Source organism: Microbulbifer mixtoriginis (SeqCode), assembly GCF_052468275.1.
Window position 1 is genome coordinate 353,185 of record NZ_CP174341.1, and the last position, 115,343, is coordinate 468,527.

Annotated in this window: 98 protein-coding genes (2 of these 98 only partly in view); 29 read left to right on the forward strand and 69 right to left on the reverse strand. The window is 53.4% G+C overall.

Going from position 1 to position 115,343, the window contains the following annotated elements:
- The 13 genes from tssC to ACJJIC_RS01600 all read right to left on the reverse strand — a co-directional run.
- A protein-coding gene (gene tssC / locus ACJJIC_RS01540; RefSeq protein ID WP_252084228.1) for a type VI secretion system contractile sheath large subunit crosses the window boundary here: on the reverse strand, positions 1-687 show its start. 801 nt of this gene lie to the left of the window's left edge; 687 of the gene's 1,488 nt are visible here — the first part of the coding sequence; it begins with the start codon at positions 685-687; its stop codon lies off the left edge, out of view.
- Entirely contained in the window at positions 684-1,205 is a 522-nt protein-coding gene (tssB, locus tag ACJJIC_RS01545) for a type VI secretion system contractile sheath small subunit (RefSeq protein ID WP_252084227.1), read from the reverse strand. The genes tssC and tssB overlap by 4 nt, the downstream gene beginning before the upstream one ends.
- Positions 1,206-1,249: 44 nt before the next feature.
- Positions 1,250-2,545: a type VI secretion system protein TssA gene (gene tssA / locus ACJJIC_RS01550; protein ID WP_444908532.1), complete on the reverse strand. Its 1,296-nt coding sequence runs from the start codon at positions 2,543-2,545 to the stop codon at positions 1,250-1,252.
- A 186-nt stretch (positions 2,546-2,731) separates the two neighbouring features.
- Positions 2,732-3,514, reverse strand: coding sequence for a hypothetical protein (locus ACJJIC_RS01555; protein ID WP_445357834.1), 783 nt, complete (start codon positions 3,512-3,514; stop codon positions 2,732-2,734).
- Between the two features lie 212 nt (positions 3,515-3,726).
- Complete coding sequence (locus tag ACJJIC_RS01560; RefSeq protein WP_445357835.1) at positions 3,727-4,455, reverse strand: SapC family protein; 729 nt, start codon at positions 4,453-4,455, stop codon at positions 3,727-3,729.
- Positions 4,456-4,479: 24 nt separating this feature from the next.
- A complete protein-coding gene (gene tagF / locus ACJJIC_RS01565) occupies positions 4,480-5,151 on the reverse strand; it encodes a type VI secretion system-associated protein TagF (RefSeq protein ID WP_444908530.1) in 672 nt (223 codons plus the stop codon).
- Positions 5,152-5,166: 15 nt separating this feature from the next.
- Positions 5,167-8,706 (reverse strand): type VI secretion system membrane subunit TssM, encoded by a 3,540-nt coding sequence (gene tssM, locus ACJJIC_RS01570; RefSeq protein WP_444908529.1) that lies wholly within the window; start codon positions 8,704-8,706, stop codon positions 5,167-5,169.
- 53 nt (positions 8,707-8,759) lie between these two features.
- Positions 8,760-9,626, reverse strand: coding sequence for a type IVB secretion system protein IcmH/DotU (icmH, locus tag ACJJIC_RS01575; RefSeq protein WP_444891546.1), 867 nt, complete (start codon positions 9,624-9,626; stop codon positions 8,760-8,762).
- A gap of 1 nt (position 9,627) precedes the next feature.
- On the reverse strand, positions 9,628-10,965 hold the full coding sequence (gene tssK, locus ACJJIC_RS01580) for a type VI secretion system baseplate subunit TssK (protein WP_444908528.1): 1,338 nt from the start codon (positions 10,963-10,965) through the stop codon (positions 9,628-9,630).
- A gap of 66 nt (positions 10,966-11,031) precedes the next feature.
- Positions 11,032-11,649, reverse strand: coding sequence for a type VI secretion system lipoprotein TssJ (gene tssJ / locus ACJJIC_RS01585; protein ID WP_444887806.1), 618 nt, complete (start codon positions 11,647-11,649; stop codon positions 11,032-11,034).
- Between the two features lie 23 nt (positions 11,650-11,672).
- Complete coding sequence (gene tagH, locus ACJJIC_RS01590; protein WP_444908527.1) at positions 11,673-13,451, reverse strand: type VI secretion system-associated FHA domain protein TagH; 1,779 nt, start codon at positions 13,449-13,451, stop codon at positions 11,673-11,675.
- Between the two features lie 133 nt (positions 13,452-13,584).
- A complete protein-coding gene (locus tag ACJJIC_RS01595) occupies positions 13,585-15,084 on the reverse strand; it encodes a type VI secretion system contractile sheath domain-containing protein (protein ID WP_444899260.1) in 1,500 nt (499 codons plus the stop codon).
- A gap of 70 nt (positions 15,085-15,154) precedes the next feature.
- Complete coding sequence (locus ACJJIC_RS01600) at positions 15,155-15,874, reverse strand: transposase (RefSeq protein ID WP_252084216.1); 720 nt, start codon at positions 15,872-15,874, stop codon at positions 15,155-15,157.
- A gap of 190 nt (positions 15,875-16,064) precedes the next feature.
- On the opposite strand from ACJJIC_RS01600, the gene ACJJIC_RS01605 reads away from it, so the two are divergent.
- The 3 genes from ACJJIC_RS01605 (at position 16,065) to ACJJIC_RS01615 (ending at position 21,137) form a co-directional block, all read left to right on the forward strand.
- Positions 16,065-16,928: a Stp1/IreP family PP2C-type Ser/Thr phosphatase gene (locus tag ACJJIC_RS01605; protein ID WP_252084215.1), complete on the forward strand. Its 864-nt coding sequence runs from the start codon at positions 16,065-16,067 to the stop codon at positions 16,926-16,928.
- 23 nt (positions 16,929-16,951) lie between these two features.
- The gene (locus ACJJIC_RS01610; RefSeq protein ID WP_445357836.1) at positions 16,952-20,032 is read left to right on the forward strand and encodes a DUF6531 domain-containing protein; all 3,081 of its coding nucleotides are present in this window, start codon (positions 16,952-16,954) and stop codon (positions 20,030-20,032) included.
- 82 nt (positions 20,033-20,114) lie between these two features.
- Positions 20,115-21,137: a succinylglutamate desuccinylase/aspartoacylase family protein gene (locus ACJJIC_RS01615; RefSeq protein WP_444887803.1), complete on the forward strand. Its 1,023-nt coding sequence runs from the start codon at positions 20,115-20,117 to the stop codon at positions 21,135-21,137.
- A 7-nt stretch (positions 21,138-21,144) separates the two neighbouring features.
- On the opposite strand, the gene ACJJIC_RS01620 is transcribed toward ACJJIC_RS01615, so the two are convergent.
- The 13 genes from ACJJIC_RS01620 to ACJJIC_RS01680 form a co-directional block, all read right to left on the reverse strand.
- Positions 21,145-22,365, reverse strand: a complete 1,221-nt coding sequence (locus ACJJIC_RS01620; protein ID WP_444923658.1) for a lytic murein transglycosylase — start codon at positions 22,363-22,365, stop codon at positions 21,145-21,147.
- Between the two features lie 170 nt (positions 22,366-22,535).
- Positions 22,536-23,189 (reverse strand): PAQR family membrane homeostasis protein TrhA, encoded by a 654-nt coding sequence (trhA, locus tag ACJJIC_RS01625; protein ID WP_252084211.1) that lies wholly within the window; start codon positions 23,187-23,189, stop codon positions 22,536-22,538.
- 142 nt (positions 23,190-23,331) lie between these two features.
- Positions 23,332-24,654 (reverse strand): adenylosuccinate synthase, encoded by a 1,323-nt coding sequence (locus tag ACJJIC_RS01630; protein ID WP_252084210.1) that lies wholly within the window; start codon positions 24,652-24,654, stop codon positions 23,332-23,334.
- A 127-nt stretch (positions 24,655-24,781) separates the two neighbouring features.
- Entirely contained in the window at positions 24,782-25,975 is a 1,194-nt protein-coding gene (locus ACJJIC_RS01635) for an ATP phosphoribosyltransferase regulatory subunit (protein WP_445357837.1), read from the reverse strand.
- Between the two features lie 188 nt (positions 25,976-26,163).
- Positions 26,164-27,036, reverse strand: a complete 873-nt coding sequence (gene hflC / locus ACJJIC_RS01640) for a protease modulator HflC (protein ID WP_252084208.1) — start codon at positions 27,034-27,036, stop codon at positions 26,164-26,166.
- Between the two features lie 11 nt (positions 27,037-27,047).
- Entirely contained in the window at positions 27,048-28,190 is a 1,143-nt protein-coding gene (gene hflK, locus ACJJIC_RS01645; RefSeq protein WP_252084207.1) for an FtsH protease activity modulator HflK, read from the reverse strand.
- 145 nt (positions 28,191-28,335) lie between these two features.
- A complete protein-coding gene (gene hflX, locus ACJJIC_RS01650; RefSeq protein ID WP_252084206.1) occupies positions 28,336-29,667 on the reverse strand; it encodes a ribosome rescue GTPase HflX in 1,332 nt (443 codons plus the stop codon).
- Positions 29,668-29,803: 136 nt separating this feature from the next.
- The gene (gene hfq, locus ACJJIC_RS01655; RefSeq protein WP_020413623.1) at positions 29,804-30,088 is read right to left on the reverse strand and encodes an RNA chaperone Hfq; all 285 of its coding nucleotides are present in this window, start codon (positions 30,086-30,088) and stop codon (positions 29,804-29,806) included.
- 191 nt (positions 30,089-30,279) lie between these two features.
- A complete protein-coding gene (gene miaA, locus ACJJIC_RS01660) occupies positions 30,280-31,203 on the reverse strand; it encodes a tRNA (adenosine(37)-N6)-dimethylallyltransferase MiaA (protein WP_445357871.1) in 924 nt (307 codons plus the stop codon).
- A gap of 70 nt (positions 31,204-31,273) precedes the next feature.
- Positions 31,274-33,169 carry a DNA mismatch repair endonuclease MutL gene (gene mutL, locus ACJJIC_RS01665; protein ID WP_445357838.1) on the reverse strand — a complete coding sequence of 632 codons (1,896 nt, stop codon included), beginning with the start codon at positions 33,167-33,169 and terminating at the stop codon, positions 31,274-31,276.
- A gap of 54 nt (positions 33,170-33,223) precedes the next feature.
- The gene (locus ACJJIC_RS01670) at positions 33,224-34,534 is read right to left on the reverse strand and encodes an N-acetylmuramoyl-L-alanine amidase (RefSeq protein WP_445357839.1); all 1,311 of its coding nucleotides are present in this window, start codon (positions 34,532-34,534) and stop codon (positions 33,224-33,226) included.
- A gap of 56 nt (positions 34,535-34,590) precedes the next feature.
- On the reverse strand, positions 34,591-35,079 hold the full coding sequence (gene tsaE / locus ACJJIC_RS01675) for a tRNA (adenosine(37)-N6)-threonylcarbamoyltransferase complex ATPase subunit type 1 TsaE (protein ID WP_444887795.1): 489 nt from the start codon (positions 35,077-35,079) through the stop codon (positions 34,591-34,593).
- Positions 35,080-35,081: 2 nt separating this feature from the next.
- Complete coding sequence (locus ACJJIC_RS01680; protein WP_445357840.1) at positions 35,082-36,563, reverse strand: NAD(P)H-hydrate dehydratase; 1,482 nt, start codon at positions 36,561-36,563, stop codon at positions 35,082-35,084.
- A gap of 134 nt (positions 36,564-36,697) precedes the next feature.
- On the opposite strand from ACJJIC_RS01680, the gene queG reads away from it, so the two are divergent.
- Positions 36,698-37,801: a tRNA epoxyqueuosine(34) reductase QueG gene (gene queG / locus ACJJIC_RS01685; RefSeq protein WP_445357841.1), complete on the forward strand. Its 1,104-nt coding sequence runs from the start codon at positions 36,698-36,700 to the stop codon at positions 37,799-37,801.
- 81 nt (positions 37,802-37,882) lie between these two features.
- Here queG and orn read toward each other — a convergent pair whose 3' ends face one another.
- Positions 37,883-38,425 carry an oligoribonuclease gene (orn, locus tag ACJJIC_RS01690; RefSeq protein ID WP_444883459.1) on the reverse strand — a complete coding sequence of 181 codons (543 nt, stop codon included), beginning with the start codon at positions 38,423-38,425 and terminating at the stop codon, positions 37,883-37,885.
- Between the two features lie 86 nt (positions 38,426-38,511).
- Here orn and rsgA point away from each other — a divergent pair, with 86 nt between their 5' ends.
- From rsgA to asd, 3 genes are read left to right on the forward strand one after another with little or no spacing between them, the layout of a single operon-like run.
- Positions 38,512-39,552, forward strand: a complete 1,041-nt coding sequence (gene rsgA, locus ACJJIC_RS01695) for a small ribosomal subunit biogenesis GTPase RsgA (protein WP_444908516.1) — start codon at positions 38,512-38,514, stop codon at positions 39,550-39,552.
- Positions 39,549-40,343: a sulfurtransferase gene (locus ACJJIC_RS01700; protein ID WP_444908515.1), complete on the forward strand. Its 795-nt coding sequence runs from the start codon at positions 39,549-39,551 to the stop codon at positions 40,341-40,343. The genes rsgA and ACJJIC_RS01700 overlap by 4 nt, the downstream gene beginning before the upstream one ends.
- Positions 40,344-40,369: 26 nt before the next feature.
- Positions 40,370-41,233, forward strand: a complete 864-nt coding sequence (gene asd, locus ACJJIC_RS01705; RefSeq protein ID WP_444923666.1) for an archaetidylserine decarboxylase — start codon at positions 40,370-40,372, stop codon at positions 41,231-41,233.
- Between the two features lie 54 nt (positions 41,234-41,287).
- Here asd and ACJJIC_RS01710 read toward each other — a convergent pair whose 3' ends face one another.
- The 11 genes from ACJJIC_RS01710 to ACJJIC_RS01760 form a co-directional block, all read right to left on the reverse strand.
- Positions 41,288-42,643: a cyclic di-GMP phosphodiesterase gene (locus tag ACJJIC_RS01710; protein ID WP_444908513.1), complete on the reverse strand. Its 1,356-nt coding sequence runs from the start codon at positions 42,641-42,643 to the stop codon at positions 41,288-41,290.
- Between the two features lie 172 nt (positions 42,644-42,815).
- Positions 42,816-43,895 carry a uroporphyrinogen decarboxylase gene (hemE, locus tag ACJJIC_RS01715; RefSeq protein ID WP_445357842.1) on the reverse strand — a complete coding sequence of 360 codons (1,080 nt, stop codon included), beginning with the start codon at positions 43,893-43,895 and terminating at the stop codon, positions 42,816-42,818.
- Positions 43,896-44,054: 159 nt separating this feature from the next.
- Positions 44,055-45,473 carry a glutamate synthase small subunit GltD family protein gene (locus ACJJIC_RS01720; RefSeq protein ID WP_444908511.1) on the reverse strand — a complete coding sequence of 473 codons (1,419 nt, stop codon included), beginning with the start codon at positions 45,471-45,473 and terminating at the stop codon, positions 44,055-44,057.
- Between the two features lie 20 nt (positions 45,474-45,493).
- Complete coding sequence (gene gltB, locus ACJJIC_RS01725) at positions 45,494-49,942, reverse strand: glutamate synthase large subunit (RefSeq protein WP_444908510.1); 4,449 nt, start codon at positions 49,940-49,942, stop codon at positions 45,494-45,496.
- A 344-nt stretch (positions 49,943-50,286) separates the two neighbouring features.
- Entirely contained in the window at positions 50,287-51,372 is a 1,086-nt protein-coding gene (gene aroB, locus ACJJIC_RS01730; protein ID WP_444908509.1) for a 3-dehydroquinate synthase, read from the reverse strand.
- 79 nt (positions 51,373-51,451) lie between these two features.
- Positions 51,452-51,973, reverse strand: coding sequence for a shikimate kinase AroK (aroK, locus tag ACJJIC_RS01735; RefSeq protein ID WP_445357872.1), 522 nt, complete (start codon positions 51,971-51,973; stop codon positions 51,452-51,454).
- Complete coding sequence (locus ACJJIC_RS01740; protein WP_444908508.1) at positions 51,973-54,168, reverse strand: type IV pilus secretin PilQ; 2,196 nt, start codon at positions 54,166-54,168, stop codon at positions 51,973-51,975. Before ACJJIC_RS01740 ends, aroK begins: the two co-directional genes overlap by 1 nt.
- Positions 54,168-54,695 carry a pilus assembly protein PilP gene (locus ACJJIC_RS01745; RefSeq protein WP_444908507.1) on the reverse strand — a complete coding sequence of 176 codons (528 nt, stop codon included), beginning with the start codon at positions 54,693-54,695 and terminating at the stop codon, positions 54,168-54,170. The genes ACJJIC_RS01740 and ACJJIC_RS01745 overlap by 1 nt, the downstream gene beginning before the upstream one ends.
- Positions 54,692-55,312 carry a type IV pilus inner membrane component PilO gene (locus tag ACJJIC_RS01750; protein ID WP_444908506.1) on the reverse strand — a complete coding sequence of 207 codons (621 nt, stop codon included), beginning with the start codon at positions 55,310-55,312 and terminating at the stop codon, positions 54,692-54,694. Before ACJJIC_RS01750 ends, ACJJIC_RS01745 begins: the two co-directional genes overlap by 4 nt.
- Positions 55,313-55,324: 12 nt before the next feature.
- Entirely contained in the window at positions 55,325-55,900 is a 576-nt protein-coding gene (locus ACJJIC_RS01755) for a PilN domain-containing protein (RefSeq protein WP_444908505.1), read from the reverse strand.
- A gap of 1 nt (position 55,901) precedes the next feature.
- Positions 55,902-56,978 carry a pilus assembly protein PilM gene (locus ACJJIC_RS01760; RefSeq protein WP_444908504.1) on the reverse strand — a complete coding sequence of 359 codons (1,077 nt, stop codon included), beginning with the start codon at positions 56,976-56,978 and terminating at the stop codon, positions 55,902-55,904.
- A gap of 147 nt (positions 56,979-57,125) precedes the next feature.
- Between ACJJIC_RS01760 and ACJJIC_RS01765 the strand changes: the two genes are divergently transcribed.
- The gene (locus ACJJIC_RS01765) at positions 57,126-59,810 is read left to right on the forward strand and encodes a penicillin-binding protein 1A (protein ID WP_444908503.1); all 2,685 of its coding nucleotides are present in this window, start codon (positions 57,126-57,128) and stop codon (positions 59,808-59,810) included.
- Between the two features lie 142 nt (positions 59,811-59,952).
- Here the strand turns inward: ACJJIC_RS01765 and ACJJIC_RS01770 are convergent, their stop codons facing one another.
- The 6 genes from ACJJIC_RS01770 to pilG all read right to left on the reverse strand — a co-directional run bounded on the left by ACJJIC_RS01770 (position 59,953) and on the right by pilG (position 70,905).
- Positions 59,953-60,435: a chemotaxis protein CheW gene (locus tag ACJJIC_RS01770; protein WP_444887788.1), complete on the reverse strand. Its 483-nt coding sequence runs from the start codon at positions 60,433-60,435 to the stop codon at positions 59,953-59,955.
- Between the two features lie 42 nt (positions 60,436-60,477).
- Complete coding sequence (locus tag ACJJIC_RS01775) at positions 60,478-66,918, reverse strand: hybrid sensor histidine kinase/response regulator (RefSeq protein ID WP_445357843.1); 6,441 nt, start codon at positions 66,916-66,918, stop codon at positions 60,478-60,480.
- A gap of 135 nt (positions 66,919-67,053) precedes the next feature.
- The gene (locus tag ACJJIC_RS01780; RefSeq protein WP_252084184.1) at positions 67,054-69,195 is read right to left on the reverse strand and encodes a methyl-accepting chemotaxis protein; all 2,142 of its coding nucleotides are present in this window, start codon (positions 69,193-69,195) and stop codon (positions 67,054-67,056) included.
- A gap of 160 nt (positions 69,196-69,355) precedes the next feature.
- On the reverse strand, positions 69,356-69,895 hold the full coding sequence (locus ACJJIC_RS01785) for a chemotaxis protein CheW (protein ID WP_444883443.1): 540 nt from the start codon (positions 69,893-69,895) through the stop codon (positions 69,356-69,358).
- A gap of 16 nt (positions 69,896-69,911) precedes the next feature.
- Positions 69,912-70,274, reverse strand: coding sequence for a twitching motility response regulator PilH (gene pilH, locus ACJJIC_RS01790; protein WP_252084182.1), 363 nt, complete (start codon positions 70,272-70,274; stop codon positions 69,912-69,914).
- A gap of 235 nt (positions 70,275-70,509) precedes the next feature.
- Positions 70,510-70,905 (reverse strand): twitching motility response regulator PilG, encoded by a 396-nt coding sequence (gene pilG, locus ACJJIC_RS01795; protein WP_020413651.1) that lies wholly within the window; start codon positions 70,903-70,905, stop codon positions 70,510-70,512.
- A gap of 354 nt (positions 70,906-71,259) precedes the next feature.
- Here pilG and gshB point away from each other — a divergent pair, with 354 nt between their 5' ends.
- The 9 genes from gshB to ACJJIC_RS01840 all read left to right on the forward strand — a co-directional run bounded on the left by gshB (position 71,260) and on the right by ACJJIC_RS01840 (position 79,981).
- Entirely contained in the window at positions 71,260-72,216 is a 957-nt protein-coding gene (gene gshB / locus ACJJIC_RS01800; RefSeq protein WP_444910989.1) for a glutathione synthase, read from the forward strand.
- A 100-nt stretch (positions 72,217-72,316) separates the two neighbouring features.
- Positions 72,317-73,225, forward strand: a complete 909-nt coding sequence (locus ACJJIC_RS01805) for an energy transducer TonB (protein WP_444883442.1) — start codon at positions 72,317-72,319, stop codon at positions 73,223-73,225.
- A 35-nt stretch (positions 73,226-73,260) separates the two neighbouring features.
- Entirely contained in the window at positions 73,261-73,845 is a 585-nt protein-coding gene (locus tag ACJJIC_RS01810) for a YqgE/AlgH family protein (RefSeq protein ID WP_444883441.1), read from the forward strand.
- 59 nt (positions 73,846-73,904) lie between these two features.
- Positions 73,905-74,327: a Holliday junction resolvase RuvX gene (gene ruvX, locus ACJJIC_RS01815; RefSeq protein WP_444887786.1), complete on the forward strand. Its 423-nt coding sequence runs from the start codon at positions 73,905-73,907 to the stop codon at positions 74,325-74,327.
- Positions 74,328-74,416: 89 nt separating this feature from the next.
- Entirely contained in the window at positions 74,417-75,334 is a 918-nt protein-coding gene (hemC, locus tag ACJJIC_RS01820) for a hydroxymethylbilane synthase (protein WP_445357844.1), read from the forward strand.
- A 17-nt stretch (positions 75,335-75,351) separates the two neighbouring features.
- A complete protein-coding gene (locus ACJJIC_RS01825; RefSeq protein WP_445357845.1) occupies positions 75,352-76,122 on the forward strand; it encodes a uroporphyrinogen-III synthase in 771 nt (256 codons plus the stop codon).
- 119 nt (positions 76,123-76,241) lie between these two features.
- Positions 76,242-77,600 (forward strand): uroporphyrinogen-III C-methyltransferase, encoded by a 1,359-nt coding sequence (locus tag ACJJIC_RS01830; RefSeq protein WP_444883437.1) that lies wholly within the window; start codon positions 76,242-76,244, stop codon positions 77,598-77,600.
- Positions 77,597-78,847 (forward strand): heme biosynthesis HemY N-terminal domain-containing protein, encoded by a 1,251-nt coding sequence (locus ACJJIC_RS01835; protein WP_444883436.1) that lies wholly within the window; start codon positions 77,597-77,599, stop codon positions 78,845-78,847. The genes ACJJIC_RS01830 and ACJJIC_RS01835 overlap by 4 nt, the downstream gene beginning before the upstream one ends.
- A 93-nt stretch (positions 78,848-78,940) precedes the next feature.
- Entirely contained in the window at positions 78,941-79,981 is a 1,041-nt protein-coding gene (locus ACJJIC_RS01840) for an alpha/beta fold hydrolase (RefSeq protein ID WP_445357846.1), read from the forward strand.
- A 288-nt stretch (positions 79,982-80,269) separates the two neighbouring features.
- On the opposite strand, the gene ACJJIC_RS01845 is transcribed toward ACJJIC_RS01840, so the two are convergent.
- The 15 genes from ACJJIC_RS01845 to proC form a co-directional block, all read right to left on the reverse strand.
- Entirely contained in the window at positions 80,270-80,599 is a 330-nt protein-coding gene (locus ACJJIC_RS01845) for a hypothetical protein (RefSeq protein WP_252084173.1), read from the reverse strand.
- Positions 80,600-80,886: 287 nt separating this feature from the next.
- Positions 80,887-81,399: a hypothetical protein gene (locus ACJJIC_RS01850; protein WP_445357847.1), complete on the reverse strand. Its 513-nt coding sequence runs from the start codon at positions 81,397-81,399 to the stop codon at positions 80,887-80,889.
- Positions 81,400-81,539: 140 nt separating this feature from the next.
- A complete protein-coding gene (locus tag ACJJIC_RS01855) occupies positions 81,540-82,760 on the reverse strand; it encodes a serine hydrolase domain-containing protein (RefSeq protein ID WP_445357848.1) in 1,221 nt (406 codons plus the stop codon).
- A gap of 178 nt (positions 82,761-82,938) precedes the next feature.
- A complete protein-coding gene (gene ubiD, locus ACJJIC_RS01860; protein ID WP_444883432.1) occupies positions 82,939-84,405 on the reverse strand; it encodes a 4-hydroxy-3-polyprenylbenzoate decarboxylase in 1,467 nt (488 codons plus the stop codon).
- A 155-nt stretch (positions 84,406-84,560) separates the two neighbouring features.
- Entirely contained in the window at positions 84,561-84,830 is a 270-nt protein-coding gene (rbp, locus tag ACJJIC_RS01865; RefSeq protein WP_020413665.1) for an RNA-binding regulator, read from the reverse strand.
- 269 nt (positions 84,831-85,099) lie between these two features.
- The gene (rho, locus tag ACJJIC_RS01870; RefSeq protein ID WP_108731406.1) at positions 85,100-86,359 is read right to left on the reverse strand and encodes a transcription termination factor Rho; all 1,260 of its coding nucleotides are present in this window, start codon (positions 86,357-86,359) and stop codon (positions 85,100-85,102) included.
- A 372-nt stretch (positions 86,360-86,731) separates the two neighbouring features.
- Positions 86,732-87,061 carry a thioredoxin TrxA gene (gene trxA, locus ACJJIC_RS01875; protein WP_252084169.1) on the reverse strand — a complete coding sequence of 110 codons (330 nt, stop codon included), beginning with the start codon at positions 87,059-87,061 and terminating at the stop codon, positions 86,732-86,734.
- 144 nt (positions 87,062-87,205) lie between these two features.
- Positions 87,206-88,429, reverse strand: coding sequence for a radical SAM family heme chaperone HemW (hemW, locus tag ACJJIC_RS01880; protein WP_444908495.1), 1,224 nt, complete (start codon positions 88,427-88,429; stop codon positions 87,206-87,208).
- A complete protein-coding gene (gene rdgB, locus ACJJIC_RS01885; RefSeq protein ID WP_444908494.1) occupies positions 88,410-89,030 on the reverse strand; it encodes an RdgB/HAM1 family non-canonical purine NTP pyrophosphatase in 621 nt (206 codons plus the stop codon). The genes hemW and rdgB overlap by 20 nt, the downstream gene beginning before the upstream one ends.
- A gap of 134 nt (positions 89,031-89,164) precedes the next feature.
- The gene (locus ACJJIC_RS01890; RefSeq protein ID WP_444883429.1) at positions 89,165-89,608 is read right to left on the reverse strand and encodes a DUF4426 domain-containing protein; all 444 of its coding nucleotides are present in this window, start codon (positions 89,606-89,608) and stop codon (positions 89,165-89,167) included.
- A 136-nt stretch (positions 89,609-89,744) separates the two neighbouring features.
- Positions 89,745-90,335 carry a methionine biosynthesis protein MetW gene (gene metW / locus ACJJIC_RS01895; RefSeq protein WP_252084166.1) on the reverse strand — a complete coding sequence of 197 codons (591 nt, stop codon included), beginning with the start codon at positions 90,333-90,335 and terminating at the stop codon, positions 89,745-89,747.
- Positions 90,326-91,531: a homoserine O-succinyltransferase MetX gene (gene metX, locus ACJJIC_RS01900; RefSeq protein ID WP_445357849.1), complete on the reverse strand. Its 1,206-nt coding sequence runs from the start codon at positions 91,529-91,531 to the stop codon at positions 90,326-90,328. The genes metW and metX overlap by 10 nt, the downstream gene beginning before the upstream one ends.
- Before the next feature lie 103 nt (positions 91,532-91,634).
- Complete coding sequence (locus ACJJIC_RS01905; protein WP_445357850.1) at positions 91,635-93,602, reverse strand: dynamin family protein; 1,968 nt, start codon at positions 93,600-93,602, stop codon at positions 91,635-91,637.
- Between the two features lie 150 nt (positions 93,603-93,752).
- The gene (locus ACJJIC_RS01910) at positions 93,753-94,361 is read right to left on the reverse strand and encodes a YggT family protein (protein WP_252084163.1); all 609 of its coding nucleotides are present in this window, start codon (positions 94,359-94,361) and stop codon (positions 93,753-93,755) included.
- Positions 94,362-94,424: 63 nt separating this feature from the next.
- Positions 94,425-95,258: a pyrroline-5-carboxylate reductase gene (gene proC / locus ACJJIC_RS01915; protein ID WP_444887776.1), complete on the reverse strand. Its 834-nt coding sequence runs from the start codon at positions 95,256-95,258 to the stop codon at positions 94,425-94,427.
- 142 nt (positions 95,259-95,400) lie between these two features.
- Between proC and ACJJIC_RS01920 the strand changes: the two genes are divergently transcribed.
- A complete protein-coding gene (locus ACJJIC_RS01920; RefSeq protein WP_444908490.1) occupies positions 95,401-97,404 on the forward strand; it encodes a S9 family peptidase in 2,004 nt (667 codons plus the stop codon).
- A 59-nt stretch (positions 97,405-97,463) separates the two neighbouring features.
- Here ACJJIC_RS01920 and ACJJIC_RS01925 read toward each other — a convergent pair whose 3' ends face one another.
- Together ACJJIC_RS01925 and ACJJIC_RS01930 are read right to left on the reverse strand one after the other, a co-directional pair.
- Positions 97,464-97,748, reverse strand: coding sequence for a hypothetical protein (locus ACJJIC_RS01925; protein WP_252084160.1), 285 nt, complete (start codon positions 97,746-97,748; stop codon positions 97,464-97,466).
- A gap of 72 nt (positions 97,749-97,820) precedes the next feature.
- Positions 97,821-98,525: a YggS family pyridoxal phosphate-dependent enzyme gene (locus ACJJIC_RS01930; RefSeq protein WP_444908488.1), complete on the reverse strand. Its 705-nt coding sequence runs from the start codon at positions 98,523-98,525 to the stop codon at positions 97,821-97,823.
- Positions 98,526-98,594: 69 nt separating this feature from the next.
- On the opposite strand from ACJJIC_RS01930, the gene ACJJIC_RS01935 reads away from it, so the two are divergent.
- The 4 genes from ACJJIC_RS01935 to ACJJIC_RS01950 all read left to right on the forward strand — a co-directional run bounded on the left by ACJJIC_RS01935 (position 98,595) and on the right by ACJJIC_RS01950 (position 102,445).
- Complete coding sequence (locus ACJJIC_RS01935; protein WP_252084158.1) at positions 98,595-99,629, forward strand: type IV pilus twitching motility protein PilT; 1,035 nt, start codon at positions 98,595-98,597, stop codon at positions 99,627-99,629.
- Positions 99,630-99,676: 47 nt separating this feature from the next.
- Positions 99,677-100,828: a PilT/PilU family type 4a pilus ATPase gene (locus ACJJIC_RS01940; protein WP_152450611.1), complete on the forward strand. Its 1,152-nt coding sequence runs from the start codon at positions 99,677-99,679 to the stop codon at positions 100,826-100,828.
- 247 nt (positions 100,829-101,075) lie between these two features.
- Positions 101,076-101,825: an SDR family oxidoreductase gene (locus tag ACJJIC_RS01945; RefSeq protein ID WP_445357851.1), complete on the forward strand. Its 750-nt coding sequence runs from the start codon at positions 101,076-101,078 to the stop codon at positions 101,823-101,825.
- A gap of 11 nt (positions 101,826-101,836) precedes the next feature.
- Positions 101,837-102,445, forward strand: coding sequence for a LysE family translocator (locus tag ACJJIC_RS01950; protein ID WP_444883422.1), 609 nt, complete (start codon positions 101,837-101,839; stop codon positions 102,443-102,445).
- Positions 102,446-102,448: 3 nt separating this feature from the next.
- Here ACJJIC_RS01950 and ACJJIC_RS01955 read toward each other — a convergent pair whose 3' ends face one another.
- Positions 102,449-103,189, reverse strand: coding sequence for a LytR/AlgR family response regulator transcription factor (locus ACJJIC_RS01955; RefSeq protein WP_444887771.1), 741 nt, complete (start codon positions 103,187-103,189; stop codon positions 102,449-102,451).
- A complete protein-coding gene (locus ACJJIC_RS01960) occupies positions 103,186-104,343 on the reverse strand; it encodes a sensor histidine kinase (protein WP_444908486.1) in 1,158 nt (385 codons plus the stop codon). The genes ACJJIC_RS01955 and ACJJIC_RS01960 overlap by 4 nt, the downstream gene beginning before the upstream one ends.
- A gap of 89 nt (positions 104,344-104,432) precedes the next feature.
- On the opposite strand from ACJJIC_RS01960, the gene argH reads away from it, so the two are divergent.
- Entirely contained in the window at positions 104,433-105,851 is a 1,419-nt protein-coding gene (gene argH / locus ACJJIC_RS01965; protein WP_444883419.1) for an argininosuccinate lyase, read from the forward strand.
- Positions 105,852-105,926: 75 nt separating this feature from the next.
- Here argH and cyaY read toward each other — a convergent pair whose 3' ends face one another.
- Positions 105,927-106,253 carry an iron donor protein CyaY gene (gene cyaY / locus ACJJIC_RS01970; protein ID WP_444883418.1) on the reverse strand — a complete coding sequence of 109 codons (327 nt, stop codon included), beginning with the start codon at positions 106,251-106,253 and terminating at the stop codon, positions 105,927-105,929.
- Between the two features lie 105 nt (positions 106,254-106,358).
- Here cyaY and lptM point away from each other — a divergent pair, with 105 nt between their 5' ends.
- The 4 genes from lptM to ACJJIC_RS01990 all read left to right on the forward strand — a co-directional run bounded on the left by lptM (position 106,359) and on the right by ACJJIC_RS01990 (position 109,706).
- The gene (lptM, locus tag ACJJIC_RS01975; RefSeq protein WP_445357852.1) at positions 106,359-106,679 is read left to right on the forward strand and encodes an LPS translocon maturation chaperone LptM; all 321 of its coding nucleotides are present in this window, start codon (positions 106,359-106,361) and stop codon (positions 106,677-106,679) included.
- Positions 106,676-107,929 carry a diaminopimelate decarboxylase gene (gene lysA / locus ACJJIC_RS01980; protein ID WP_445357853.1) on the forward strand — a complete coding sequence of 418 codons (1,254 nt, stop codon included), beginning with the start codon at positions 106,676-106,678 and terminating at the stop codon, positions 107,927-107,929. The genes lptM and lysA overlap by 4 nt, the downstream gene beginning before the upstream one ends.
- Before the next feature lie 125 nt (positions 107,930-108,054).
- On the forward strand, positions 108,055-108,885 hold the full coding sequence (gene dapF, locus ACJJIC_RS01985; protein ID WP_444903632.1) for a diaminopimelate epimerase: 831 nt from the start codon (positions 108,055-108,057) through the stop codon (positions 108,883-108,885).
- 83 nt (positions 108,886-108,968) lie between these two features.
- Positions 108,969-109,706 carry a DUF484 family protein gene (locus tag ACJJIC_RS01990; RefSeq protein WP_252084148.1) on the forward strand — a complete coding sequence of 246 codons (738 nt, stop codon included), beginning with the start codon at positions 108,969-108,971 and terminating at the stop codon, positions 109,704-109,706.
- A 78-nt stretch (positions 109,707-109,784) separates the two neighbouring features.
- Here the strand turns inward: ACJJIC_RS01990 and ACJJIC_RS01995 are convergent, their stop codons facing one another.
- The 5 genes from ACJJIC_RS01995 to ACJJIC_RS02015 form a co-directional block, all read right to left on the reverse strand.
- Positions 109,785-110,009 carry a hypothetical protein gene (locus ACJJIC_RS01995; RefSeq protein WP_252084147.1) on the reverse strand — a complete coding sequence of 75 codons (225 nt, stop codon included), beginning with the start codon at positions 110,007-110,009 and terminating at the stop codon, positions 109,785-109,787.
- A gap of 372 nt (positions 110,010-110,381) precedes the next feature.
- Positions 110,382-110,720, reverse strand: a complete 339-nt coding sequence (locus ACJJIC_RS02000; RefSeq protein WP_152450594.1) for a P-II family nitrogen regulator — start codon at positions 110,718-110,720, stop codon at positions 110,382-110,384.
- Positions 110,721-110,806: 86 nt separating this feature from the next.
- Entirely contained in the window at positions 110,807-112,066 is a 1,260-nt protein-coding gene (amtB, locus tag ACJJIC_RS02005; protein WP_445357854.1) for an ammonium transporter AmtB, read from the reverse strand.
- 54 nt (positions 112,067-112,120) lie between these two features.
- Positions 112,121-112,459, reverse strand: coding sequence for a P-II family nitrogen regulator (locus tag ACJJIC_RS02010; RefSeq protein ID WP_252084145.1), 339 nt, complete (start codon positions 112,457-112,459; stop codon positions 112,121-112,123).
- 46 nt (positions 112,460-112,505) lie between these two features.
- Entirely contained in the window at positions 112,506-113,261 is a 756-nt protein-coding gene (locus ACJJIC_RS02015; RefSeq protein WP_444908484.1) for a TorF family putative porin, read from the reverse strand.
- A gap of 422 nt (positions 113,262-113,683) precedes the next feature.
- On the opposite strand from ACJJIC_RS02015, the gene ACJJIC_RS02020 reads away from it, so the two are divergent.
- Both ACJJIC_RS02020 and ACJJIC_RS02025 read left to right on the forward strand, forming a co-directional pair.
- A complete protein-coding gene (locus ACJJIC_RS02020) occupies positions 113,684-113,926 on the forward strand; it encodes an accessory factor UbiK family protein (protein ID WP_252084143.1) in 243 nt (80 codons plus the stop codon).
- A gap of 34 nt (positions 113,927-113,960) precedes the next feature.
- On the forward strand, positions 113,961-115,343 hold the 5' portion of the coding sequence (locus tag ACJJIC_RS02025) for a YifB family Mg chelatase-like AAA ATPase (RefSeq protein WP_445357855.1). It continues 114 nt past the right edge of the window; 1,383 of the gene's 1,497 nt are visible here — the first part of the coding sequence; the start codon lies at positions 113,961-113,963; its stop codon lies beyond the right edge, outside the window.

The following is a 115,343-nucleotide window of genomic DNA, read 5'->3' on the forward strand; positions in this document are numbered from 1 at the left end:
ATCTTCACTATCTCGGAAACTACGCCACTTAATATATTCAGCTGACTCAAAGATTCCACCGAGGTCACGGGGTTTCGACAGTTCGGTAAAGTTATCAAATCCAAACATACCGGAACCGGCTGCAGCAATAAACGGACAGAAACCCGCTGCCGCAACATTGGACATTTTACTCAGAAGCTCGATATCTTCAGGGTGACTGGTGAATTCGAAATCACCTATCATGCATCCGTATGGCTCACCACCTGCAATACCAAATTCTTCTTCATAAATCTTTTTGAAGGTCTGGCTCTGATCAAATTCAACGGCTTTATCCAGGTCTCGGAACAATTCGCGTTTGCTCAAATTGAGCATGCGAATCTTCATGGTTGCACCTGTTTCAGAATTCATCACCAGGTGATTCAGTCCGCGCCAGGAACCTTCAAGCTTCTGGAATTTTTCATCGTGCAGAATAGCGGCCATTTGCTTAGACATAGCCTGGTCAATTGCACTGACTGCTTTTTTGATTGTCTGGGTAAGGTTACGGTCCCAGGTTACGGTTCCTTTTAAAACCTGCTCTGTCAGGTTTGCGATCAGATCCTGGGCTTCCTGCGGTTCTGTTTGTTTGGTAGCGGCAATAGCCTGCTCCAGTAGGTTGACCGATTGTTCCTCAGCTTCACCTTCCGCAACATTTTCTACTTCTGTGCTCATTCTGAGTCCTCTCCTTTATCCTTGTTCAACCCCAACTGCTCGGAAATAGCACCGACATTTTCCGTACTTTTCAGGATGTCTTCTAAAACTTTTTCTAGTTCTTCAGAGCGGTCTGCCTTACTGAGAAGGTCACGTAATTTACTGCGTGCTTCCAAGAGTTGTTTCAGCGGCTCAACCTGATCGACGATTTTCTCTGGAGAAAAGTCATCCATATGATTGAAATCGAGATCAATACCAATTTTGCTGCCATCACCAGATAAGGTATTTTCCACCTGAAGATTCAGTTTTGGATTAACCTTGGTCATTACATCGTTAAAATTATCGCGATCAATTTGAACAAACTTACGATCTTTCAATGCTTTGCGATTTTCGGTGTTATCCCCTGAGTAGTCGCCCATTACACCAGCAACAAAGGGAAGTTCCTTTTTAACTTCCGCACCATTGGTTTCAACATCATAAGTTATATGTACACGTGGTTTGCGCACACGCTTAAGTTTATTGTGGATACTCTCAGACATCTCAGGTCTCCTTCCTAGATTTAGGGACTGCTGTTCTTAATTAATTACCAACCCGAGCTGGCTTCTTCTTGTGCTTGCCCACCCCAGCTATCCTCAGCTGCAGATGCAGCTTCAGTGGCTGTTGATGCTGGCTCAGATGCAGCTGGAATTGGTGATGGGGTATTACTCGTTACCGGCGGAGCTACATAACGTTGGGTATCCGTTCCATCGAGACGAACACCTGTCAACTGGGAATATAGGGCTCGGGACTGCTCATCTGGTAGTAACTCAGTCATCAATTCAGAGACCGTCATACGACCCCAGCCTATTAATCGCTCCAACCCTGGAGCCAAAGGAGTATGTGGCTCGTAGGTACGGAAATATTTCGCGGCCTGTTCTAGTAATTTAAGAGCATCCTCTCGGGAGCTAACCGGTCCGGTGGGTGCTGCAATAGCATTCGCAACTATTGTTGATGCCACATTGGGAACAGCTTCCTCAATGGGGGAGTCACTCTGTGTGTCTTCAGTTACTTCCGGTGCCTCATTCTGTGCTAGCGCATCAAGCTGACTCTTATAAATGAATCTCGCTGTACGCAATACTTCATCCAGTAGAGAGGAAATATTAGTTGATGGCGGTGCATCATGACCGCAACTAGAGCGCAAAGCATCATTGATATTTTTATAGCTGCTAATAGTAGCTTCTATAGTTTCTATCAGATTCTTAGCCCATTCATTAGTCGCGCTGTTCACACATTGATCTACATCTTCCAGGCTATATCCCAGAGTCTCAATGCGGGCCGCTTTAGCATCTTCATCTGCGATACGATCTGCATCCCGAGCTTGCTGATGCTGGAAAAAAGAGAAATCTCCGTAATCCCCCTCCGGGGTTACTGGTGCACTACGGATCGGCATCATTAGCGTACCGTCACCGCCATCACCATTAAGGCCCGTCAGTGGTGCAACCGTAGTTTCAATACCATCCTCATCAGGAACTGGGTATAGGCCATCCCAAAAATTGGTAACCAGCTGCTCAATTAATAGAAAGCCATCTCTGAGGCCACTAAAGCCATGGAGACGAATTAGGGCCTCTGTATACCAGCTGGCCACTTCCAGATCTTTACTTTTCTTTGTCAGAATCTTTTCTGCGGCCTTTGCCACATCACGCCAAGGGGCCAGCAGATCAGAATCTGTGTCATCAAACATGGCCGAGCGCTCTGCGGCCCTAGCACTATTTCGCGCATCTTTGATGGAGTAGTAATCAGAGGTCGGTGATCGATCCTCCCGAATATCCTCACCGACAGGGCTCTCTGAAGAAATAGGAGCCGTGAGTTCTTCGATATTTATTGTATTTGGGAATGCCATGAAAAAAGTCCCTTCTACCCAATCAATTCCTTCAAGAAGATTTCCGAGAAGAGTACACGTTGTAAAGATCTAATCAAGGCAAATGACACAATGTAATCGCAATACCTTAAAAAAAGTGCACAGCGCACAATATTAAACAAATAATTTTTATTATTTTTTTAGATTTTACAGCCGCTGACAAGACAATTACACAGCAATTACAGCTGAGGCCTTACTTTCTGCGGTAGTCTCACTTTCCGGAGAGCATTGAAAACTTGCCACTATCTGAATAAATTCTGTTTTTGCTTGTGCAAAGCTTTGCAAAGAGGTCCATAGAAAAAGGGTATAGAAACTCTCTTTGCCGCGAAAAAAAACAACCATATATTGAACCGAATCTTTGCCGACATTAGCACTCATCTCGTACAACAAACCCATTTGCCAATCGCGCTCTAGCACTTGTGGGCCACTTAGAAGGTTGCCATTAGATACTTTGCTCAAACACTGCTGCATCTGAGCCTCGGCATAGTCCGTGAGGCTTAGCTCTTCGGGAAGTTCAGTTCGCTTTTGCTCCAATACAATCAGGTACCGGTTTAATTCGGTATCACCAGCCTGAATTTCAGCGTTTGGATTCAAATTATTACAAACTACCCAATTACGCGGTACGCACAGTTGCAGCTGCGAGCCTTCACAGTGGAGTTTTCCCATAACCACAGGTAAATGAGAAGCACCACGCTCAACGGATTCTTTAGTAGAGTGCAACAAGTCAGAGTCCAAAAATAATTTGGAGTGCCAACCGGCCACCCATAATTTCTGAACAAAACGACAGGCTTCTGCACGATCTGCAGTCTTTCTAAGCTGTGAGCGGCTGCTAGCCATAAGCGCTTTAATTTGTGTAAAACTAAATCCAAACTCGCTACCCAGGGCTGATATTGCCTTTCGCCGCTCAAAAAGTGCTCTAATCTCCCCAGTAAATACCACGATATATGACATACCTTAACCCTTGCTTCCTGCAGTTATAGATAGGTTGGCGGATATTTGGACAACCAAAGAGCCCTGTACACTGGTACCTTTTTCCTAAATAGGCTACTCAATTAATTTCACTTATGCCATGAGCTTTAATGCATCTGGAGTAAGTTGCTATTACTTCACCAAGCTCAAATGGTTTAAAAACAATAGGGTTTTTATTGTTTAGCCTTAACCCTCTAGTGAAGCAGCCTCGCTTGATACTTTTTGAATAGCCGACTTAAATTTGTTGACTGATGCAAAGACAGCATATGAGCGTATATTGGAGCTAAATAGCCACGCTCTTTTAAGCGTAAGAAGTCATTATCATCCAATGCATTCATACGCTCTGAAGTAACACAAAATACACCGGTTAATCGATGTTTGGTATTACCAGGTAAATCGACTACCACTACCTGCTCCTGAAAGAGTTCCATCTCAGTGAGGCAACGAATAAACTCTTTATTATTTGATTTCTGCTGATGAATTCCACTCAGTAAGTTTCTGGCCTGCAATAATGCATTTGTCGCTTGCCCCTCATCATCGAATAGCCTACTTCTATTTCCATCTAAGCTACCAAGTGAGAGAGAGGATGAATCCACACAAATTATTGGATTTGTTTCCAGTTGATCTTTGTAATGCAAGTAAAATGGATAAGCTCTCAATGTTGCCGGGATATAACCACCCAACCATTTATCCTGCTGAATAAAAAGATTCTGCCCCGGTTTTATACCTAATAAAGCACAACTTTCCAGGGCATTCTCTTCTTGAGACTTTAAAAATATGATCGGACATTCTCCAGCCAGAGCCGTGAACTCGGGTAGGTACACTTGACAGATATGTCGATTTTCACTGTGTGAAATATCACCGGTTAACACACTATACCGCCGATGCTTATTACTATTTAAAGCCACTATTATTTGCTTCACACTAGATATCCTTTACCTATTTATTCACTGTCTTTGCTGACTGGCACCCAACATAGAGCAGTAAAATTCAGGGCCGGGTAAAGAGGGGCAAAGCACGCTGGTTGGGGCTAGATGCTGTGATCCTTCGCAAGACCACAGACTGTAACTGGCGAACTGCTTACGACATACCTGTCCGAGCAACCCCGCGTAGCGATTGTCGTTACCCGAGGCATCATTACTCGCGACAAAGAACTCACTCTGTGCTGCAGGAGTAGCTAGCTGCCCCAGTTCTACCGGCACCTCACTAAAGGCCTCGAACAGCTGATCTGCATGGAGCATATTTTGCAGTGCGCTGACAGCTAATTCCGTAAGTTCCCGGTACCACATATCTGCATCTGACATAAAGTTAATTATGTCCATAGAAGAGGGTAACGGTGCGGCGATAGTCAAAGGAAAATAACGCCCCACACTATCCACACTAGGCACTAGAACCCCTACCCAGGGGGTCTCATCAATGATTCCTTTACTGTGGGCAAAGCGCCAGACCGGACTGGTCAAATAATAGTCCAGCCAGTTTTCACCCATTATTTCTCGGGAGCCATGCACTGCACGCTGCAGCCACTCATCCCACACCCTGACGAAACTCGCTGGAAGCTGACGCTGGATAAAATCCCCATGCCCAGGAAGCTTGCCAAAAATACCTATGCTGCTTTGCAAGTCACTCACTCCCTACTACAGAGTCTCCGGGCACCGATAACCACGCAGTAAACTGCGATCGAAAGGATTATTTACATTCGAAGCCACTAGTTTGAATTGTGCTTTCCGCCCTTCTTCAGAGAAGGTCACCAAACGCTCCGCATTGCTTCGCCCTGTCTCAAGATCTGAGCTTGCAAGAAGTCGATACCAAGCCCAATCTCCTTCGAAATGTTTACGGTGTACGGTTTCATTGAGATCTTCAAAGATAATCCGCACCCGATTACTCTCTCCACCGCGCCATGTAAGTTTTTTACTGGTCTTGGGGCCATGCGAATAAGGAACACGCTGATCTCCCAGCTCAAGTTCAAACAGGCGCACACTGGAATCCAGCTTGGTTGGCTCTATACGGAAAGAATAAGCTGCGCTTTCTCCCGATTTAAAGAAGGTCTTACGAATCTTCTCCGCTCTACGCAGCTGGGACAGCGTTTCAATTGAAAGGCTCATACCCTGCCCTTCCACATACTTCACTTTCCAATTTCTTGTATCGACGAAAGGCTTTAAGTATTCAGTAACAAACTTTTGCTCAATCCCCCCAGGCTTGAAGTATTGATTAAATTCAATAACTGGTACTTCCTGGTCCCGGTCACTGCGCAGCGGATAGCGATTTGCCAGGCTGCTGGCGTAGCTTTGATAAACTTGCTCACGCCATACCCGGTTTAGATGCCCCTTGGCTTTCGACATAACCAGAGCCCAAGTGCTGTCAGCAATTTCGGTCAGCCATTTATCAAAAGGCGCCGGCGCATTGGCCGCTTTGACTCTTAGCTGCTTAATCGCATCGCCGCCCCCAGCAAAACGGGCTTTGGCACTGGCGAACGCCGCTTCATTGGAGTCTGGAGCACTGTCAATTTCAGTCAGATATTCCTGAATCTTATTGATAGTCTGGAGATACTCCTGAACCCGTGCGGGTCTGCCTTTCTCGCTTTGTGTAATGCGCTGTATTTCCTCAAAGCGCACATCGACAATATTAGGCTTGTAGCGGTCCTTCAACGCCCCTGCTGCGCTATCCAGTGCCGCACCACCGAGTCGGCGAGTTGTACTGGATACCGGTAATGGCACCCCCTTGGCATCCACCGACAGCTCCGGTCGCAATGTCAGGCGTGTGTTATCCGAAGTAATTTCCGTGATTGCCAGTAATGGGGAATAAATGGGGTCTGACAGGGTTGAGAGAACCTCAAGTGCCTGGGAAGTGCTGTTGAATCTGCGAATGCTGAAACCGCCAAGGAAGGATTGCCAGTGCTGAAGATACTCCCCCAGATAAATACGCTTTACATCCTCGCCGAGTTTCGCCCGGTCGGCTTCGGTAAAGTCCTCACCACTGAGTTCCCCACCGTAGATCCAGCGCTCATCCGCCATAGTGGTCATCAACTGGGAATCTGCACCAAAGTCCACGTCCTTATAACCCGCCTTGGTATATAGGAAGGGGATACTAAAGCGTGAATCGCCAGCTCTCACACCAAACACCTGCTGAGTATCACCGCCGATTTCCTGATACAAGTCGACAGAGGTCTGCCCAAGATCGCTATTTTGTAATTGCGCAAACAGCCTTTGCGGCACAGGGATGCGTCGCAGCTGTTGGCGGGCGCGAGCCACTACACGCTCATTTTGTTGAACACTTTCAGGTATTGGACGCGCCAACAATTGATCGAGGTGGTAGCGTAAATTATCTTGTTCCTGAGCTTCGCCGGGTAATTGGCGTTCCCAGCGGGCGCTGTAGTAGCCCTCAACGGTCGTGATGTCCAATTTGTCCGGGTTGAAGAACATCAGATAGGTTTTGAGGGTACTGACCAGTGCAGGGTCATCACTCCCCAAGCGGCTGAGGTTACTTTCAATATCTCGCAATAGCGCCGGTAAAAAGATCTCTTCAAGCTTTTGCCGATAGAGGTTATCCAGCGTCTGATCTATACGGGTGTCATACAAGCCCAGATTGGAGATCCAGGGGTGCTCCTCGCGGTCATACACCGAAGTCGCCTGCCGCAAGGGTTCAAGCATCTGCAAAACATTCGCCGGTGTAGGCCTCTTGTCCTTAAGCTTTTCCTCGGCTTGCTCATAGGCCGCCAGGTGGTCATTAACTTCACCCATGGACAATTTGTTGGATGCGAGACTGCCACTCCAGAGAAAGATCGAACCCACAAATGCCGCAGCTAAAGTGATATATACCCCTCTGCGCAACCACAGGTTAGCGCTCTCTACCTTGCGATTGACTCCCACCAATTCAGCTTCGGGGAATACCACATCCTTGAGCAGGCGATTCAGGAAGAAACTTTTTCCAACCCCCTGGAATTTGGGCCCAACACTGCGCTCCAGGCCAAAATCCGCTGTTACCGAAGCCATCATACGGTCTACCGGGCTGCCCTCCTGGGTACCACTGGTAAAATATATACCGCGAACCATAGGCACAGTTTCATAGCGGTTTGGCTCGAAGGTCTGCTTGATAAAGTCCGCTAAAATATCCGACAAACTTTCCATGCGGGCGGGAAATCCCTGCAGCAGTGCGCGCTTCTCAACATTGCGCTCCTGGTGCACACGCCACAACACTCTCTGATTTAAGCGCTCAATCAGCTGGTTAAACTCGGCCCTGAAGTTATCCAACGGCGCGCCGACAGTGGCATTGGCTTCACGGGGAAAGCTCATACCCCAGACCTGCTCGCGCTCGGCTTGTGAAAGGTTATCAAAGAATTCACTAAAGCCCGCTACCAAGTCACACTTGGTAAAGGTGAGGTAAATAGGGAAACGTATTCCCAGCTCCTGCTGGAGCTCATTCACTCGCGAACGAATCGTCTTGGCCTGATGTTGGCGCTGTTCATCGGTCTGTACCATCAGGTCCTGCAAACTAATGGCAACCAGGGCACCATTAATCGGCCTGCGACGACGATAGCGTTTCAATAATCCGAGGAATGCTCGCCAGGCACTGTTGTCGTAAACCCGGTGGCTGTCCTGAGTGGTATAACGGCCGGCGGTATCGATCAAAACTGCATCGTTGGTAAACCACCAATCGCAATTTCTCGTGCCGCCAACTCCCCCCAGGGCTTCTTTACCGTGGCTTTGCGCCAGGGGAAATTCCAATCCTGAATTTACCAGCGCAGTAGTTTTGCCGCAGCCGGGTGGACCAATAATGACGTACCAGGGCAGCTGGTACAGGGACACCTTGCCCTTCTCTGACTTAAAGCGGGCGTTGCGCAATACATCCATGGCCTCGCGGAAACGCCCCGATAGAGCCTCAAGCTCCTCGAGGGAATGCTCTTCATCCGGATCCTGGGTACTCTCCTGAGACTCTTCAATGCCCTTAATCAGAGCCTGGTTTTGGCGCCGTTCGACCAGCCACTGGCTCAGGTTCCACACCAACCAAATTGCGAAAATAAAAACGATGATGGTAATGCGAACTGTATGGGACAGTGTGGCGTTATCACTGCCAAACTTGATGTAGTCCGCCCCAAACCAAATCAGAACAGACAGGGCTGCGAGGCCGATAATGCCAAGCACCCATTTGTTGGTAAAAAAGTCGCGCAAGCGTTTCATGAATAGCTCCATCTCCCGGGCTCAATCGGCACCGGATCAATTCGGTCCGAGTGTCACCCTTCCCCTTGCGGGGGCTCACTGTCACTGCCTGTTAATTCCACTACTCGGTCAGCCACAGGGGTAGTCGTTTCGTAAAGCCACCAGCGATAGCCGCTGTAGGTGGCAACCAACAACCCCAGTGCGACGCTCATAATCACCCACAAAGGCATGTAGTGAATCAGGCCCGACTTGCGCTCGACACAGCCCTGCCAGTGGGGAGAGAGATCGCGGTCCATTGCTGATTTGTGCTGCTCTATGGTCCGATAAAGCTCATCGCGAATCTGCTCAATCTGCTCGTGGCCCCGCTGCACCAAGCGATACTTGCCTTGAAAACCGAGACTGAGGCAAAGATAAAAGAGCTCTAACAACTCCAGGTGGGAAGCAGGGGTTTCCAGCATACGCTGCAGAATGGAAAAACATTTCTCACCACCAAACGTCTCCTTGTGGAACAGGCTGAGCAACGAGTGCTGACTCCAACCACTCGCCGTACCCCAGGGCGTAGTCAACACCACTTCATCCACAACGGTACACAGCAGATAGCGGGCGGTAAGCACTGCCTCAGGGGCCAGGCCCAGCTGTTTGGATTCCCGCTCAAATGCCTGAATTTCCTTGGTCAGCCGCTTGTGCAGATCCGGCACATTGGAGTGATTCATGGTTGTGCGCAGCTTGATAATCACCCCCAGCAGCTTGGAGGCTGCGGAGACCAGAGGATTCAAACTATTGCGAATCTGCATATCCGCTGAACTGCCGGGATTGGCAAAGAACTGCGGCTGTGCAGATGAACCAGACTGCACCGGAGCTGCGGCACCTGGAGTGGGAATCATTACGGTCCTGTCACCTGCATTGGGCGACGGTGGAGGGCTGAAGCTGTCGTTGCTCATATCAGTTATTCCTTATGGCCCAGAGCTCCATGGTCAGCCCCGGAAATTCCGCGCCGAGATGCACCGCAAAGCCCCCAGATCTCTGCATGGCCTGCCACAGCTCACCGCTGCGCTCCATTTCGAAATAGGTAAAACCCGCGTGATAGGGAATTTGTCTCGGCGCCACTGGCAAGGGGCGCAATGACAATCCCGGCAGCTGAGCGGAAATCAACTCACGGATAGCTTCCACTGGCGCCACTTTGGCCTGCGTGGGGAAACGACTGCGCAACAGGTCGCCGGGCATATCAGCTTTAGCGGCCATCACGAAACTGGCCGTTTTCAGTAGCGAGGGATCGGAAACCGGGGCCACATAAATACCAAACTTTCTCTGCACCAACTCCATGGCAATAGCAGTCTGCTCCAGAACTGTTGAGAGCGACTGGCGCAGGGCTGAAAACAACCCAGCAAAGCTGAGTTGTAGGTTTTCGTGCGAGTAACTGGGGATTTCCGGCGGGCGCTTGGTCGATGAAGTAAATGTCGACAGCTCACCAGCCAATTGCAGTAACTCCACAAACAAACTGTGCGGGTGTAGGCGTGGCTGAGCAGTGATCTGTTTTAATAGAGGTTCAAAACGATTAATAACCTGCAGCAACAGATAATCGGCAATCTCTGCTGAGCCACTGCGGCCACTATCACTCAAGCGGTGTCCCAGCGCGGAGCCGCGGTGATCCAACAGGCCTTTAACCTCTTCGATATAGGCTTTGATTACCGCTGAAGTCTCTGCATTCAATAGCGGCGGAATATAGTCTGAATCCAACTCGACCGGTTTCTCCGGCTGGCGTTCGCGTATTCTAGCGATACCAATAGACGCGTACCCACTGAGATCATCGCTCTCAAGCTTGAGACACACTCGCAGTTTGCCCACCTGGATACGGGCAGACTCCCCGGAGGCTGCGGCACTATTGCGCGCATCGAAGTTTGCTGTCTGGTAGCGCGCCTGGGGAAAATCTTCCTGGTCACGGATGGATTCCTGGCTGCCGGGACGCTTCATCGGTACACATAGATAGACGATCTCATCACGGGTGTTAACCGGCACATCCAGGACATCCGGTAGGATTTCATTTTCCGGTGCAAGAATTGGCGTACCATCGGGAAATATCGCACGTACACGGGATAGCGATATCTTCCCCATAGAGAGCGGTTCACTATCGATCGCCAGCTCCACCACACCCCAGGTATAGGGCCCTAGCGAAGCTGTGCGAGCCTCAACTAACTGTTCGAGATAGCGGTCCTGCTGCTGGAAATGTTGAGGGCGTAAAAACATGCCCTCACTCCAGATCACCTTGTTGTTAACCGACATATGTCTTCCTTGTAAAACCCAATTCCACTTGAAGTGGGCTTAATTAAACCTGTGCTGAGCGACGCTCTATTTAGATTTTTCCGCTTCCTGAAGACGCTTCTTCATCAAGTCATAGTCTTCACTGGAAATTGTCACCGTGTCGCCCTTCTTCCCACTGGTATCGTTGCGAGATAGCGGTGAAACAATGCCTCGGCGTCGCTTGGCGATATTATCGGGTGTGCCGATACGCGTGTCGGCCAAGGCAATCTGATAACTATTCTTTTTGTGGTCGGTTATCGGCAGCACCATGAGTGCATCGGCTTTTTGATACTGCACAAATTCTGCCAATAAACCGATGTACTTCACTTCTGGAGTCAAAGGCAGCTCTTCCACACGCTGCTCACCAGGTGCGAACTCCTTCAGGATAACGGTATCTAGGAGATCCTTGCCGAGACGGGATTCCGCATTTTCATAAAGATTAAGGAAATCCTCTCGGGCAAACTGGCGGTCGTCTGCCAGCATAAACACGCGCACTACCACCGGCGATGCACGACCATCATCATCCGGATTGACGTCATTGCGGATGTTGACCGAGAGCTCGACACTGGTATCCAGATTCAGGGTGCGCCTAGTTGTTTGGCACGCTGCCAGACTAACTACCAGTATTCCGAGTAGGGTGAATTTCAGTAACTTTGTTATGGACACGACCAATTCCCTCTTCCGATCTATTAATTTTTCAGCTGTCTGGCATTCTTCAGCTCAGACAACTGGTTTTCATAAGTCACAGCAAACTCATCACCGAAAAGCTTGCGGTAACAAGCATCCGGATCGCCCACTAATTCCCGATACATCGCGCTGAAGCCCTCCCATTTCTTTGCATTCTTATTGCCGAATACACCAGAGGTATTCCCTAGGCGACGTTCAATATTGTCCGGGCTGAAATACTGCAGCATCGCACTGTAACCAGCGCGCATCCCCGCCAGCACCGCGACCTGGTGATCGGAGAGATCATCGAAACTATCCTGCACCGCCTCCTTGGGCTGTAAAAAAGCACCATTACCGGCGAACATCGCCTCCAACGCATCTCTCTCCGTGGCACTGAATTTCAGTGGGTTATTCGCCTCTGTCTGGATCATAGTGCGCTGTACACGCAGCTCATTCTTGATACTGCTGCGCGCACGTAGGAGGTCGATCAGGCGGGAAACCGTTTCGCGGACGATCTCCGCGGCCTGTTGATCGGCTATTTGTTGTTGCCCGGGATTCATATTCAGGCCCAGCGTTGCTGCCAGCACACTGGATACCGGAGGAACCGGGGCTGGCTGCACCGGCGCTACCGGTACTTCAGGCGCCGGGCTCTGCTGAACAGGAGTCGGTTGTTGCAATTGGGAAAAGCTCTGCCCCTGAGAGGCAAAACCCATAGGGCTTGCAGGAGGCGCCTGTGCAGTATCAAAGCCCGGTGCGCCCGCTACCTGTTGTCCCTGTATTGCCGCAAAAGAATCCGCAAAAGGATTATCCTGTGGAGCCTGCGGGGCTTGTGGCTGCATTTGTACCGGGGGTGGTGACACTGGCGCTGGGGCGAACTGGGGCTGCTGTTGGGCAACTGGCTGTGATGGGGGCGCAAGCGGAGGCTGAGGAGCTACCTGGGGTTGCGGAGCTGGCGCCTGGAAAGATTGCGGCTGAGGTGCTTGAGGCTGTGTGGAGGGAGGAGCCTCAAATGACTGGGCCGGAGTTTGTGGAGCAATTTGCACAGAGTGTTGATCTGCCGGCACATGGTCCTGGGCACTGCCATCTTTCCACCACTCATCATCGGACCATTGCCCTGGCGCCGCCTGCCCTTGGGGTTCGCTACCAAATGAACCGAGTCCCTGCACATCTGACGATCCGAAAGACTGAGGCTGCTCAAAAGCCGACATGGGGTCCAGTGGACCCGGATCTGCAGCCAGTAAATCATCCTGCGCGGGAGCACTCTGACTACTCTGTGGGACGTAACCCCATTCGCCAGACTGGGAAATATCGTTGCTGCCACCGGGTTCCAACCAGTTATCCAGCTGCTTTGCCTCCGCTTGGCTCTGCATCTTGGCCATAGCACTGGCATTGAAGGTGGTGCGATCGGAAGTATCGAGAAAATCGGCACTGCCCAATCCCTTTGGCAGGTCACTTTCGGCCTGAGGCTGTCGCAACGTCACCTTGAGGCGATATTCACCCACATTGATGATATCCCCCTCGCTCAGAGGGAGTTTATTGCCTTTACCCAGCGGGTTATCGCCATCGTTATGATAGGTACCGTTAGTGCTGGTATCTGTCAGGAAAAATTGCCCATCACTGAAAGAAATTTGCGCGTGCTGAGATGAGACAACACGTTCGGGATCGGGTAGCACCCAGTAATTATCAGCAGAGCGCCCCAGACTACCCCCATCTTTAGTGAACAGCTTGGTGTGCTTGAGCATATTGGCCCCTGCGGGGTCGGCCAATACTGAGAGAATTAGATCCATGTCTTCCTGACTCACACAGTTGTTGTACTTCGCTCATCCGCTGGGACACAAACTACCAAAGAGAGCGAAAATGATTCGGGCACAATGGCCTTCCACACAAGAAATTCAAACCCGGCCTACAGAGAATGCCGTGACCGGGAAATACTTTTTAACTCCAGGGCCCTTTTAATTCTCCACCGGCGAGAGATCTCAAACTGGGGAGGACAATCTGATCGCGGCCCTGTACCGAGCGCATAGTACTCAACCCCGCCTGACTAAACTCTGCTGCTGCACGATCGGTAAGCAACGCTTCAGCACAGGGGGTAATCCACTGTCCTTGAGGCAGTTTACGCAGATGCAAAGGCAGGCTTTCATAGGTTGCAGAGGTGGGAGCCTGGAATCTGCCGGTTGTGGAAAAACCCTGACAGATAGCCAAGGCGAGCAGATAGGCACTATTACCCCACTGATAGTATTGGTGGCCCTGATCGGGGGTTAGTTCTTCAAAATCAAAATGCTCAGTGGTGGAGGTCTCACGGCCAAATGGCAGCCGTAACATAAAGCGGGGGGCGGCCAGTGCAACATACTCACTGGCGGAGTAATCCCGTACCGCCTGCCAGCTTTCGGCAAAGCGCTCACTCAAAGGATAATACCAATCATCTGGATCAACCGATCCTGCCAAGCTGGGACAGCCGGCCAGTTTGGTGTCCCCTCCGAGAAGCAGAGTACTTCCAGCCGCTTCCGCAATAGTGGAGAGATCGATCAACAGATGCAGATCTCTCTCCTCGTCCGTAATAAAAAAGTCACCCAACACGAGGTTGTAGGGACGGTCACCGGCGACTGTTTCACGCTCAACCAGTAATTTAAAAACCTGAGACTTTTCAAGATCGCTCTCAGCACTGGCAAAATCGGCAAGCAGCTCTTCCTTGCTGACATCAATCAGGTGCAGCTGCAAATTTGGGTGTTCGTCTAGTCGCCTCATTAAGAAATGCAGACTGAGCCAGCTCGCCTCCAACTGGCGGAAATCACTATGATGCATCACCTTGCGCATAGTGTCAGAGGTCGCCTCGGCCAAGGCGTTTAAATACTCCCCTTGCATGGGATCCACGCTTTTTTGTACATAGGGGGCAACAATGTCCCTAATCAGTTGATCCACCTGGAAAGCACTGCCATTTTCCCTAGCCAGGCGCTCGCGACCCGCCGCGAGAATCTCATCGAGGATTGACTGCTCAGATGAATAATCCGCAGCCTCTTGCCCGGTTTCAGTCAGCTCCGGTTTCCACTGACGAATCTCCTCTGCGGCTTGCTGGAATTGGCCAGGATCACGCAGGCGTTGACCGAGCGCTATAAAATGTTTGAAAAGCGGTAGACGGCTGTAGAGGTAATCCGGGTGTAAATCATCGAAACAAGGTAATTGCAGTGGCTCATCCATCACCGGTAACTGCAGGCTCACCCTAAGATCACTGAATACTCCTTCAAAAGTATCCCGGTTCAGCACATATACCCTGCGCTGAGCAATAGTCTCAGGCTCGCACTGACGACGGCTGGAGCGACCACTAAAATCGCCCAAGATTGCGACTTTTAGAATATCACTGCCATGGTCCATGGTTTCTTCCTTTTTATTTTTATCGCCGTGGATTTGAAATCCGGCAGCTATAGTGGCTTTGCTCACAGTTAATTATCCACAGGTAAAAAAAATACGCAGCACAACGAAACCCCTTGTACTCATCATGCGTTTTTATCTATTTGGTTTCCACTACTTGTTTTTCGATTTTATTCGACTTTCTTGGTCGTCCCCTTTTCAGCGGACGAACCCTCTGATTGGCGATTTGTTCAATCTTATCTTTAAAAGCATCTCCACCCAGAACATGCCCCAACTTAATGGTTTCAGCGATGTAATCCAGTAGCCGGCTATCAAAGCTATAGCGAAAAAGCTGGCGATAAGCCTGTGCACGTTGCCCGGCATTTTCACCCAAGTCGGTATATAAACGATGATCTTTAATCAAATTATCATGCTTAGTGTTTACATGATGATTGAAACTTGACCACTGATAATTTCCCAGTGAGTCAGCAAGTCCCAAATAAAGAGGGCGCAGTTCCACATAGCGGTAGCAGGTCAGCAAGTAGGCATCGGAGTCAATCAAGCTGGATTTATAACGCCCTCGCCAAATGGTGCCGGAACGCTTGTAACGGTGATTGACAAACTGTACGTAACGACGCCCTAGAGATTGCATCATTGAAGGTATGCCATCTGGAACCCTCGGGGTGGCAATAATCTGAATCATATTGGGCAGTAGGACGTATGCGTGCACATCCACATGGTACTGATCAGCAGCATTGCGCAAACTAATCAAATAATATTGATAATCCTCCTCATCAAAGAAGCACGGCAAATTATTGTGACCAACTTGCACAATATGCTGAGGGATATCTATTAGATTGAGCCTGGGCAAACGAGGCATTTTGCCAGCAAATCCTTTTTTATAAGGCGCAATGCCTTTCTAGTGATGAATAAAGGTTTTATTATCGCAAATCAGGGAAAAAAATTTCAAACTTAGTCTACTGCCAAGTTAACATGAACTCTGGTTAGTGGTTGTAATCATGTTACGCTGCATTTTGTTGCTATTTAAATAAAGGGGAGTTGCACCAGACATGGATCAGATAAGTCTGGCGGTCAACGGACGCACTGACATTGGTCAAGTTCGCGAGGAAAACGAGGATAGTATTCGCTGGTATGCCAGCGCCGACCAACCTTTCGCCTATATCGTGATAGCGGATGGTATGGGGGGATACACAGGCGGTGCCACAGCTAGCAAAATAGCGGCAGAAACCGTTCAATTCCATTTAGAAGACCTTTTAAAACATACCTTCCTCTCCTGCACACCCGAGCAACAACAATTGATTTTACGCGCGACTTTGATCGACGCTATCAACAGTGCCAACAACGCCCTCCTAAACACAAAAAATACCAACCCGCATTTTGCAAAAATGGGAACAACAATTGTTGTCGCTGTTATGTGGCACGATTTCCTGATCGTCGCGCATATTGGTGATTCTCGCGCTTATCTATGGAATAACTTCGGCTTACAGCGCCTTACACGCGATCACAGTGTTGTTCAGGAAATGATAGACAGTGGTCAAATAAGCGAGGAGCAGGCACAGCAATCCAGTGTACGAAATCACATAACCCGCGCTTTGGGCGTTTCCAATTCTGTAGAAGCAGAAATTAATAGCTGGAAATTAACAGAGAACGCTTTGCTATTACTCTGCACTGATGGCTTAACTGAATATTTGGACGATCATGCGATTGAGCGAGTGCTTGCCACTCACCGCCCTGCTCTGGAATGTGTTTATCGCTTTATTGATGATGCCAACAGAATGGGAGGGCGCGACAATATCAGTGCGGGTATTCTTGAATACTCCTCCCAACCCGCAGCGCAGATACTCGCACAAGAGCAGAGCGCAACCCAAAGACCAAAATCACCAGATGTAACTATCAGAAAAGCGCAACGATAAAACTGTTTGCCGGAAGCTGAAGAATGACACCGGAACGTCTCACCCAGCTGGTCCCCAACCTGCTCAAAGTCTTAAGCCCCTCCACAGCCACCTTCCCCCAGGGAAATCCTGCGGCAGCCTATCGCTGGGTGGAGGCTATTGAAGAACTTCCCGAGGCCCAAATTACTGACGGCCACCACCGACCTCTGTGGCCAGAACCACCTACTGTCGAGGTCAACACCTATACAATTTCAGCTGCACCTGAAGTCGAGCTGTTACCCGGAGTCAATGAGGGCCCAGTTCAATTTATTAATACTCCCGGTACCAACCCACTAGGGACTCATGTCCCCGCTCTTAGCCGGTGCCGTCGGGTACACGAACAGGTAATCATTGCAACCGGCGAACTGAATTTCGAATGTGTGGACCTCACAATACCGGGGCCACTGCCATTTTCTTGGAAACGATACTACCGCTCTAGTATCGATGAAGACAGTGGAATTGGAGCTGGCTGGCGTCATTCGCTGAGCGAACAGTTACTGGTGCAGGATAACCAAGTAGAACTGTTTAATGCCGAAGGCCGCAAGATTCAATTCCAGTTACCCGCGATTGGGCACGGCTGTTATAACCGCTTCGAACGACTGCTGCTATTCCGGCAGAGTCTGCACAGCTATCGACTCTCCACCTTTAATGAGCCCGATAAAATTTTTCGCGCAGATGGAGTCAACAGTGCACTCCCGCTTACCGAGATTCGAGATCAGTTCGGCAATTCCCTAACCATTGATTACAGCGAAGGGTTACCCAGAAAAATTGTCAGCTCCTGGGGGCGGGTACTCGACTTCGAAAGCCGCGGCGGGCGCCTTACCAAACTGCTGAATAACCACGCTCCCGACGATCAGCGCAATCTGTGCAGCTATGAATTCCAGGGCGGTCTACTAACCGAAGTCCACAGTAATCATGATCTGGAGAGCTATCACTATCACGATTTATTGCTTGTGCAAGCGCACAGCGGTGTGAGTGGCAAGCGTCAATTTGAATACGACCTGCAAGGGCACTGCCACAGGCTGATACAAGAGGAATCGGTAACATTATTAACCTGGCAACACAACCGTGGGAATTGCCAGGTAGAAAATACTGAGCGAACTCCACAACAGCTGCACTTCAACCAGTTCGGCCAGCTCACCAAAGAGCGTCAAGGGCAGCGGCAAAAAAGCTGGCTCTACGACTGCTACGGGAATCTATGCCAGCAGATTAATGCCGATGGACAGCATTCCTTCTTCCGCTACGATGAATTTGGCCGCTTGCGGCGCATCACCGAAGGGAGCAACAGCAAGCGTTATTTATACAGTGAAGACGGCTACCCACAGGCAGTACAGTTAAGTGAACAACAATCATGGCTGTTCACTTACAGCGACAAGGGACGGCCACAGTCAATTATCGACCCGGAACAGCAAGAGTGGAAATTGCTCTATAGCGATCGCGGTATGCTCACGCAAATTACAGATCCCGAGGGCGGCTGCATTGAGTTTACCTGGGATGGCCAGGGGCAGTTACAAACGATTCGCCGAGGGGAAAAGCAGTGGGGTTTCGAATACGATCACTGGCAGCGCATGACCACGCTGGTCGTCAATGGGGAAGCTTGGCGTGAGTGGCGCTATGGCCCCACCGGCGAATTACGCGAGTCCCACATAGGCAGCTACCAATATGGAATCGATTACTGCGAGCGTGGCCAACCCCACGCCATCCATGCCAGTAACAGCCAAAGCTTGCAGTGGGACTACGATAGCTGCGGCCGTATTTGCCAGATACATTTCGCCGATGGCAACCAATGGGCTTTACACCACAATACCCAGGGCCAGTTGACCCAGCTGCAAACCCCCACCGGAGATTACTGCTGGCAATATGATGGACTCGGCCAACTGATCAGCCACCGCACCCCGGACGAGCGCCAACTCACTTGGAACTACAGCGTTGATGGCAGCCTGAGTGAATACTGTGATAACGACTGCCGTTGGTACTTCCACTATTACGACAGAGGCACCCTCGCCAGCATACGCAATAATAATGGCCAAATTAATGAGTTCCATTACGATACTGAAAAACGCCTGATTCAAGCTAACAATTTACATTCATCTGTCCGTTTTAAATACGACCGACGCAACCGGGTTATCGCCGAGAACCACGACAGCAGTGACGTGCGCGATTTCAGCCTGAGGTATCAGTACGATTCACGCGGCTGGTTGAGAAGCGCCAGCTCCGACAACCTCGACTTGGCCTACACGCTCACACCCTGTGGCGCGCTTTACGGTGTGGATGGCAATGGCGAGCCGGTGCTGCGCAGTGAGTTCAAAGAGCAAAACACTATTCATATCCAGGGAGAGGTGCGCAGTATAGTCAAACATCGGTTTGGAAGCCCTTTTAGCCTGGAAAGTGGACTCGCCCTCGCTTGGCAATTTGATAAGTGCCCCCCGCTACAGCTCACTACTCCAATACGCCAGACCGGGTTTCCCCAGGCACAAATTGACAGGGATAAGCGCGGCAACGTGGTCGCCGAGCGGCAAATTCCCGGGCGCAGAGATTATCAATACCAGTACGACGGTTGGGGGCTGATGAGCACCGCAGAATGCGGCGATTTTAAAACTCATTTCCGCTATGACCCGTTCGGGCGCCGTCTGAGTAAAACCTGCACCCATCGCAAGTCGTCACGCCAGCGCCGGGTCACCAGCAGTTGGAGTGGCCTGGGCATCTGGGCTGAAGCACACCAGATCGATGGTAAATCCCGCGGCATCGGCCATTGGATAACACACCCCTTAAACGGATCCGTACTCTGCCACTGGAGCTCCGGCCGCTGTGAGTACTATCACACTGACTCACAGGGAAAACCGCTGGCTATTTTCGACGCACAGGGCACGGTGCAATGGTCTCAGGGAAAAGATGCCGAGGACAGAAATGGCAGAGCCTTTGGACAAACCCCTGGCCCCTGGCGCGGTATCGGCTTGATCGCCGATATTGAGACTGGTCTATGGTACACCACTTCCGGATATTGGAATCCCGCCCTGCAAATGTGGCTGAACGGCTCAAGGATTTTCTCTCACACTACGTCCAATATGCCGCTAATCAGGCTCTAAAATCCTACTGGCGCCCCTCACAGGGGCCCATCCTGGCCTGCTCTATTCCCTAAACTTAGAGCTCTCAATTGCGAACATAACCATGCAAGAATCCCCGAACTTTGAAATTGGCGGTATCGCAGTGGCCAAGGGGGAATCCCGCCATATAGACCTGCCCGTAGTCAGCCTCTACACCAATACAGAAATGGCCATACCCGTTTATGTACAGCGCGGTAAACGGGAGGGTCCCACGATTTTTGTCTGTGCGGCCGTGCACGGCGATGAGCTGAACGGCATCGAAATCATCAGCCGTTTGATTCAGAGCCGCAGTCTAAAATCCCTTCGCGGTAACCTGATTGCCGTACCTATGGTCAATGTCTACGGTGTGCTCCAGCACACCCGCTACCTACCCGATCGCCGCGACCTCAATCGCAGCTTTCCCGGTTCTGCCAAAGGCTCCCTGGCTGCGCGTATGGCCCATGTATTTCTGCGTGAGATAGTGGCCAAATGCGATTACGGCATCGATCTACATACTGGAGCCGCCCACCGCAGTAACCTTCCCCAGGTACGCGCCAATCTCGACGACGATGTGACCCGTGCCATGGCCAAGGCTTTCGGTGTACCGGTATTGCTAAATGCATCGATTCGCGATGGCTCCCTACGCCAGGCGGCCGCAGATCGGGGAGTGAGAATCCTCCTTTATGAGGCAGGAGAAGCCCTGCGCTTTGATGAGTTGTGCATTCGCGCTGGGCTGAAAGGAGTGACTAACGTTCTCAGGCATCTGGGTATGCTCCCGGTAAGGCGCAGACGCAGCTTAATAGAGCCCTTTATCGCTCGTAGCAGTGGCTGGCTAAGAGCCGGCGACAGCGGCATAGCCACCCACCTTAAAGCGCTTGGTGATCAAGTGTACGAAGGTGACCTGCTCGCCACTGTTGCCGACCCCTATGGCAATGAACTAGACCAGGTACGCAGTAATGGCGAGGGAATCATAATCGGCAAGCAGAACATCCCACTGGTGCAGGAGGGCGAGGCGATGTATCACATCGCCTATTTCCACGAACCCCAGGAGGTAGTTGAAAACCTCGAGTTATTGCAGGACAGCCTACTACCGGATGAGAACTTTTAGAGGCGCCCTACTGTTTCTGAAGCAACTCCAATACCTCTTTGCTGGGAAAGCCCTTCTCCTCCACACCGGCGCTCTTCTCGAATGCCTTTATCGCTTTTCGGGTTCCCGGACCAGCTTTACCATCAATTTCACCACTGTAGAAACCCTTCTGCTTCAGCAGTTTTTGCAACTGTTCAACTTGACTGCCGTCGAGGGGAGTAAATGGGCGGTTCCAGTCTTTCACCAGCGGCGCGCCGCCGCCAATACGATCCGAAAGTAAACCGATGGCTATAGCATAACGATCGGAGTTGTTGTAACGCTTGAGTACAAAGAAATTCTTAAATACTAGAAATGCCGGACCATTGCGCCCATCAGGCAGCTTCAGCTCCGCCACCGCTTTCTTACTTGGAAAGGGCTCACCATTGGCGCGCTTGACTCCGAGCTTTTCCCACTCCGCAACTGTCAATTTGCCGCCCGGCATTTTCTTGGCGGGAATGGTGACCTCATAGCCCCAGGGCTTACCTTTCTGCCAGCCATTACTGGAAAGTAAATTGGCAGCGGTAGCCAGTGCATCCGGCACCGAATTCCAGATATCACGCTTGCCGTCGCCGTCGATGTCCACAGCATAAGCTTGGTAGCTGGTGGGGATAAACTGCGTGTGCCCCATAGCTCCTGCCCAAGATCCAAGCAGGTGTTGACCTTCAACATCACCGGCCTGCAGGATTTTCAGTGCCGCCAACAACTGCTGCCGACCAAACTTCTTGCGCTGGGGGTCTGCATAGGCCAGGGTCGCGAGAGAGCGGATTACACTGCGCATTACCGTCTCATTGCCAAGAATGCCTCCGAAGCTCGATTCCACCGACCAGATTGCCAGTAGGATATTGGGGTCCACACCGAAGCGCTTCTCGATTTTATCGAGCCAGGGCTGCATCTTCTCTTTTTCCCGCTTGCCCCGCTCGATAGCGCGCTTTTGCACACGGTTGTCGAAGTACTGCCACACCGGCGCCTTGAATTCCGGCTGGTAACTGGCTCTATCCAGCACCCATTGGTCAGGAGAGGTAATGCCTTTAAAGGCCTGGTCGTAAACCTGGGGGGAAATCCCATTCTTAACGGCCGTTTGGCGGAACTCCTTTACCCACTTTTCAAAAGCCGGGTCCGGCTTATCGGCAGCCTGAGCCTGTAGAGTGAATAACGTCAAACAGAGGGTAAGAACATAGAGCAGTGCGGGGAACCGTTGCAATCTGGGCATGGGAGTACCTTTGACACGACATTTCGCTCGCACAAGGTTAGAACGAGCCTCTCTCTTCCGGAAGGCGGATTTCTCCAATGGTGTCATCCGCTTGATCCGTCATTAATGGGGGCAGTGGAGTCGAAAGGAAGTTCTGGTGATGGCGAGGCCCTGTGACCAGGGCCACAAAATCAGGGAATGACGTAAAAGAGTACGGCGAAGAAATGCAAAATACCGCCAGCCAGCACAAATAGGTGCCAAATAGCGTGGTGAAAACGCAGGCTGCGCCACAAATAAAAGGCAATACCGCCGGTATAACACAGCCCCCCTAGCACCAACAGCCATAGACCACCGGTCTCAAGACTATTCGCCAGGGGCTTGATTGCAGCGATAACCACCCAGCCCATCAAGGCGCTGAGCGTAATCGACAGTGCACGGATCTTTTTCAAGGGAGTGAACTGGATAATCAGGCCCAGCAGTGCCAAGCCCCAGATAATGCCAAACAACCACCAGCCCCAGGGCCCGCGTAGGGTCACTAGAGTAAATGGCGTATAGGTGCCGGCAATTAGCAGAAAAATTGAGGAGTGATCCAGAGTTCGCAATATCGCCTTGGCGCCTATATGGCTGACGGCGTGATAAAGAGTCGAGGCGAGGAAACAAAGAATCAGGGTGGAGGCATAGACACTGGAGCTGACGATATGCCAGGCATCCCCACGCAGTGCGGCGAAACCAGTGAGAACACCCAAACCAGCAATAGCCAGAACGGCTCCGATACCGTGGGTTACGCTATTGGCAATCTCTTCAGCAAAGCTATAGCGGCTGGCAACGGAAACGGAAGAGGTCATAAATTGGCCCGATTGAATTCTGGTAGCGAGTGGCTTCAAAACCACTCGACCGATAACTTGAATCAGGTCTAATGATCAAAGGCCTCACTAAAAATAGCAAGGCCAGGGTTTGACCGTCGATTCACAAGCAGGCTTTAGAGGCTTATACGCTCGCGTTATGGATTCCCATTTCACATAGAGCGGAAGAGGCGCGAACGATCGTCTCGTTGCGGTCGGGACCTGTAGAAACAATATCTACCGGCGCACCCACCAGCTCTTCGATACGGGCGATATAAGCCTTGGCATTGGCCGGCAGGTCCGCCTCACGACGCACCCCGAAAGTATTCTCTGTCCAGCCAGGCATACTTTCGTATACAGGCTCTACACCCTCCCAACCGGCGGCGTCGAAAGGTACCGGTACTTCTTCTCCGGCACTGTTGCGGTAACCGACACAGATCTTCACTTCCTCGAGACCATCGAGCACATCCAGCTTGGTCAGGCACAAGCCGGAGATACTGTTGATACGAATAGCATGACGTACGGCGACCGCATCGAACCAGCCGGTGCGACGCTGGCGCCCGGTAGTGGCACCAAATTCATGTCCCTTCTCACCCAGGTGACGCCCTACTTCACAGTCGAGTTCGGTGGGGAAAGGGCCACTACCAACGCGGGTGGTGTAGGCCTTGGTGATACCCAGTACGTAGTCCAGGTAGAGGGGGCCAAAACCAGAACCAGTGGCGGTGCCGCCAGCAGTGGTATTGGAAGAGGTCACAAACGGATAGGTACCGTGGTCAATATCCAGCAGGGAACCCTGGGCCCCCTCAAATAGGATGTGCTCACCCTGTTCTCGGGCCTTATGCAGCTGGTCGGCCACATCGATGATCATCGGCACCAGTTGCTCACGCCAGATCTTAGCCTGCTCGAGAGTATCCTCGTAGCTCACCGGATCGACTTTGTAGTATTCGGTCAGGGCAAAATTGTGGTAGTCAATCAGCTCCTTGAGCTGATTGCAGAAGTTCTCCCAGTTACACAGGTCACCGAGGCGCAGACCGCGGCGGGCAACTTTGTCTTCATAGGCGGGACCGATACCGCGACCGGTGGTACCGATTGCTTTGGCACCGCGCGCCTTTTCACGGGCCTGATCCAGTGCCACATGCACCGGCAGAATCAGAGGACAGGCCGGGGACAGGCGCAAGCGCTTGCGCACTGGAACACCGCGCTCTTCCAACTCAGACATTTCCTTGAGTAATGCTTCCGGTGACAGCACCACACCGTTGCCGATCAGGCAGGTTACGCTGGGGCGCAGGATACCGGAGGGGATCAGGTGTAGTACGGTTTTCTCACCGTCGATCACCAGGGTATGGCCGGCGTTGTGTCCGCCCTGAAAGCGCACCACCAGGGAGACCTGTTCTGTCAGCAAATCGACAATTTTACCCTTGCCTTCATCGCCCCACTGGGTACCCAGCACTACTACATTCTTGCCCATCTGTATCAATCTCTAACTCAGGTTTCGTTCTGCAGGAGGCCGAGAGGCCCCTACATCAATGAATCTTGCGGGGTTCACCGCACCAATATAGGCACATTATTGGCACATCCGCTGCGCCCGCCTTTGTTCAATCCCGGGGCTTTACCATCCAGGAGTCGCCCTCGAATACCAGCTCGCGATCACAGCGCGAATGAAGATCGCTCTCTGCAGTATCGGAAAGAGTGGCAATGACCACCTCTCCCCGCCCGCGCAGCTCATCAATTGCGCGCCACAGCCCGGCGCCCTGGGGACCACTTACCTCCGGCGCGAGTATGGCGCCCTCAGCGGGTATCGCGCTGGTACCCAGCGTGTTGAGAGCCACTAAATCACTACTAAAGCCCGTTGCCGGACGGTCCCGGCCAAATACTGCACCGATACCGTTGTAGCGGCCGCCATTGGCGAGTGCCTGCCCGTGGCCCGGTGTGTAAGCGGCGAATACCAAGCCGGTTTCATAGTCGTATCCACGCACTTCACTCAAATCGAAGAACAGGGTCACCGCCGGGTAGCGCTGCCCCAGAGCCTCGGCGACCTGCTGCAGATCAGACAAAGCATCCAACAGAGCCTGCGGCGCTCCCGCCAACTGAGTGGCGGCTCGTTCCAGGCAGTCGAGCCCGCCGGCAAGACTGGGGAGAGCTTGCAGCCAGCCCGATACCTGTGAATCACTAATATTCTCAGACACCCAGCTGTAAACATCGGCACTGGCCTTGTTCTGCAGCAGCGCGGAAAGTTCTTCACGCTCACTGTCACCGAGCCCGGCTGCCTCGGCGAGACTTCGGTAAATCGCTACGTGGCCGAGGTCCAAATAAATATCTTCTACCCCGGCAACCTGCAGGCTCTCCAGCATCAGGGAGATCACTTCGATATCTCCGCTGAGGCTGTCCACGCCAAACAATTCCGCACCTATCTGGATCGGCGCACGCGAGCCCATTGCGGTACGTGGCCGGGTGTGCAGGACCTGGCCCGCGTAGCAAAGGCGGTTAGCCCCCGCACGAGGAAAACTATGCGCATCGATACGCGCGGTCTGCGGGGTAATATCGGCGCGAATACCGAGTGTGCGGCCGGAAATCTGGTCTGTGACCTTGAAGGTGCTCAGGTCGAGATCACGCCCCATACCAACCAACAGGGACTCGGTGAATTCCAACATTGGCGGTATCACCAACTCGTACCCCCAGCAATGGTAGAGGTCCAACAGTCGGCGGCGCAGGGTTTCAACTTGAACAGCTCCCGCGGGCAAAATCTCCGCGATGCCATCCGGCAGCATCCAACGATCGGCTTGAGTCATGGTGAAACGGACTTTTCAGAGTTAATGAGGCGCGTCGGCTTCCACAAAAAAACCGGGCGAGGCCCGGTTTGCGTGATTTTAGCACCAACTGCCGGCAGGAAGGTAGGGCTGTCGCAAGGACAGCCACGACCTCGGGCAAACAGCTGGGGGGTAGGGATAATCCGCTGCCATTTGCCCCGCAAGTTGGTTTATTGCCCTTTAGGGTCCTTCAGATAGCGGAAAAACTCACTATCCGGATCCACCAGCAACATATCGGATTTGCTGCGGAAAGATTCCCTATAAGCCTGCAGGCTGCGCGTGAAGCGGTAGAACTCGGGGTTCTTGGTATAGGCTGCGGCATAAATCGATGCAGCCTCCGCATCCCCAGCACCACGCAATTCTTCGGCCTGGCGGTAGGCCTCGGACTCAATCACCACCTTTTGGCGATCGGCATTGGCTTTGATCCGCTCACTGGCCTCCTGCCCTTTGGCTCGGTGATCCCTTGCCTCCAGCTCACGGCCTGCACGCATACGCTGGAACACGGACTCGGAGACTTCTGGTGGCAGGTCGATGCGCTTGACGCGTACATCGATCACCTCCACACCCAAGTCGCCCTGAGCAACCTTATTCAGGTTTTTGGTAATCTCCGCCATCAGCTCATCGCGCTCACCACTGACTACCTCATGCAGGTCACGCACACCGAACTGGTTACGCAGCTGATCGTTGATCCGCTCAGACAGTAGACGCACCGCATTGCGCTCATCGCCACGGGTAGCGATGTAGAACTTACTCACATCCGAGATACGGTATTTAGCGTACGAGTCCACCATCATGAACTTGTTTTCGCTATTGAGCATACGCACCGGGCTTGAATCCACAGTTTGGATACGAGCATCAAACTTGCGCAGCTTCTCCGCAAACGGAATCTTGAAGTAGAGACCCGGCTCGGTATAGGTGCGCACCAGCTCACCAAAGCGCAGCAACACGGCCTTTTCCGTTTCCTTCACCACGAAGGCGCTGGAGGAAACCAACAGGACGACAAGCAGCAGTGCAACAATAATTCCCAAAGATTTGTTGTTCATTCCATCACCTCCTAGCGAACAGTCTGGCTGCGGCGGCTGCTGGCGGCATCCTGGCGCAGGCGTTCGACGATACGCTGGTAGACCTCTTCGATTACGATCGGGGAGGTATCTTTACGTTGGACAGCCTGGGATGTGCTCTCCTGCGTCAGCTTATCCAGCGGTAGGTACATCATGTTGTTGCCACCCTCGACATCAACCATCACCTTGGAGGTGTTAGACATCACATCCTGCACCGCATCCAGGTATAGGCGTTCGCGGGTCACTTCCGGCGCGCGCTCGTATTCGGACAGCAGTTTCTCGAAGCGCACCGCCTCACCGCGGGCACTCTCTACAACGCGTGCCTTGTAGCCCTCGGCCTCTTCGATAATTCGCTGTGCCTGACCGCGGGCAACCGGAATCACTTGGTTGGCGTAGGCCTGGGCTTCATTTTGCAGACGCACCTCATCCTCGCGAGCCTTGGTTACATCGTCAAAGGCATCCTGCACTTCGCGGGGCGCCTTGGCGTCAGTCAAGTTCACCACATCAATGCGGATACCCGTTTGGTACAAATCCAGGTACTCCTGCAGGCGCTGTTGGGTGTCGGTGGATACCTGGGTCCGGTTTTGCGAAATCACACCGTTCAGAGTGAGAGAGCCCACTACGTGGCGCAGGGCACTGTCAGTGGCCTCCTGTAGACTCTTCACAGGTTCGCGTACACGCAGTACAAAAGACTCCGCATCACTTACCTGCCATTGCACGGTCAATACCACTTCAACGATATTGGCATCTTCGGTCAGCATCTGTCCGGTGGTGCGCTCGGTACGCACCTCAGTCATATTGACCTTGGTTACACTGTCTATCAACGGTGGATTCCAGTGCAGGCCGGCCGATTCGGTAGAGTGGTATTTACCAAGGCGTAAAACCACCGCCTGTTCGTTGGCGTTGACCTGATAAATACCGAGTCCCGCATAAATTAATACCGCGATAACAATCACCAGCATCCATGGGAACTTACCCGTTCCGGTGCTTGGGCTACCGCCAAACAATCCGCCGAGTTTCTGCTGGACTTTGCGGAACAGCTCGTCGAGATCCGGTGGGCCATCGTTATTGCGGTTACCACCGCCGCCACCCCAAGGGTCTTTGCCGTTGTTACCACCCGGTTCATTCCAGGCCATCTAAATTACTCCAACTCTGATCATTTAAGCTTTGACTCCGGCGGATTCTAGCATTCCCCGCCGGCAAAATATTGCCGCCAGACCTCTGCTGAAGGCAAGTTTGTCGCAATTGGGGCCGCATCGGCCACACGAAAATGTGCTGGCGCTAGTGTTCTTGCGCCTCATTATCATCGGGAAGTGCCTCTTTTGGCAGCCACTCCGGCTCTTCACCACCATCTGTAAATGGGGCCAGTAAACGCTGGAAATCACTGCGAGGAAGCAACAACTGCAATTCGCAATCACCATTATCCCGATAGTGTTCGCTCTGCACCGCATTGATCTGGTAGAGCTGTGCGCGCAGGCGGGATTGCTGTGGTTTTACCACCAGCAGCCCCTGTACCATCTGCTCTCCCAGGCGCTCTGCAATCGCCTCCACCAGCAGGTCACAACCAGCACCGGTCACCGCTGAGAGCCAAACCGCACGCGGTACCCCCTCTTCATCGCGGTCAATGCGGGGCTCACTGTCGGCGAGCAGGTCGATTTTGTTGTACACCAGCAGCTGCGGGATATCCGCAGCACCTATTTCTTCCAGTACGGTCTGAACCTCTTCCATCAGGTGCAGACGATCTTCTGCGGCGGCATCCACCACATGTAGAAGCAGCGTTGCCTGCGCAGCCTCTTCCAGGGTCGCGCGGAACGCCTCCACCAGTTTGTGTGGCAGGTGCGAAACAAAACCTACCGTATCAGCAAGGATCATGGCGCCGACATTGGGTAATTCAACCCTTCGCATAGTAGGGTCTAAGGTTGCAAACAGTTGATCGCGCACATACACGTCGGCATCAGTGAGCCTGTTAAACAGAGTCGACTTGCCGGCGTTCGTGTAACCCACCAGGGAAACCGTAGCCACTTCGGCACGGGAGCGCGCACGCCGGCCCTGCTCTCGCTGACGGCGAACTTTTTCCAGGCGCTTCTCAATGGAATCGATACGCGCGCGCAATAAACGCCGATCCGTTTCCAGCTGGGTCTCGCCCGGTCCGCGCAAACCGATACCGCCTTTCTGCCGTTCCAGGTGGGTCCATCCTCGCACTAGGCGGGTGGTCATATGACGCAATTGCGCCAGCTCCACCTGCAACTTACCTTCATGGGTGCGCGCACGTTGGGCGAAGATATCCAGAATCAGGCCGGTGCGATCCAGCACCCGGCACTTGAGTTCACGCTCAATATTGCGCTCTTGGCTGGGTGAGAGGGTGTGATCAAAGATCACCAGCTCGGCACCCTGCTCTTTCACTTCCTGGCGAATCTCTTCCAGCTTACCTCGACCAACAAAGGTTTTAGGGTCTGGAGTGGCACGTTGTCCAAAAATAAAACTGACCGGATCGGCTCCGGCAGAGAGGGCCAGCTCCTCAAATTCGCGAGGATCATCGGGGCTGTCTATAGCGGAGAGTTCAAGGTGTACCAGTACTGCCAGTTCACCAGATTCCGGTCGATCGAAAAACAATGGGAAATCTCTATATGAGGAAATGGGCGCCTATCTGGCTCCCTAGATTGAAATGGCAGCCGCAAGTCCAACTCCGGATTCACTCGGCTGCTTGCGCCCCGGTAACGGGGCGCGAGTCTCGTTAAGCGCAACTCAATCAGCTGAAAGATTCGCGCTCACCGCCTTCACCATTGCCCTCGCCGCCATGCTGTGCGGCTGGGTTCAACAGGGGAACGCGCACTGCGCGGGACGGTACAACAGTGGAAATAGCGTGCTTGTAAACCATTTGGCTGACGGTATTTTTCAGCAACACCACAAACTGGTCGAAAGATTCAATTTGCCCTTGGAGCTTGATGCCGTTTACCAGATAGATAGAAACCGGGATACGCTCTTTGCGCAATACGTTGAGGTAAGGGTCTTGTAAGCTGTGCCCTTTTGACATCTTTTTTCTCCTTGTCAAAAAGCTGAATGCGGTATGCAGGCCGCAATCGTATCCGCGAAGTGCGCGGATCAAAAAACGACTGAGGTCGAATACGCGTAATAAGTAGTGTAGTTGCGAGCCGGAAAAGGCCGACCCTGTGAAAACTGACTGACTGAGCTTGTCGTTTTATAGCCCAACCACGTTATGGATGCTCAAGCGAGAAATTTCAAGGCTTCGGCCAATATTTCATCATTCTCACGCACCCTACCCTCGCTGTCCTGAGTGTACAAAATTTCCAACTCGGGCCAGCGCCGCAACCACGTCAGCTGTCGCTTGGCCAACTGGCGGGTGGCGGCAATTCCCGCAGCAATCATCTCATCATAATCGCAGTGCCCTTCCAGATACTGCCACACTTGACGATAGCCCACCGCACGAATCGCCGGTAGATCCTCATGCAGATCGCCGCGATCAAATAAACCGCGCACTTCCTGCACAAACCCAGCTTCGAGCATCCGCTTAAAGCGCAGTCCGATACGCCGATGTAGCAGCGACCTGTCCCGGGGCATTATCGCCAACTGAGTCAAGTGGTAGCATTCCTGTACCCCGCCACCAGATTGTTCTCGACGCAACTGGGAAAGAGGCACACCGGTAAGCCGATAAACCTCCAGCCCCCGCTCTATACGTACCGAGTGATTAGGATGCAGTTCCGCGGCTAATTGCGGGTCGACTTGTGCGAGTTCCGCATGCAGTGCCGGCCAGCCTTCACGTTCGGCACGCGCTTCAATCTCGGCGCGCAGCTGCAGATCGGCCTCTGGCAACTTTGCCATTCCTTCCAGGAGAGCACGGAAATACAACATAGTTCCGCCAACCAGTAAAGGGATCTTACCGGCTGCGCTGATTTCGTCCATAGCTTCGAGAGCATCTTTGCGAAATCGGCCGGCAGAAAAAGACTCGCTGGGATCACAGATATCGATCAAGCGATGGGGATAGCGGGCCAGCTCCTCCGCGCTGGGCTTGGCCGAGCCCACGTCGAGGCCCCGATAAACGAGAGCCGAATCCACACTAATTAATTCCACCGGCAGGCGATCGGCCAAAGCCATGGCCAAATCCGTCTTGCCCGATGCCGTGGGACCCATCAAAAAAATTGCGCGGGGTTTATCGTCCAGAGTGCGCTCGCTCAAATCACCACCTACTTCCAAAACGCGATTATTGACCGCGCATAAACCACTTATCCATATCCGCCAGTTTAACCTGGGTCCAGGTCGGACGGCCGTGATTGCACTGGCCGCTGCGCTCAGTGCGTTCCATATCCCGCAGCAGCGCGTTCATTTCCGGAATCGTCAAGCGGCGGTTGGCGCGTACAGAACCGTGACAGGCCATGGTGGCGAGCACTTCGTTGATTTGCTCGCCTATACGCTCGCTGTCACCCTGCCCAAGTAAATCTGATAATACATCGCGCACCAGTTGCTCCACCTGAGCACCGTGCAACATAGTCGGCACCTGCCGGACCAGTAAAGTTTCCGGGCCTGCGCGCTGTAGCACGAAACCGAGAGCCGTAAACACTTCGCTGCGCTCCTCGAAGCAATCCGCCTCGCGCTGGCTGACCGCCAGGCTCACTGGTACCAGCAATGGCTGTGCCTGAATACCGCCCGCAGCATGGGCCACTTTCATCTGTTCATAGACAATACGCTCGTGGGCGGCATGCATGTCCACCACGATCATGCCCTGCTCGTTCTGCGCGAGGATATATATGCCATGCAGCTGAGCGATGGCAAAACCCAACGGCGGAACATCTTCTCCATTAGCACTCTCGTTAATCGTGGGTGCCTGCGCAGCCATTGGTGCAACAGGAGCGCCAGCCGGAGGCGCATCTGGAGAAGGTACCGCAGGCTCAGCAACAGCCGCCGGCTCCCGATAGGGTTGATGCAAGGCACCGTAGGCATTCATTTGCTGCTGTAAGCTCGCCGGTGAGGGGCGATTGGAGAGTGGCATTTTTTGTTGGCCGGAAAACTCTCCTGCCTGAATACCACTGGCTCTTTCAGCAGCGCCATTCTCTTGCCCATCAGCCTCTTCAGCTTGCTCATCTTTCTGCCCTGGGCGCACATCCGCCAGAGCCCGATGCAAACTGCCAAACAAAAAGTCGTGTACCAAGCGACCATCGCGGAAACGCACCTCGTGCTTGGTAGGGTGTACATTTACATCTACCGATGCCGGGTCCAGCTCCAGATAGAGTACAAACGCCGGATGACGACCGTGATAGAGCACATCCGCAAAGGCACGGCGCACCGCGTGACTCACCACCTTATCGCGGATAGCACGCCCATTGACGTAGAAGAATTGCAGATCGGCCTGGGAGCGGGAGAAAGCCGGCTCGGCCACCCAACCCCATAGGCGCAAACCACTGCGCTCCACATCGATATGCAGGGCGTTCTGCATAAAAGCCGGACCGCATACCTGCGCCACACGGCGCTCCATCTCCACGCGGCCGCTGCCGGCGCGCAGGTTGTGCACGCCCTTGCCGTTGTGGCGCAGAGTGATAGACACATCGAAGCGGGACAGCGCAAGGCGCTTGATGGTGTCGTCGATACGGTTAAATTCAGTCTTCTCGGTGCGCAGAAACTTACGCCTCGCCGGCGTGTTGAAAAATAGATCACGCACATCCACTGTGGTGCCGCGGGGGTGGGCCGCTGGGGCCAGCTGCGCCTGCATATCACGGCCCTCGGCACTCACTTGCCAGCCCTTGCCGCTCTCATCGCGGCTACTGATCAGATTCAATCGCGCGACAGAGGAAATACTAGCCAGGGCCTCACCACGGAATCCCAGGGTGGCCACCGCTTCCAGATCTTCCAGCACATGGATTTTCGATGTGGCATGACGCGCCAACGCCATGGGTAAATCCTCTTTCTCGATACCCTTGCCGTTATCCCGCACTTTCATGCGCTTGATACCGCCATTATCGATATCCACTTCCAGCCGCGTGGCGCCGGCATCCAAACTGTTTTCCAGCAGCTCCTTGATTACAGAGGCGGGGCGTTCGACCACCTCACCGGCAGCGATCTGGTTGGCGAGACGCGGAGATAATTGCTGGATACGTTCGTGCATAACTCTGTCTTGTTAACGCTAATTTGAAGGGCCAATAAGGCGGTAACTTTGCGGCTAACCCGAGGGGATACTCAGAGTCTGCCCCACGCGGATCACTGAGCTTTTAATACCGTTGGCTTTCTTCAGGGAGGCCACGGAAATCCGGTAACGCGCGGCAATTCCGGACAGTGTCTCGCCGCGGCTAATCACATGGCGACGCGATTTGGCAGGCTTATTGGTTGCCAACCAGGTACCCGCCGGAGGGTTAGCGCGGAAGTAAGCCACTATACCCTCACTGAGCTTTTCTGCCATACGCTGCTGAAACTTGGGATCACTCAATCGCCGTGACTCGTAGGGGTTAGTGATAAAGCCCGTTTCCACCAAAATTGAGGGTACATCCGGGTTGCGCAACTCCGAAAAATTCGCCTGTTCCACTTTCTTTTTGTGCAAGTGTGTAAAGCTGGCCAGTGAATTCAGTACACTGGCGCCAATATCCAGGCTGGCATTCATGGTGGCGGTCATCGACAAATCCAGTAATACCCCGGCCAGGGTGTCATCCTTGTCATCCAGGCTCAAGTCACCGGCACCGCCTATCAGATCGGATTCATTTTCCCGCTGGGCCAGGAAACGTGCAGTCTCACTGGTAGCGCCACGCGAGGAAACTGCATAGACACCGGCACCACGGGCCTCCTTGCGGGTGAAGGCATCGGCGTGAATCGAAATGTACAGATCCGCGCGCATTTTGCGCCCCTTCTTCACCCTCTGACGCAGGGGAATAAAGTAATCGCCGGTTCTGACCAATTTTGCGCTGAAACCCCGCTCACGATCGAGTTCTTTGTGTAATTTTCGCGCAATAGCCAGCACCACATCCTTCTCGCGCAGACCTCTGGGACCCAGTGCACCCGGATCCTCACCGCCGTGACCAGCATTCACGGCAATAACGATGTCGCGTTCAGTGCTTACCTGCTGCAGGGTCTTCTCTTGATTTTCCACTTTGTCGTAAAGATCAAGCACCAGGCGATCCGGCAGTAATTCATGACGGCGCAGGGAAAAACTGCGCGGATTGATCTGCTGCTTCAGATCGAGGACAACGCGCAGGTCTTTCTTGTTGTGGCGGGCGTGGCGTACTTGGGCGATGGGAGTACCCTTCAGGTCCAGAGTATCTAACTGCGCCTTCAATTGGGTATCGGCAATATCCACCACAACACGGTGAGGCCCGCTCAAGGTGAACAACTTGTGCTCCGCCGGGCCGCTCAAGTCGAAGACCAGGCGCGTGTGGTCCGGCGCCCGCCACAGGCGCACGCCCTCCACTTCAGCCGCCATCAGCGGCAGTGCAATTACCAGCCCAGTTACCAGGGCCACCAGCGAGCGCCACATCCTACTCATTACTTCCCAACCCTTTCACTTATTGTTTTTACACATCCCTGAATCCAGGCCAATTGCTATTTATTTAGCATCTTTGCCAGAGTATCGAGTACCGCTTCTCCCTGTTTGGAATGGGTATTCAACAGCAGCTGGCGGCCGCTGTCCGGTACTTGCAGAGTCAACTCCAAGTCCGGTTCAGGTAAAACGCCAGCGCCACGTTCCGGCCATTCCACCAGGCTCAGGCTATGCGTGGCGAAGTAGTCCCGCACCCCCATAAACTCCAACTCTTCGGCATCTCCCAGGCGATAGAGGTCGAAGTGATATACCCGCTGGGGTCCAAGTTCGTAGGGCTCAACCAGGGTGTAAGTGGGGCTCTTCACCGCACCCTGATGCCCAAAGGCTCTAAGCACGCCGCGACAAAAGGTGGTCTTGCCGGCACCCAATTGGCCATTCAGGTACAGAGTGAGCCCCTGCTGGAGACCACTGGCCAGGCAGGCGCGGCCCAGCGCTTCGCCGCCTGCCACCGTTGCCTCTTCGTCCGCTAAATGCAATTTCAGTTCACTCACTATCAGTCCACCAACCGTCGAATCCAGGGCAATAAATCTGTGGCCAGTAAGCCGCGCTGACCATCCTCCGCGGCGCGGTTACCCGCTTCGCCATGCAGCCAAACTGCCAGGCGCGCCGCATCTACCAAAGGCAGGTGCTGACCGATCAAGGCCGCCACTATTCCGGTGAGCAGGTCCCCCATGCCTCCCGAGGCCATACCCGGATTACCACTGTTGATCAGATCGACACCGCCTTCGTGGGCAATCAGAGTGCCGGCGCCTTTTAGTATCACCACACCACTGAATTTCTGCTGAACTGCCACCGCCGCCGCGCGGGGATCTGCCAGTACCTCGGCGGTATCGCAGCCGAGCAGGCGCGCCGCCTCGCCGACATGGGGCGTCAGCACCCAATCATCGCGTTTTACACCTGCGAGTACCCGCCCGGCGGCGAGGATATTCAGTGCATCCGCATCCACCACCAGCGGCACCTGAGCGCGGCCGGCGCGGGCCAGCAGCTGTTCGCTCCAGGGAGAGCGGCCAAGACCCGGGCCCACTGCGATGACATCGGGCCCCTCTAAAAGTGGCTCAAGTTCCTGGCCAGAAATAACCGGATGGGCCATGACCTCTGGGCAGCGGGTCAAAGCGGCAGTTAAGTGTTCCGGGCGGGTTGCCAGGGAGATCAGACCGGCACCACTGCGTGCAGAGGACTGCGCCGCCATCAGCGCTGCGCCACCGAAACCGCTGTCGCCACCAACCACCAGAATATGGCCAAACATATTTTTGTAGCTGTCCGCAGCACGCGTGGGCAGGCGCCTCAGGCTGGAGCCCTCAAACCGTTGCGCCAGGGGCTCTACTGCTTGATAAACCGGTGCGGGGGCGCCGAGATCGGCAAAGATCACCTCGCCACAAAGCGCCGGGCCACGCCCACAGTAGAGGCCCAGCTTGCGACCGATAAAGGTCACGGTCATATCGGCCTGAACGGCCAGATCAGCGCTGCCACTATCGGCACTCAGGCCCGAAGGAATATCCACAGAAAAAACCGGACCGGGACTCTTGCGAATTCGCTCAATGACATGAGCAACATCCTGACGCAACTCACCGCTAAACCCTGTCCCCAGCAGTGCATCCACGATCAGGGTGTTACCATCGGCACTGTCCAGCTCGGTCAGGGAGGTCAGCACCTGAACGCCTTCGCGAACGGCGTAGGCATGGGCCTCGCGGGCATCGCCCTTCAAGAGTTCGGGGTCGCTACAGGCAAACACCGTCACCGGTATCTTCTTCTGCGCGGCCAGAGCCGCAATCACATAGCCATCACCGCCGTTGTTGCCACCGCCACAAAATACCTGGATGCGGCCGATATCCGTCCAGCGGGCGCGCAAATGGGTGAAAGCTGCGCGGGCCGCGCGCTTCATCAGCTGTATCGAAGGAATTTCCAGCGCGGCGATTGTTTGTCGGTCGAGTTCCCGTACCGATTCGGCACTGTACAAAGGTTGTGGCGTATCCATGCGGCTCCCGCAATGTGGTGAAGATGTCATCTGTGGCAAAATGGGCAATTGTATCGCTGGCACTTGCACTGACAGCAAAGTATACCGCCCCGGCCAGTCATTGTGCTTGCATGGGATATCGAGCCGCTTTATCTATGACCGAATCACTGCTCGCCGAATTAGCCGACCTTATCAAACTCTGGGGACGGGAGCTGGGCTTCCAGCAAGTTGGTATCACCGACTGCCAGCTGGAGGAGGACGGTGAGCGCCTGCGCGCTTGGATCGATAAGGGCTACCACGCGGATATGGAGTGGATGGGCGCCCACGGGGAAAAGCGCTGGCGCCCGGCACTACTGGAAGAGGGAACCGTGCGCGCCATCAGTGTGCGCCTGGACTACCTGCCACCGGATACCCAGCCGATCAAAGTGCTCAAGGATTCCAGTAAGGCCTATGTCTCCCGTTACGCCAATGGTCGCGACTACCACAAGCTGATTCGCAAGCGCCTGGCCAGCCTGGCCAAGAAGATCGATGCCTTCTGTGCCGAACAGGGTATCGATTCCAAGGGTCGCGCCTTTACCGACAGCGCACCGGTAATGGAACGCGCTCTGGCGCGCAAGGCCGGCCTCGGCTGGGTCGGCAAGAACTGCCTGCTGATCAATTCCAAAGCTGGCTCTTTTTTCTTCCTCGGCGAGATCTATACCAATCTGCCCTTGCCTGTCGATGAGGGAGATTTTGCCGACGAGTGCGGCGATTGCGTGGCCTGCCTTAAAGTCTGCCCAACCGATGCCTTTATCGGCCCGCGCACCTTAGATGCCGGGCGCTGCATCTCTTACCTAACCATCGAAAACAAGGGGCCGATTCCGGAGAAATTCCGCGAGCCAATCGGCAACCGGGTTTTCGGCTGCGACGATTGCCAGACAATCTGCCCCTGGAACAAGTTCGCCAAACCCACCGCAGAGCAGGATTTCCACCCGCGCCACGGCCTCGACAACGGCGAGCTGCTGGCGCTGTTCAACTGGAGCGAGGAGGAGTTTTTGCGCAAGACCGAGGGCTCGCCAATCCGCCGTATCGGCTATGAGCGCTGGCAGCGCAACCTGGCGGTGGCGCTCGGCAATGGCGCGGCCAGCGAGGAGGTATTCGAAAGCCTGGAACAATCGCGGCAAACGGCCACGCCTCTGGTGCTGGAGCATATCGATTGGGCCCTGGCGCGGCTACGCAGTGGACGCAAACGCAAACGCAAGATCAAACGCGTAACCTGAGCCCCTTATCGAGACGCAGAAAAGAGTCGGGACAGCAGAAAAGAGGCTCTAATCGGCCGAGTGCTCCGCTAAGTCGGAAGCTTAACTGAGGCGAAAGAAGGTCTCGCGGTAGTGACGCAACTCTTCGATGGAATCGCGAATGTCGTCTAGAGCCAAATGGCTGCTGTGTTTTTTCACCCCATCCAACACATCCGGACGCCAGCGCCTGGCCAGCTCTTTCACCGAACTCACATCCAGATTGCGGTAGTGGAAGTAAGATTCCAGCTGCGGCATATATTTGACCAAGAAGCGACGGTCCTGGCCGATAGAGTTACCACACATGGGCGAGGCACCCTCCGGCACCCAGTGGCGCAGGAACTCCAGGGTCTCTCGCTCCGCTTCCCGCTCGGATATATTCGACTCCTTTACCTTTGCCACCAAACCAGAACCGCCGTGTTGCTCGGTATTCCAGTCATCCATGGCATCCAGCAGGGCTTTGCTCTGGTGAATCACCATCGCCGGGCCTTCGGCGAGCACATTCAGCCGCGAATCGGTCACAATGGTGGCGATTTCGATAATGCGCTCTTTTTCCGGATCGAGGCCGGTCATCTCCAGATCTATCCAGATCAGGTTGTTCTGATCCACAGCGGGTCTCCTCAAACTTTCCGCGCAAGTTACCGCAACTACCCGGCAATGGCTATAATCCGCCGCTAATCTCCAGGTGCCAGTGCATGAGTAAACGCAAATTAAACCGCCGCCAACAGTGGCGCGTCGCCAAGATCCAGCAGGAGCGCGAGGCCCGCGCGCGCAAGCGCGAAGAGTCCGCAGAACAAGCTCTGGACGACGGTCAACTGGGCCAGGAACAGACCGGTCTTGTCATCGCCAACTATGGCACCCAAATTTTGGTGGAAAGTGAGAGCGATGCTTCCCTGCGCCAGCGCTGCCACATGCGTGCCAATATCGATACCCTGGTAACCGGCGATCGCGTCGCCTGGCGTCCCGCCACTAGTGATAGTGATGGCGGCTATGGAGTTGTGGGTGCGCGGTTGCCGCGCAACACAGAGCTGCAGCGCCCTGATCGCTACGGCGACCTGAAAACCGTAGCAGCCAATATCGATCGCATTGTGATTGTTATAGCCCCCTACCCGGAGCCCTTCGCTAATGCCATCGACCGCTACCTGGTCGCCGCAGAGACCACCGGTATAGCGCCAATCCTGCTGCTGAACAAGATCGACCTGATCGACGATGGCAACCGCCAGGCACTGGATACCCTACTGGCCCCCTACCCCGACCTCGGCTACCCAGTACTGCGCCTTTCCACTAAAACCGGCGAGGGCCTGCCACACCTACTCGAGACCCTGGCCAAGGGCAGCAGCGTCTTTGTCGGGCAGTCCGGCGTGGGCAAATCTTCACTGGTCAACGCCCTGCTACCGAGTGCCGGCGCCCGTACCGGCGCCCTGTCCGAGGCAACCCTGAAGGGCACCCACACCACCACCGCAGCGGAACTGTTTCACCTGCCCAGCGGAGGCGATCTGATAGACTCTCCCGGCATCCGCGAGTTTGGTCTCTGGCATATGGAGGAGGCCGCGCTACTGGAAGGGTTTGTGGAATTCCGCCCCTTTATCGGCCACTGCCGCTTTCGCGACTGCAACCATCAGGGCGAACCCGGCTGTGCCATTCACGAGGCACTGGCCAACGGCGACATCAGTGAGCGCCGTATGAACAGTTTTTTACACCTGCGCAACAGCCTGGAATCGGAGAATAAATTTTGAACCTGATTATTGAGGCGGAAGAGCTCGCCGCCGAGCTGGAGCATGAAGAGCTATTGGTTGTCGACCTCAGCTCCCTGCAAAATTACTTGAACGGACACATCCCCGGCGCCCTGCACCTACCATTTCAAGCACTGATGGCGGGTACTGCCCCTGCGCCGGGTAAACTCCCCAGCTCCGAGCAGCTGACCCGAGTTTTTCGCGCTATTGGCCTGCGCCCGGAAACCCATGTAGTGGCCTGTGATGATGAAGGCGGCGGCTGGGCCGGACGCCTCCTGTGGACCCTGGAGAGTATTGGCCACCGCAATTACAGCTACTTAAACGGTGGTATGCACGCTTGGCGCGGTGCCGGGTTACCACTGACCACTGAAGAACCACAGGTTACCCCAAGCGATATCGAAGTCTCGATCGATACCGATGCTGCCATGAGTGCCCGAGAGATCCAGGAGCATCTTGGCAACCCCGACTTCCTCGTTTGGGATGCCCGTTCCCCCCAGGAGTACAGTGGAGAAAGGGTCTTGGCTACCAAGGGCGGTCATATTCCCGGCGCAATCAACTGCGAATGGACCCAGCTGATGGACCCTCAGCGCGACCTGCGTATCCGCACCGATGCGCGTGAGCTACTCGCCAAGCTCGGCATCAATGAAGCACATAAAATCGTCACCCACTGCCAAAGTCATCACCGCTCTGGTTTTACCTGGTTGGTGGGTAAGTCCCTGGGTTTTGATATTCGCGCCTACCCAGGCTCCTGGAGTGAGTGGGGCAACCTGCCCAATACGCCCGTCGAACAGTAAGTATTACCGGAAAACGTTGTACCCGTATGAATCCAAAACTCTTTACCACCCTGCAATACCTGACTCCGCAACACGCTCTTTCCCGCGCTGCGGGCTGGCTGGCGAACACCGAAATCAAGTCGATCAAAGACCCTTTCACCCGCTGGTTTGTCGAAAAGTACGGTGTCGATATGCAGGAGGCCAAAGAGACCGATTGCACCGCCTATCGTACTTTCAACGACTTTTTTACCCGTGAACTCAAAGAGGGCGCACGCCCGATTGTCAGTAGCGAGGGTAGCCTGGCCTGTCCCGCAGATGGCGCCATCAGTCAGCTCGGTGCTATCCACAATGGCCGTGTGTTCCAGGCCAAGGGGCACGACTACAGCTTGCTGGAATTGGTGGGTGGTGATCCGGAATTGGCGGCCCAGTTTGACGATGGCCACTTCGCCACCGTGTACCTGTCACCCAAGGATTACCACCGGGTACATATGCCTATCGACGGCACCCTGCGCAGCATGACTTATGTGCCGGGCCAACTGTTCTCGGTCAACACCGTAACCGCCGAAAACGTACCGCGCCTGTTCGCCCGCAACGAGCGCCTGGTGTGTGTATTCGATACTGAAGCCGGACCCATGGCCATGATTTTGGTTGGTGCCATGATCGTTGCCGGAATCGAGACTGTTTGGGCCGGCCAGGTAGCGCCCCATACTCGCGATGTGCGCACCACCAACTATCTTGAGAATGCACCGATTCACCTGCGAAAAGGCGAGGAGATGGGGCGCTTTAAATTGGGCTCCACAGTCATCATGTTGTTTGGGGCGGATCAAGTGCGCTGGCTGGACAGCCTTGAGGCGGAAACCCCTGTGCGTATGGGTGAGTATTTCGGCAGCATGATAGCTGACGCCGGCTGACTCTTCGGGAGAGCGGTAAGTTACGCCGCTCTCAAGGCTTCCCCCGAAAATAAACTATCTCGCCAGACGCGAGAAAAAGCGGGACAGCTGCCCACCACTATTGAAAAGGTAATCGTCCCGCACCGCCGAGGTATTCACCTCCGGATAAGCCCCTGGCTCTATATCCCGCACTATGCTGACCTTTTCCTCCGGGCGCATCTTGCCACGCTCAATCAGCTTTTCTGCACGATCCTCGGCAGCCGCCAGGTCAAACAGGCGCGGTTTACTCAGCTGGCGCTTGTGTGCATCCAGCACAATCATCACCTTGGGGCGCAAACGCCGGTCATAGGTCTGCTCCACCACTACACCCACTTCGCCACTGGAGAGCTCTACCTGGGTACCGGTGGGGTAAAGTCCTATCGCCTGAATAAATTCAACGACCAGCTGTTCTTGGTAGGCGATGCCACGCAGATCATAGAGTTCGGCCACGGCCTTTGAGGGCGCTATGGGTTGGCTGGCGCCACGGGGGTTCGTGGCTTCATCATAAAAAGTAACGATGCCGCACATGCGCGCCAATACGGGAATCTTGTCACCGCGCAAACCGCCGGGATAACCACCGCCGTCGTGGCGCTCGCGATGACCGCGCACAATATCAATCACCTGGGGGTCGACCTGGGCGTCTGCCGATAGCATCTGCACGCTGTGTTGCACAAATTTACGATACTCCAGCTCGCTGCGCGGGTCGCGCTTGGGCATCTGCAGCACTTCTGCGGGAATCGATAACTTACCCACATCCTTTAACAGGGTGGCCACCCCCAGCTGCACCAACTCATGTCGCGCCAAGCCGATATGCCGGCCAAACAGCACCGCCCAAATACTGGCGCGTACCGAGTGACTGTAAGTATGTTCATCCCTGTCTCGCACTCGCGCCAACCAGGCGAAAGCATCCGGGCTGCGCAGCACACTCTCAACCAGATCCTCTACCACCCGGTTCATCTGTGGCACCGGCAGTGGTCGATTGCTCGCTACCAACCCCATAACTTCACCCATGCCGCGCAATATCTGGCCGTGCAACTTGCGCGCATTGCCTGCCTCGCGCTGGGCGGGCTGAGGGGGGGGGTAAGTCTTGTGAGAGACCGCAACGGGGCGGCAGGGAATGGTGACGCGCACGGCGGCTCGGCCATGCCCTTTAGCACTTGCACCACTAGCGCCGATCAAACGGCGCAAGGTAACACCGGCACTGCCTACGGTCTTGTGCACATCGACATAAACAAATCGGCAGTACTTCTGTAGTTGGCGAATCTCCTCCAAATCGCGGATATAAAAGCCCTGCAGGGCGAATGGAGTCTGTGTCCAGGGTTTGTCTAGCCTGGACACAAACATGCCGCGCTGGAGATCACCGACGGGAATTTTTGCCTGTTCGAGTGCCACTTGGGGAGGTACCGACCACTGTAGTAAATGCTTGGAGACCGCCCTCAGCAAGGGCCCCGTTTCTAAATCCGGGCCCCCTCGGGCAAGCGCACATTTATATCACGGACAGATATTGGCGAGCACCTATACAAAGTGAGACTGTATTCACAGACTCAGACACTAGTTGCCACAGTTAGACGTGATATTTTGCGGAAAGCTCTACCACTGCCTCGATCATGGCGCCGGCATGGGCCGGATCTACTTTCGGAGTAATACCGTGGCCAAGGTTGAAAACATGGCCACTACCCTGGCCGTAGGACTGCAGCACAGCTTCCACTTCTTGGCGGATGCGCTCTGGACTGGCGTAGAGTACGGAAGGATCCAGATTACCCTGCAGGGCAACGCGATCCCCAACACGGGCACGGGCACTGCCGATATCAGTGGTCCAATCAAGCCCGAGAGCATCAGCACCGGTATCCGCCATCGCTTCCAACCACTGCCCCCCCCCTTTGGTGAACAAAATAGCGGGCACCCGGCGGCCATCGGCTTCTTTGATCAGACCGCTGAGAATACGCTGCATATATTGCAGGGAGAACTCGCGGTAGGCGCTGTGACTCAAGGCGCCGCCCCAGGTATCAAAAATTTGTACCGCCTGGGCACCGGCGCGAATCTGTGCATTCAGGTAGTCGATCACCGAATCGGCGAGTACGGTCAGCAGCTGGTGCATCAGCTCGGGGCGGTTGTAGAGCATTTCCTTGCTGCGGGCAAAGTCCTTACTGGAGCCGCCCTCAATCATATAGGTGGCCAGGGTCCAGGGGCTGCCGGAAAAACCGATCAACGGCACACGACCATTTAGCTCGCGGCGAATGGTGGACACAGCGTTCATCACATAGTCCAGATCCCGTTCGCTATTCACCACTTCCAATGCCTCAATATCATCGGCAGTGCGCAGCGGCTTATGGAATTTGGGGCCCTCGCCCTCGGCAAAATAGAGCCCAAGGCCCATAGCATCTGGGATGGTGAGGATATCGGAGAATAAAATCGCTGCATCGAGTGGGTAGCGTTCCAACGGCTGCAGAGTGACCTCGCACGCCAATTCGGTATTACGGCATAGATCCATAAAGCTCCCAGCCTCGGCGCGGCTGGCGCGGTACTCGGGTAGGTAGCGACCCGCCTGGCGCATCATCCACACTGGTGTTCGATCCACGGGCTGGCGCAGCAGAGCGCGGAGAAAGCGATCGTTTTTCAATTCGGACGGTTTGGTATCAGACATAGGTACACCGAGCGGGCTAAAAAAACGGCCATTGTACAGGGGGCGGGGCCACTAGATACAGCGTGGCAAAAATATCATCCAGGCAGGTTGAGGGCTGGTGCCGCTCTACAAAGATATAAAAATGGGAGGCTTAAAGCCTCCCATCCGCAACCGGGAAAATCAGATATCCAGATAATCGAGAATACCCTCACCGGCCTGGCGCCCTTCCCAAATAGCTGTTACCACCAGGTCGGAACCGCGTACCATATCGCCACCGGCAAAGACCTTCTCGTTGGAGGTCTGGAACTTGTATTTCTGTTCTTCCGGGGCAACGACACCACCCCAGTCCGCTACTTCAATGCTGTGCTCGGCAAACCATTCCGCCGGGCTTGGGCGGAAACCGAAGGCGACTAGCACGATATCTGCCGGGATGACTTCTTCGGAACCGGGCACTACCTGCGGACGGCGACGCCCGTTTTCATCGGGCTCACCCAACTCGGTAGTGACTACTTTCACTCCAGAGACCTTGCCGTCGCCGACAATTTCTACCGGCTGGCGGTTAAACAGGAACTGCACCCCTTCTTCTTTGGCATTGACCACTTCGCGGCGGGAGCCCGGCATATTTTCCTCATCGCGACGATAAGCACAGGTCACGCTCTTGGCCCCCAGTCGAATAGAGCTGCGGTTACAGTCCATGGCGGTATCACCGCCACCCAGCACCACTACACGCTTGCCTTCCACCGAGACAAATTCCGCAGGGTCCTTCTCCCACCCCATATTGCGATTGACGTTGGCCACTAAGAACGGCAAAGCATCGTGCACGCCGGGCAGGTCCTCACCAGGGAAGCCGCCCTTCATGTAGTTGTAGGTACCCATCCCCAGGAATACAGCATCATAGTCATTGAGCAACTGCTCGAAACTGATGTCCTTGCCCACCTCGGTATTGAGACAGAACTCCACCCCCATCTCAACAAACACCTCGCGGCGCTTTTCCATCACCGATTTTTCCAACTTGAATTCCGGAATACCGAAAGTGATCAGGCCGCCGATCTCCGGATGCTTGTCGAAGACCACCGGCTGTACGCCGTTGCGTATCAGGATATCAGCGCAGCCCAGTCCGGCTGGGCCCGCGCCCACAATCGCGACTTTTTTACCTGTCTTTTCCACATGGCTGAGATCCGGACGCCAACCCAGGGCAAAGGCGGTATCAGTGATGTACTTTTCAGCATTGCCGATGGTCACAGCGCCGAAACCATCGTTGAGGGTACAGGCGCCCTCGCACAGGCGGTCCTGGGGACAAACGCGCCCGCAAACTTCCGGCAGGGTGTTGGTCTCGTGGCAGAGTTCCGCCGCCTCGATCACATTCCCCTCGCTGATCAATTTCAGCCAGTTGGGAATATAGTTGTGCACCGGGCACTTCCACTCACAGTAGGGGTTGCCGCAGTCCAGGCAGCGGTGTGCCTGGCTCGCCACCTGGTTTTCACTGGATGGCTGGTAAATCTCCACAAATTCACTGGTGCGCGCGATGATATCTTTCTTCGGCGGATCTATACGGGCCACGTCGATAAACTGGAAATCATTGTTCAGTCTGTCTTTCATACTGTCTCTCCACCCCAGCCTTATTCGCCGCGCTTGCGCACGTCAGAAAGAAGATCCGCAAGGCTCGCCGCCTTGGGTTTTACCAGCCAGAATCGGCTCAGGTAATCGTCGAAGTTATCCAGCAGCTCTTCACCCCAGGCGCTGCCGGTCTCCGCGACATAGGTTTCAATCACCTCGCGCAGGTGACTCTGGTGCGGCTCGAGAATTTCACTACTGATACGGCGCAGCTCGATCAACTCATGATTGCAGCGGTCGAAGAAATCGCGCTCCAGATCCAGCACATAGGCAAAACCACCGGTCATACCGGCACCAAAGTTGTAGCCGGTGCGCCCTAGCACCGCGACCATTCCACCGGTCATGTATTCACAGCAATGATCACCGGCCCCTTCCACTACGGCGAAGGCGCCGGAATTGCGCACAGCAAAGCGCTCGCCGGCACGGCCAGCGGCAAATAACTTACCGCCAGTAGCACCGTACAGGCAGGTATTACCGACGATGCTGGTGTCTTGGGAAGCAAACTCACTACCCTCAGGCGGTCGAATAACCAGCTTACCGCCGGCCATGCCCTTACCGACATAATCGTTGGCATCCCCTTCGAGATACATCTCCAGCCCTCCGGCGTTCCATACGCCGAAAGACTGCCCGGCAACTCCATTGAGGTTGAGTTTTATTGGCGCCTCCACCATGCCCTGGTTGCCGTGGCGCTTGGCGATCTCGCCAGAAAGACGCGCCCCCAGAGAGCGATCGCAGTTGGTCACCTCGAAGCTGAACTCACCACCAGTCAGGTTCTCAATGGCGGGTAGAATTTCTTCCACCATGCGCTCGGCCAACTCGCCCTTATCCCAGGGCTCATTTGTGGCCTGCTGGCAGGTTTGCGGTTTGCTGTCGAGTAGTGCATCGGTATGCAACAGCGGCGACAGATCCAGTTTCTTCTGCTTGTCGGTTTCTCCCTCAATGATGCGAAGTAGGTCTACACGGCCGACCAGCTCTTCCATGGTGCGCACACCAATGCTCGCCATCCATTCGCGGGTTTCCTCGGCAACAAAGCGGAAGAAGTTCATCGCCATTTCTGCGGTGCCGATATAGTGCGCATCGCGCAAGTTCTTGCGCTGGGTCGCGATACCCGTGGCACAGTTATTCAGGTGACAGATACGCAGGTATTTACAGCCAATCGCCACCATTGGCGCAGTACCAAAGCCGAAGCTCTCCGCACCGAGAATCGCCGCCTTGACTACATCCAAGCCAGTTTTAAGGCCCCCATCCGTCTGCACCCGAACTTTGCCACGCAAGTCATTGGCTCTCAGGGTCTGGTGTGTTTCCGCCAGGCCCAATTCCCAAGGTGAACCAGCATAGCGAATAGAGGTGATCGGGCTCGCTGCAGTACCGCCGTCATAGCCGGAAATGGTAATTAAATCCGCATAAGCCTTGGCCACGCCGGCGGCGATAGTGCCAACTCCTGGACGGGACACCAGCTTCACGGATACCAGTGCATCCGGGTTAACCTGTTTGAGGTCGTAGATCAGCTGGGCCAGATCCTCAATGGAGTAGATATCGTGGTGCGGTGGCGGTGAAATCAGGGTGACACCGGGCACCGAGTAGCGCAGCCGAGCAATCAGGTCATTCACCTTGCCGCCGGGCAACTGACCACCCTCACCGGGCTTAGCGCCCTGAGCCACCTTGATCTGCAGCACTTCGGCATTGACCAGATAGTGCGGCGTCACGCCGAAACGGCCGGAGGCGATCTGTTTGATTTTGGAGACTTTGTCGGTGCCAAAACGGGCCGGATCTTCACCGCCCTCTCCGCTGTTGGAGCGTCCACCCAGGCGGTTCATGGCCTGAGCCAGAGATTCGTGCGCCTCGGGAGACAGAGCTCCCAGGGACATAGCTGCGGAGTCAAAGCGGCGCACAATCTGCTCGACCGGCTCCACTTCCTCCAATGGCACAGGCACGAGGTTTTCCTTGAAGGCCAGCATATCCCGCAAGGTTGCCACTGGGCGCTGGTTGACCAGTCCCGAGTAATCACGCCAAGCGGAGTAATCCCCAGTACTGGCCGCTCGGCGCAGGGCCGTCACCACATCCGGGTTAAAAGTATGGTATTCGGTGCCATGCACATATTTGTGCAGGCCTCCGGGGGACACCGGCTTACGCGCTTTCCAGGCGATATCCGCACGCGCGGCCATATCTGCCTGCAACTCGGCAAAGCCGGCGCCTTCGATACGAGTGGGTGCACCAGGGAAACACAGGTCCACCACCTCTTTGGAAAGACCGACCAACTCAAACAACAGCGCACCACGGTAAGAGGCGACGGTGGAGATACCCATTTTTGACAGGATCTTCAACAGGCCCTTGATAATACCGTTGCGGTAATTCTTCTGCGCTTCCGCCGCATCCAACAGCAGCTCACCTCTATCGATCAGGTGATTGATAATGCTGTAGGAGAAATAGGGATGTACTGCCGTCGCTCCCACACCTACCAGACAGGCTAGCTGGTGCGCATCCCGTGCACTGGCGGTATCCACCACCACATTGGAATCACAGCGCAGGCCCGCATGCACCAAATGATGGTGCACGGCACCAGTGGCGAGCAGCGCATCTATGGGCAGATGGCCCTGGCGAATATCGCGGTCGGACAGCACCACAATCACAGTGCCGGCACGAACAGAAGCCTCTACCTTGGCACACAGACGTTCAATTGCACTATGAAGATCCAGATTTGCCGGATCGTAATTCAGGTCGAAAATCTCTGCGTCGAAGCCGGGGCGATCCAGCGACAGTAACGCGGTGTATTTCATATGGGAGAGCACCGGCGAGGACAGGATCACGCGGTCGGCGTGCTCTGGCGTCTCCTCAAACACGGATTTTTCACGGCCCAAGCAGGTTTCCAGGGACATCACCACCGTTTCCCGCAGCGGGTCTATAGGCGGATTGGTCACTTGGGCAAACTGCTGGCGGAAGTAATCGTAGAGCGAGCGGTTGTAGCGGGACAGCACCGCCATCGGCGTATCGTCGCCCATGGAACCCACCGCTTCCTGGCCGGCTTCCGCCATCGGGCGCACTACCTTATCGCGCTCCTCCAGAGAGGAACTGAACAGTTTCTGGTAGACCTTAAACTGTTGGTGGGAAAAATTATTGTCAACCGGCGCGGTCACTAAGGTGGAGCGAATACGGCGCGCCTTCTCTTTCAGCCAGCGTTTATAAGGCTGGGCGCGCTTGAGCATATTGTCGATATCGGCAGTGTGGTACAGCTTGCCTTCCTGGGTATCCACAGAAAGCATCTGCCCGGGCCCGAGACGCCCTTTAGCTACTACATCTTCCGGTGCATAGTTATAAACACCGACTTCCGAAGCCACGGTAATAATATCGTCTTTGGTAATCACCCAGCGGGACGGGCGCAGGCCGTTGCGGTCGAGAGTACATACCGCATGACGGCCATCGGTCATCACCAAGCCGGCGGGGCCATCCCAGGGCTCCATATGCATGGAGATGTATTCATAGAAAGCGCGCAGGTCTGCATCCATGCCCTCAACATTTTGCCAGGCCGGCGGCACCAGCATACGCACCGCACGGTGTAGCTCCATACCACCCGCCAACAACATCTCCAACATATTATCCAAACTGGAGGAGTCGGAGCCCTCGCGGTTCACCAGCGGTACCAGCGCATTCAGCTCGGGAATCAGCTCGGTAACAAATTTGTTGGTGCGTGCCACCGACCAATTGCGGTTGCCGGTAATGGTATTAATTTCACCATTGTGCGCCAGCAGGCGGAAAGGCTGGGCCAGAGGCCAGCGCGGCATGGTATTGGTAGAGAAGCGCTGGTGGAAAACACAGATAGCGGTTTCCAAGCGCGGATCCGCCAACTCGGGGAAGAATTTCGGCAGATCCGCCGGGATCATCAGCCCTTTGTAGGAGAGCACACTAGTAGAAAGGCTGGCGATATAAACATCACCGCTCAGCTGCAACTCAGCCTTGCGCCGGGCCACATATAGCCGAGCATTAAAACGGGCTTCACCCAGTGGCTCTTCGGCATCATTGATCAGCAGTTGTTCGAAGCGAGGTTGGCAGTCCCTGGCGATGGGGCCAAGACACTCGGGGTTGGTGGGCACGGTGCGCCAACCAACAATCCGCATTCCTTGCGCCTGCAGCTCAGACTCAAAGATTTGGCGAGCGCTCTGCGCCTCTCTGTCATCCAGAGGCAACATCACCGAACCTACGGCATAGGCCTCAGTGAGTTCCAGACCGAACAACTTTAGCGCTTCCTCGCGCAGGAATTTATCGGGCTTCTGCAGCAATAAGCCACAGCCATCGCCAGTTTTACCATCGGCGGCAATACCGCCGCGGTGGGTCATACAGGTGAGGGACTCAATGGCCGTCTGTACTAACTTATGGCTCGCCACACCCTGTAAATGAGCGATCAGACCAAAACCACAGTTGTCCTTAAACTCATCCAACTGATACAGACTGCTACCCATAGAATTCCTCGTCACTATCGATTGGGGGACCACAGGCACTGCCGATAGCGGCCTGATATGGGCAAAAATGGCTTAACGCTCGCGCTACGCTCTCCTGCGGTCCCTAAGTAAAAGATCCCGAGATAAAAAAAGCCCTCTAATGGGGCTTTCTTTATTGTTCTTATTGGCGGTTATTTTGCCCCGCCATTATTTCCGGGGGGCGCGCAATATTACTTGCTTACCACTACATTTTCAATAATTCACAGTTTTTTTAACTGCCAAACAAAAATAAGGCAGATTTATTTCCTGTCAACTTGGTTTTAAGTGATCGTACTCTCTAATAAGCGCAGTTCGCGAATCCCCTGTCACCTGGCACCACAGTTCCTTAGCGCATCTATAACTTTTTCCTGAGGCGTATCATCGACAACTTTTGCGTCCCCCAAAGATCTCAGCAATACCAAACGCAACTTGCCATCCAGCACTTTCTTGTCTAACTGCATAGCTTGCAGAAAATCATCGACACTCATATCCGCGGGAGACTGCTGCGGCAACTGGGCTTTTTGCAGCAGCTGACGAACACGCTGTACCAATTCACTGTCCACGTCTCCCAGTAAATGCGAGAGCTCCAGGGCCATCACCATTCCTGCGGCCACCGCCTCACCATGCAACCAACGCCCGTAGCCCTGCACAGTCTCAATTGCATGTCCAAAGGTATGACCAAAGTTTAATATGGCACGGCGGCCTGCCTCACGCTCATCACTAGCCACAACCTCTGCCTTATCACGACAGCAACGATCCACGGCATAAGCCAAAGCCTTGGGATCTCGCGATAAGAGTGCATCGATATTGGTCTCTATCCAGTGGAAAAATGGTGCATCACAGATCAGGCCATACTTGATTACTTCAGCTATGCCTGCTGAGAATTCACGATCTGGCAGAGTCGTCAATGTATCCATATCGGCAAGTACTAGCCGGGGCTGGTAAAAAGCCCCAATCATGTTTTTACCTAGCGGGTGATTGACGCCAGTCTTACCTCCCACAGAGGAGTCCACCTGGGCAAGGAGTGTAGTGGGCACCTGAATAAAATCGACGCCGCGCTGATAACAGGCAGCGGCAAATCCACACATATCTCCCACAACACCACCCCCTAAGGCAATTAGCGTAGTCGTGCGGTTGTGACGCTGTTCCAATAGAGCGTCAAAAATTCGATTGACGGTATCCAGAGTCTTGAAGGCTTCCCCGTCGGGTAGTTCGACAACATCAACCTTATCGAAATCAGAGAGCCCATCCACTAAGCGGGACAAATATAGGGGAGCCACTGTCTCATTTGTAACCACACAGATCTGGCGCCCACGTAAATAGGGCAGTAAATATTCTGAGTCGGCTAATAACTTGGACCCAATGACAATGGGGTAACTGCGCTCCCCCAGTTCCACATTAAAACAGTGCACAATGCTCTCCTTCCCACTAGCGCCAATATGTAGCGCATTGAGTTAATGAGACGCACTTTAGCACAGAGTGAAAAAGGGGTTATTGGGAGAGGCTTTCCATAAGGCGCTCAGCAACCAGGGCTGATGCTTGCTTGGGGGTCAGGTCATCAGTGTCGCAGATAACATCCGCAACTTCGCGATAAAGAGGGGCGCGTTCTTGTAAAATTTCTTCAATACGCGCGCGTGGATTGGGCACTCGTAAAAGAGGGCGGTTACTGTTCTTGGAAGTGCGTTCCAGCAACTGCTCTACCCCGGCCTGTAAATAAATCACATGACCAAACTTTTGCAGCAACTGCCGGTTTTCCTCCAGTAGAACGATGCCACCACCGGTGCCGATAACTTGGTGGGGACCAAAACAAAGTTCTTCGAGCACTTCACTCTCGCGTCGACGAAAGCCGGCTTCGCCTTCTACATCAAATATCCAGGGGATATCTGCCCCTGTGCGCTCTTCCAGCACCTTATCGGTATCGGCAAAAGGCAGCTGCAATTGTGCCGCTAACAACCTGCCTATCGTGGATTTGCCGGCCCCCATGGGGCCGACTAAAAAGATGGAGCGGTTAATCACTTAGATAAAAAAGTCTCACTTTCGATAATACGCGGGGTGATAAACATCAATATCTCACGTTTATCATCTGTGCGTACAGTTTTCTTAAACAAGTTACCTAAGTATGGTATATCTCCAAGTAAGGGCACCTTAGTCTCACCCTCAATAACATTACTCTCAAAAATACCACCTAGGACAATGGTTTCACCGTTACGTACAAGAACCTTAGTCTGCAGAAGGTTGACGTTTATTGAAGGAATTTGATTGCTACTACTCACGCTAAAATATTCGCCGACACTATTCTGCTCAATATTTAGCGCCATAATAATATTGTTATCAGGAGTAATTTGTGGAACAACTTGAAGCTCTAACACCGCTTCACGGAAAGTTACAGCAGCTGCTCCTGAAGAAGTAGCCTCAAGATAAGGGATTTCCACACCTGACTGGATAAGCGCCTCCTGCTTGTCACCGGTAACAACTTTCGGCTGGGATACGATTTCAGCCATACCCACGTCTTCCATCGCAGAGAGCTCCAATCCTAAATAGAAGTCATCTTTTAGAATCGCATACGCAATATTACCAGCCCTTGTAGCAACCCCCAAGTCAACCATTAAAGGATTATGTAAACTAGTAGGACTTTCTAAGCTATTCCCCGTTCCTGTTACTGGTTCTCCAGACAGTCCACCTGAAACAACTCCGAGGGAGTCATCATTAATTTCACTCGTGCCTACATAATCCCAGGTCACACCAAGCTCTCGGGTAAAATCACTATTAGCAGTAACAATTCGAGCTTCAATCATTACCTGTCGAATCGGAATATCAATAACCTCTATCAGCTCACGAAACTGAGCAATTTTTTCTTCAGTATCGGTTAGGATAATCGTATTTGTGCGTTCATCAACGATAGCACTGCCTCGAGGGGACAGTATGCTCGCATTATTATTTGCCCCATCACTACCGCCTCCAGCAAAACCGCCTTGACCGGAGCCATCGCTGCCTTTTCCTGAGAACAGATTGAATAACTCCCCAGCATCAGCATAACGAACTGCAATATATTCTGTTCTAAGAGGAGCTAATTCTTGGAGTTGCTTGCGGGTTTCCAGCTCTTGTCGTTCACGCTCCGCAATTTCAGCTGCAGGGGCTACCATAATGACACTACCCTCTTGGCGCTTATCCAATCCCTTAGCCTTTAGGATTAAAGTTAATGCCTGGTCCCAGGGTACTCCATCAAGACGCAATGTAATTCGCCCTTGCACAGTATCACTAGCCACCAGATTGAGATCAGTAAAGTCGGCAATAATCTGGAGTACAGAGCGAACTTCAATATCTTGGAAGTTTAAAGAAAGTTTTTTTCCAGTGAATTGAAACTCTTTTTCTTTCTCACGAATTTCCGCTGCTGAAAGAGCCTTTACGCTTAGCACATACTGATCATCTGCTTGATACGCGAGGTAATCATAATCTGTATCTGTGGGGTCAACAGCAATTACGGTATTTCGGCCATCGGTGTCTACCGTAATCGCATTCACTGGGGTTGCAAAATCAGTTACATCAAGGCGCTGTCGAAGAGATTCTGGGAGCTCGGTGCCTAGAAAAGTCAGATAGATCTTTCCGCTGGTGCGTTCTACATCAATATTTACTGCCGGATCAGAAAGGCTAACAATAACTTTACCTTCACCTTCTTCTCCGCGACGGAAGTCAACCCCTTTCACAGCAATAGCCCCAGAGGTATTAAAATGTTTACTTCCACCGAGATTCAAGCCACTGTCATGAGTGGAAACTGAGGTAGGTATAGGTGAAGCTGTCACAGCAATATCTTCACCAATCTCTATCACAAGCTGGTTACCATGACGCTCACTAGTATACACCGGCAACTGGTCTAGATTAACAATCAAACGGGTTCGACCTTCACTGGAAACAACTACTGCGCTGCGAGCAGCACCTATTCCCAGTGAATATTTCTTCTGTGGCAACGCACTTTCAACACCGACAAAGTCCATCACAATCCGTGCCGGCTGCTCAATCGTGTATCCTGTGGGCTCTGGCGGCTCGTCTGCGAAAGTTAAGCGCAGCTGAATACGGCTACCAGGCAGCTCGGAAAACTGTATATCATTTAATTGATTAACCTGCGCTTGTAGCGCCAGAGGAACCATCAATACGGCGAGTAGCAAAAGCTGAAACGGCGCCAAATATTTAGCGAACTGCTTGTTAATCATTATCCGTTGCCCTTCTCTTCCAACATCAATGCTCGCGGCCTTTCGATCCAGCCACCAGTTCCGTCCGGAACAATTTCCAGTACATCGAGCTGTGAGGCTGTCGAACTCACAACTCGCCCGTGATTTTTCCCCAGATAATTACCCACAGTTATTCTGTGGATGCCTCCCTCTCCATCATCAATAAGGGCCCAAAGCTGGCCATCTCTCGATAGAGTTCCCACCATTGATAAGGCATCAAAGTTAAAGCGTTCCAATAATTCACGCTGCCGGTTCATATCAGGAGCTATATCAAGCCTGCGCCCGACCAGACGCTGTTCTGACTCCAAAACAGGCCTTGTAAATGGGCTTCGTATTGCTGTCGCGCTGTATACATAGGGGCTATATGGTGTGAAAGTAGGAATGGGCTCAATCTGTCCCTTTGGCCGCCTTTCAATCTCAGCCATTCTTGCATGTAGGTCACTATGATCCGTATTTAAACTACAACCTGATGTCAGCAAAAGGAAAGCTGGGAAAAGATATCTTTTCATCCCTCTTCTCCCTGATCCTTATAGCGGTAGGTCTTTGCATTAATGATCATGTTTAGCAAACCTGCGCCGTCTCGATGGTTAGAGATAGTGAAATCATGCAACGTCACAATTCTTGGCATACCAGCAATACCGCTAATAAACGACCCAAACTCATGATACCCACCTTGAACCTGAATCCTGATAGGTAACTCAACATAAAATTCACCTACCAGTTCTTTTTCCAGCTCTACTTTTTCAATCGTTAAACCACTGCCCCGCCCATATTCATCAATATCCTCAAGCAAGCCAGGAACTTCTGTATCTTTTGGCAACTGCTTTAACAGAGCACCAAAAGTTTCCTCCATTTCAACAAGTTGGGCACGATAAGCATCTAAATTTGCGGCTTCGAATTGTTTATTTTCAAACTTAGAGAATAATTCTCGCTCTTTATTACTGGCAAACTCAAGCTTGTCATACTGATCACCAACCCAAAGGTAATAACCAGACCCGATCAATATAGCCACAATTATCGCTAATAAAGTTAAACGTCCCGCCAGGGGCCAAACCCCCACACGGTTAAAATCAATATCATTAATATCCAGCTCTTGCAGCTGCGTAAGCGTATTCGCCAATGTCATTTCTATATTCCTTTAGTTGGCCACGCTCTGATCTTCATCATTCGTCTTACGCCCACTTAAGTTCACCGTGAGCTGAAATGCACTGGCCTGCTCGCCAAAAGCGGGACTCGCTGTGACATCGGTAAGGTTTGGGGATTCATACCAATCTGACTGATCCAGATTACGCATAAAGGAGGAAACCCGGTTGTTCGACTCAGCAATTCCAGACACACTCAAGCCACTTCCTTTACGCTCTAAAGCCGTCAACCAAAGCCCTTCCGGAGTAGCCTGTACCAGCTCATCAAAATAACGAACGGCCAGAGGACGGTTCCCCTGGAGCGCCTGAATCACCCGCATTCGATCAATCAATTCCTGACGGCGCTTTTTCAGGTCCTTAATCTCACTTACCTGCTTATCTAGAGCATTAATCTTGACCTGCAGTATCTGATTGCGCTCATTCTGGGAAGCGACTTGCCGATCAACCGTTTTCATCCAAAGAAAAACCGACGCCGCAGCAGCAATAATCACCAGCACTAATACTTGCTGAAATTCTTTCTGCTTTTGTGCGCGATATTCCTGGCGCCAGGGGAGTAGATTAATCTTGGCCATCTCAGTACTCCTTCTCCCGCATGGCGAGCCCTGCCGCGATCATCAGCCCCGGAGCCTCTTTGGTTAATATCTGTTGGTTTACCCGAGAAGAGGTGGTCATTTTGTAAAAGGGATTGGCAATCACTGTGGGTTTGCCCAGTTTTTCACCGACCAAATCAGACAAACCTTCCATTGCGGCAACCCCACCACTGAGCAATATGTAATCCACATCGCTGTAGGAAGTCGAAGAATAAAAGAACTGCAGCGCGCGGGTGACTTGCTGAATCACCGCATCCCGAAACGGCTCCAGAACCTCGGCATAATAGTCATCGGGCAATCCGCTGCCACCCTGGTGCTTCGCCAGAGAGGCCTCTTCGGCGGAGAGGCCGTAGCGCCGCTGAATCTCATCGGTGAGCTGCCGGCCACCGAATAGCTGCTCCCGTGTATAAACTGTCTTGCCATCAACTAGTACAGACAGTGCACTCATAGTCGCACCGATATCCACTACCGCAACAACTAACTGCTCTTGGGGAGGAAACTGATCTTCCAGTAGAGTGTAAGTGCGCTCAATAGCGTAAGCTTCCACATCCACGACACCCGCCTCCAACTCAGCCTCACCGAGGGCGGAAACCCGCTGTTCGATATTTTCGCTGCGGCAAGCTGCCAGTAACACTTCCACCTGGTCATCCCCTCTTTCGGATGGCCCCTGTACCTCAAAATCGAGACTAACTTCTTCGAGGGGATAAGGAATGTACTGATCCGCTTCCAAGGCAATACGCGCTTCCAGATCCTCATCGGAGAGATCAGCGGGCATTTCCAGGGTCTTAGTGATCACTGCGGAGCCGGATACGGCGACAGCCGCACGGCGCAGTCGGGTTTTGGAGCGGCGCACTACCTTGCGAATAGCTTCCGCCGTGGCGCCAACATCATTGATGTTCTTATCCACTACCGCATTCGGCGGTAGGGGTTCCACGGCGTAACTTTCGACCCGATATTTGTCACCATTGCGACTTAGCTCCAGCAACTTTACTGCGGTCGAGCTAATATCGAGTCCCAACATGGCCTTCGGGCCTTTATCCAGAAAAGGGAAAATCCCCATTTTTCTTATCTTTTCCGTGGGTTATGAAAGTTTGATGTTATAGCACTTTAAATTACCGCTTCAACCGGCATTTGCATAGGTAATAGCGCACAATATTCGTATAATTATTCACCGAATCACTCAAATGAAGTACACAGAAGCAGTTTCATGACAGTAAAAGCCCGAAATCGTCTACTAGCGCTGCTCTGGCTCTGTCTCGCCGGAGCAGCCGGCGCAGCCATGGTTTTCGCCAGCATTTACCTCTACCTGAAACCCGGGCTGCCCTCAGTCGAAAGCCTGCGGGATATTCGCCTACAGACCCCTCTGCGCGTCTATACACAAGACATGAAACTGATAGGCGAGTTTGGCGAGAAACGCCGTAACCCTATCACCATCGAACAAACGCCAGAACCATTTATCAAGGCAATACTGGCAGCAGAGGACGCGAGCTTCTACTCACACAGTGGGGTTTCGATTAAGGGTTTGATGCGGGCAGCCTCGCAGCTGGTGCAGACCGGCTCAATTCAGTCTGGTGGTAGTACCTTAACCATGCAGGTGGCGCGCAATTTCTTCCTGAGCCGTGAGCAGCGTTTTATCCGCAAGTTCAATGAGATTCTCTTATCACTGCAAATTGAGCGCGAACTCAGTAAAGATGAGATTCTGGAACTCTATATCAACAAAATATTCCTGGGTAACCGCGCCTATGGCTTTCAAGCTGCCGCACATGTTTACTACGGTCGCGACATCAAGGACCTGAGCATGGCGCAATGGGCAATGATGGCGGGGTTGCCCAAGGCCCCCTCCACCTTCAACCCCATCGCCAACCCCACTCGGGCCCTGGTGCGCCGCAACTGGATCTTGAAGCGCATGCTCGACCTGGGATATATCGATCAGGATGAGTACAAGCACTCCATTACCGCACCGGTGACCGCCAGCTACCACAGCCGCGATCTGGATCTGGATGCCCCCTATATCGCCGAAATGGCGCGCAAAGAAGCTGTTGAGCTTTTTGGCGACAGTGCCTACACCGATGGCTATCAGGTCATCACCACGGTCAACAGCCGCCTGCAGGACCAGGCGCGCAGGGCACTGCAACACGGCCTCGAAACCTATGATTCTCGCCACGGTTATCGTGGCCCGGAGCAGCGACTGCCACCGGAACTGCTGCATGACAGTGACCAACTGATTGATCTGCTCAATGAAATCCCTGTGCTAGGTGGGCTTGAGCCTGGGGTAGTCACTGCGGTGGAGCCAAAGCTGTTGCAAGTACAGCTGCGCGACCGCCGTGTGGTCGAGGTTCCCTGGGAGAATGGGCTCGATTCCATTCGTCCCTATATTACTGAAAGTTCACGAGGGCCACGCTTACAGTCTGCTGAGAAGATGTTTGCACCTGGTGATGTGGTGCGCCTGCGCCGCATTGAGATTAAGCACACTGAGGTTATCGGCTCCCAGGGCGAACCTACCAGCGCAGGTGGGGCAGCCCAACTTGCTAGCGCCTTTGAAGACACACCCAACCCCGATCCATTTGCAGAGCCCGAAGAAGTTTCTTCCAGCCCCCTGGAGCCACAAATTACTGAGGAATGGGAGCTAACCCAAGTGCCATCGGCCCAGGGAGCCCTAGTCTCCATTGATCCCCAAGACGGCGCCATACGCGCCTTAGTCGGTGGTTATGACTTCCGCCAGAGCCACTTCAATCGCGTCACACAGGCGGCGCGACAACCGGGCTCCAGTTTCAAGCCATTTATCTACGCTTCGGCTATCGAGCGCGGCTATACCGCCGCCAGTGTGATTAACGATGCCCCAATAATCTTCGAGGAAACCAACCTGCAGGACGTGTGGCGCCCGGAGAATGATGGTGGCACCTTCCTTGGCCCCACCCGCTTGCGTATGGCTCTGTATAAGTCACGTAACATGGTCTCCATTCGCCTGCTGCAGGCACTGGGGCTCGATTACGCCCTCGGCTTTGTCGAGGGCTTCGGCTTTGACCGCAGCAAATTGGCGCGCAACCTCACCATCGCACTGGGCAGCTCGGCCTTGACGCCCCTGGAAATGGTGCGTGGCTATGCAGCTTTCGCCAATGGTGGCTATCGAGTGGAACCCTATCTTGTTGACCGGGTTTTAGATGTAAATGGCGAAACCCTCTACCAGGCCCTACCACTCACTGTGTGCAATGACTGTCCTGAGCCTGGCAGTGAGTCCCAAGGATTCAATAATCAGGAGCCACTCGACCTAGCGGCAATTCAACCCGGTGAAGAGGGCCCGGACCAAGGCAAAGAGCCTCCCGAGCTGAAAGTACTCCCGGTTGGCCCACTGGATTCATCCAAGCCCCAGGCACGCCCCCTGGCACCGCGCGCCATGACCCCGGAGACGGCTTACATCATGGATTCCATTCTCAAGGATGTGATCAAAAAAGGCACCGGCCGACGCGCCCTCGCTATGAAGCGCGGTGATATTGCTGGCAAGACGGGAACAACCAACGGCCCGCGCGACGCATGGTTCTCAGGTTATAGCCCCTACCTAGCCACCAGTGCTTGGGTCGGTTTCGACTCTTACGGCGAACTCGGTAAAAATGAGTACGGTGGCTCTGCGGCACTGCCTATCTGGATAGATTTTATGAGTACTGCCCTGGAGGGCTTGCCCGAGCGTCACCTGCCCCAGCCAGACAGCATAACGACCGTGCGTATCAACCCCAAGAACGGCCTACGTACCTCCTATGGCGGCATGTTTGAGATCTTCCGCACCAATAGGGTACCCGGGCGCGAGGCCTACAACCCCTATCGCACCAGATACTCCGACGATGAGATGCCAGGCCGGGACCGATCGAGTGAGCCACCACCCGAAGAGCTTTTCTAAGATACGGCATCCCTGCCATAAGCCCACTTAATGAGTGGGCATACCAATAAAAGAAAAGGGGCCCATGGCCCCTTTTCTTTTATTGATTATTGTTTTCTCTCTTATCACCTGTCATACAAGAGACATCCGCGCTATTACGCCACTATTCTGACTCTCTATACCTAAGGCAGGCACGCTCTACGCTCTGCAGATCGGGAATGACGGCCTCTTCACCTAAAAGTGCCACGTGCATTAGCTCCCCTGGGCTCAGGGTTTGCTCCCGTAGCACTAGTTCTTCCTGGGTCACCCTTACTAAACGCGGTGTCCCCTGCAATATAAGAGCAAAATAGGGCAGGTCTCCATCTGGGTTTCCGCTACTCAGCACCGCGATACGAGCATTATCTGAGGTTCCGCCCAGTGCTTCGCCACGCATCACATCAAAAGACAACAGCGGCAGGCGTTGCTCACGCCAAATGAGGTCCCCCAGATACCACTCAGGCACATCGTATACTGCCATAGGTACCTGCATAGCGATCACCTCGGAAAGGCTTTCTACAGGAACCAACATCTGGCCCTGTTGTAGCGGCAACAGCAGGCTGCTCACCTCCTGGGGAACATCTAGCGGCAGCGCTTCAACTTCACTCATTGCCTACCTCTTGCATGCAATATTTCATTTCTTGGTATTCGCTCAACTGCCAACGGCCGAAGTGCCGGCATATTCTCGAATAGCCTCCAGCAATACGTCTTCCTGGTAGGGCTTACCCAGGTAGTGATTGACTCCGAGAGACATAGCGTGATCACGGTGCTTACTACCGGTACGGGAAGTAATCATCACGATGGGGATATCTCGCAAGCGACTACTGGAGCGAATATGCCGCGCCACTTCGAAGCCATCCATACGGGGCATCTCGATATCCAGAAGTATCAGATCTGGAACCTTATCTTGCAGCTGAATCACCGCATCCTGACCATCTTTGGCGGTACTGACCAGATACCCCTCGCGCTCCAGGAAGCGTGTGGTTACCTTGCGTACCGTTACGGAATCGTCCACCACCATTACAGTCTGCTGGCGTTCTTCTCGCTCGGGCTGCTCTTCTACCTGTAACTGCAGCTGTTGGATATCCGGGCGTGCTAACTGGGTTGCCTGACGCCGCAGCAGGGCATGGGCATCGAGAATCACCACCACACTGCCATCACCAGTTACCGTTGCCCCAGAAACTCCTTGTACCCCAGAAAACTGTGGACCAAGACTCTTCACAACAATCTCGCGGCTGCCGCGGATAGCATCCACTTGCAGGGCCATAGCGTGACCCTCGGAGCGCACTAACAATACTGGTAATTGCATATCATCAACACTGAGCTTCGGTTGGGCACCAGACTTCAGCAGGGTGCCAAAATAGTTCACCTCATACAGCTCGCCTGCATATTCAAAGCGGGCATCGCTAGAGCGGTAGTAATGCTCCAGCTCAAAGGGGCTCAGGCGTACGATACCTTCAATAGTGTTGAGCGGCAGAGCAAACAGGTCTTCGCCAATCTTCACCATCAGTGCGCGGTTGACCGATACTGTAAACGGCAGGCGCACTACAAATTCCGTGCCGGCACCCGCCTCGGAATTGATATGCACGCTGCCACCGATCTGTTTGAGTTCGGCGGAAACCACGTCCATACCGACCCCACGGCCGGAAATTTGGGTAACTTTTTCCGCAGTGGTAAAACCTGCCTGGAGAATAAACTGCAATATCTCGCTATTGGAGAGCTCCGCATCCGGGCGCATCAGGCCATTTTCCACAGCCTTTTCTCGCACGCGGATCAGGTTCACCCCTGCTCCATCGTCGCGAATGGTCAGCACCACCTCACTGCCTTCTCGAGCCAGAGCCACATCGATGCGACCGCGTTCGGCCTTGCCTGCCGCGCGGCGTGCATCAGGCATTTCAATGCCGTGGTCTACCGCGTTGCGCAGCATATGCTCCAGAGGTGCCACCATACGTTCCAGCATGGACCTGTCCAGTTCCCCCTCGACGTTGGAGAACACCAGCTCCACCTGTTTTCCGAGCTCCGCACTCACCTGGCGCACAATACGACGCAGCCTGGGCACCAAGCGTGAGAAAGGTACCATGCGACTGCGCATCAACCCCTCTTGCAACTCGGTATTAACACGGGATTGCTGCAGCAACAGTGTCTCGGTATCGCGGGCTTTGTTATCCAGGGTGGAGCGCAGCTCCATCAAGTCAGAAGTGGACTCAAGCAGGGAGCGGGACAGCTGCTGAATAGATGAGTAGCGGTCCATCTCTAGCGGGTCAAAATCACCATCCTGCTCAGCCAGCTGCTCCTGGCGGAACAAGATTTGTGCCTCGGTCTCACGATCCAGACGACGCAGCTGCTCATTGAGACGCAACAGGGTTGAATCCATCTCATCGAGGGCCAGACCAAACTCGCTCATCTGCTCTTCGAGACGGCCTCGGGAGATTGCGGTTTCACCAGCGAGGTTCACCAGCTCTTCCAAAAGCTCAGCGGCAACCCGAACCATTTCCTGTGGTTGGTTCCTGGTGGGAGCCGCCACCTCATTTTCCACACCCTCGGGCTTGCGGATAAATGGCAGAACATTGCCGGCATCAGAAGATTGTACTGGCTGCGGCAATGACCCAGAGGGCTCTAGTCGCTGCTCAGATTCAGGACGCTCCTCGCTTTCTGCGGACAGTGGCTCCCGTTTATCGACAATGATGGACTCATCAGCAACAGTCACAAGCTCAGCATCAACACTTGGAGGTACTTCCTCCGTGATAGCTTGAGTGACAGGGTCAGACACATTGCCAAGCGGGTTTTGAATGTCAGCCCAATCGGTAGTGGTCAGTTGAACAAAGGCCTCCAACTGCTCACCTGCCATCCAGGCGCGAACGGTTTCTACTCCCTCGGCAATACGGTCATGTGTGAAATGCGCCTCGCTAAAGAATTGTGCGGAGGGTTTCACAATATCGCGCATGCCCTCAATCGCTGTTTCAAAGCGGTGAGCAACTTCACCAAGCCCCATAAGGCCGGCCATGCGGGCACCGCCCTTGAAGGTATGCAGCACCCGTTTGAGCGCCTCAGCCTGCTCACCACTCTCTGGTGTGTCTTCCCAAGCCTGGATCAGCTCTTCCAGCTCGTCGGTAAGATCGCCAGCCTCCTCCATAAAGACATCGACCACATCGGGATCAATATCCGCCAACAGGCGCTGTTGTTCGGCAATACTCAGCCCAGCTTGTGACTCTGATACCACTTCCACAGTAGGCGCTTGGTGAACAGGCTCCACAGCCTCAATAGCAGGCTCTACTGCACTCTGTTCAGATTCAGCTGTCTTGTCAGCGCAGATGTCTGTAGTCTCGGCCACCTCGAACAGTGCGTCATAGAGGTCATCCAAGACTGGCTCGGGTGAGACGTCCACGGATTCCACAGCGCTCTTGTCTACCATCTCCACCATTGGAGCATCGACAGTTTCAACTTCCGTTGATTGCGCGGACTCTAACTCTACCTCAGGCAAAGTCGCAGAAACGGACTCAGCGGTGGGGGCAAAAATCGACTCCAGTACGGAGGCTTGCACCTCGTCGACGGAAACTGAGTGCTCTTCAATATTTTCAGTTTCTAGATCAGAAACCTCTGCAGCCTCTCCAACTTCAGGGTCGAGAGTTTGTGCCTCGATACCCAATTCGCTCAGGTCGTAGTCATCCTCTGGTACATCTTCGCTCACTTCGCCTTCGGCCAGATAGCGCAAGGCTTCCTCTACCGCCTCACTAACCTCAGGTAAGTCCTGGGCAGCGGCGACAGCATCCACTAGATCGAGTAACTCGTTGTGCCCCTGTTCAAGGGAAGCCCACAAGGCGGGTTCTTCCTCTAGCTGATCGGCCAATACTTTGCGATAAACCTCCAGCAGTAACTGTGCCAGCTCTGCCAGGGTCGGTAGCTGAGCGCGGCTGGCGGCCTCCTGCAGGGTATTGAGCTCTTCGGCAACTTCACTCACCTGAGATTTATCGGCAGGGTTTGCACGCCACTGATTGAGCATCTGATCCGCATCCAGCAGGACACGCATACCGTCTGCCATCAACACTTCAAGAAGTTGAGGATCTACTGCTCTGGGCTCATTCGCTTCGCGCTCGCGGATCAGGTGACCTACGGAACGTTCCTGCAACTCGGCAACACGGGCAAGGAATTGCTCGGCCCTCTCAACCTCAATGGGCTCTGCAGCGCGGATCTGTGCCAAAACCTGACGCACGTAATTTGCGCCATCGCCAATCAGCTCGAAGATATCCGCATCGATGGGCACCTGGTAAATACGCAGCTCTTTGGCGAAGCGCTCCAGAGGCGCCATCATTTCGGCCACCACCTTGACCTCTGCCATATGGGCAGAGCCCTTCAGGGTATGCAGGGCTCGGTGCAGGGGGTCGCTGGGTACACCGTAAACCGGAGCCGCAGCACGCATGTCTGCAAGGTAGTCATCAACGACACCCAGATGGGTATCGGCCTCTTGGGCAAAGATCTCCCACAACTGTGCCCGCTCGTCGCTGCATTCTTCTTCCTCAACGATTGCAGTAGCTGCGGTATTGGCATCTTCGACCAGCAGTTCCGAGGGGATATGCCCCTGGCTGAGCTGCTCCGCCCAGGCTTGTAACTGCAGGGTAAGGGATTTGTCCGGATCGCTCTTGTGGAGACGGAATGCCTCGATCATCGATGGCAGCTTCTGATATACCCGCTCAATTAACAGCACATGGGCGCGCTCAGGCTTTATGCTGTCATCGATTACCCGATTAAGCATATTTTCCACGGACCAGGCCAACTCACCGATATCCAGCGCCTCGACCATACGGCCGGAGCCTTTCAGGGTATGGAAGCCACGGCGGAACTCCACCAGGGCGTCTGAGTTGGCAAAATTAGCGGCCCATTCCGGAAAATAATTGCCGATATGCGCGAGTACTTCGCTGGCTTCTTCGAGGAAAATTTCGATGATCTCATCATCGATCAAGCTCTCGCTATCATCGACTAACTCTTGCGATTCGCTCTCAACAGGCTCTGAGGTTGACCCAGTTTCTGCAAGCGGTTCCACTTCGTTAGGTGACGACTCATCTTCGCTGCCTGCTGCCACAGCTACAGAAATTTCTTCTTCTGCAGCTACCGCCGGGGCCTCGGAAAGAGTCTCAGGCTCGACAGTACTTTCAACTGTTGAGAACCAGTTGTCTTCATACTCGTTAGCTTCTTCCGCAGCAGGGGCTTCCACTTGCTGCAGATCCAGTGTTTTCTCCACTGGCTGTTCAACATTAGGTACGGATTCGGTCTCAGGCTCAGCCGGTGCAGAGACAACATTGAGAAGTTGCTCTTCACGATAATCTTTGTCGGTGTCTGCGCTATCGAAAAACTCCGGTGAAAATAACTCAAGTCCAGCGTTGTCCTCTTCACTCACCGCGCTTTCGTGGACGGACTCAGCCTCCTCCGCAGATACCTCAGCATCAGTAAAGGAAATGCCAAGGTTCGCGACACTGTCTTCCGCCAGAGCCAGCAACATCTCGGTATCATCCAGGCCTTCAACTCGGCGTTCCAGATAGTATTCGACACTGGTTATCGCGTCGGCCAGGGTATCGAGCATTCGCCATTCCGGCTGCTCTGCCCGGTCGATCAGTGCATCGCTGATAAAGCGATTACAAGCGGCAATAATTTTGCTCGCACGCTGGTAGCCCACCATTTCAAGGCCACCACATACCTCTTGCAGGCGCTGGGGTACGCGGCTTAGATAGCTGATATCCCAGTGGCTGGCCACATACTCCATGACCGCCTCTTTAACCGCCTCCAGGCCCAGGCGCGCTTCGCGCAGCACCGAATCTGTAGCATCCCCCATAATCGGCTGTTCGTTATCACCGCGCTTATTGCGGTCGACAGCAGCCGATAGGGCTGAGTCAAGCTGCACCAGCTCACCTGCGGCGCGCATCAGGTACTCTTCGACATCAGTGCCGCGCGAAGCATCGCGTAGGTACTCATAAATGCCGCGGGCACGACCTCTCGGCGCTTCGAGACCCAAAACGCCGAGGGTGTCTGCAATCCGCTTGGCGATAGCAGCAGTCTCACTGAGGGGAGGAAGTTCGGAGGCTGCGCCACTGGGTTCTAGCGCCTCACGCACCAGCTGCAACTCTTCACGCAGTGCAGTTATTGCAGTACCCAATGCTTCAGGCCCCATGGCCAAGACATCTTCTGTATCTGGGCGGGGCGTGCCCGGCACTGCCCTACCCAGGGCAAAGCGTTGGTACAGTTCCTGGCAACGGCTACCATTTGGACCGGCCAGATAAACGTAGAAGAGTAGGTTGCTCAGGAAGTCTGCATCCAGCTCGGCATCCAGTACTCTGGCACCGCGACCCTGCAGCAGGCGGAACTCTACATCGACCCGGCGCAGCAGATGGCGCAATGCTGGTTGCACATTGATACGGTGCTCTGCCAGGGCTTCCAGGATACCCAGTAATACTTCCCACAGAGACTGCCGCCGACTACCGCTGTAGAGCAGCTGCAACTTCTCGACAATTTTCACCAGGTAAGAGAGGCTCTCACCACTGTTTACATCGCGGATTAGCCCTGCTGCGGCAACGTGATACATCTTGCGCAACTTGCCCACCAGCTCCTGCAAGCGCACATTGTCTGCAGTCAAAGGTTGGCGCTTTCCGGTGATGCGATTCGATGAAGTGAGGTCCGGGGAAAAGAGTGCGCCCTCGGTAATCAGGCGCTCGCGGCGCACCGCGCGTAAATCATTGAGGAGGGGCAGCAACAGCACCGCATTATCACGGCGCTGAAAAGAAACCTTCTCTAAATAGAGAGGTAATTCCAGCAGGGCGCGCATCATAAATTCGCGCGTCTCATCGGTATTTTCAACGGTGCCACCGGCCAGTGACTGAAGCAATTGCTCCATTTCTTCAGCCAGCATCGCCGCACCATTGAGTTGCGCCATATGCAGGCTACCGTGTACCTGGTGCACCAGGGACAAGCTGTTCTGCAGCAGGGTCTCACCGGCTTGCGGATCCGTTGCGAAAGTCTCGAGGAACTGGCGTGCCTGTGCCAGAGTCTCGTTAATTTCGCCTATCAGCCAGTCCAGGGCCATGAAGTTCGGATTGTCGTGACTCACGCCAAGTCCCCAATAATTCATTCTCTATGCAGGCGCTCTACCCGAAGCGATCCAGGGTTCGCAATCTTGCGGAAATTGCTCCGTGCGCCCTCTCCGCCCGGCAGCCAACGAAGGCGCCGGGCTTTATTTTGTGGGTTAGGCCAGAGCCCGGTCTTCACGGGACTCCAAGGAGTTGCTTTCCTCACTGTCGAGCGTGAAAGTTTCCGCATCCATCTCCGGCAACTCCACGTCGTACATTTCACTATTGGTTTCCACGCTCTCCTCTTGCGGCAGTTTGAAGCCGGCAACAGATTCACGCAGGGCGCTGGCGGTCTGCGCCAGATTACCAATAGACTGAGCAGTCGCCTGTGTACCGGCAGAGGTCTGCGAAGTAATCTCCTGAATCACGTTCATGGTGTTGGAGATGTGGCCAGCAGAGGAAGCCTGCTGGCGGGCGGCGTTGGAGATGTTTTGAATCAAAGAGGCCAAGTTGCTGGATACATTCTCGATCTCTTCCAGCGCAACACCGGCGTCCTGTGCCAAACGTGCACCACGTACCACCTCTGTGGTGGTCTGCTCCATGGAGATTACCGCCTCGTTGGTGTCAGACTGAATCGCTTTTACCAGGCCTTCAATCTGTTTGGTTGCCGCGGCAGAGCGTTCCGCCAGTCGCTGAACCTCGTCCGCAACCACGGCAAAGCCTCGACCGGCGTCACCCGCCATGCTCGCCTGAATGGCAGCATTCAGTGCGAGGATGTTGGTCTGGTCGGCAATGTCATTAATCAGACTTACGATATCGCCGATCTCCTGGGAAGATTCACCCAGGCGCTTGATCCGCTTGGAGGTGTCCTGAATCTGCTCCCGGATATTATCCATGCCCTTAATGGTGTTCTGTACCACTTTGGAACCATTGCTGGCGATCTGTACCGAGCGCTCGGCAACCTGAGCAGATTCGGAGGCGTTAGCAGATACTTGGTCAATGGTGACCGCCATTTCGTTCACCGCGGCAGAGGCCCCGGCAATCTCCTGAGCCTGATGCTCGGAAGCCTCGGCAAGATGCAGAGCTGTCTGCTGGGTTTCTTGAGAAAGCCCGGATACTTCCTGTGCGGTGCCGTTAATTCGAGATACCAGCACACGCAACTGGTCGATGGTGAAGTTGATAGAGTCTGCAATCGCACCGGTAAAGGCCTCGGTTACCGTTGCGGAGGTGGTCAAGTCACCATCGGCGAGATCAGCAAGCTCATCCAGCAGCTGCATAATCGCCTGCTGGTTGCGCTCATTGGTCTCGGCTTCTTCCATCAGGCTGCGGCGGGTACCGGAGAAGGCCATTCCCATCATGGCAAAAATTAACAGCACGAATGCTGCAGCCAAAATGGTAATAGTCATATTGTTTGGCTGACGTTCATCGGCCAGGTTCACAATACGGTCGTTCAGAGTACTGAGAGCCTCAAGCAGCTGTGGCGAGGATGCAATAATGCCGTTGGTTGCCTGACGTGATGCAAACAGTGCCGGGGTTGCTTCGAAGATCTCGCGAACAGACGAACTTACAAATTCAAACAGTTCGGTAATTTCATCGAGCGAGCGGCGCGCTTCCTCATCGGTAATGCGGGAGATACCCATCACTACATCACCGCTCTTCATGCCATCTACCACTTTACCGAACAAGCTAGCATCGGTATTAAACTGGTCGGCTGCGCCTTCGGCATCGTCATCACCCTGCAGCATCTTGTCGATGTTTCGACCGATTCGCTCAGCCCGCCATACCTGTAACTGAGCCTGTTCAACCTGATTAGCGGGGGCATTATTAGCTAGCAGAATTTCCACAATATTGTTGTGCTCAGCCTGCAATTCCGGCAGGGAGTCACTCAAAGTGGTGGCAACATCGTTCAGGAAGATAATCGTTTCTTTGTTACCGGTAATCGTTTCTACCTGCTCGCGCAACTTACGCCAAACGGTACCGTAAGTCGCTAGCTCAGCGTCCAGCGCCCTGCGGCTGCCTTTATCCATTCCCTGCAGCTGATTCCAGGCGTTAGCCATCTGCCCGGAAACTTTTTCCAGCTCGGCAAACGCTTCGTCGTCTCCGGAAGTGGCCGCCGGTGCATAGGAGACCAGCTGATAGGAAAGTGCTCGAAGTTCAGCAACTTGCTGTAGGTACTCTTTATCGCGATCACTGCGGGTCTGCACCAAATAGATACTGACAATCAGCCCCGCCAGTACGGCGAGTACCAGCAGACCCAAACCCAGCGCAGCAGGGTTACTGCGAAACGCGGAAAAGGAGCTCTGGGAGCCTGTTTTCATAGTTTACTCCTAGCGGGCCCAAGCATTAGGCCGGTTTAATACCACTGAATATTTAACGCTTTAATGACAATGGCCCTCAGCCAGTGCGAATATCCCTGCACCGCTTTAGGGTCCCCCCAACATCTCAAAAGCTGCGAGATGCCGAAAATTCAATCGGACCTTAACGAGTGGCAGCATCCATGAAATGAGGGTCTTTGAGCAGAGCCCGCATGTCGAACACCAGCCACCGGTCCTTTTGTAAAATAAACTGGCCATGCACCATCGGCGCAAATGGCTCAATTAAATCTGTTGGTGCTTCACGGGCATATTCAAATGCCAAATGCTGCATTCCGTGCAACCTGTCGACAATCAACCCCACGTAGGTTTTTTCCCGCTCCAACACCAGAACCCTGCGCTGTTGGCGCTGGCCCGAGAGGTGGCCGCCGTAAAAGGCTGCGAGATCAATCAGGGGTAACAGGCGGCCGCGAACATTAGAAACACCTTTTACCCAGGGCTGAACGCCGGGAATAAAGGTGTGCTGCGGCACTTCGAGCAATTCCACAACATCATCCATTGAGGCGACGAAGTTGTGGCCGAGTAAAGAGAAACCGATTCCGGTCCAATAGGGTTTGATTTCTCGGCGGCCGGGCAGGCCGGTGGCCTGCGCTTTAGCTCGCCGAGCGATATCAACAAGTGCTAGATAGGGGGTTTGTGACTGCACGCTGAGCAGCTGGCCGTCAGGCCAACACCTCCCCAATTGCACTCAACAATTTGCCCTCATCAACGGGCTTGGTGAGATAAGCTTTTGCGCCCTGGCGCATACCCCAAACCCGGTCGGTATCCTGATCTTTGGTAGTCACCATAATGATCGGTATCCCCGCGGTATTGCCATCCTTACTCAGCTGGCGTGTGGCCTGGAATCCATTTAACCCAGGCATCACAATATCCATCAAAATCAGATCTGGTCGCTGACTGCGTGCAACATCCACACCATTTTCACCATTGGGCGCGGTGATTACCGAATGGCCATGCTTTTCAAGTATTGTGGTCAGCTTGTGTGTTTCGGTAGGAGAGTCATCAACTATTAATACTCTTGCCATCATTTCCCCCATGACTTCTTCGAATTGGCAACTGCTCAATAAATGACAGTGCTTGGCGATTTGTTGTATTTATTTTGATGGCATGTGCCAAGTCTGCACTTACTGCCAATGCACTGCCAGACTACAGAACCTTCCACCACAGGCAGATGTGGTGAACGGTATGTCTGTTAATTCATCCCCCCCAAAGAGCGAAGGGGTTGGCCCAAAAAATCAGACCCTTTTTGTTAGTGATTACTTAGGCTGCGTGGTGCGGCTTTGCGTGAGCGGAAATTGCTCCCAGCAGCTCGCTTTTACTAAATGGCTTTGTCAGATATTGATCACAACCAACAACGCGGCCTTTCGCTTTGTCGAACAAACCATCTTTGCTCGACAACATCACTACTGGAGTGGAGCGGAATTCACTGTTGTTTTTAATCAGCGCACAAGTCTGATAGCCATCCAGGCGCGGCATCATGATATCGACAAAAATAACATCGGGACGGGAGTCCGCGATTTTCGCCAACGCATCAAAACCATCTGTAGCAGTGACGACCGTGCAACCTGCTTTTTGTAGCAGAGTCTCGGCAGTGCGGCGAATTGTCTTACTGTCGTCAATCACCATTACAGTCAGACTTTCCCAGTTAAGCTCCATAGTCTTTATTGAATCCCCTGTTTACTTATTTTCGGGCACGCGAAAATTTTTTATCTGCACCCTTTTTTGAGCCGCTTGCGGGGCCTGGGTGTCTCTCTTTGCCAAGATCGCACACTGGGTGGAACTTTTATCACAGAACCCCAGGTGAATCTAGCCGCGCTGAAGCACCGCAGACCTTATGGTGCAAATAATCACCACTTTTTATTGCCAATCCAGACAACTTATCTAATTAAGTTGCACCTAGACGAAGCTGCTCTTACCTTATCCACCCTACAAGTTGGCAGTGGCAACATTTCAATCAGCCACAACCACCGCGGCGCGGGATCAAAAATCCCTTCAACTACGGAAGCTAAGATGAATTACTCCCTCGGTGTGGTGATGGACCCCATCGCCCAGATCAATTTTAAGAAAGATACGACACTCGCACTGTTACAGGCCGCACAAGACAGCGGTTTCCAGCTGTTTTATTTTGAGCAAAGCGACCTGTATCTGGACAATGGCCGCGCCATTGGTAAGGGCAGACCACTGAGGGTATTTGACGATGCCGAGCGTTGGTTTAGCCTGGAAGAAGCCAGGGAGATGCCCCTTGGAGAACTCGATACCATTTTAATGCGTATCGACCCCCCCTTCGATAATGAGTACATTTACTCCACTTACATCCTTGAAGCGGCTGAACGCGAAGGTGCATTAGTCGTTAACAAACCGCAGTCTCTGCGGGACTGTAATGAAAAAATTTTTGCAACGACTTTTCCCCAGTGCTGCCCGCCTGTATTGGTCAGCAAGGATATGCAGCGCCTGCGGGAGTTTCATAAGACCCATCGGGATGTCATTTTCAAACCCCTCGATGGCATGGGTGGCGCAGGTATTTTTCACTGCAAACCGGACGGCGCTAATTTAGGCGCCATTCTGGAGATGCTCACCCAGCACGGCCACCAGCAAATCATGGCGCAGCGTTATATTCCCGAAATTAAAGATGGCGATAAGCGCATTCTGGTTGTCGATGGTGTAGCCGTACCCTACTGCCTAGCCAGAATTCCCGAGGCGGGTGAAACTCGCGGCAACTTAGCCGCCGGTGGCCGTGGTGAAGCGCGGCCACTGACTGATCGAGATCGATGGATCGTCGAACAAGTCGCCCCCACCCTGAAGGAAAAAGGGCTGTTATTCGTCGGTCTGGATGTTATCGGTGATTACCTCACGGAAATTAATGTCACCAGCCCAACCTGTGTGCGTGAGATTGATACTGCCTACGATACTTATATCGGTGCGCGACTAATGAGCGCCATCACACACCGTCTGGCACAAAAGCGCTAAACTGCGCCTTTAACTTGAATGACTCCCACCAGTGAACGGGCCGGATGGGAATGCCGAGCGTTACGCTCGGCAAGATATAAGCAGTAACCGATAATAGATAATGAATTCCACCGCCAACACGACGCCAAATTATGCAGACCAGCGCGAGCGTTTTACGTTCTCGCTGTTTCTCGCTGGCGCCATTCACGCGCTTTTGATTTTTGGTGTGGCTTTTGCCGAACCTGAAGGGCGGCAAGCCGCACCAACCCTGGAAGTTACTCTGTCACAATATAACTCGCCACAAGCACCGGAAGATGCCGACTACCTGGCCCAACACAACCAGCAGGCCAGCGGCACGGCAGATACCCCAAAGGAGCTGTCCAGCAATCGTCGCGCCGAATTTGCCGATACGCAAATTCACGATGTGAATCCTCTACCACAGCAGCAAGCCGCACGGCCTGCTGACCAGCGCCGCCAGTTGATCACCACCATCGGCGACAGCCCTCTGCAGGCCCCGGAGCTACCCGCTGAAGACAAGTTTTCCGAAGAGAAGCGCGGCGATGCACCAAATGATCTAGCCAGGACAAATCCAAAGATTGCCAGCCTGCAAGCGCGCCTGGATAAAATTCGCCAAACTATTGCCCAGCGCCCGCGAGTGCGGCGCCTGACCTCAGTGGCAACCAAGGCCTCTGCAGATGCCGCTTATCTGCACGAATGGCGCCAGAAGGTGGAAGCAATAGGTAGCGACAACTTCCCCGCGGAAGCCCTGCAGCAGAAAATCACTGGCAGCCTGCGCATGATGGTGCGCTTGCTGCCCACAGGCGCGGTGGAGGAAGTCATGATTCTGGACTCTTCGGGAGAGCGAATCCTCGACGATGCCGCCCAACAGATTGTACGCCTGGCAGCCCCCTTTGCGCCTTTCCCAGCGGAGATTCGCAAGGAGGCTGACCGCCTCGAAATTATCCGCACCTGGCGCTTCGATTTAACTGGCTTCTCCACTACCGCAGGTGAGCTGCCCGAGCGCGGCTAAACTTGCCTTGCACGCAAGCGACCTAGAATCCAACTATGCCCAATTCGAACATTGACAGCGACCTAACCCATGGCAGCTTGCGCGGCCAATTCCTACTGGCCATGCCCGGCATGGAGGACCCGCGCTTCAAGCACAGCATCGCTCTAATTGTTGAGCACAGCCAAGAGGGGGCTATGGGCATAGTGATCAACGCCCCCAGCAAAGTGCACTGGCGAGAGGTTTTCGAGCAGTTGTCGCTGAAGGACTCCAGCCAACGTGGCGATGAAACTGTTCTGCTGGGCGGGCCTATTTCTCCCGAGCAGGGCTTTGTCCTGCACGGTGCCGGCGTACATTTCGACTCGACGAGCGAAATCAATTTGGAAATCAGTCTTACCGCTTCCAGGGATATTCTCGAGTCACTGGCCTCAGGACATGGCCCCGACGATGTGCTGCTAGCTCTGGGCTACGCCGGCTGGGGGCCAGGACAATTGGAGCAGGAACTGGCGGAAAACGCCTGGCTGACTCTACCGGCAGAACCCGAAATCCTGTTTGCCACCCCAGTGCAAAAACGCTGGCAAAGTGCCGCCGCTCGACACGGTATCGACCTCTCAGGGCTCGGCTCACAGGCCGGACACGCCTAGCCCTTCCCGGTTATCATCCGGCCCAAGATTGATCCCTCTAATACCGGATGTTCCCTCTGATGAGTAAACCCATTACCGCCCTCGCCTTCGATTTTGGCACCCGTTCCATTGGCCTCGCCTTTGGCCAGAGCCTGACCGGAAGTGCCAAAGAGCTGCCACCACTGCCGGCAAAGGATGGCAAACCCGACTGGGACAAGGTCCAGCGACTAATCGACGAGTGGAAGCCACATTATTTGCTTGTGGGTTTACCACTGAATATGGATGGCAGTGAGAGTGAATTTGGTGCTCGTGCGCGTAAATTTGGCCAGCGCCTGCACGGGCGCACCGGGCTACCGGTAGAAATGATTGATGAGCGCCTCAGTACCCGCGCAGCCAAAGAAGAGGCTGCCGAACGCGGCCACCGCGGTAGCTATGCCGATAATCCAGTGGATTCCATTGCCGCGCGTATCATTCTCGAGGACTGGCTGCGCACACGCGCCTGATATCCGCTCCCAGAATCTGTGCAAGCTGAGCCATAGCTGCCGGCGCTCTGATAGAATTACCCGCCCACACAAATGAGTGATCGAGCCCAATGCCCATTTCCCGTATCCGCATCGCTACGCGCGAGAGCGCCCTGGCCCTATGGCAAGCCAATTATGTTAAGGATCGCCTGCAGCAGGAGCACCCTCAGCTGGAGGTAGAGTTGCTGCCAATGACCAGTCGTGGCGATCAGGTGCTGGATATCCCCCTAACCAAGGTGGGCGGCAAAGGGCTCTTTGTAAAAGAGCTAGAAGTGGCCATGCTGGAGGGACGCGCAGATATCGCCGTACACTCTATGAAGGATGTGCCGATGGAATTTCCCGAAGGCCTCTACCTGCCAGTTATTTGCGAGCGCGAGGACCCGCGTGATGCCTTCGTCAGCAACCGCTTTGCCAATTTGGAGGAACTACCACAAGGCGCGATTGTGGGCACTTCGAGCCTGCGCCGCCAGTGCCAACTTCTGGCGCAGCGCCCCGATCTGGAGGTCAAGTTCCTACGCGGCAACGTAAACACTCGCCTAGCCAAACTGGATGCGGGAGAGTACGACGCCATTATTCTCGCTGCCGCCGGGCTGCTGCGCCTGGAGATGCGCGAACGCATCCGCAGCTTTCTCCCCGCCACTGTATTGCTACCCGCCGGCGGCCAGGGCGCTGTCGGTATCGAAGCCCGCAAAGACAGCGAGCTGGAAGCCCTACTGCAACCACTGCACTGCCATGAAACCGCCGCGCGACTCAGTGCAGAACGCGCACTGGTTAAGCGCCTGAACGGCGGCTGTCAGGTTCCCATCGGCTGTTATGCCGAGCTGGAAGGCGACGCTCTGTGGCTACGCGGCCTGGTCGGCAGTCCCGATGGCACCAGCATGATCCGCGCCGAAATCCGTGGTGCAGCCATTGATGGCGAAGCTCTGGGCGTTCAACTCGCTGAACAGTTGCTGGAGCAGGGTGCCGACAAAATTCTCGACGCGATTTAAGCCCAGGACAGGTCCATATGGCCAAGCGCCTGCAAGGCAAGCGCGTACTGACCACGCGCCCCGCCCATCAAGCCGACACCTGGGGTACGCTATTGCGCGCTACGGGCGCGGAAGTTGACACTATCCCTATGTTGGCTATTGAGCCCCTCATTGATGAGGCGGCTCAGCAGGCCATTAAAAAACGGATTCTCGATTTCGACCAGGTGGATTTTGCTATTTTCGTCTCCCAGAATGCGGTGCGCTACGCCGTCGACTGGCTGGAGGATTACTGGCCACAGTTACCCCAGGGGCCACGATACCTCGCTATTGGCGCGGCCACGGCTAAAGCATTACTGATGCGTGGTATACCCTGCGAGCACAGCGGCGAACACATGACCTCCGAGGACCTGCTCGCCCTACCCACCCTACAAGAGGTTTCAGGACTTCGGGTACTGATCTTCCGCGGCACTGGCGGACGCACTCTTATTAGCGACACCTTGCGCGCACGGGGTGGGCGTGTGGATTACTGTGAACTCTACCGTAGGTCCCTACCTGCAGGTGCCCCAGCGGATTTGGCGGGGTATTCTTTCATCCCGGATGCCATCACGGTCCACAGTGGCGAGACTCTCGCGAACCTACACAGCTGCATTGAGCGTGCAAATTGCGCGCACCTCCTCCAGGCTGCCCTTATCTGTCCCAGCGCGCGCGTCGCGGAGCAAGCCCGTGCTTTGGGTTTTATCTATACCAGCAGTGCTCAGAATGCCGGAGACAGCGCTATGCTAGAGGCACTGCTCAGGGCGCTAAACTGAATTGCTCTCGAATTTGCTGCCCTATTGGGTTAAAAATCTCAAAACGACGCCACCGGCGCTATTATGGTCGGTGCCACTCGCTATAATTCGACGACAATTACCAGCTGCGCCCCAAGCCCATGACCAACGAAAAACCCAAGGACAATCCTTCCACCCCGGCTAACGAACTCACTTCCGATGCACTGGACAAGGGGGGGAGCAAGAGTAATTTTGCCAAAGCAGCAGAAGGCAAAACTGATAAGGCCGCTAAAAATGTGATGCCTAAAAAGGGCGGTGGGCATTGGTGGTGGCTGGTCTTTATTCTGCTGCTTATCGCTTTGATCGCTTTTGCCTGGTACAGCTGGCCCCAACTGCGCAACCGCATCGCACAGCTGGACTTTTTCCCTGCCAAACAAACTGTGTCCACACAGAAAGCCGAATCACAAGGTGAAGTCACATCGCCAAATATTTCTACCGGGCCTGATACTTCCAGCCAAGCCCGCGAAGGGATAACTTCTACTGCACCCGCTGCACAATCTACTGCCGAACCTCCTTCCATAGAAGCCCAGCAGGCAGAAGCGCCGAGCGTCTCCCCACAGAACCAGCAGCTTGATCAACTTCAACAGACAGATACTGAGTTGCGCAATCAAATACAATCGCAAACGCGTACTATTTTGCAGCTACAGCAACAGCTAGCGGCTCTTCAGCGCAGCCTCACCGCCCAGGGCAACCGGCTCAGTGAGCTGGGTAATGTGAGCCGGGAGGACTGGCAACTGGCCGAGGCCGACTACCTATTGCGAATGGCCAATCAGCGGCTGATGCTTGAAGACAATAGCCGCGCCGCTCTGGGCCTTGTTGAAAAGGTCGACACCATTTTGCGCCAGGTTAATCTCCCGGATCTCTACGGAGTGCGCCAACAGTTGGCACGGGATATCACCGCTTTGAAACTCGTGGAAAATATCGATCGAGAAGGCCTCTATTTACGCCTGCGCGCCCTGGAAGAGCAGTTGATCCGCGCCTCTATACAGCCGCAATTCGATATGACCCAAACTCCAAGGGAGGTGGCAAAAGCAGAGCCCACGCAGGATAACCAATCCGCATGGGAGCGCAGCTGGCAAAATTTTACCAACTTCCTACGCGACTCTGTTCGCCCCATCGATGGCGATATCAACCCGGTAATGCTCTCCCCTCAAAGCGAGGCACGCTTTCGCCAAACCCTGCGTTTAAATATGGAGCAGGCACAACTGGCTCTATTGCGCGGCGATAGCACCGTTTACAAGGACGCTCTTGATAGCGCCCGCAAGCTGCTTCTGACTTATGGCACAGCCAATTCCCAGCGCAACACACTCGCGCAACAACTGGCAGAACTCAGCAAACAGCCCATTCAGGCGCAAATGCCAGACCTGAATGCCTCACAGGTGGCTCTCTACAATTACATTGAGCGGCTGCACAAAACGTCAGGGTATGGCACCGGCACCACCGAGGAGGTCAGCCAGTGAGAAAGGTCCTTTTTGCTGCTGTCGCCCTATTACTTCTCGGCGCCTTACTGCCGCAGATAAATCAGAATTACCCCGGGTATTTGGTAATCGGCTTCGGTGGCGAACTCAACAAAGGCTATGAGATGAATCTCTGGTTCGCCATAGTCGCGCTAGTTGCCCTTTTGCTCGCCCTGTTTCTTCTCACCTGGATAAGCCGCAGTCTCTTTCGCGCTGTGCGCGGCAGCGTCGATCGCCTGCGCTTTGGCCGCCAGCGGGTCGCCCGCAGACGTCTCACTAGTGGCCTGGTGGAGTTTATGGAGGGCAACTGGTCACGTGCCCGACGACAACTTTTAAAAAGTGCGCCGCGCTCCGAGGCGCCACTGATTAATTACCTGGCTGCCGCGCGCAGCGCTCATGAGCTTGGATTTCGCGAAGAAGCCAATGAGTTGCTGGCAAAAGCCGAAGCCTGTGGCGATGACACTGGCTTGGCAGTGGCTTTGAGCCAGGCCCGTATGCAGCTACAGGATAAACACTACGAACAGTGTATCGCCAGCCTCAAGCGAGCCAAGCAATTAGAACCTAAGCACCCGGCTCTGCTACAGATGCTCAAGCAGGCCTATTACGCTTTGGGGGACTGGAGCAACCTGAGAGAACTTCTCCCTGAATTAGAAAAACACGCCAATATGTCCGAAGAAGACCGACAAAAACTAGAGCGGGAAGTCTACGAACATCAACTCATCGAAGCCGCAAACCGAAACGACAGAGAGAAACTACATGACATCTGGCACGGCTTGAATGGCCGCTGGCAACGCAACGTAGAGCTTCGCAGTCTCTTTGCCCGTCTGCTGCACCAAAGCGGTGATGACAGCGCCGCGGAAAAACACCTGCGTTGGCTACTAAACCGAGAGTGGGCTCCCAAGCTGGCCGATCTATACGGCCGCCTTACCGGTGCCGACGCAGCGGCTCAGCTCTCTGCTGCAGAGGGCTGGCTCAAGGAATATGGTGAGAGTGCCGACCTACTCACCTGTCTCGGGCGCCTGAGCTTACGCAACGAACTGTGGGGAAAGGCACAACAGTATTTTGAGAAGAGCCTGTTGTTACGTCAGGACCCCGCAACCTCTGCAGAACTGGCACGGCTATTTAAAGCACTCGGCGAGAAGGACAAAGCCTCGCGCTTGTTTGAGGAAGGGCTGATGCAAGCTGTTCCAAACTTACCTCCTGTATCCATGCCCAGTCAGGACAAACCCCTGCTCGGGGTACACGCCTAACCGTTTCTCCAAGGGTCCAGATAATCTGGGCCCTTTTCCTGTTATACTATTTGCCCCATAGTAAGCCTCCGCATCCTTTTTGAGGCTTGCTCCATGACACCGTCACAGCAATATCTCTCATCCTTCGCTATTTTATTTTCCATTCTCTTATCACAGGTGACGCTGGCTGCTGACAACCCAATCCAGCCACAAGATAAGCTGCTGAGTGACTACGAGTACCCCTATCCGGTTAAGACTCTAGAGCTATCCAAATTAAGCCAGCCTGTGGCCATGGCCTATATGGATATTTCTGCGAACAAGCTTGTACCCACTAAGGGAACAGTACTGCTTCTGCACGGTAAAAATTTTTCCGGCGCCTACTGGAAAGATAGTATCGCCGCGCTCACAGAACAGGGCTACCGTGTTATTGCTCCAGACCAAATTGGCTTCGGAAAGTCCAGTAAGCCATTGATGCAATACAACCTGCACGGTATGGCTACAGATACCAAATTTCTGCTCGACAAACTCAAAGTGGATCAGGTTTCTGTCGTTGGTCACTCCATGGGAGGCATGCTGGCTACACGCTTTTCTTTAATGTACCCGGAGATGGTGAGAAAGCTCGCCTTGGTAAACCCAATTGGCTTGGAGGACTGGAAGCGCGTCGTACCATACGAACCCCTGGAACAAGCCATCCTTAGAGAGCAGGCACAAACACCCGAAGGGATTAAGAGCTATATGTCCAGGGTCTATTTTGATGGGAAATGGAGAAAGTCCTACGATTCCCTGCTCGATATTCAGGCCGGATGGTCACTGGGCCCTGATTCTAAGCATATAGCCAAGATTGATGCCCTCACTTCAGAAATGGTTTTCACACAGCCGGTTATCTATGAATTCGCAGATCTCACTGTGCCTACCTTACTGATTATCGGTACCCGGGATCGCACCGCGATTGGCCGCGCCCGCGCTGCCGAACCCATTAAAAAGACTCTGGGGCGTTATGACCTATTGGGTAAAAAAGCGGCTGCCATTATTCCAGATGCGAAGTTAACCGAACTTGATGGGGTCGGGCACATACCGCAGTTCGAGGCCTTCAATGATTATTTCGAACCCCTGAGCCAGTTCCTTAATGAGGAGTCTCAGCAGGATTCCGATTGAAAAATCCCTTTCAACCTAAATCAGCCCCACTTGACTGAAATAGCCTCAATGGAAAAATAAAAGCTTTCCAGACAGCAATAAAATTCTCTAGCTTGGGGATTTTCACTAAATCTATATCGTAAAGCAGCGATGCTTCTGTTTACCTTTACACCAGAAAAAAAGAAAAATTTATAAAACAGCGCCACTTAAAGGGAGATCTAACTTGGATCAGGAACAGAAGGCATCCGTAAAAAAGCTATTTGAAAGCTACCTGACCAAGCTGAATAAGAAAAAAATTGCCCGAAGCTATTAGATATTTGCGAACATACCAGCAAAAAGAAGCATCGCTAGGAAAGTAATTATTCCCTGCAGAATCGCAATAATTATTGCTTTCAAAAATCCAGTACCCAATACCAACATATAGGCAATAGCCGCCAGTGGAATAGTCAAGAGAACCCCGGCGCTGTCACTCACACCGGGCAACATGCCGCCCACTATTCTCTGTACAATTAATGCCAACAATAAAGCAAAAAGACAGTGGAAAACTCCTGTATTTCTCGCCCCCATCATGGCAGCAGCCATTTTTAATGGCAGGACTAAGACTGCCACCATAATGATTACAAAAAGAATCAATTCCATTTATCACCCCTCCCTCATATTGTAATTATTTGCCCTAATCCCCAGGACCATCATGATGTAATTTGTTTATCGACCACTAAAAGCCAGACAAGAATGTCATCAAATGTTAAATATATTGGTCGACAGCATAATTAACATGCAATATAGCATCGAAGTATAGAAGAGATTACATCATACTACCTAAGTCACATTTGGTTGAATTAGACGCACAAAAAAAGCTGGCAGAAGAATCACTACCAGCTTTATTGCAAGAAAGAGTGATATACAGAATTGATTGATTTGACAGTTTACTTACGTACTAGACGCATACTCGAAGGCTTTAGAGCTCCATTTTCCATATAGCTCTCTGTACGGATGATCCCTTCACTCTCCAACCACTCAAAGCCCAAACTATGTTGGTGATTGGCTTCTAAATCCAAAAGATTGGTAGCATCTTTAAAAGAAAACACCAGCTGCCCTCTTTCACCACCTGCACTAAGCTGCAAACGGGGCTGATTTCCTTGAGGGCAATAGTGGGTTGCCAATAAATTGCCATTATCCATATGATAGATAGTGAGCGAATGAGATTTACCCTTATACAGCCAATTCTCTACCAAAACAGAGGCTCCGGCAGTCTGGGAAAATTTAATATAAAAATCCCCCCCTGTATCGCCTTCCTTTTTCCAATCTCCATTAAGTGATTTTATTCGCTCGAAAGCTTCCTTACTCTTCAGGTTAGTCTCTCCTGCATTCACCATAAGTGGAAAACAACACAGGGCGACTGAAAGAATTTTAATTATATCCTCTTTGGCTCTAATCATAATTGGTACTCCTTTTCCTATAGTGAGAGAGCTCAACCCAATGATACCCATTGGAACTTCCTCAATCACCGAAAAAACCTATTAATGGATTTTCAGAAATTTCAGATACAACCTTAATCACTTTATCTTATTTATGATTATTATATTTGCACTAAGCGTCTGGCAATATGCCTCATCGCCTCGGCTGACTTACTATCCATACCACGGTTCATTAGTATAATAAAGCCATCCTTACGGTCTGGGTCAAAATACATAGCAGTAAAAACCCCCAGATCTGACCCCATATGCCCCACAAGTCCATCGCGATCTCTCCAAAAAAAGCGTTGCGAATCAGAAACCGATTTGGGCAACTGCAAACGAAACATTTCTTCATACATGGCATCAGACAAGAGTTTCGCCCCTGATTTATCCCGGTTATGAAGGACTGCCAGTAGGAAATCACTAAGGTCTGCAATACTTACGCGAACACCACCATCCGGATACTGTGGATTACCATTGTGAGGATATGGATGAAATTTTTTATATTCGAAAGGTGGCTTAATAAACTCTCCCACAAAATAATTTATTTTGCTTGATTCATCATCAGTGCACAGGCCGACAAATGGTACACATTGCTCTACTTTATAAGGTACAGCTATAGAATTCAGATCCATCCCATTAAGTTTCCAGCTTGCACTTTCCATTTCCAGACGGTGAAAAAGGGTATCCTTGCTATAGTCAGCGAGGGTTTGGCCTATTGCAGACTCCACTAGAAGGCCCGCCAAACCTGCAGATAAATTGCTGTATTGCCGTCTTTTCCCCGGCATAGATTTCAGATAATGGTCTCCATTATTGTACAGACTACCATCCTTAGTAAGGAGAGAACGGAGGTGTTGCTCAAGGCTAATTTCTGGGTCGCGGTTTTCAGAGTAAGTGGCATAGTCATAGTAATCCGCAATACCTGCAGTGTGACTTGCCAGATTTCTTAAAGTAATTTTTTCACCCCTTATATGTGGATTATCCACCTTAAATGGTAAATAGGTATTGATATCCCGATCGAGCTCCAAATTTCCATTATCGACCAATTGCAATAACGTTACGCCCATAATAGGTTTGCTAATTGATGCGATATTAAAAGGAGTATTCTGGGTAACTGCCTCACCAGATTCCACATCCGCCATTCCGTAGACTTGCTGAAAAACAAGCTTACCGTCTTTTACTCTTGAAACGGCCATACCAGGAATAGCCGCCTCTTTCATAATTGTGGGCAGAAATTCTTCAATATTGGTAATCTCGGCGCTTCTCTCCTGCTGGCTTGGCAATATAGCCCAAAATCCGAAAACGCCAACAATCATTAAGCTGACAGCATAAAGTACTCTCATTTAAATATTCCCCACAATTAATCAAAGACGGCCATAACGCTGATACCGAGATTTGACGTTATCAGCTTTATCTATAGATGCGGGAATTTGGAAAAATGGTTAAATGCTAAGAAATTAGCAACTAGAGCGCCTCTTGGGACGCTCTATGGAAGAATAACTAAAATAAAGAGAGCAGCAATTATTCAAAACCTAGCTTGGACCAGATTTCATCGACCCTCTGGACCACCTGTGGATCTTTCTCGATAGGATTACCCCACTCTCTGTTGGTTTCTCCCTGCCATTTATTAGTAGCATCAAAACCAATCTTCGAACCCAAGCCAGAAATTGGCGAGGCAAAATCCAGATAATCAATCGGGGTGTTTTCCACCATCACCGTATCACGCGCGGGGTCCATGCGGGTTGTCATAGCCCAAATTACATCTTTCCAATCTCTTGCATTTACATCATCATCAGTAACGATAACAAACTTGGTATACATAAACTGGCGCAGGAAAGACCAGACTCCCATCATCACCCTTTTGGCATGGCCGGGATACTGCTTTTTCATAGTTACTACAGCTAGCCGATAGGAGCAGCCTTCAGGTGGCAGGTAAAAATCGACAATTTCAGGAAATTGTTTCTGTAAAATAGGCACAAATACTTCATTGAGTGCCTCGCCAAGGATCGCGGGTTCATCCGGCGGACGGCCAGTGTAAGTACTGTGATATATGGGTTTTTTCCGGTGGGTAATTTTCTCCACGGTAAACACCGGGAAACGATCCACCTCATTGTAATAGCCTGTATGATCCCCATAGGGGCCTTCATCGGCCATGTCATCGGGGTAGATAAAACCTTCCAACACATATTCGGCACTGGCGGGAACCTGCAGATCACTGAGCAATGCACCAGTCACTTCGGTTTTATCTCCACGCAATAGCCCGGCAAAGGCGTATTCCGACAGACTATCCGGTACTGGGGTCACTGCTCCCAGTATTGTGGCCGGATCTGCACCAAGTGCTACAGCTACAGGATAGGGCTCCCCAGGGTGCTTCCGGCACCAATCACGGTAATCCAGCGCACCTCCCCGGTGGCTGAGCCAACGCATAATCAGTCGGTTTTTACCGATTAACTGCATGCGATAAATACCCAGGTTTTGGCGCTTCTTCTCTGGCCCACGAGTGATCACCAATGGCCAGGTTACCAATGGAGCCGCATCTCCCGGCCAGCAGGTCTGAATTGGCAATTTGGTGAGGTCTAAGTGAGCTTTATCTACTACCACCTGCTGACAGGCTGCTCCCTTGACCACCTTCGGCCCCATATTGAGCACTTGCTTGAAAACCGGCAATTTTTCCCAGGCATCGCGCAAATTCTCAGGCGGTTGAGGTTCCTTGAGAAAGGCGAGTAATTCACCCACCTCACGTAGGTCATCAATGCTCTCACGCCCCATCCCAAGCGCTACTCGCTCAGTGGTGCCAAACAGATTGGCGAGCACCGGAGTATCAAAACCGATAGGATTTTCAAAAAGTAATGCAGGACCTCCCGAGCGCAGAACGCGATCAGAGATTTCTGTCATTTCCAGATTGGGGTCTACAGGGAATTTAATCCGTTTGAGCTGGCCACGCTTTTCCAACAATTGGATAAAATCACGCAGGTCTTTGTATTTCATGGGCTGCCGGTCAAGAAGAAAAATCCAGCGAGCAGTGTAAAACAGAAATTACAAAATAGGGAACAGCCCCCAGGATAGGGTGCCAATTGAGAAAAGGAAGAAACGACCCGCAAACAAAATGCTGCGGGTCGCAAAAAACTTAAGCTAGCCGTAGCTTAGAAGCGAGGGCGACGCGGACGATCTTCGCGAGGCTTAGCTTCGTTCACGCGGATGTTACGGCCAGACAGAGGCTGGTCGTTCATCTCTTCGATCGCTTTGCGCGCTTCGTCGTCGTTAGGCATTTCTACGAAACCGAAGCCCTTAGAGCGGCCAGTCTCACGGTCAGTAATAACAGTAGCCCGAGAGATTTCTCCGAATGCGCCGAAAGCTTCGTGCAGGTCGTCAGAGGTTACCGCGTAGGCCAGATTTCCAATATAGATATTCACAAAAGGTTCTCACTAGATGTGTGGGCTGTCGTGCAGTCACAAATGAATAACCAGCTCCACCAGATTATCCATTTGAGATTGGCCCTTTGCGGGGTTATCCCTGGGCCAATTCGGTCGGGCGCCAAACTATAAATTTCATACCCAGCGCCACGATGTGGAACTTTATATGCCTTATAGCTCGCCTTTTCAACATTAATTCGCGCAAATAATCACTTTGTGCAAACCAGAATATAAAAGGCGCCGATATGGGCGCCTTTTATATAAAAAAATTATTTCCGTTTCATGGACAGGAAGAATTCGTCATTTGTCTTGAAGTCTTTCAGCTTGTCCACCAGGAATTCAGTTGAGGCTACATCTTCCATATCATGTAGTAACTTGCGCAGGATCCATACCCGCTGCAGCTCGCCCTCAGGCATCAGCAGCTCTTCTCGACGTGTTCCCGAGCGTCGAACATTAATTGCCGGATAAACACGTTTTTCCGCGATCTTACGATCCAACTGCAACTCCATATTACCCGTGCCTTTAAACTCCTCGAAAATCACCTCGTCCATCTTCGAGCCAGTATCAATCAGTGCAGTAGCAATAATAGACAGACTTCCGCCTTCTTCAATATTCCGTGCGGCGCCGAAGAAACGCTTAGGTCTCTCGAGGGCGTGGGCATCCACACCACCAGTCAATACCTTACCGGAACTGGGTACCGTGGTGTTATAGGCACGCGCCAGACGGGTAATAGAGTCCAACAGGATGACCACGTCTTTCTTGTGCTCTACCAGGCGCTTGGCCTTTTCGATAACCATCTCGGCAACCTGTACGTGACGTGCCGGAGGCTCATCAAATGTAGAGGCAACCACTTCTCCGCGCACCGAGCGCTGCATTTCGGTAACTTCTTCCGGGCGCTCATCGATCAGCAGGACAATAAGGTGGCACTCCGGATTGTTGCGCGTGATAGCCTGAGCCATATTCTGCAACATAATCGTTTTACCGGCTTTTGGCGGCGCCACGATCAAACCCCTCTGGCCCTTACCAATCGGCGCAACCAGATCAATAATGCGGCCAATCAGGTCTTCGGAAGAGCCATTTCCACATTCCAGGGTTAAGCGATCGTTGGGGAAAAGCGGGGTGAGGTTTTCAAAAAGAATCTTATTGCGGGCATTTTCCGGTTTATCGAAATTAATTTCGTTAACCTTTAATAGAGCGAAATATCTCTCACCCTCTTTTGGTGGGCGAATTTTTCCGGAAATTGAGTCACCCGTGCGCAAATTAAATCGACGAATTTGGCTGGGGGAAACATAGATATCATCCGGACCCGCGAGATAGGAGGAATCAGCGGAACGCAAAAATCCAAAACCATCCTGAAGGATTTCCAGTACGCCATCACCGTAAATATCTTCACCGCTTTTGGCGTGGCGTTTGAGAATATTAAAAATAATATCCTGTTTACGCGACCGGGCCAGGTTTTCCAGGCCCATGCCTTTGGCTATTTCAATCAACTCTTCAATGGGTTTGGTTTTTAATTCGGAGAGATTCATACCAATTGCTTATTAAGGTTTCTGTTGTCATTGGCGCGGACACGCCGGAAATAATTTGAGGAGGGGTTTGAAAATCAGAGATTTGCTCGTTTATTTGCCCGGTACTCCAGGACTCCATGCCTTTCAAAAGCGTAATACTCATTGGCTTTAGCTTTCCAACACTAAACGTTATAGGGAAAGCCGTCTCAATTAAGCTCAATTCGAGGAATAAATACGCCGGGAATAGTCAGGGACCTATGGGGGGGCGTTTTCTTCAGCTGGTCGTCACTGGATTCACAGCTGACTGAACTATTACAGAATTACAGCCAGTATAACGGGTGTTTCCCATCCTGCAAAGAAATTTGCCTTCTTTGCAGGATGAATTAACCGGGATTAAAGCTGGCTATCGATAAACTCGGTCAACTGGGCTCGAGACAGGGCGCCAACCTTAGTGCCTTCCACATTGCCACCTTTAAACAGCAGCAGGGTAGGAATACCGCGTACGTTGTACTTTGCCGGGGTTTCTTTGTTGGCATCCACGTCAACTTTGACGATTTTCAATTTTTCGCCATAGTGACCAGAGAGGTCTTCCAGGACCGGAGCGATCATTTTGCACGGACCGCACCATTGCGCCCAGAAGTCCACCAGCACCGGACCTTCAGCCTTGAGAACCTCGGCTTCAAACTCAGCGTCGGTTACGTTGATGATTGCGTGCTCGCTCATAATGCTTTCCTGTTCTTTAGTTACTCGATGCGGGGACACCGCAGGCGCATCATCTCACGATGCCGGCTGTGGTAATACAGCTGTACTGCGCCGATCAGCCCAGAGTTTGGGGCATTAATTCCGTTTTCAAGCCCTGCTCAGATATCAGGCCTGCTCCAAAAACCGCTGAAGAATCTCATCAAGATAGTCAAAGCCAAAGGCACTGGCAGCAATACGGCGCTCCAGCGGCTGTACCAGATCCATAGCCATCAGCCCCGGCCAATGTCGCTGCAGAGCCTCCAATGATAGGCCGGTATAGCGCTCAAAAGTATCTACCGGTACACCCTCGACCAGGCGCAGGGCGTTCATCAAGAACTCAAGGGGCAAATCGCTGAACTCTATTGAATCAATATGGGGCTCAGCCAGTGCGCGCTGCAACAACTCCCCTCCCCGGGGTGCAATGGATAGGTAGTCTCTTGGAGTTCGCGTACGGCGACTGCGCAATATCTTCCCCTCTGCGGGCAAGCTGACCTTGCCATGGGCTCCGGCACCAATGCCCAGGTAATCGCCAAAGCCCCAATAGTTGAGGTTGTGGCGCGACTCCAGTCCCCTGCCACTGTAGGCGGACACCTCGTAGCGAAAGTATCCCTCCGAGGCAAGGAACTCGCGCCCGTGGCTCTGCATACTGGCGATCAGCTGTGACCCCGGTGTCGAGGGGGGAGCGCTGTAGAACGCTGTATTGGGTTCAATGGTTAATTGGTACCAGGAGATATGTTCAGGCGCCAGGGAGACAGCGCGCTGCAGGTCTTCCAGAGCCTCAGCCTCTGTCTGTCCAGGCAGGCCATGCATCAGATCGAGATTGATATTATCGAAGCCGGCCTTCCGCGCCATCCCTAGGGCCTCACTGGCCTCTTCACCGCTGTGGATACGGCCCAGATTGTGCAACTGGCTACTGCTAAAACTCTGCACGCCAATCGAGAGTCTATTAACCCCTGCGGCCCGATAGCCGGTGAATTTAGCTTGCTCGAAAGTACCCGGATTGGCTTCCAAAGTTATTTCAATATTCTCACTGAAGCCAACCAGCTCCTCAGCCATTATCAGGATCTGGCCGATTGCTTCGGGAGAAAACAGGCTCGGGGTACCACCACCAAAGAAAATCGAGCGCAGCTTGCGTCCCTGCACCCAAGGCAGCTGGCTGATCAAATCACGGCGCAGTTGCGCCACATAGTCCGCCTGTGGGAGAGCATACTCCGTATCCGTATGATCTCTGCTCGCCTGGTGGGAGTTGAAATCACAGTAGGGACATTTGCGCACACACCACGGGATATGTACGTAAAGGCTAAGCGGCGGTAACTGCAAACTATGGTTTCTATCCTGCAAGATCGGCACCCAGCATAGTTTCCTGCCACATCGTTTCAAATGCCACCACTGCCTGGGCGCGGTGGCTAATGCGGTTTTTCAGCTCTCTCGGCATCTGCGCAGAGGTCATCCCTTCCGCATCCACAAAGAACAGGGGGTCGTAGCCAAAGCCCTGCTCACCGGCAGGCTCATTGAGTATACGGCCGCGCCACTGGGCACTACATACTAGGGGGACCGGGTCATCAAAACTGCGTACAAAGGCTAGTGCACAATGAAAACTGGCACCACGACGCACCTCTTCGATCCCTTGCAAGGCCTCAAGCAGCTTGCTGTTATTGCGTGCATCTGTAGCACCTTCGCCGGAATATCGCGCCGAATAGATTCCCGGCGCACCACCGAGCACATCCACTGCCAACCCAGAGTCATCGGCTAGCGCCGGGAGGCCGCTAATGCGGCTGGCGTGACGTGCTTTGATCAGGGCATTTTCAATAAAGCTGAGCCCGGTCTCCTCTGCATCACTCACACCGAATTCAGACTGTGGCAGAACCTCAATGTCCCAGCTGTTGAAGAGTTGGGAAAATTCTCGCAATTTGCCGGCGTTACCGCTGGCCAAAACAATTCTTTTTAACATGCTGTATCAAATAAAAAACGGGCTCTGGGCCCGCAAAGGATTCAGTTTAATTGAGATGTCTTTCTGTGATCACACAGCTTATTGCAGCCGTATAAACAGAGAGAATCGCTCACCCAGGTCATTCACCATTGCCGCTAGAGCTTGCGACGGAAGGAAATTGTCTGTTTCTTGCCATTGGGCAGGGTCACATCCACATTGAAGGTGAGAGTTTCCTCTTTTTCAAAGCGCAAGGGTGCCAAATAGTAAACCGCATCGCCTTCCCGAATTTCTTTAAACTTCAGCGGTCGCGACTGCTGAATCAGGTTTGTCGCATTGCCAGACATCTCCGCACTAAGGCCCTTGGTACCACCATCTTTTTTCACCACAGAGACATTCACGTAGGCGCGGTCTTTAGCCCTCACCAGTTGGTACTGTTGGGCGATGTCCGGCTGGATAAAGTCACTGTTGAACACCGAGAAAATCACCCGGTAATCTCCGAAGTCCTCGTAATTCTTAATAACACGGGCCTGTTGTGCCATGGCACTAGCGGTCAGGAAGAGCAGCGTAAGAGCGGCAGCGACATTAAAGATGCGGTTCACGGGTCACCTCCAATTGTTATGAGCGCCCTTTCAACTGAATAACCGGGCAGACCCGGCGGTTTGGCCAGAGCGATAATCACCCATATCAGCAGTTTGCCCCAGAGACCAGGAACAAAAACTTGGCGCAGATATTAGTTTAGCGAGTCAGGTGGTATATCGCGGTCTCACCGAATAAATTTGGCAAAAAGTCTTTAAAGACCACCCCTAATTTCGACTCAGATACTACCTGGCGGTGCAAAATAGTCCAATCGTTCTGCCCGCACAGCACCTCGAAGTCTCGAAAAGTACAAAAATGAATATTGGGTGTGTCATACCATTCAAATGGTAATAAATCGGAAACCGGCATACGCCCAGAAAAAGCCAGGTGCCAGCGGGCCTTCCACTGGCCAAAGTTGGGGAAGGTGATAATACAGTCGCGCCCAACTCGTAACATTTCACCCACCACCAGATGCGGGTGCCTCAAGGTTTGCAGGGCCTGGGTCATTACCACGGTATCGAAACTGGCATCGGCGAAATTGGTAAGCCCCGCATCGAGGTTTTGCTCGACGACATTGACCCCACGCTGCACACAACGGTGTATCTGCTGCGCATCTATTTCCAGTCCGTAACCAACAACGTCTTTGTTCTTCTGCAACTGTTCCAGCAGTTCACCATCACCACAGCCCAGATCGAGTACTCGGCTTGCGGGTGCTATCCATTCCTGGATTACATTGAGATCTATACGCATGCGGGCTGCCCTGCTTTGTGCTCCAGCGCTACACGCTGCATGTAGGCACGAAAGACGTCCTCGTAGCGCTTATTTGGCAACAGGAAGGCATCGTGTCCCATGGCGGACTCTATTTCTGCATAACTCACCGCCCGATTGGCGTGCATCAACGCATCGGCGATTTCCCGCGAGCGGCTGGGGGCGAAGCGCCAGTCCGAAGTGAAGGAGATCAACAGAAAGCGGCAACGCGCATGGGCAAAAGCCGCTACTGGGTCGTCGTTGTACTCTCGTGCGAGATCAAAAATATCCAGCGCTCGTGTCATAAGAATGTAGGTATTTGGATCGAAACTGCTGGAAAAGCTATCACCCTGGTAGCGCAAATAACTCTGAATCTGGAACTCCACCTCTTCGTCAACGCCCTGCTGGAAGCTGCCGGAACGCAGTTCACGACCAAATTTATGCGCCAAACCATCATCGGAAAGATAGGTAATGTGGCCAATCATGCGCGCGACAGCCAAACCTCCACGTGGCAGTTTCCCCTCCTCCAGATAGCGCCCTGCACAGAAATCCGGATCCGAGGTTATCGCCTGACGTGCGGTCTCATTGAAAGCAATATTCTGCGCCGAGAGTTTCATCGCCGAAGCAATCACCACGCAATGGCGCAAACGTTCTGGGTACTCCAGAGACCAACGCATGGCCTGCATTCCCCCCAGGCTGCCACCAATCACTGTGGCCCACTGCTCTATGCCAAGAATATCTGCCAAGCGCGCCTGGCTGTGTACCCAGTCGCGCACCCGCAAGGAGGGAAAATCCGGGCCCCAGGGTTTACCCGTGGCGGGATTGATAGAGACGGGCCCGGTAGAACCATGGCAGCCGCCCAAGTTATTGACCGCCACCACAAAAAACCTATTGGTATCGATGGGCTTGCCGGGACCGATATAGTGGTCCCACCACCCTGGGCGCTTGTCCTCGGGGCTGTGTCTGCCCGCAGCATGGTGGTGACCGGATAGCGCATGGCAAATCAACACCGCATTACTTTTATCGGCATTCATTTCGCCATAGGTTTCATAGACTAGGGTGTAGTCCTGTAAAACACGCCCGCAGGCCAACTGCAGAGGTTCACAAAACTTGTGGCTCTTTGCTGTTACAAGACCTACAGAGCCATGATCTGCTGTACTGGGTGCCTCGCAGGAGGGACTGGAGTTTTCCGTGGACAAAGTAATTATATCTGTCGGGTTATTTGGCGGTTGGTTATTGTCACTGCAGCAAGTGTACGGGAGTGCTGCAACTTATGACAATTAGCAACCGCCGGCGAGTGTGTTAAGTCGTCAGAGCTGGTTTCAGTGGGGTGACATTGTGCGCGCGCGGCGCTGGCGCCAAAGGCTGTGGTGCCGAAGTACTGTGGCGCAGTAAGTCCTCCAGGGCCGACAGGGCCCGATCATTGCGCAGTACTTCATCCTCTAGGGTACGCAAATCGGTGTGCCGACTTCGGGTTTTCTGCTTCAGCTCGGTCAATTTGATCAAGTGCCGATTCAAAAGATGTTTTTGGTATTGTGTATGTTGCTTGAGTGGTTCCAGAGCCTGCTCAAGCCAGTTTTCTGCCGCGGCACCCATTTCGCTATAAAGGCGCCCTACCTCACTGGCCAGGGTCGTAACAAAACGCTCGCTCAAACGGTTGCGCCGCGCCAGTAAAAGCTGTGGGGAGCGTCGCAGCTGGGCCGCCTGGCGGTGTAGGCCGCGCAGGGTGATACGGAATTGGCGAATGGTGAAGTACTGTTCGGCACTGTCCACCTTCTTCAGGCTGGAACGCTCAAAAATCGCATCCAACAGCCGATTCCCCTGATCCACTTCCCGCTCTAAGGTGGCTAACTGGCAATCGACTCCCTCCATAAAGGTATCGATGGCCTTGGCAAGTCCCATGGGTGTCCAACGCTTATGCAGCGCCTTACTGGTTTCATCTACCAACCGTTGCAGCTGCTGTATGGTAATAGGCGCGAGTAGGGCCGTACTCTGCCGCATTAGCATGCGCTGGCTGGACTTCAGGGTGAGTAACTCCTGATGGCAGAGCTTATGTTGCTCACGCACTGTCTGCTGCAACTGGCCCAACTCGGTCAGTTGCTCCTCAGTGCTGGCACTATTGCGCTGCAAATGCATCAGCGCGGCACGGCCGCTGTTGAGCCTGCGCTTGAGCAGATCGCGGGTATCCGCCATCAACGTCAGAGCCTGGTGCAGAGAGCGGTGTTCCGCCACTTTTTGGCGGTGCTCCAGCAAACGTTGAACCAACAGCTTTTCAAAATCGGTAAAACAGCTGTTGCGCAAAAGTTCGGCATCCTGCTGTTGACGCGCCAACAGGGCCATTTTTGCCGAGACTCCGGTGACACTCTCCTGTGGCAGGGACAGTAATTTTGCGACCTGAGAACGCATGCGCCGCAGCAGTTGCTGCGCATCTTCATCTGGATCATCCCAAAGAACATCCACTTTATTCAGCAACGCCATAACTGGAGTGCCGCGATGTTCACGCAGAGGGGCCAGATGGGTCTCCCACATATTCATATCAGTGCCACTGACACCGGCATCGGCGGCCAGCAGAAATGCGACGGCCTGGGCGCCAGGCAGTGTGCTCAGAGTCAGTTCCGGCTCATTGCCCAGAGCGTTGAGTCCCGGTGTGTCAATAATCCGCAGGCCTTGATCTAACAGTGGATGTGGCAGGCATATCAGCGCATAACGCCAAGCGGGAATTTCCACCAAATTGCCTTTGTCGTCCAGGTGGCGGCGATCGAAGCCATAACGCGCAGCCTCCTCCGGCAACACCGATTTGGTGGCGGCCACTTTGAGCAGAGCTTCGCGGGTCGCATCGGGATTATTCGCGTCGAACTCGTGCGTGACCCACTTCTGTGGAATTCGCCGGAAGCTCTCGAGGCTGGTATTGGTCGCCAGGGTCTCAATGGGCAACAGGCGCAGGCTGGCGCGCTCTCCGCCATCGCTAAAGATCTCCGTTGGGCACATGGTGGTGCGGCCGGGTTTGGAGGGTAGCAGCCGCTGACCGTAGGTCTGTGCCAAGAGGGCATTGATCAGCTCGGTTTTGCCACGGGAAAATTCTCCCACAAACACCAAGGTGAACTGATCATCGCTGAGAAGCGCACGGGCCTGCTGTACAACTTGGCAGGCGCCGGCAGAGTTGGGGAAATGCTGCTGTAACCACTGACTGAACTGGGCGAATTGTCGATCCAGATTCTTTTTCCAGCGATCGTATTCAGAGATATGTTGGCGTAGGAGTGCGTCTTCCATTTCACAGTATTCTTGTAATTTATACTCTGCGGGCTACCGACCCAAAGCACTCAAAGCTGAGTTGGTCCGGTAGCCGTTAGTATAAAAGTCTAACACCGCGCCAAATGCGATCCAGTGCGCGCGGTGGAAGAAAAGCGCACAGTAGTCAATTTAAAAACCGGGGATATGCCAGAAAAGACTGTAAACAAAGCGCGGCATATTGGCCATACTGGCAAAGCCTAATAGCAACTTATCCGCCACAGTAAGCAGAATAAACACGAAGATAGGGCTGATATCGATCACCCCCAAAGGAGGAATCAAGCGGCGTACCGGTGCGCAGAAGGGCTCTAGCAACTGGCGCAGTAGCATCAGTGCTGGGTGGCTGCTCTGCGGAGCGATCCAGCTGAACACAATAGAGATCAGCATTCCCACAAACACGACCGCAATCACGGTAGCGACACAGCCGATCAGAGACCACAGCAGTGCACTCAGGGGATTGAAAAGACCAAATCCGGCAAACGCACCGCAAACCAGTATCATCACTAGGCCCACCAGCAAAGCCAGCACTACCGAGGCCATATCCACGCCGAAGAGACCCGGCACCACCTTGCGCAGTGGCAGTAGTAGCGGATTGGTAACTTTAACGATGCCCTGAGAAATCGGGTTATAGAAGTCTGCCCGGGCCAACTGCAGCAAAAAACGCATCAATACCGCAAATAGGTAGAGGATACCCAGGGTAGCCACCAGGAAAACACCGATGTTGCTGAAGGTACTTGTCATTGAAAATCCCTAAAGAGTGATCAACTCGCGGCGCAGCCTGCACCATTTATTGTGTTGATAAGTTTATTGGTCCAGTTCGCGAGCCATCTCTGCAGCGCGCTCGGCGCAATCGCGCATGGCATCGGCCACCAACTGCGGCAGGCCGCCCTGCTCAAAGCGCTGCACAGCGCGCTCGGTGGTACCACCCGGCGACATCACATTGCGCTTCAACTGGGCTACATCTACATCACTGGTCATGGCCAGTTTGGCGGCGCCCAGGGCAGTTTGCAACACAAGGCGCTCGGCATCGGCGCGGGCAAAGCCACTGGCTGCGGAGGCGTCGATCATCGCCTCCATAAACTGAAAGAAGTACGCCGGCGCCGACCCTGCCACAGCGATCACTTGGTCGATGCCCTCTTCTTTATCCACCCATAGGGAGATACCTACTGCGTTGACTATGCGCGCAGTAATGGCGCGGTGCTCCGCAGTTACCGCCTCATCTGCAAACAACCCGGTCACCCCACTCTGCACTAGAGCCGGCGTATTGGGCATAGCGCGTACAATCGGCAGATGCTCCCCCAGCCAACGCTGGTAGGCGGCCAAGGGAATACCTGCGGCCAAAGTAATAATCAGCGGCTTGCGTCCTTTCAGGTGGGGGCGCAAATCCATGCACAGATCGCGCATCACCTGGGGTTTTACCGACAAAACGATAACATCGGCCCCATCGATTGCGACGATATTGTCACTGTGCACCACGGTATTGTGGCGCTTGGCAAACGCCTCAAGTTTGAGGGGATCACGCCCGGTAGCCACAATTCTATCGGCCGGGTATCCCGCCGCCAGCAGGCCACCGATTACCGCACCGGCCATATTTCCGGCACCGCCGATAAAAACAATTTTGGGATTTGTTGCAGTCACTTGGGTTACCTCGGCGAGCATTCGCCTCATTCTCTGTGAGTTTTACTGGCTGTTATACCCCGCAGGGATTCCGATAATATGTGGTCGCTCAATTCCAATAACAAGAGAAGCGCGCCCCAGCGCGCTAGCCAAGGAGAACACGATGTTGAAATGGCGCTATTTGGTGACCGCCGCAATACTCAGCGCGGCTGCTGTTGCCCATGGAGTGGAAACCCGCACCGAGAACAATGGCCAGCTGCAGTTACAGGACATTCCCCCAATTCCAGCGAGCCTGGTGGAAGAGCTCGACCGCTACCAGAATGTGCGCTCAGCCAGTTTTCGCGGCTGGGATATGCAAGGCAGCGGTATGTATATCAGTACCCGCTTTGGCGAAGTAAACCAGCTGCACAAGGTAGATCGCGCTGGAGGAGCCCGCCGCCAGCTGACTTTTTTTGACGAACCAATTGGGGAAGTACTTACCCGCCCCCAGCACCGACAGCTGGCCTACACCATGGACGCCGGCGGCAACGAATATGCGCAGATTTTCCTATTTGACAGTGCCAACGGTAAGAGCAAGATGCTCAGCGATGGCGAATCTCGCAATGGTGCCATTCTTTGGAATAAGCAGGGCTCGGCCCTGGCTTACCAAAGTACTCGCCGCGATGGTAGGGCCAACGATATCTGGCTGACTACGATTGGCGACAAGAAAAATGAAGATCGCCTGATACTAAAATCGGAGGATGGTAGCTGGTGGGGACCCAGTGACTTCTCTCAATCCGGCAGCCAGCTACTGGTTCTGCAATATGTTTCTTCCACCCGCTCTAAAGTTCACCTGTTGGACCTGGACAGCGGCGAAATAACATTGCTCTCCGGTAATGATGAAAAAGACTCTCGCAACTTTCCCGCCGGCTTTAGCTACGACGACCGCTCCATATACCTGGTTAGCGATAAAAATGGCGAGTTCACCCAACTGATCCGCAAAGATCTCGCCAGCGGCGATGAGAAAATTATTAGCGCCGATATTCCCTGGGATATCAGCAGCTTTGTCCTTAGTGAGGACGGCCGCCGCGGTGCTTTCGTGTCCAACGAGAACGGCATGTCGGCACTGTACCTGTACGATCCGCGCAATGATCGCTACCGCAAAGTCGACACACTACCTATTGGTGTAATCGGCGATATCGAGTTCAACCCCAGCGGAGACAAGTTAGCGTTATCACTGAACACCCCCAAAACCCCCACCGATACCTTTGTTTTGGATCTGGGCCGGCGCCCCCTATCCAGTGGCGATCTGAACCGCTGGACATTTAGTGAAGTGGGCGGCCTGGATACCGAACAATTTATCGAGCCCAAGCTGGTGCACTACCCCACTTTCGATAAAGTAGACGGAGAGCCACGCAAGATTCCCGCCTTCGTCTACAAGCCGCGCGATATAAAGGCGCCTGTGCCGGTCATTATTTCCATTCACGGCGGCCCCGAAGCTCAGTACCGCCCACTGTTTTCCAGCAAGTACCAACTGTGGTTGAAGAAATTGGGGGCTGCAGTGATCGCCCCTAATGTGCGCGGCTCCGCCGGCTACGGAAAAAGTTACCTGGCCATGGACAACGGCTACAAGCGTGAAGATTCGGTGAAAGACATTGGCGCGCTATTAGACTGGATCGCCACCCAGCCGGACCTGGATGCCAAGCGGGTTGCCGTCTTCGGTGGTAGCTACGGCGGCTATATGGTACTGGCCAGCAGCGTTCACTATTCGGATCGTTTAAAAGCGGCTGTGGATATTGTCGGTATCTCCAATTTTGTCACCTTTCTCACCAATACCAAGAGTTATCGCCGGGACCTGCGCCGTGTGGAATACGGTGACGAGCGCGACCCGCAAATGCGCGAATTCCTGGAAGGTATCAGCCCTAACAACCATGTGGAGAAAATCCAGGTACCCATGTTTGTGGTGCAGGGACAAAACGACCCTCGCGTCCCCGTCACAGAAGCGGAACAGATCGTGACGGCACTGCGAGCAAGCGGTAACCAGGTTTGGTACATGAATGCGTTAAATGAGGGGCACGGCTACCGTAAAAAGGAAAACAATGATGTCTTCACCCAGGCTACCGCATTGTTTTTTGCCGAACACTTGCTCGACGAAACACAGAAGGAAAAACTGACTTTAGTTGAGTAGTGCCAAAGGCTCTTATAAATCGTAATGCTTAATAAACGGCCCAGTGGGCCGTTTAGTTTTTAAGGCCTTAAACTCAATGTTTCCACAACAGCGATCAAGTTGAGCGCTATGGCAAGTATCCATAACCAGTGCCGGCTCTCAGGCCACAGGGCCTGGGACACGGTGCGGTCTAAGAAATTGGTGATCAGTGTGACCTTAGGTAGCGCAAAGGAAAGCAGGCAAAGAAAAGCCAGCCATTCCAAGGCCATCCAGGTCACCAGCAGGGTGTGCGCCATAGACAGGGAAATCACTGCGCATAGCGTCAACCCCAGCAATATCACTTCGAGAGTCCCTGAGCGTTTCATTGGTCTCTTACACTTTCCCCACGAACTCAGCCCTAGAACTTCGGGCAAGCGTTCGGATAAAAATAGGATCTTTCATTCAGAGTAATTGCGCGCGCCAAAAATATCTGTGCCGATGCGCACAATGGTCGCACCGCAGGCAATCGCCGCCTCCATATCGGCAGACATACCCATGGAAAGTGTATCCAGCTCCTCGTTGGGAAATAACTCTTGCAGAGAATGCAGCAGGCGCGCCATCTTTAAAAAAGGTTGGTGTTGCGCCTGTACTGTCTGTCGCGCCGCGGGGATCGCCATCAAACCACGCAGGCGCAGCCCCGGCAATTGCACTACTTCCCGCGCCAGTGCCTCCAAATCCTGTGGAGCTATGCCAGACTTGCTCTGCTCATTATCGATATTGACCTGCAGACAGATATTGAGGGGAGCCAAATTAGTTGGCCGCTGGGATGACAGACGCTGGGCGATCTTTAGACGATCCACCGTATGCATCCAATCAAAGTGTTCGGCTACTGCGCGAGACTTATTCGACTGCAAGGGCCCGATAAAATGCCAGTGGATATCCAGATCTTGTAGGGCATCCTGTTTTTCCAGGGCTTCCTGCAAATAGTTTTCGCCAAAGTGACGCTGGCCGGCCACATAAGCGATGCGCAAATCCTCCGCCGGGCGGGTTTTGGAAACCGCCAACAGAGTGATTTCTGCAGGATCGCGATCGCAGTTGTTGCAGCAGGTCACAATCCGCTCACCTACTGCATTCAGGTTTTCGACGATTGTCGCTTTGCGCATATACTGAGGCCCTTACCGAAATGAGTGGCGATTTTACCTGAGCCCAAACAAGAACCATAAGGTAGCAGTATGGATATCACTGAACTCCTCGCCTTCAGCGCCAAACAAAACGCTTCGGATCTGCACCTCTCCGCAGGCCTTCCGCCGATGATCCGTGTGGATGGCGACGTGCGCCGCATCAACCTGCCGGCCATGGAACACAAGCAGGTGCACGGCCTGATCTACGAGATCATGAACGACAAGCAACGTAAGGACTACGAAGAATTTCTCGAGACCGACTTCTCTTTCGAGGTACCTGGTGTAGCCCGCTTTCGTGTGAACGCCTTTAACCACAACCGCGGTGCCGGTGCAGTATTCCGGACCATTCCCTCCAAGGTTTTAACCATGGAGGATCTGGGCATGGGCCAAGTTTTCAAACAGATCTCCGATACTCCGCGCGGCCTGGTCTTGGTCACAGGGCCCACCGGCTCCGGTAAGTCCACCACCCTCGCCGCGATGATGGACTATATCAACGACAACAAATACGAGCATATCCTCACCATTGAGGACCCCATCGAATTCGTGCACGAATCCAAAAAATGCCTGGTGAACCAGCGCGAAGTGCATAGAGATACCCACGGCTTCGCGGAAGCATTGCGCTCGGCCCTGCGTGAAGACCCGGATATCATTCTGGTGGGCGAGATGCGCGACCTGGAAACTATTCGCCTGGCATTAACCGCAGCGGAAACCGGCCACTTGGTATTCGGCACCCTGCATACCACCTCCGCCGCCAAGACTATCGACCGGGTGGTGGATGTGTTCCCGGCACAGGAAAAAGCCATGGTGCGTTCCATGCTATCGGAATCCCTGCAAGCGGTAATCTCGCAGACACTGCTGAAGAAAAACGGAGGTGGCCGTGTCGCTGCCCACGAGATCATGCGCGGCACTCCCGCAATCCGCAACTTGATCCGCGAAGACAAAATCGCGCAGATGTACTCCGCCATCCAGACTGGTGCCAGCGTTGGTATGCAGACCATGGACCAGTGCCTGGAAGACCTGGTGGCGCGACGTATCGTCAGCCGCGAAGTCGCGCGGGAAAAAGCCAAGATGCCAGAAAACTTCTAAGCATTAACGGCCCCTCTTCAGTCAAAAAATAATACGCGGTAACAATCATGGATATAGAAAGACTCCTACAGCTGGTAGTAGAGAAAGGTGCATCGGATCTGTTTATCACCGCCGGCGTACCGCCTTCCATCAAACTGCACGGCCGCGTAGTGCCTTGCAGTAGCAGTGCCCTCACCCCAGAAAAAGCCCGCGAGCTAGTAGTGGGCACCATGAATGAGAAACAGCGCCGTGAGTTCGCCGAAAAAAAGGAATTAAACTTTGCCATTGCGGTACGCAACGTGGGCCGTTTCCGGGTGTCGGCTTTCTTCCAGCGCAACTTGGTGGGTATGGTGCTGCGACGCATCGAAACAAAAATCCCCACCATTGACGGCCTCGGCCTGCCGGATGTACTCAAAGATCTGGCCATGACCAAGCGCGGGCTGATTATTTTTGTAGGCGCCACCGGTACCGGTAAGTCCACCTCCCTAGCCTCGATGATCGGCCACCGCAATGAGAACACCAAGGGTCATATCATCACCATTGAGGACCCGATCGAATTTATCCACCAGCACCGAGGCTGTATTGTGACCCAGCGCGAAGTGGGTCTGGATACCGACTCCTTCGAAATCGCCTTGAAGAACACTCTGCGTCAAGCGCCAGATGTCATCCTGATTGGTGAGGTGCGCTCTCGCGAAACGATGGAGCACGCCATTGCTTTCGCCGAAACTGGTCACCTGTGCCTGTGTACACTGCACGCCAACAATGCCAACCAAGCCCTCGATCGGATCATTCACTTCTTCCCGGCAGACCGTCACCAACAGCTGTTTATGGATCTGTCCCTGAACCTTAAGGCCATGGTTGCCCAGCAGCTGGTACCAACACCGGATGGCGATGGCCGCCGCGCCTGTCTGGAAATTATGATCAACACGCCGTTGATGTCAGACCTGGTGCGCAAAGGCCAGGTGCACAAGATGAAGGAGTTGATGAAACGCTCCGGCGAACAGGGCATGCAGACCTTCGACCAGGCGCTGTATGAACTCTACGATCGCGGCGAAATTACTTACGAGGACGCCCTCGCCCACGCCGACTCCGCCAACGACTTGCGCCTGATGATCAAGCTTAAGTCTGAATCCGATGCAGAGTATTTAAACAGCGCAGCCGGCGAGTTGAGTCTACAAAATGACTCTGAGTACGGCGATGGTGGGCCGCAACTTTACTAAGGTTGCTACTTAGCTATCCAAGAACCGTTTACAGAAAAATCAACGCCCTAACACCTGTAAACGGTTCTCATCTAAAAAAACCGCTTTTAATTTCCCGATAAGTCCACAGCAAGCTGCGCTCAATAATTTACGAGCTGCTTTATTCCAAGATACTCAGGGCCCCAACCTACTATTTGACTTGGGGAACAATATTTCCTTACCCTTCTCCTCCCCTCACCGAATTACTCACTTCATCGCGGCCATAGAAATGAAAAATAAAGTTGCCTTGATAACCGGAGGCAGCCGGGGAATCGGTGCCGCCACAGCAAAACTACTGGCTCAACGTGGATATCAGATTGCCATCAGCTATCGGGAACGAAGGAAGCAAGCGGAAGACCTAGTAAATGAACTTCAATCTTTGGGCGTTACTGCAATAGCGGCACGTGCCGATATCACTTCAGAAGATGAGGTTGTCCGTCTATTCGAAAAGGTTGACCAAAATCTCGGCCCGATTAACAGCCTGGTAAACAATGCCGCAATCATTAAACCGCAGATGCGTGTTGAATTAATGGATTCTCAGCGTATCAACGAGATTCTTCGGACCAATATCACCGGTACATTGCTCTGCTGTCGCGAGGCGATTAAAAGGATGTCAACAAAAAGCGGGGGCAGCGGAGGAACTATTGTCAATATCTCATCCGCCGCCAGCCGTTCAGGGTCACCTAACGAATATATCGATTACGCGGCTAGCAAAGGTGCTGTAGATACTCTAACCATCGGACTCAGCCAAGAAGTCGCCGGTGAGGGGATTCGAGTGAACGGTGTAAGGCCGGGTTTTATTTACACGGAAATGCATGCTGATGGCGGCGAACCAGATAGAATTGAGCGAGTAAATTCTGCAGTTCCACTCAAACGCGGCGGGCAAGCAGAAGAAGTGGCTAAGGCTGTGGCCTGGCTTCTCAGTGACGAATCAACCTTTACAACCGGCTCATTTATTGATGTCGCAGGTGGAAAATAAGATAAGAATATATGTTGGAAGCACTTTTTTCCCTTGTTGCAGCAACAGCTCTGCTACTTGGCTCCCCCGGTCCCGCACCACTCGCGCTGGCCGCTTCTGGGGCAACTTTTGGGATCAGGAAAAGTAGCCATTTTCTTATCGGTATCCTACTGGGGCTAAGCGTTGCAATTATGGGCGCAACCGCCGGGATAGCGGCCCTGCTGGCAACCTGGCCCGAGGCGCGCTTTGCCGTACAACTTTGCGGGGCTTTGTATATTGGCTATATCGCCATAAAAATTGCCACAGCCCCGGTAATGGAGAAAAACCCATCAGCGGAAACTCAAGCGCCATCACTGTTGGATGGGTTTATTTTTAATCTACTCAACCCAAAAGCTTATGCCGCCTTCTTTGCCATCTTTTCCCAATTTTTACTGCCAATTGAAGAAAGCAACCTAAGTTACATTGCTACTGGAATGGTCTGTTTGATAGTCGCGGCTGTGGTCGATTTTATCTGGCTATGTTTGGGAGGAAGTTTGCGACCGGTTTTTCATAAACCTAAACAGGCACGAATAATCAGAGTTTGCTTTGCCCTTCTGATGGTAGCAGCTGTGCTAATCGTGTTCCTGCGCGGAATGGTTTAACTACTAGCAAATCTCCGTGATCAGGTTTTTTACCGAAGACAACATACGCCGGCTTACCAATGGGGCTTGTGTTACCCCTTCCAGCTCCACCCGATAATTCGCTCCGTCTCTGCGTAAGCCTGTAATAAATGCTACTGCCACCAGTGCACTGCGGTGCACTCGAACAAAGCGCTCGGCAAATTCGCTTTCCAACTCTTTTAATGACTCGTCAAGGATCGTCTCACCGGCAGGGTGATGGGCCACCACATATTTGCTGTCAGCAACCAAACAACGAATGCTGTCCACTTCCAATAGCTCGACCCCCATACGGCTCACCGCTTTGATACGGCTGCGACCGCGATCCTTCTCGTCACCACTAACAAGTTTTTGTTGGGGTTTATTGAGGCACTGCACCTTTGCCAGCGCTTGGCGCAGCTGCTCCACGCTGACAGGCTTGAGTAGATAACCCACCGCAGCGGTGGCGAAGGCCGGCAGGGCGAACTCATCGTGGGCGGTGCAAAAAATTATCGCGGGTGGGCACTCGCGTGTGGAAAGCTGCTGGGCCAATTCCAAGCCACTGCCGCCGGGCATTTCTATGTCGAGTAAGACCAGATCTGGGTCCAGTATCTGCACCTGCATCAGCGCGGATTCAATGTCCGCCGCTTCACCGATAGGAATGCAATTTTCGACTGTAGACAACTGCCGCTGCAGCCGCGCGCGGGCCAGGGGTTCATCATCGACAATCAGGACTCGCAACTGGGTCACTCCATCACCTCAGTATCTCTACTGGAATTTATGGTCGGTTTTGTTTCACGCTGAACCACCTCCCGGGGAAACAAGGGTAGTTGTAGCTGCACTCGGTAGTGGTCCTCCACCCGACCGGCGGTAAACTTGAAGCGATCACCGTAATAGGCGGCAAGGCGCTGACGAATATTCTCCACTGCCATACCGTTGCTTTCCCTGGTGAAATGCACAGTTTCTGCCGGAAGTGGGTTTTCAATATCAATGTACAGAACACCGCCTTCGGTTTTCACTGCCACAGTAATTGTGCCGCCCTCACGCAGCTGTGCCACACCGTGTAAAACGGCATTCTCAAGCAATGGTTGCAACAACATGCTGGGTACTTGTATATCCTCCAAAGTACCCTGCTGCTGCCATTGCTGCTGCAAACGCTCGCCCAGGCGCAGAGCCTCAATCTCCAGATAACGTTGGGACAATTGTATTTCCTGCGACAGCGGCACCAGCTTTGGGTCAGCGAGGCTGGCCCGAAACAACACGCACAAATCTTCCACCAAACGCTCAGCGCGATCTGGGTCTACCGCGATCAGGCTGGCCAGGCTATTCATGCTGTTAAACAAAAAGTGCGGTCGTATACGCGACTGCAACGCCTCGATACGCGCGCCCAGTTCCGCCTGTTGCTGGTTGTATAACTGCTGTTGTAAATAGGCGTAGCGCAATACCACCCCGGCGCAGATAGCCCCAAGGAGACAATCACTAGCCAGTCCCCACCAGTCGAAATCCGCCTGCAGCAATAGAGCACGCACATAGCGCTGAATCCCCATTACTAATCCAAGCACGCCCAACACCGCGATAAAGCTGATAGCGCCGGCATGTTTGTGGGGTAACTTGGCTAGATAGGGGCGCAGTCGGCAAAGCACGGCGGCACAGGGCAATATCACCCACTGAATCACCAGGGACACTAGGCCAAGACGCTGCCAACTGAAGTCGCGCAGCCCGTCCAAGGCGAGCACCAGAACCAGGGCCAGCAATTCCCCCATCAACACCAATGCGGCCAGGGCGGTGACACTGCATAAATCCGGAAGAAAAGGCACCTGCCCGCAAAGCGCAGAATCCTTGCTATCAGTGTCAGTTTTTCGAATTTTCTGCGATATAATGCCCGACGGCCTGGGAAATGACATGCAGTTGTTATTCTTGATTGTCCCTATATTCAAAGCGCACGATACCACCAAGCTCCCCGGCCTTTCACCTCACTGCAGCCAGGAAAACCATGAGCAACGACAAACCCGACTCCGCCACTAATCCCGCCGCCAAACTCTGGGGCGGCCGTTTCAGCGAAGCCACCGACGCTTTCGTAGAGCGATTCACTGCCTCTGTCACCTTCGATCAGCGCATGGCGCTGGAAGATATTCAGGGTTCCCTCGCTCATGCACAGATGCTATCCGAGGTTGGGGTATTGAGCGGTGATGAATATCACCAGATTGCCAATGGCCTGAAAGAGATCGCAGTAGAAATTGAGGCGGGTGACTTTCCCTGGTCGGTGCAGTTGGAAGATGTGCATATGAATATCGAGGCGCGCCTGACCGAACGCATCGGTGCCACCGGTAAAAAACTGCACACTGGCCGCTCCCGCAACGACCAGGTCGCCACCGATATCCGCCTGTGGCTGCGCGGCCGCATCGACCGGATCGGCGCCGAATTAACCCGACTGCAAACCGGGTTGGTAGACCTGGCCGAACGCGAAGCCGATACCATTATGCCCGGCTTTACCCACCTGCAGAGTGCACAGCCGGTGACCTTCGGCCACCACCTGCTGGCCTGGAATGCCATGCTCAGCAGGGATTTCGAGCGCCTGATGGATTGCCGCAAAAGAGTCAATCGCTCGCCCCTGGGTGCCGCAGCACTGGCCGGCACCAGCTACCCAATCGACCGCGCGCGCACTGCCGAACTGCTGGGCTTCGATGCTCCGACCGAGAACTCCCTGGACTCGGTGAGCGACCGGGATTTCGCAATTGAATTCTGCGCCTTCACCGCCCTACTGCTCACCCATCTTTCCCGCGCCAGCGAGGAACTGGTGCTCTGGGCTTCTAGCCAGTTCGACTTTATCGACCTACCGGATCGCTTCTGTACCGGCTCATCAATTATGCCGCAAAAGAAAAACCCGGATGTGCCCGAATTGGTACGCGGTAAGACTGGCCGTGTGAACGGCCACCTGATTGCACTACTGACCCTGATGAAAAGCCAGCCCCTGGCTTACAACAAAGACAACCAGGAAGATAAAGAGCCTTTGTTCGACGCTGCCGATACCGCACTGGACTGCCTGCGCGCCTTTGCGGATATGGTGCCCGCACTCAAGGCAAAAAAAGAAAACATGCTGGCGGCAGCCGCCAAGGGTTTCTCCACTGCCACCGACCTGGCGGATTATCTGGTGCGCAAAGGCATTGCCTTCCGCGATGCCCACGAGATCGTCGGCCAGTCGGTTTCCTTTGCCATTGAACAGCAGAAAGACCTAGCGGAGCTGAGCTTAGAGCAGCTGCAGCAATTCTCTGCTGATATCGGTGCGGATGTCTTTGAAGTGCTCACCCTGGAAGGCTCAGTAGCCGCTCGTAACCATATCGGCGGCACCGCTCCCGATCAGGTTCGCGCTGCCTGTGCACAAGCACGAGTGCAAATTGAAGGGCGTCATTAAGGCAGACCCCAGCAGGACTAGGAGCCCGTTTTTTGCATCCGGGCGCCTGGGGTACGGCCGATCAGTAAACCGGGATTACTGCGGTAATCCCAGTTCGACCGATTCACCCTGCTGCTCGCTCAGCACGCGATTGAGCAGGGTCGGTAGATTTTCCTCGGTGGTACTGCATTTCCAGCCGGGCGCGGTAAACGTGAGGTGGTAACCGCCCGACTTGGCAGCTACCCAAAGTTCCTGATTGGCAGATTGCCGGGAGAGAATAACCTGACTGCCATTATCCTCCAGGGTCAGGGTGAGCACGGCACCACTGCGCTCGTAATCGATATCCCAGTCACAATCGTCCAGGGCATCCTCAATCGCCATCAGGGTATGCTCAATGGCCGCTTCATATTCCGTTTGGCTCATCTTTTATTACTTCTGTTACCGTCTACTGTGTTCAATCTATTGGCTCGCTATACTATCAGGCTTTTGCCGAACACCGCTCTAAAGCCCGAGTGCAGGATGTCACCCATGCCAAAGAAAATACTCTACCCCCTTTGCGCCCTGCTGAGTGCATCCGCACTCCTCAGTGGCTGCGGTCAGAAAGGACCGCTGTACCTGCCTCAGGCGCCGGCCGAACCCGCGCCAGCTATCACCACAGGCCCGCCCACTACGGTGCCCACTAGTAGCACTGCGGTGGAGCCGGATGAGCCGGTACTTGTTCCAGCCGGAGAAACTGTTGTACCGGAAGGGTACTCCGAACCAAACGACTATTCAGAACCCGGGGATTACTCTGCGCCAGAAGACTACCCGGAAGAGGGCTACCCAGAGGAGCAAGCACCGCAGAAATGAGTGAGTTCAGTTATCGCCAAGGCAGCCTGTGGGCAGAACAGGTATCACTGGAAGAGGTCGCCGAGCGTTTCGGAACCCCCACCTACGTCTATAGCCGCGCCCACTTCGAGCGCCAATATCAAGCCTATGCCGAAGCACTGGGCAGCCACCCCGGCCTGATCTGCTATGCGGTGAAGGCCAACAGCAATCTGGGTATCCTGTCGCTTTTGGCCCAGCTTGGCGCTGGGTTTGATATCGTCTCCGGGGGCGAACTCGAAAGGGTATTGCTGGCGGGAGGAGATCCCTCGCGAATAGTATTTTCCGGTGTGGGTAAAACCGCAGACGAGATACGCCGTGGCCTGGAAGTGGGTGTGCACTGCTTCAATATCGAATCGGAGGCCGAAATGCGCCGCCTCGAGCAAGTAGCGGCGGAGTGCGAAGCTGTTGCCCCAATCTCACTGCGGGTCAACCCAGATGTAGACGCACAAACCCACCCCTATATTTCCACCGGCCTCAAAGAAAATAAATTCGGCGTCGCCATCAGCAGTGCTCTGGATGTGTATTTATACGCAGCGCGCTCGCCTCACCTGAGAGTGACCGGGGTGGATTGCCATATCGGCTCCCAGCTCACCGAGGTGGCCCCCTTCCTAGATGCCCTCGACCGGCTGTTGATACTGGTGGACACCCTCTCCGCCGAAGGCATCCAGCTAGAACACCTGGATCTGGGCGGCGGTCTCGGGGTCCGCTACCGGGGTGAAGAGCCCCCAGTAGTTGCAGACTATCTGCAAGCGGTTCTGGAACGTATCGGCGAACGCCAGCTGGGCCTGATACTGGAACCCGGTCGTTCGATTGCCGCTAACGGCGGCGTTCTGTTAACTCGGGTTGAATACCTGAAGCACACCGAAGGACACAACTTCGCCATTGTCGATGCCGCCATGAACGACAACCTACGCCCTGCCCTTTATCAGGCCTGGCAGGATATAGTGCCGGTTACTCCGGGCGACGGTGAGGACACACTCTGGGATATCGTTGGCCCCGTTTGCGAAACTGGTGACTTCCTCGGCAAGAACCGCGCCCTGGCTCTGCGCGAGGGGCAATTACTGGCCATGCTGTCCGCCGGCGCCTACGGCTTTACCATGAGCTCCAACTACAATAGCCGCCCGCGTGCAGCGGAAGTGCTGGTGGATGGCGAGAATAGCTATTTAGTGCGCACACGGGAAACTTTCGACGACCTGGTTCGGGGTGAGACCCCGGTGCCTGAAAAGGTCTAACGGTTTGTGTCACCCTTGCCTCTTAATTACCAACCAAAAGAATTCCGGGGCGCCAGCAATGCCGACGTCACCGGTGGCGAGCACCCCTAGGATGGCCCGCTCAATCAGTTTTACAGAGAAATGGAATGCGCGTTAAATTCAGCAAGATGCATGGGCTCGGCAATGATTTTGTAATGCTCGATGGCATCAGCCAGAGACTCAAGCTGTCACCAGATAAAATTCGCCGAATCGCCGATCGGCGCCTAGGCATCGGCTGTGATCAAGTACTACTGGCAGAGCCGCCACGGGGGCCAGAGGCAGATTTTCGCTATCGCATCTTTAATGCCGATGGCGGTGAGGTGGAGAACTGCGGTAATGGTGCACGCTGTTTCGCCCGCTTTGTACGCGAACGCCGCCTGACGGGCAAAAAACGGCTCAAGGTCGAAACTGCTGCGGGTATGCTGCACCTGCGTGTACTCGATAACGACCAGGTCAGTGTCGATATGGGCGCCCCCGTTTTAGAGCCGGAGAAGATTCCGTTCAATGCCGATCGCCGTGCGGATAGCTACCTGCTGGAAGCCAGTGACGAGACCTTTACCATCGGCGCAGTCTCCATGGGTAACCCCCACGCCATACTGTTGGTCGACGACATTCACAGCGCCCCGGTAGTGACCCTCGGCCCTTTAATCGAGGCACATCCCCGCTTCCCCCAGAAGGTGAATGTGGGTTTTCTGCAAGTCGACTCCCGCAGCCAGGCACAGTTGCGTGTATTTGAGCGCGGCGTAGGTGAAACTCACGCCTGCGGCACCGGTGCCTGCGCAGCCATGGTGTATGCCCACCTGCGCGACCTGGTGGATGAGCAGGTGGAAATCCGCCTTCCCGGCGGGTCCCTGACAATCCACTGGAGTGGGCCGAATCAGCCGGTTACTATGACCGGGCCCGCGACTACAGTTTTCCACGGGCAAATCATTGTTTAAATAATTTAGCGGGCGAGCCTCAGCTCTAATTCCGATAGAGCACAGGATTCACCACGCGTCCGCGCCAATGTGAACAGAACACGATGGAACACACAGACGCCAATCAAACTTCTGATGAGATTGTCGCCGGCAACCACAGGGAAACCCAGCGCGATGACAAGTTGCTCGCGCGCCAGGTAGCTCGCTACCTAATGCAAAACCCTGAGTTTTTTGTCGAGCGCATGGACCTGCTCGAAACCATCAAACTGCCGCGGGAAAATGGCAAGACCGTGTCGCTGATGACACATCAGACCAATCTGCTACGCGAGCGCAATATTGAGATGCGGCAACGCCTCGACCAATTACTGCATAATGCACGCGATAATGATCAGTTGTTTTTTAATAGCCGCCGTCTGATCCTCGCCCTATTGGAAGCACAGACGATTGGTGAGGCCACCACGGCTCTGTACAACAGCTTTTCCCATGACTTCAATGTGGAATTTACCAGCCTAACTCTATTTGGGCCGCTGGGCGTGTCAGCCGACAAGCTCGGTGAAGTGCGCACCAGCACACTCTCCAGCGCAGAGACGGCCATTGGCGCCATATTGCGTAATGGCCGCCCAATATGTGGAATTTTGCGTCCCGGGGAAAGAGAGTATTTATTCGGAGACCAATGGCAGGAAATTGCCTCCGCCGCAGTGGTCCCGCTCGGCAATCAGCTCGGCATGCTGGCAGTTGGATCATCCGATCCTCAATACTACCGTTCCAGCCTCGGCACTCTGTTTCTCTCTTACATTGGCGAAGTTTTGGAGCGCTTGCTGCCCAGGCTACTGAATCCCTGAGGCCAACAGGCTTCGGGGTTTCCTGCAGAAAAGATTTTGCCGCCGACCTGATCTCAGGGGCGGCAACGTTGAAAAGCACTAAATAGGTCGACTACCGTATTTTGGCTGCGGTTTCCGTGGCGGGTCGGCGGTGACGTCTGGATCGACTTCATTAATCGCCCCGCCACCGGCTAGAAATTCCTCAACATCAGAACTCAGCTGGCTTCTGGCGCGTTCACGGGAGGTAATGGAGCGCTCTTCGGCAAATTCCTCTGTATCCTTGCTGCGAGCGTTCTTACCCTGATCTTCATAACTATCTTTCATAGCAAAACCCTGTAACCCTTACTCCTGTTACAGAGGGAGTACCTCTGTGCCGCCCCTTCCCGCGGCGCCAATGAAATTGAAAGCCACCGGAGTAGCAATCGCCCACCGCATCAAAAGCGGCGATTAATATATAGGCACTTACAATCTACGCTGCCAGCTGCAGGCACCGGAGCCCGTAGAGTTTTTTGTTGGGAAAAAATCGAGGAGATATTGCAGTTTGTTATGGAGATTTAAGTGACAGGTAGGGAGAAACCTTCTAGTAGGAGACGATCAGGGATCATTTTTAGGGGATAAAGAAAAGCAAAAGCCCCTTACGGGGCCTTAAACATACTGGGCATTATTAATAGAAGTACCCTGATTAATCGGCAAACATTACACCGCTTCGCTACCAGTTTCCCCAGTACGGATTCGGATCACTTCCTCCAGCGCGGTGATAAAGATTTTTCCATCACCGATTTTTCCGGTCTGCGCCGCTTTGGTGATAGCTTCTACAGCCGCATCCACCATGCTGTCATCGACGGCCAGCTCCAGTTTAACCTTGGGCAGAAAGTCCACCACATACTCCGCACCACGGTAGAGTTCGGTGTGGCCCTTCTGGCGGCCAAAGCCTTTCACCTCTGTTACCGTCATTCCCTGGACACCGACCTCAGAAAGGGCAGTGCGCACATCATCCAGCTTGAAGGGCTTCACTACGGCCGTTATTAATTTCATCTTGTGTTTTCCCCTGGTTTATCTTCTTTGCGGGAACCTCAATGCGACGGTCACCCCAATATTAAGGCGACGCCACTACCGAGCGACTATTTGCTCATAAATTCTGGGTAAGCTTCCATTCCACACTCGGCCAAGTCAACACCCTCCATCTCTTCATCCTCACTGACACGGATACCGGTTGCCAGCTTGAGCAGGTACCAAACCGCCAGGGAGCTTACAAAGACCCAGATAAAGATGGTTAGTGCTCCAACCAACTGGCCCACAAGTGTGGATTCCTCATTGGTAAGGGGGACCAGCAACAGGCCGAGCAGACCAACTACACCGTGCACGGAAATAGCACCTACCGGATCATCAATTCTGAGTTTATCCAGAGTAATGATGGAGAAGACCACCAGAACACCGGCAAACATACCGAACACAGTGGCCTGCAGAGCAGTAGGAGTAGAGGGCTCGGCAGTAATTGCCACCAAGCCCGCCAGCGCGCCATTGAGCAGCATCGTGAGATCGGCCTTGCCGAACAGCAAGCGGGCGGTAATCAGTGCGGCGATAGCACCACCGGCTGCAGCGGCATTGGTATTAACAAATACCATAGCTACAGAATGCGCACTGGCGGCATCGCCCAGTTTTAATACGGAACCACCATTGAAGCCGAACCAGCCCATCCAAAGGATAAAGGTACCGAGTGTGGCCAGCGGCAAATTGGCACCGGGAATCGCATAAACCTGGCCATTGGGTCCGTATTTACCTTTACGTGCGCCCAGCAACAGCACGCCAGCCAAAGCGGCGGCGGCGCCGGCCATATGTACGATACCGGAGCCGGCAAAATCGGAGAAACCGAGGTCACCCAGGCTAAATAGACCAAAGACATCCTGGCTACCCCAGGTCCAGGAACCTTCCAGTGGGTAAATAAATCCAGTCAATACCACCGCGAAAGCAAGGAAGCTCCACAGCTTCATACGCTCGGCCACGGCACCAGAAACGATGGACATAGCGGTGGCGACAAATACGACCTGGAAGAAAAAGTCAGAAGCACTCGAATAAACGGAATCGCCTTCAAATCCATTACTGGAGGAATCGGCCAGTACAGTGTCGAGGCTAAATGCCTCAATACCAGATAGCATCCAGTTGCCATCATACATAATGGTGTATCCAGTGAGCAGATACATAATGCAGGCTATTGCAAACAGCGCAACATTTTTGGTGAGGATTTCTGTAGTGTTCTTTGAGCGCACTAGGCCAGCTTCCAGCATGGCAAAACCCGCAGCCATCCACATCACCAGGGCACCGCACATCAGGAAATAAAAAGTATCAATTGCATACTGCAACTGAAATATCTGGTTTTCCATGTTTCTCTCCGTTCAAGTCTGTATATTTTTAAAATTATGTTTGTTGCTATCGAGTTAGATCGCGTCTCTGCCGGTTTCGCCGGTGCGTATGCGCACTACCTGCTCCAGGTTGGCAACAAATATTTTTCCATCACCGATTTTTCCGCTGTGAGCACTGGAGCCCAGTGCCTCCAAAACTTTGTCTAACTCAGAATCCTCTACGGCAATCTGCAGCATGGTTTTCGGCAAAAAATCCACGACATACTCAGCGCCCCGATACAATTCGGTATGGCCCTTTTGCCGACCAAACCCTTTTACCTCAGTAACAGTCACGCCATTAACACCCACTTCTCTGAGGGCATCGCGCACGGCATCCAACTTAAAAGGCTTGATAATTGCGGTGATTAATTTCATGAATTCCCCCCAAAAAAATGCCCGCGAAATATCGCGGGCGAATTGATTACCAAGTATAAGTAGCACCAACTACCAGGGTCGGCTCACACCAATCGGTATCCCAACATTCCTCTTTACTGACATCGGTACCAACGTAAGCCGCACTCAGGTTCAAACCACCGAAGTCTCTGCTGAGCGTTACGGAATAATCGATATAATCATCGTCCTCATAAAGGAACTCACTACGCTCCATAAAAATGTTGTAACCAACATGCAAATCCAGGCTCAGATCTGCTGGCAGTGAGAAACTGTACTCCGCAAAGGTGTAATAAAATTCGTCGCTCTGCGCCCAATATTCAGGTGAATAAGCAAGTCCGAGGGTCAAATCTTTAATGCTGAGGTTGCCGTAAATTTCCCAGTAATCTTCATCCTGATCACTACCGTGATAGGCGTAATAGATATAGCCGACGTCGTAACTAATGGAGTCATTGATATCCGAAGAGAAACCACCGTAAAAATCCTGCTCGTAATCGGTTTCATCAAACCCATAAGCAAAATCCACCTGCGAAGCCCAGGTACCCACGTAAAAGCCATTGCCAAAATCCAGATCCAGACCACCCTGAATTGCGGGATTTCTATCCTTTTGGGAAATGCCTCGGAAGCGATAATCTGAAACCATACCCAGGTTGGCGCTGAAACTGATGCCCTCTTCCTGAGAGCTGCTGGAAGAGGTATTTTCTTCAGCATTTGTTAGATTGGCAGTGCCCAACGCCAGTAAAGCGCCAGCGAAAATAGTGGCAATTTTATGCTTTTTAACTTCCACCTTATTTCTCCTAAATTTCTATAGGCTGTATTTCAAGAGCTGTAATGGCGCCGCCTGCAATCGGTCCTGCACTGTCGGGTATGACAGAGGGTCTCTTGCGTCTTGTAAACCGCTACTTTCCCAGACTCCCAGTGATCGTAAATGGCACACCTGCCTTTTCATTGCAGACTTGATGCCAGGACAGCAATATCCAATAAAATCAATAAGTTAACGGGAAAGCAGACAACCGGAATAAATACGAACAATGAGCCCGCAAAGTCTCACGCACCAAGATGGAACTGTTTGTCATCGCGTGCACAGAAGTGGGGAATCTTGCAGAGGCAGTGATCAGAATAGTGCACAAAGAGTCAGCTTTTGTGGCTATAGGCTGTGGGTTACAATCTGGTGCCATTAAATAAGATTTTGACAGCAAGGAGTTGCCCGTGGCTGCGGACAAACTGCAACAACTCTTAAAAGAACTGCAACAGCAAGGCACAGTAGTTACCAATGACCTGCGCAGTGCGCTGGAGGTTTCACTGGATAAATTGCCGCTGGTCTCCCAGCGCGAGTTCGATACTCAAGTGGAGATACTGAGGCGCACCAGAGAAAAATTGGCTCGCCTGGAAGACAAGGTGGAAATACTGGAGCAGGCTCTCGCACAGAGAGAACACAAACCCGAGGATTAGTTCTTCCACAAGCCGCCGCATCAAGGATGAAAATGTGAGCCTGTCAGTTAGCTACACCCGTGCTCAGTTGGGTGTTAACGCCCCATTGGTCACCGTTGAGACCCACCTGGCCAACGGGCTCCCCGCCTTTCATATCGTCGGCCTGCCTGAAGCTGCCGTGCGCGAGAGCCGCGACCGGGTACGCAGTGCCCTAATTAACAGCCACTTTGAATTCCCTCAGCGGCGTATCACCGTTAATTTGGCCCCCGCGGACCTACCCAAAGACGGCGGGCGATACGATCTCGCCATCGCTATAGGCATACTCGCCGCCTCCGGCCAAGTGCCTAGTGAGCCCCTGGAAAGCTATGAATTTATCGGAGAGCTCGCCCTTACCGGCGGAATACGCCAGGTCAGCGGCGCACTCCCCGCGGCCATCGCCAGTGCTGCCGCTCAACGCCTGTTAATAGTGCCGAAAGAAAACGGCAGCGAAGCCGCCCTGGCTGGCAGCGAAATCGCTAACGCCAACTCGCTTCTTGAAGTGTGTGCAGAACTGCATGGCCGGGAAAAATTACCTCGCGCCGAGCAGCAATTAGAGCGAGTAATTACTCACACTGCAGACCTCGCTGATGTTCGTGGCCAGCTCAAGGCGAGACGGGCGCTGGAAGTCGCTGCAGCAGGAGGCCACAACCTTTTGTTCTATGGTCCACCGGGTACAGGCAAGACCATGTTAGCCAGCCGTTTGCCCGGTATATTGCCGCCTTTAACCAGCGGTGAATCTATAGAGGTGGCGGCTGTGTACTCCAGCGCTGGATTACCCCACCAGAGTCACAGGCCCTTCCGCGCCCCCCACCACAGCGCCTCCTCAACCGCGCTGGTGGGCGGCGGTAGCACACCGCGCCCAGGGGAGATTTCCCTGGCCCACCGCGGGGTCTTATTTCTGGATGAAATGCCGGAGTTTCCCCGCCATGCCCTAGAGATATTGCGTGAACCGCTGGAGAATGGCGAGGTGCGTATTTCCCGCGCCAGAGCGCAAGTCACCTTCCCCGCCCACTTCCAATTAGTGGCCGCGATGAATCCCTGCCCCTGTGGTTATTTGGGAGAAACTCGTTGCCGCTGTACACCGGACCAGATAGACCGCTACCGCAACAAGCTTTCCGGACCGCTGTTGGACCGTATTGATATGCAGGTGGAAGTTGGCGCAATGAGCGCAATACAGTTACAGGATTCTCCTCCCGGTGAGTCATCTGAGAGTGTGCGTGAGCGAGTCTGTAATGCCCGCCAACAGCAGTTACAGCGACAGGGGACGATCAATAGCTTGTTAAAAGGGACGCCGCTGGAAAATCACTGCGCCCTAGGTGAAACCGAAAAACTGCTACTGCGACAGTCAGTAGAAAAACTTGGGCTTTCCGCACGCAGCTATCATCGAGTGCTTAAAGTC

Excerpts from the sequence above, each read along its gene's own strand:
- tssB (WP_252084227.1), bottom strand. The coding sequence starts at position 1,205 with ATGTCTGAGAGTATCCACAATAAACTTAAGCGTGTGCGCAAACCACGT.
- tssA (WP_444908532.1), bottom strand. The coding sequence starts at position 2,545 with ATGGCATTCCCAAATACAATAAATATCGAAGAACTCACGGCTCCTATT.
- ACJJIC_RS01555 (WP_445357834.1), bottom strand. The coding sequence starts at position 3,514 with ATGTCATATATCGTGGTATTTACTGGGGAGATTAGAGCACTTTTTGAG.
- tssM (WP_444908529.1), bottom strand. The coding sequence starts at position 8,706 with ATGAAACGCTTGCGCGACTTTTTTACCAACAAATGGGTGCTTGGCATT.
- icmH (WP_444891546.1), bottom strand. The coding sequence starts at position 9,626 with ATGAGCAACGACAGCTTCAGCCCTCCACCGTCGCCCAATGCAGGTGAC.
- tssK (WP_444908528.1), bottom strand. The coding sequence starts at position 10,965 with ATGTCGGTTAACAACAAGGTGATCTGGAGTGAGGGCATGTTTTTACGC.
- ACJJIC_RS01600 (WP_252084216.1), bottom strand. The coding sequence starts at position 15,874 with ATGCCTCGTTTGCCCAGGCTCAATCTAATAGATATCCCTCAGCATATT.
- ACJJIC_RS01605 (WP_252084215.1), top strand. The coding sequence starts at position 16,065 with ATGGATCAGATAAGTCTGGCGGTCAACGGACGCACTGACATTGGTCAA.
- ACJJIC_RS01610 (WP_445357836.1), top strand. The coding sequence starts at position 16,952 with ATGACACCGGAACGTCTCACCCAGCTGGTCCCCAACCTGCTCAAAGTC.
- ACJJIC_RS01615 (WP_444887803.1), top strand. The coding sequence starts at position 20,115 with ATGCAAGAATCCCCGAACTTTGAAATTGGCGGTATCGCAGTGGCCAAG.
- ACJJIC_RS01620 (WP_444923658.1), bottom strand. The coding sequence starts at position 22,365 with ATGCCCAGATTGCAACGGTTCCCCGCACTGCTCTATGTTCTTACCCTC.
- trhA (WP_252084211.1), bottom strand. The coding sequence starts at position 23,189 with ATGACCTCTTCCGTTTCCGTTGCCAGCCGCTATAGCTTTGCTGAAGAG.
- ACJJIC_RS01630 (WP_252084210.1), bottom strand. The coding sequence starts at position 24,654 with ATGGGCAAGAATGTAGTAGTGCTGGGTACCCAGTGGGGCGATGAAGGC.
- ACJJIC_RS01635 (WP_445357837.1), bottom strand. The coding sequence starts at position 25,975 with ATGACTCAAGCCGATCGTTGGATGCTGCCGGATGGCATCGCGGAGATT.
- hflC (WP_252084208.1), bottom strand. The coding sequence starts at position 27,036 with ATGAACAACAAATCTTTGGGAATTATTGTTGCACTGCTGCTTGTCGTC.
- hflK (WP_252084207.1), bottom strand. The coding sequence starts at position 28,190 with ATGGCCTGGAATGAACCGGGTGGTAACAACGGCAAAGACCCTTGGGGT.
- hfq (WP_020413623.1), bottom strand. The coding sequence starts at position 30,088 with ATGTCAAAAGGGCACAGCTTACAAGACCCTTACCTCAACGTATTGCGC.
- miaA (WP_445357871.1), bottom strand. The coding sequence starts at position 31,203 with ATGGGTCCCACGGCATCGGGCAAGACGGATTTGGCCATGGCTTTGGCC.
- mutL (WP_445357838.1), bottom strand. The coding sequence starts at position 33,169 with ATGCACGAACGTATCCAGCAATTATCTCCGCGTCTCGCCAACCAGATC.
- ACJJIC_RS01670 (WP_445357839.1), bottom strand. The coding sequence starts at position 34,534 with ATGAGTAGGATGTGGCGCTCGCTGGTGGCCCTGGTAACTGGGCTGGTA.
- ACJJIC_RS01680 (WP_445357840.1), bottom strand. The coding sequence starts at position 36,563 with ATGGATACGCCACAACCTTTGTACAGTGCCGAATCGGTACGGGAACTC.
- queG (WP_445357841.1), top strand. The coding sequence starts at position 36,698 with ATGACCGAATCACTGCTCGCCGAATTAGCCGACCTTATCAAACTCTGG.
- rsgA (WP_444908516.1), top strand. The coding sequence starts at position 38,512 with ATGAGTAAACGCAAATTAAACCGCCGCCAACAGTGGCGCGTCGCCAAG.
- asd (WP_444923666.1), top strand. The coding sequence starts at position 40,370 with ATGAATCCAAAACTCTTTACCACCCTGCAATACCTGACTCCGCAACAC.
- hemE (WP_445357842.1), bottom strand. The coding sequence starts at position 43,895 with ATGTCTGATACCAAACCGTCCGAATTGAAAAACGATCGCTTTCTCCGC.
- ACJJIC_RS01720 (WP_444908511.1), bottom strand. The coding sequence starts at position 45,473 with ATGAAAGACAGACTGAACAATGATTTCCAGTTTATCGACGTGGCCCGT.
- gltB (WP_444908510.1), bottom strand. The coding sequence starts at position 49,942 with ATGGGTAGCAGTCTGTATCAGTTGGATGAGTTTAAGGACAACTGTGGT.
- ACJJIC_RS01740 (WP_444908508.1), bottom strand. The coding sequence starts at position 54,168 with ATGATTAACAAGCAGTTCGCTAAATATTTGGCGCCGTTTCAGCTTTTG.
- ACJJIC_RS01745 (WP_444908507.1), bottom strand. The coding sequence starts at position 54,695 with ATGAAAAGATATCTTTTCCCAGCTTTCCTTTTGCTGACATCAGGTTGT.
- ACJJIC_RS01750 (WP_444908506.1), bottom strand. The coding sequence starts at position 55,312 with ATGACATTGGCGAATACGCTTACGCAGCTGCAAGAGCTGGATATTAAT.
- ACJJIC_RS01755 (WP_444908505.1), bottom strand. The coding sequence starts at position 55,900 with ATGGCCAAGATTAATCTACTCCCCTGGCGCCAGGAATATCGCGCACAA.
- ACJJIC_RS01760 (WP_444908504.1), bottom strand. The coding sequence starts at position 56,978 with ATGGGGATTTTCCCTTTTCTGGATAAAGGCCCGAAGGCCATGTTGGGA.
- ACJJIC_RS01765 (WP_444908503.1), top strand. The coding sequence starts at position 57,126 with ATGACAGTAAAAGCCCGAAATCGTCTACTAGCGCTGCTCTGGCTCTGT.
- ACJJIC_RS01770 (WP_444887788.1), bottom strand. The coding sequence starts at position 60,435 with ATGAGTGAAGTTGAAGCGCTGCCGCTAGATGTTCCCCAGGAGGTGAGC.
- ACJJIC_RS01780 (WP_252084184.1), bottom strand. The coding sequence starts at position 69,195 with ATGAAAACAGGCTCCCAGAGCTCCTTTTCCGCGTTTCGCAGTAACCCT.
- pilH (WP_252084182.1), bottom strand. The coding sequence starts at position 70,274 with ATGGCAAGAGTATTAATAGTTGATGACTCTCCTACCGAAACACACAAG.
- pilG (WP_020413651.1), bottom strand. The coding sequence starts at position 70,905 with ATGGAGCTTAACTGGGAAAGTCTGACTGTAATGGTGATTGACGACAGT.
- gshB (WP_444910989.1), top strand. The coding sequence starts at position 71,260 with ATGAATTACTCCCTCGGTGTGGTGATGGACCCCATCGCCCAGATCAAT.
- ACJJIC_RS01805 (WP_444883442.1), top strand. The coding sequence starts at position 72,317 with ATGAATTCCACCGCCAACACGACGCCAAATTATGCAGACCAGCGCGAG.
- ACJJIC_RS01810 (WP_444883441.1), top strand. The coding sequence starts at position 73,261 with ATGCCCAATTCGAACATTGACAGCGACCTAACCCATGGCAGCTTGCGC.
- ruvX (WP_444887786.1), top strand. The coding sequence starts at position 73,905 with ATGAGTAAACCCATTACCGCCCTCGCCTTCGATTTTGGCACCCGTTCC.
- hemC (WP_445357844.1), top strand. The coding sequence starts at position 74,417 with ATGCCCATTTCCCGTATCCGCATCGCTACGCGCGAGAGCGCCCTGGCC.
- ACJJIC_RS01825 (WP_445357845.1), top strand. The coding sequence starts at position 75,352 with ATGGCCAAGCGCCTGCAAGGCAAGCGCGTACTGACCACGCGCCCCGCC.
- ACJJIC_RS01830 (WP_444883437.1), top strand. The coding sequence starts at position 76,242 with ATGACCAACGAAAAACCCAAGGACAATCCTTCCACCCCGGCTAACGAA.
- ACJJIC_RS01840 (WP_445357846.1), top strand. The coding sequence starts at position 78,941 with ATGACACCGTCACAGCAATATCTCTCATCCTTCGCTATTTTATTTTCC.
- ACJJIC_RS01845 (WP_252084173.1), bottom strand. The coding sequence starts at position 80,599 with ATGGAATTGATTCTTTTTGTAATCATTATGGTGGCAGTCTTAGTCCTG.
- ACJJIC_RS01850 (WP_445357847.1), bottom strand. The coding sequence starts at position 81,399 with ATGATTAGAGCCAAAGAGGATATAATTAAAATTCTTTCAGTCGCCCTG.
- ACJJIC_RS01855 (WP_445357848.1), bottom strand. The coding sequence starts at position 82,760 with ATGAGAGTACTTTATGCTGTCAGCTTAATGATTGTTGGCGTTTTCGGA.
- ubiD (WP_444883432.1), bottom strand. The coding sequence starts at position 84,405 with ATGAAATACAAAGACCTGCGTGATTTTATCCAATTGTTGGAAAAGCGT.
- rho (WP_108731406.1), bottom strand. The coding sequence starts at position 86,359 with ATGAATCTCTCCGAATTAAAAACCAAACCCATTGAAGAGTTGATTGAA.
- trxA (WP_252084169.1), bottom strand. The coding sequence starts at position 87,061 with ATGAGCGAGCACGCAATCATCAACGTAACCGACGCTGAGTTTGAAGCC.
- rdgB (WP_444908494.1), bottom strand. The coding sequence starts at position 89,030 with ATGTTAAAAAGAATTGTTTTGGCCAGCGGTAACGCCGGCAAATTGCGA.
- metW (WP_252084166.1), bottom strand. The coding sequence starts at position 90,335 with ATGCGTATAGATCTCAATGTAATCCAGGAATGGATAGCACCCGCAAGC.
- ACJJIC_RS01905 (WP_445357850.1), bottom strand. The coding sequence starts at position 93,602 with ATGGAAGACGCACTCCTACGCCAACATATCTCTGAATACGATCGCTGG.
- ACJJIC_RS01910 (WP_252084163.1), bottom strand. The coding sequence starts at position 94,361 with ATGACAAGTACCTTCAGCAACATCGGTGTTTTCCTGGTGGCTACCCTG.
- ACJJIC_RS01920 (WP_444908490.1), top strand. The coding sequence starts at position 95,401 with ATGTTGAAATGGCGCTATTTGGTGACCGCCGCAATACTCAGCGCGGCT.
- ACJJIC_RS01925 (WP_252084160.1), bottom strand. The coding sequence starts at position 97,748 with ATGAAACGCTCAGGGACTCTCGAAGTGATATTGCTGGGGTTGACGCTA.
- ACJJIC_RS01930 (WP_444908488.1), bottom strand. The coding sequence starts at position 98,525 with ATGCGCAAAGCGACAATCGTCGAAAACCTGAATGCAGTAGGTGAGCGG.
- ACJJIC_RS01935 (WP_252084158.1), top strand. The coding sequence starts at position 98,595 with ATGGATATCACTGAACTCCTCGCCTTCAGCGCCAAACAAAACGCTTCG.
- ACJJIC_RS01940 (WP_152450611.1), top strand. The coding sequence starts at position 99,677 with ATGGATATAGAAAGACTCCTACAGCTGGTAGTAGAGAAAGGTGCATCG.
- ACJJIC_RS01945 (WP_445357851.1), top strand. The coding sequence starts at position 101,076 with ATGAAAAATAAAGTTGCCTTGATAACCGGAGGCAGCCGGGGAATCGGT.
- ACJJIC_RS01950 (WP_444883422.1), top strand. The coding sequence starts at position 101,837 with ATGTTGGAAGCACTTTTTTCCCTTGTTGCAGCAACAGCTCTGCTACTT.
- ACJJIC_RS01960 (WP_444908486.1), bottom strand. The coding sequence starts at position 104,343 with ATGTCATTTCCCAGGCCGTCGGGCATTATATCGCAGAAAATTCGAAAA.
- argH (WP_444883419.1), top strand. The coding sequence starts at position 104,433 with ATGAGCAACGACAAACCCGACTCCGCCACTAATCCCGCCGCCAAACTC.
- cyaY (WP_444883418.1), bottom strand. The coding sequence starts at position 106,253 with ATGAGCCAAACGGAATATGAAGCGGCCATTGAGCATACCCTGATGGCG.
- lptM (WP_445357852.1), top strand. The coding sequence starts at position 106,359 with ATGCCAAAGAAAATACTCTACCCCCTTTGCGCCCTGCTGAGTGCATCC.
- lysA (WP_445357853.1), top strand. The coding sequence starts at position 106,676 with ATGAGTGAGTTCAGTTATCGCCAAGGCAGCCTGTGGGCAGAACAGGTA.
- dapF (WP_444903632.1), top strand. The coding sequence starts at position 108,055 with ATGCGCGTTAAATTCAGCAAGATGCATGGGCTCGGCAATGATTTTGTA.
- ACJJIC_RS01990 (WP_252084148.1), top strand. The coding sequence starts at position 108,969 with ATGGAACACACAGACGCCAATCAAACTTCTGATGAGATTGTCGCCGGC.
- ACJJIC_RS01995 (WP_252084147.1), bottom strand. The coding sequence starts at position 110,009 with ATGAAAGATAGTTATGAAGATCAGGGTAAGAACGCTCGCAGCAAGGAT.
- ACJJIC_RS02000 (WP_152450594.1), bottom strand. The coding sequence starts at position 110,720 with ATGAAATTAATAACGGCCGTAGTGAAGCCCTTCAAGCTGGATGATGTG.
- amtB (WP_445357854.1), bottom strand. The coding sequence starts at position 112,066 with ATGGAAAACCAGATATTTCAGTTGCAGTATGCAATTGATACTTTTTAT.
- ACJJIC_RS02010 (WP_252084145.1), bottom strand. The coding sequence starts at position 112,459 with ATGAAATTAATCACCGCAATTATCAAGCCTTTTAAGTTGGATGCCGTG.